This window comes from Cedecea davisae DSM 4568 (assembly GCF_000412335.2).
Classification (GTDB): domain Bacteria; phylum Pseudomonadota; class Gammaproteobacteria; order Enterobacterales; family Enterobacteriaceae; genus Cedecea; species Cedecea davisae.
Window position 1 is genome coordinate 313730 of record NZ_KE161030.1, and the last position, 113252, is coordinate 426981.

The following is a 113252-nucleotide window of genomic DNA, read 5'->3' on the forward strand; positions in this document are numbered from 1 at the left end:
TGACGGGCAGGGTACAGGGGCTTAATAAACTCAGTATGCCGCCAAGAAAGGCAATCAGAACGGTCATAACACACCTCACGGTTAAAGGATGATTGAATGGCTCGGGCCATTAAAACGTCCTGATGTGTTCGCGGTATGTGGGGAAACCGGCCTGATTGTCAGTTTGTTTGTCGCCGTCGTGCAGGCATACAGAGCGATACAATCACGCGATCGGCAGGGTAATGCTGGCCTTCAGCCCGCCCTGCGGCAGGTTAGCGAGGGTTAACGAGCCGCCCAGTTGGCCGACGAGTTGAGCGGCAATAGCCAGCCCCAGCCCGGTGCCGCCGGTATCGCGGTTTCTTGAATTTTCGATGCGGTAAAACGGCTGTAACACCGCGCTAAGCTCTTCATCGGGGATGCCGGGACCGTTATCGGTAATCGTCAGCGTGACCTGATTTTCACCCTGGCGTTCCAGGCTCAGTTCAGCGGCAGTGCCGAATTTCAATGCGTTATCCAGCAGGTTGGTCAGGATACGGCGCAGCGCCTGCGGGCGGGTCGAGAGCGCAAGCGCTGCCTGAGGTGCGGCAAACTGCACCGGCTTACCCACGTCCTGGTAGTCGCAGGCCAGGCTGTCGACAAAGGCTCTCAGTTCGATACGTTGCTGCGGTTCTTCAAGCGTTTCTGAGGATCTCGCATAGGCGATGCCTTCGCGCACCAGATGGGTCATGTTGTCGAGATCCTGCATTAGCTTGTCGCGTAGCTCCGGCTCGTCGCTCATTTCCAGGCGCAGCTTCATGCGGGTGATCGGCGTTTGCAGATCGTGAGAGATCGACGCCAGAATTTGCGTACGTTCTTTCAGGTGCATCTGGATCCGCGCCTGCATGGCATTAAACGCTTTGGCGGCATGTTGTACTTCAACCGGGCCGCTCTCCGGCATGGCGGAAGGGGCCGATGCCGCAGGCTCCAGCGCCTCTACTGCATGGGTAAAGCGGGTAAACGGCAGGACAACCTGGCGCACCGCAAACCACGCACACAGCGCTAATAGCAGGAGCTGAATAACAATTACCACCGGCAGCCAGCTCTCAATCGGCGGCATTCTCGGCGTGATATCAATCGTGAGCGGAGAGCCGTCGGCCAGGGTCAAATGAGCCTGAACGTGCGATGCCGCACCGGGCAGGGCGGTAAAATTCAGCGCGTAGCTGCCGCCGAGCGCTTCTTTTAGCGAGTTAATTGCATCTTTTGAACGCTCGTCGACGGGCGTTTTCCCCGGCGTGCCCGGCCCGAGAATATAGTGATAATTTTCGCGCGCCAGGCGCTCAAGCCATCCCGGGCGTTCGTCTGCCGGAAGCTTGTCGAGAATTGCCACGCTGGTGGCAACGTTGTTTTGCAGATTATCCAGCATGACGTTTCGGGCGCTGCTCATGCGCTCGGCGGTCGTCAGCGAGAGCGTCAGCGCGTTTGCGAGCACCAGTCCCAGCAAAACGATGAGAAACAGGCGGTAGAGCAGGGAGCGTGGCCAGAGCCTCATTCTCGCGCCTCGACAATCACCACCGGGACGGAGAGCACGTAGCCTTCGCTGCGCACGGTTTTGATATAGGCCGGCGTTCGCGCGTCTTCATTCAGGCGCTGACGCACGCGGCTTACCAGCAGATCGATAGAACGCTCGAATAGCTCGGCGTCGCGGCCCTGCGTCAGGTTTAAAAGCTGATCCCGGGACAGCACGCGCTGAGGGTGATCCAGAAATACGCGCAGCAGGCGATATTCCGCGCCGCTAAGCGCGACAATGGTGCCCTGATGGTCAATCAGGTGGCGGGCTGAAGTATCAAGCTGCCATTCGCCGAAAGCGATGATCCGCCCGGCTTCGGTAACCTGCAAATTAGGCGGCAGGGCGCGGAAACGGCGCAGGATCGCCTTGATCCGTGCCAGCAGCTCGCGGGCGACAAAGGGTTTGACCACGTAGTCGTCGGCACCCATTTCCAGGCCGAGGATCCTGTCCGTATCTTCGTTTCTTGCGGTCAGCATCAGGATCGGCAGGTCTTTATGTTTGTCGCTGCGCAGCTGGCGGCACAGCGTCAGCCCGTCGTCGCCCGGCATCATGACGTCCAGCACCACTAAATCGACGTGCTGCTTATCCAGCGTCGCCCGCATCTCTTTACCGTTGGCCGCACCGCTAGCGCGGTAGCCGGACTTCTCCAGATAGCTGACAATGAGTTCGCGAATGTCGCGGTCATCGTCCACAACGAGAATATGATCAATGTGTTCCACCTGGGGCTCCTGGCGCTAAAAAATGGGGGGCTGAAACCAGCATAGCCGCTCGCTGCGGAACGGCCGTGCTTCTTTTTGTACTACAGCTTGCTGGCATCCACCACTGCCTTAACAAAGGCCTCCGGTGCTTCCTGCGGCGGGTTATGACCGATATTGCCGCTGAAGGTGCGGTGCTCGTACTTGCCGGTAAACTTTGCGGCATAGGCTTGCGGTGCAGGATGCGGCGCGCCGTTGTTATCCCCTTCGATGGTGATAGTCGGCACGCTGATGTTCGGCAGCGCCGCCAGCTTTTCCTCGTCTGCCGCGTATTTCTGCTCACCGTTTTCCAGCCCCTGACGCCAGCGATAATTACTTAACGTAATGGCGACGTGGTCCGGGTTATCCAGCGATTTGGCGCTGGTGTTAAACGTCTCGTCGCTGAACTTCCAGCCCGGAGAAGCCTGCTGCCAGATAAGTTTGGCGAAGTCGTGAGTATTCTGCGCATAGCCCGCCGCGCCGCGCGGAGTCGCGAAATAGAACTGATACCACCATTGCAGCTCGGCCTTCGGCGGCAGCGGTTTTTTGCCCGCCTGTTGGCTACTAATCAGATAGCCGCTGACCGAGACCAACGCTTTAACTCGCTCAGGGTGCAGCGCCGCGACGATATCTGCGGTGCGTGCGCCCCAGTCATAACCGGCGAATACCGCCTGCCTGATATGCAGCGCGTCCATTAGCGCCAGGGTGTCGTCTGCAATCGCGACCGGCTCGCCGTTACGTGGCGTGGTGGCCGAAAGGAAGCGAGTGCTGCCGAAGCCGCGCAGGTCAGGGACGATAACCCGGTAGCCCTGCTTCGCCAGCTCCGGCGCTACCGTGGCGAAGCTGTTGATGTCGTAGGGCCAGCCGTGCAGGAGAATAACCGGCTGGCCGTCTTTCGGGCCGAGGTCGACATAGCCGACGCTCAGCACGCCCGCATCGATCTGTTTTATCTGCTTTGAGTCAAAACCAGCAGCTTCCGCCTGGCAGGCGAAAACCACCGAGAGGAAAAGTGGAGCAATCAGTGCAGACAGGGTGAGTTTGTTGAACATGATGTTTTCTCCGAAGCCGTAACAAAGTGTTTGGCTATCACATCATGGGATTGTAGGCGGCGTGTTTTCCAAACCACCCTTTTTGCATGGCGGCGTATCTGGCCGGGTTCTGGATACAGTGTGATACAAAGCGGTTTGTTTTCCCCCTCGCCCCTTTGGGGAGAGGGCCGGGGTGAGGGGAAAGATTACACCGGCGTTCTTGGCGCAAGCCCCGGAGCCTGCCACATCGAGGTCGTTAAGCCGCTGTCCACCAACGTCAACTGGTCGGCATAAACCTTCTGCCATTTGTGTTTCATTTCGTTGTACAGTTCGCGGTGCTCCGGATTTGGCGTGAATTCGCGCTGCCACTGCACCAGGCTTTCTCCCGTAGCGGCCAGCGAGTCAAACAGCCCGGCCCCCACGCCCGCCGCAATGGCGCAGCCTAATGCCGTTGCCTCTTTAACCACCGGAACGCGAACCGGCAGCCCGGTTACGTCGCTAAGGATCTGGCTCCAGAGCGCACCTTTTGAGCCGCCTCCGGCAAACACCAGCGAATCAAATTTTACCCCTGAAAATCCGGATATTTGTTCGAGATTGCAGGCCGAAACAATTGCCGCATTCTCTTCAAGCGCGCGGAACAGCGTCGCCTTGTTGCATTTCTCAGGGTCAATGGAGAGGTTAATAAACGACGGCGCGGCGTGATACCACTGCTTGAAATGCATCGCGTCGGAGAAAATCGGCATCACGCCGTGGGAGCCTGCCGGAACGCGGCTGGCCATCTCTTCCATCAGGGCGTAAGTGTCTACGCCCAGCCGCTCGGCCAGCAGCTTTTCTTCCGCGCAGAAGGCGTCCCGGAACCAGCGCATCGTCAGGCCGGTAAAGAAGCTGATGGACTCCGCCTGCACCATATTTTGGATGACGTGCGGGTTAATGCGGATGTTCATTTCCGGATCGGTTTTGATCGCCGGAAGGTTAACCACCTGCTGCCAAAAAGTCCCGCCCAGCACCGCGGTTTGCCCCGCTCTGACAATGCCCAGCCCGAGGCACCCAAGCTGCACGTCGCCGCCGCCCATCACTACCGGCGTGCCTTTCAGCAGGCCGCTTTCCTCTGCCGCCTGTTGCGTCACGCCGCCAAGCACCGTCCCGGTTTCTTTCACCGGGGAAAGAATATCTGCCCGCAGCCCGGCCATATCCAGCAGCGCGGGGCGCCAGTCTCTGGTCGCCAGATCAAGCATGCCGGTGGTGCCAGCATTAGAAGGATCAACGGCCAGCTCGCCGGAGAGTCTGGCCGCCAGCCAGTCGCTGATCATCGTGACGGTTGCGGCGTTGCGATAAATATCCGGGCGATGATGAGCCAGCCACAGCAGGCGCGGCATGGCGCTCAGGGCAAGCGTCTGGCCGGAAACGTGATACACCTCGGACTCAAACCGGAAGTCGTGGATCTCTTTAAGCTCGCTGACCTCGCGGCTGGCGCGGGCATCAACGTTGGCGCAGGCCCAGATAGGTTCACCGCCGCTGTCGTACAGCACGATCCCTTCGCGCATGGAACAGCAGGAAACCGCGCTAATCGCGGCGGAGGAAAGATTGGCTTTATGCAACGCTTCGCGAATGCAGCGGCAGGTTAGCTGCCAGTTGACGGCAAGATCGAACTCCATAGAGCCCGGCACATTATCCACGCTGAGATGCTTCCACTCTGCCTGGCCGACGGCAATCTGCTGGCCTGCGGTATCGAAGATAACGGCGCGAATGCTGCCCGTCCCGGCGTCCAGTGCAAGTAAATAACTCATTAGCATGCCTCTTGCGTCATCCGTTCAATAGATAAACTCTTAGCCATAGCGAGCGATCTGACCGATCTATTTGAATGTTTTGTGATCGCTGCACGGTTGCAATCGCCGATCCATGACTAAGTTTTTGAACACTATCTGTTATTCAAAGACGAATTCCGGGAGAGGACATCATGGCAGATCTGGATGACATCAAAGACGGAAAAGACTTCGGCATTGGCCGTCCGCAGGAGAACCGGGCCTTTTACCTGAAGGGTAGCGGCGCGCTGGACTGGGGCATGCAGTCGCGGCTGGCGCGCATTTTCAATCCGGACACCGGGCGCACCGTGATGCTGGCTTTTGACCACGGCTATTTTCAGGGGCCGACCACCGGGCTGGAACGTATCGACCTGTCCATCGCCCCGCTGTTTCCTGAAACCGATGTGCTGATGTGTACCCGCGGCATCCTGCGCAGCGTAGTGCCTCCGGCCACCAACAAACCCGTGGTGCTTAGGGCTTCCGGCGGGAACTCAATTCTTAGCGAGCTCTCTCGCGAGAGCGTGGCCGTCACTATGGAAGATGCGCTGCGCCTGAACGCCTGCGCGGTGGCGGCGCAAATTTATATTGGCAGCGAATATGAGCACCAGTCGATCAACAACATCATCAAGCTGGTGGATGAAGGAACCCGCTACGGCATTCCTACGCTGGCGGTTACCGGCGTAGGCAAAGAGATGACGCGTGACGCCCGCTATTTTTCGCTGGCGAGCCGCATTGCGGCTGAGCTTGGCGCGCAGTTCGTGAAAACCTACTTTGTAGAAGAAGGCTTTGAGAAAGTAGCGGCCAGTTGCCCGGTGCCGATAGTCATCGCCGGAGGCAAAAAGCTGCCGGAGCTGGAAGCGCTGGAGATGTGCTTTAAGGCGATAGACCAGGGCGCGTCCGGCGTGGATATGGGGCGCAATATCTTCCAGTCAGAAGCCCCGCTCGCCATGCTACAGGCGGTGAAAAAGGTGGTTCACGAAAACTTTTCCGCCCGGGAGGCTTATCAGCTATGGCTTGAAGCAAAACATCAGGGAGTGAAAGCATGAACGTGACGCTGGTAGAGATAAACATTAAGCCCGAACGCGTGGACGAGTTTCTGGAAGTGTTCCGCGCCAATCACGAAGGGGCGATTAAAGAGCCGGGAAACCTGCGTTTTGACGTGTTGCAGGACCCGGAAGTTGCCACGAGGTTTTTTATTTACGAAGCTTATCAGGATGACGACGCGGTGCTGGCGCATAAGAAAACCCCGCACTATCTGGCCTGCGTTGAGAAGCTGGATGAGATGATGTCGGAGCCGCGTAAGAAGCGGAGTTTTATCGGACTGCTGCCTTAAGGGCTGCCCCTCACCCTGGCCCTCTCCCCGGAGGGGAGAGGGGATAAACAAAGAGGACACTGAATACGCCCTCTCCCCGGAGGGGAGAGGGGATAAAGCAAAGTGGGAGCTGAAAACTCCCTCTCCCTTTCAGGGAGAGGGTTGGGGTGAGGGTCAATCAGCTTTCCTGCGCTTCAGCCGTTTCATCCTGCGTCACGCGCAACGTCACAAGCGCACGCTTAGCGCAGCCCAACACCTGTTCGCACTGCTCAAGCGTCAGGGTCAGAGGCGGCTCCACGCGGATGGTTTTTGAGTTATTCAACGTGCCCGCAACCAGCACCTGCTGGCGGAACATCTGGCTGGCAAAGTTATAGCCGATATCGTTATCGCGGAACTCAATTGCCATCAGCATCCCCTGGCCGCGAGCCTCAACCACCAGATCCGGGAACTCACGGGCCAACGCGCGGAAGCCATCCAGCAAGAATCTCCCTTTCTGGGCGGCCTGAGCGGGCAGATTCTCTTCCAGCAAGTAGTGAATGGTCGCCAGCGCCGCGGCACAGGCCAGCGGGTTGCCGCCAAACGTGGTGGTGTGCAGGAACGGGTTGTCGAACAAAACAGAGAACACCTCTTCTGTCGCAACCGTTGCGCCAATCGGCATCACGCCGCCGCCAAGCGCTTTAGCCAGGCAGAGAATATCCGGCTGCACGTTTTCGTGCTCGCAGGCGAACATTTTGCCGGTGCGCCCCATCCCGGTTTGTACTTCATCCAGAATAAGCAATACGCCAAACTCGTCGCAAAGCTGGCGTACGGCGGGCAGGTAGCCCTGTGGCGGCAGAATAACGCCGCCCTCGCCCTGAATAGGTTCCAGAATAAGCGCGGCTACGTCATCCCCGGTTTTACGGCATTCGCTGAACTGGCTGCGTAACGCGTCGATATTGCCAAAGGGTACGTGGCGGAAGCCAGGCAGCAGAGGCATGAAAGGTTTGCGGAATGTGGATTTTGCGGTGGCGGATAAAGCCCCAAGAGATTTACCGTGGAACGCACCGCTGGTAGCGATGAAGGTAAATTTACCGCGTGGCGACTGATAGGCTTTAGCGAGTTTTATTGCCGCTTCAACCGATTCCGTCCCGCTATTGCTAAAGAAGCTGTATTTAAGTTTACCCGGGGTCAGCGTCGCAAGCGTTTTAGCAAGCATTGCCCTCAGGGGGTCGAGCAGTTCCTGGCTGTGCAGCGGCTGCTTTTCAAGCTGGTGCTGTACGGCGGAAACAACGGCTGGATTACGGTGCCCCACGTTAAAAATGCCGAACCCGCCCAGGCAGTCGATGTACTCTTTGCCCTGGGTGTCGACAAGCGTATTTAAACTGTTCGCCTGCCACTCTACGGCTCCGTAATCCCCACCGGCGGTAACGGACTTGCGATACTCAAGAAAACCCGGATTAACATGCTGCTGGAAGCTGTCGATAACTTCCCGGTTTAGCGCCTTCATCTCCTCATGGCTGAGTGACTTCTTTTCGATAATGCTCAATGCGTGCGCCGTACAGGCAAGGGCCGAGGCGCTGGAAGGTAACCTGTTCAAAATGTGCTCCTGGATGTGGCGTATCACGCGATACACAGGATAAGTATTGCAGGGATTGCGCCAGGTAGCGTTCCGTAAGCTAAATCGGGATAAACCTCCTTAAATATCATGCTGTGCAATAATTAATCACATCGGATTACATTTTGCGTGCTTTCCTGCTGTCGGAATTTGCAGCAGGAAGCGCTGAAGTTCACCTCTATGCACTGTTAAGGTGCAGAGTTTTCCATCCGGTGCTCACCGGCAACCAGCGCAGCGCGGTCGAAGCTGCGCTCAATGACGCCGTTTGCCATAAACGCCGCGCGGTCGGACATGTGGGCAATCACATCCGCATCGTGGCTGACCAGCAAATAGGTCATGCCGTGCTGCTGTTTCAGGCGGTTTAGCAGGTTAAGAATTTCGGCCTGTACCGACATATCCAGCGCCGATGTTGGCTCGTCCAGTAGCAGAATTTTTGGGCGCAACAGCAGCGCTCTGGCAATCGCCACACGCTGGCGCTGGCCGCCGGAAAGCTGATGCGGGTAGCGTTTAGCCGCGTCCGCCGGGAGGCCCACCTGGCTTAATGCTTCTTCCACCCGCGCCTCAATATTGCTCTCCCCGTGGATCTTCAGCGGCTCGGCCAGCGTGCGCCAGAGCGTGTGATTCGGGTGCAGCGAGGCATAAGGGTCCTGAAAAACCATCTGTACATCCCGGCGCAGCGCACCTTGAAAACGTTTGCCGGGAGCGATGTTGTTACCCAGCAGCGCCACGGAACCGTGCCACTCGCGCTGTAGACCGGCAAGCACGCGCAGAATAGTCGATTTTCCGCAGCCGGAAGCGCCTATCAGGCTAAAGGTTTCCCCTTGCTCAACCTCAAAACTGGCACCGGCCACGGCGGTTTTTACGCCGCCTTTTGCCGCAAACTGTACGTTCAGGACGCTGACATTAACGAGTGCCATTCGTTTCTCCTTGCTGGAATTCACCGCGGTTTAGCGTCGGCAGCATATGCCCATAAGTGTCCGCATTCGGGCGGCAGGTCCAGAGCGTTCTGGTGTAAGGATGCTCTGCCTGCGGTAGCTTGCCGGCGGCCATTTCATCCACCTTCTGGCCCTGATACATCACCAGAACGCGCTGGCAATGTTCAGCCACCAGAGGCAGGTCATGGCTGATTAGCAGGAGTGCCATCTGCCGCTGCTCGCACTGTGCTACGAGTAACTCAAGGATCTGGTTACGCAGGCGCGCGTCCAGCGCCGAGGTGGGTTCGTCGGCAATCAGCACTTTAGGGTTGTTAGCAAGCGCGATGGCAATCATCACGCGCTGACCCATGCCGCCGGACAGCTCACCAGGGTAGCGCGCGAGTACCGCATCCGGCAGGCCAACGGAGCGCACCAGCTCGTGGCAACGCTCGCGGCGCTCTGCGGAAGACAATTTCTGATGCAGGCGCAGCGCTTCGTCGATTTGCTGCGCCACGTTTTTCACCGGGTTCAGCGCATAGCGCGGGTCTTGCAGCACCATCGAAATCTCGCTCCCGCGCAGTTGGTTCCAGGCGCGGGCATTCATATCCAGCAGATCATGCCCCAGCAGGTTTAATTGCTCCGCACTCACCTTGCCGGGCTTACGCACCAGGCCCATTAGCGCTCTGGCGGTCATTGATTTGCCGGAGCCAGATTCGCCCACCAGCGCCAGGCGTTCGTTGCCCAGCGTAAAAGAGAGGTTGCTGACCACACGGCTGCCCGGATAGTCGATATTCAGCCCCGAAACGCTAATTCTGTTAGTCATGTTGCGGCTCCAGTACATCACGCAGGCCGTCGCCCAGCAGATTAAAGGCCAGGCTGCTCAGCAGAATGGCGGTGCCCGGGATTGCGGCAATCCACCACTGGTCGAAAATGACCTGCATGCCGTCGGCAATCATCGCGCCCCATTCCGACATCGGCGGGCGAGCGCCCAGGCCGAGGAAGCCAAGCCCGGCGGCTGCCAGAATAATTCCCGCCAGATCCAGCGCCAGGCGCACGATGGCCGACGGCAGGCAAAGCGGCAGAATATGGCCGCCCAGCAGGCGTAATCCTTTAATGCCCATCATCTCGGCGGCGGCGAGATAGTCGCTATGGCGCAGCCGCTGAATTTCGCTTCGGGCCTGACGTGCGTAGGCAGGCAAGGTGGTCAAAGCCAGCGCCAGCGCGCCGTTAACCAGCCCTGGCCCGAGCATCGCCACGAAAGCAAAAGCCAGAATCAGGCGCGGCATCGACATCACCACGTCGGTAAAGCGCATCAGGATCCGCTCAAGCCAGCCGCCGTAATAGCCGGAAAGAATACCGATAAGCAGGCCCACCGGCAGGGTAATGACCGTGACCAGCAGCACCAGGCCAAGCGCCGGACGGGTGCCGTACAGCAGGCGAGAAAGCAGGTCGCGGCCGTAGCTGTCCGTGCCCAGCAAATGATGGGCGTTCGGGGCCTGAAGGCGAGCCGCAGCGTCCTGCCAGTTGGGATCAAACGGGGCCAGCAGCGGGGCAAAAATCGCGATAAGCACCAGCACGGCGATAATCAGCAGCCCGCTGAGGGCGGCCGGGGAGCGCAGCATGCGTCGCAGAAAAAGAGAAGACGGCATTAGCGGATCCTCGGGTCGGTGGCACGCACCAGAATGTCGGTCAGGTTATTGATAATCACAAACGACACGCCAATCACCAGCGTACCGCCCATGATGGCGGTAGTATCACCGGCAAACAGCGCGGTAGTGAGATAGCGGCCAATGCCCGGCCAGGAGAAGACGGTTTCCGTCAGCACCGCGCCTTCGAGCATGCTGGTATAGGCGAGGGCGATAACGGTAAGCAGCGTGCCGCGAATATTCGGCAGCACGTGGCGGAACAGGATGGCCATATCACCGGCGCCCTTGGCGCGTGCCAGGGTGATGTACTCTTTGTTCATTTCGCTCAGGCAGGCGGTGCGCGTCAGGCGCGTAATGCTGGCAAGCGAGTAATAGGCCAGCAGCAGCACCGGCAAAATCATGTGGCTGACGGCGTTGATAAGCGCGCCTTTGTCGCCGGAAAGCCAGGTATCGATCAGCACGAAGCCGGTTTTGGCTTCGACGCTGTACTGGTAAATATCGTCCAGCCTGCCGGGGCCAGAGCTCCATTGCAGGCGGGCATAAAATAACGCCAGCATCAGCAACCCTAACCAGAAAATGGGCACCGAGTTGCCGAGCAGGGTAAAGGTGCGAACCGCCAAATCCCACGGTGAACCGGCAAAGCGCGCGCAGAGCACGCCAAACAGCACGCCGAGTACGCTACCGATAATCAGCGCCAGAGTAGCCAGCTCCAGGGTCGCGGGGAAGGCGGCAAGCAGGTCATGCAGCACCGGCTGGCCGGTGGAGCTTGCCGTGCCTAAATCACCATGGGCGAGGTTCACCAGATAGTGCCAGAACTGGACGGGAAGCGATTGATCCAGCCCGAGCTGGTGGCGAACCTGATCGTAAGTGGACTGGCTGGCGTGATCGCCGACAATTTGCAGCACCCGGTCGACCGGTGAAAGGGCGGACAAAGCGAAGGTGATGAGCAGCAGGCCGAGCAGGGTAAGAGCGAGGGTAAATATTCCCTGCAACAGGGTTAGCAGCGGTCGCCGCAGGCGGTGCGACGAAGGCGAAACTTCGGACATGGGGTACTCTTTTTATGCGCTGAGGGTAATAAAACCCTCACCCCGCCCTCTCCCGGTCAGGAAGAGGGGAACAATCTGGGTAGAGTGAGGGTTGTCTGATTACTTAGTGACGTTGTCGTAATACACCATATCCGCATTCAGACCTTGCTGGTAGCCTTTAATGTTATCGCGGACCACCACCTGGGTTTTACCCTGGTCAACAAACACATACGGGGAGCTACGCTGCAATTCTTCCTGCAGTTTGGTGTAGAGCGTTTTGCGTTTGGCCGGGTCAGCTTCGGCAACTGCCGCCAGCGTTTGCTTGCTCAGCTCTGGTATCTGCCAACCGTTCAGTCCGGCAACGGTGCTGGCCTTGCCGTCGTTATAGGCGAAGGCGCTGGCGTTGGAGTGGGCGTCGAAATAGTCAGGGATCCACAGGCGAATCGCCGCCTGGTGCTGTTTGGCGCGAACGCGGGCGTAAACCTGGCTACCGGCGGCAGGCAGTAAATCAACCTTCACGCCGCCCTGGGCGAAGCTCGCCTGCATGGACTGGGCAATGGTGATAAACGGCGGCTTGTTTTCCACGTCCAGAGAGAAGTGAGCGTCTTTAATTCCCGCTTTGGCGAGGATCTCTTTGGCTTTAGCCGGGTCAAATTTAAACGGTGAGTTCTCCAGCGCGCCCGGGAAACCGACCGGCAGGAAGCTCTGATGCACGAAATACTGGCCTTTCAGCAGATCTTTAGTAATCCCCTGGTAGTCCACGAGGTAGCGAGCCGCTTCCCACAGCGCCGGGTTTTTCAGCAGTGGGTTAGCGTTATTGCCGACGTTAAATACCAGATAGTTTTGCTCGGCGCTCGGAATGCTCAGCACTTTCACGCCCGGTTTACCTTCCAGAGCGCTGGTCTGGTCAGAGCCTAAATCACGGGCGATGTCGGCGTCACCTTGCTGGATAAGCAGGCGGCGAGCGGCCGGATCGGGCACGTTTTTAATGATGATGTTTTTAACTTTTGGCGCGTCGCCAGGCGAGGTTGGGTTGGCGTCCAGCACGATGGCCTGGTGCGGCTGATAGACGCGCATTTTGAACGGGCCGCTACCGGCGGAGTGCATTTTCAGCCACTCGTTACCGAAGTCGCCAGCTTTAACATTAGGCTCTACCGCCTTTTCATCGACGATGGAGGCGATTGGCGTGGAGAGAATATTCAGCGCTACCGCCGGGCTGACGTCCGCCGTCCAGTGTACTTCCAGCGTGTGCTCATCGACCTTTTTCAGCTGGCTTGCGATGTTATCCGGCTGCCAGCCGAGCACGTTGAGAATAAAGGCCGGGGACTTGTTCAGCGTCACCGCGCGGGTGTAAGAGAAAATAACGTCTTCCGGGCGCAGCGGGTTGCCGGAGGCAAATTTGGCATCCGGACGCAGCTTAATAGTCAGCTTTTTATGGGCGGCATCGCCTTCCCAGCTGGCGGCCAGAATTGGCACAACTTTAGCCGGGTCGGTACGGTCGGCCTGCACCAGGCGCTGGTAAAGGCTTGGCACGGTCTGAATGCTGGAAAGCTCGTTGGCTTCGGCCGGGTCGAGACTGACGATATCGTCCAGTCCCTGAGCGACAACCAGGGTATCCGGCGGCGTGGCGGCATGAGAAGCCGCGGACAGCGCGGCAAGCAGCAGTAATGGCAGAACTTTTCTTTGCATGTGTGCACCCTGTAAATTGTGTTTTTTATCGGCTTTTTCTAAGTGTATTTACGTTAGGTGAGTTATCGCAATTCACAAAGTCAAAATTGCGCTTTGCATATAAATATACGATATATCCAATGCCATAAAGTGCTGAGAATCCTCATTCCTTCAGTTTTCCTCGCAGGGAAAAGGCGCAAAAAAAAGCCTCCACGCAAAGGCGGAGGCTTTCTCATTCTTTCCCTGTACCCCTTAGTCAGGAGGGAAAAACTACTCGTTTATGCGCGGGTGCTGCTGCACCAGCAGGGTACGTTTCGCCTGTAAGTCTTCGATTTCCTTATCCAGGTCCTCGATCTTCTGCTCGATATTATCGTGATGCTCCTGAACAATCTCACGAGCTTCGGCAATATCAGAGGCCGCCGGCGTTGCGCCTTTCAGCGGTTTATTCGCCGTCTCTCTCATGGTGATGGCGGTGATAAAGCCGATAATCGCCACGACCATCAGGTAGTAAGCAGGCATCATCAGGTTCTGGGTAGTTTCTACCAGCCAGGCCGCAAGCGTAGGCGTCACGCCCGCAATCAGCACCGAGATGTTAAAGGCGCTGGCAAGGGCGCTATAACGAATATGGGTCGGGAACATCGCCGGCAGAGTGGATGCCATTACGCCGATAAAGAAGTTCAGCACCACCGCCAGTATCAGCAGACCGGCAAAAATCAGCCCAATTTCGTTGCTGTTAATCAGCATAAACGCCGGAATAGACAGCAGGAACAGGCCGAGACTGCCGAGGAAGATAAACGGACGGCGGCCAAAACGGTCGCTCAGCAGGCCAATCATCGGCTGTACGAACAGCATCCCCACCATAATGGCGATGATTATCAGCACCCCATGCTCTTCCGAATAATGCAGGTTATGGGAGAGGTAGCTCGGCATGTAGGTCAGCAGCATGTAGTAGGTTACGTTGGTGGAAATCACCAGACCGACACACACCAGCAGGCTGCGCCAGTGTTTGGTGGCAATCTCTTTAAACGATACCTTCGGCCCTTCAGCCAGGCCTTCGCGGTCGCCCTGTTCCATTTTCTCAACGTGCTGCTGGAACGCCGGAGTCTCTTCCAGCGCGTGGCGCAGGTAGAGGCCGATGATGCCCAGCGGCAGCGCCAGGAAGAACGGAATACGCCAGCCCCATTCGAGGAAGCTTTCCTCGCCGACAATCGCGGTAATCAGCACCACGACGCCCGCGCCGCAGACAAATCCGGCTATTGAACCGAAGTCCAGCCAGCTGCCCATAAAGCCGCGTTTTCGGTCGGGTGAGTATTCGGCCACAAAGATAGACGCCCCGGTATATTCGCCGCCTACCGAGAAGCCCTGGGCCATTTTGGCCAGCAGCAGCAGGATAGGTGCCCAGATGCCGATGGTGGCATAAGACGGGATAAGCCCGATGGCGAAGGTACTGAGCGACATGATGACGATGGTGATAGCCAGAATTTTCTGACGACCGTATTTATCCCCTAGCATCCCAAAGAACAGGCCGCCCAGCGGGCGAATCAGGAAAGGAACAGAGAAGGTCCCCAGCGCGGCAATCATCTGCACGCTTGGGCTGGCATCCGGGAAGAAGACTTTACCCAGGGCGTAAGCAACAAAACCATAAACACCAAAATCAAACCATTCCATCGCGTTACCGAGTGAGGCGGCAGTGATGGCTTTTTTCAGGCGCGCATCGTCAATGATAGTGACATCACTGACCTTAATCGGCCTGACTTTTTCCTTTTTAACATTTTTTATCCTCGAGTTTTCCTTGCGGGGGTAAAAATTCCCTCTGTAAGTGTAGTGTGCCGATGAACAAACGCTGGCGAAAACAGCAGCACTCAGTTCAGGTGCCAGCAAAGAGAGGTGAACAAGTAATAACACATTGAAACTATTTAAAATGCAATGCTTAAGCTAGTCTCATTAATATTGTGGCTAATACTTGGAAGTGTGATCAATATCAAATTTTTTAACTAAAGTAAAATTTCACTGCGCCGACATAACATAGATACCACTAAAGCATTAACATCTGGATAACCTCTCAAAGGGAGTTGCTATGTCCGCCCATGTGCCGGTCACCCAGCGCGAATACACGCTCGATGACGATACGACCCTGATGTCCACCACCGATCTGCAAAGTTACATTACCCACGCTAACGATACCTTCGTGCAGGTCAGCGGTTACCAGCTTCATGAACTGAGCGGCGCTGCACACAACGTCGTGCGGCATCCCGATATGCCGAAAGCGGCATTTGCCGACATGTGGTTTACCCTGCAACAGGGCGAGCCGTGGACCGGCATCGTGAAGAATCGCCGTAAAAATGGCGACCATTATTGGGTGCGGGCCAATGCCGTACCGGTGGTGCGCAACGGCAAAACGACCGGCTATATGTCGATTCGCACCAAGGCCACGCCGGAAGAAATTGCCGCCGCCGAGCCGCTGTATAAGGCCCTGAACGAAGGGCGCAGCAACAAGACCGTTTACAAAGGCCTGGTACTGCGCAAAGGCCTGTTTGGCAAGCTGCCGACGCTTTCCCTGCGCTGGCGTATTCGCGGGCTGATGGGCGGGCTGTTTGTGCTACTGATGGCCGCCGCTTTTGCGTTCGGCGAGAACCCGCTGCAAATGCTGGCCATTACGGCGTTTACCGCACTTGCCTGTATCCTGCTGGAGTGGCAAATCGCACGTCCCCTGGAAAACGTTAAACGCCAGGCGCTGGAAGTAGCGACCGGCAACAGCCACCGCGTTAAGCACCTACAGCGTAGCGACGAAATTGGCACCATTTTGCGCTCTATCGGCCAGCTTGGCCTGATGTGCCGCTGGCTGATTAATGATGTCAGCAGCCAGGTGGCAAACGTGCGTACCGGCAGCGAAGCCATGGCCAAGGGTAATGACGATCTTAACGAGCGTACCCGTCAGACGGTGGTCAACGTGCAGCAAACCGTGGCGACCATGAACCAAATGGCGGCTTCGGTACAAACCAACTCGGAAACCGCGGCGGCGGCAGACAAACTTTCCAGCTCCGCCAGCGATGCAGCCACCCAGGGCGGCCACGCGATGGAAACCGTGGTGACCACCATGGACGATATCGCAGACAGCACGCAGCGCATCGGCTCTATCACTACCCTTATCAACGACATCGCCTTCCAGACCAATATTCTGGCGCTTAACGCGGCGGTAGAAGCGGCCCGCGCCGGTGAGCAGGGTAAAGGCTTTGCGGTGGTTGCCGGTGAGGTTCGCAATTTGGCTCAGCGCAGCGCCAGTGCGGCCAACGATATCCGTAAGCTTATCGACGCCAGCGCCAGCAAGGTACAGTCGGGCACGGTACAGGTTCACGAGGCGGGCCGAACCATGCAGGACATCGTGGCTCAGGTACAAAACGTGACCCAGCTTCTCGGCCAGATTAGCCATGCCACTTCGGAACAGGCCGATGGCCTGGCGGATATCACCCGCGCGGTGGCGGAATTAAATTCCATCACTCAGAAAAACGCCGCGCTGGTGGAAGAAGGTGCGCAGGTTTCAGCGATGGTTAAACACCGCGCTACCCGCCTGCAGGATGCGGTAACCGTGCTGGGATAACGACGTAGAGCGGATAAATTATCCGCTCAGCTGCGCTTATATAAACGGCGGGGGTGACCAATTTTGCCGTACAGCATCTCTACGCTGAGAAAACCTTTTTCGACGCAGTGCTCCAGGTAGCGGCGGGCGGTGGTTTTACTCAGTTTGGTTTCGCTTACCACGTCGTCCACTGAAAAACAGCGCTGCGCTTCGCCCTCGCGAAACAGGCGCTGCACCAGCTCTAAGGTATTTTCCTCAATCCCCTTGCTGCCCGCGTCGAGCGGGGCGTTTCTTGCCTGTAGTTCATAAAGCTTATCGACGTTTTGCTGATCGACCACTTTCCATTCGCGCTGCTGCTGGCTGAACTGTACGAAGCGCTCCAGAGAGTGGCTCAGACGCTTCCACGAAACGGGCTTCAGGATGTAGTCAAACGCGCCGCTGCGGATGGCCTGGCTACAGGTATCCATATCGCTGGCGGCGGTAATGAAAATGACCGAGCACGGATACTGCTTGAGCAGGTCGCTGCCGAACAGCGTGATGCCTTTGCCGTCGGGCAAATAGTTGTCCAGCAGCAGCAACTGAGGCTGCTTTTCGCGCATCAGGCGCTGGGCGGCGGCCAGGCTGCTGGCAATGCCAACCAGATGGAGGTGAGGGTGCTTATCGATAAGCTCCGCATGGAGGGCGGCAAGTTCGCTCTCATCCTCCACGATCAGCACATTAATCATTTCATTCTGCATACTAAAAGCCTTACGTTGGGTTGAGGTTGCTGCCCGGAACGACAACGTCTGGAATAAAGACCGAGAAAACGGTTCCGCTCGGCAGGTTGTCGGAAACCTCCACGCTGCCTTTTGCCAGCGCAACATAACTGGCGATAAGGTGCAGCCCCAGCCCGTGATCGCCGTGGGTTTTGGTGGTGACGCCGGGGGTGAAAATATGCTCACGCAGCTCCGGGGCAATGCCTACGCCGTGATCGGCCACTTCAATCACCAGTTCTCGTTCGTTGAGCACGATATACACTTCAACCGGCTGGTGTTCGCCTTCGGCGCGCTGCGTGGCTTCAATTGCGTTATCCAGCAGGTTGCCAATTATCGAAATCAGCTCTGACTCCGGCACGTTAGCGGGCATGCGGGTCATGCTGCAGGCCGGGTCGAACGCCAGCACCACCCCTTTTTCTCTCGCTCTGGCATATTTCCCGAGCAGCAGCCCGCAAAGCGTGGCGGAGCAGAAACGTGCTGAGACAAAATCCAGCACTTCCTGAGCATGTTCAGACTGGGCTTTGATGTAGCGTTTTGCCTCGTCGTAGCGTGCCATATGCAGCAGCCCGGCAAGCGTTGCCATACGATTTAACTGCTCATGACGCATGATGCGCAGGTTATCGACATAACGCTTTACCTGGCTTAGCTGGAAGCTCAGGCTGTCGATATCCTTGCGGTCGCGGAAGGTGATAACCCATCCCTGCAACTTGCCCTCCAGTTCGATGCGCACCCGGCTTGCCACCACGCTGAGATCGTTGAAGGCGCAAATTTCGTCGTGGGTATCGCGAGCCAGCATCACTTCGGGGTTGAAGAACGCGACCGGGTTAATCACCTCGGCAAGCTGCCTGCCTCTGATCTCGCGCGAAGGCTGGTTCAGTCCGAGCAGTTTTTTCGCCGCCTTATTGATAACCTCAATATGCGACTGGCTATCAATGGCTATCACCCCTTCATAAATCGACTCCATCATCGCCTTCTGCTGGCGCACCAGCAGGCTTATCTGCCTGGGCTCCAGGGAAAACATCTGCTTTTTAATGCTGCGGGTGAAGTACCAGGAAAAAACGAATAAGGCGACCAGCAGAAAAGCGGCGGCCAGCAGAATATTAATCACTTTGCCGGAGGTGACATCGTCGAGATAGCTTTTCAGGTAGCCGACGGAAACGATGCCGATGACTTTGCCGTGTTGGTCAAAAATCGGCGCTTTGCTGCGTAATGAAAGACCAAGGCCGCCCTGGCGCAAAGTGGTAATGCTTTTGCCCTGTAAAACCTCTTCGTTATCGCCGCCGACCAGGGTTTTGCCCACCCGGTCTGCGTAGGCCGAGTGGTAGAGATGGATGCCGTGGTCATCGCCAATAACGATAAAGCTGGCGTCGCTGTGGCTAACCAGTTTTTGCATAAAGCTATGGATTGCCGGAATATCCTTTCTGGCTACAGAATCCTCTAATGTGGGAATTAAGGCAATATCTTCTGCCTGAATTCTGGCGCGGGTGCTCATTTCCTGATAAAGCTGGCGGCCAACGTCGAAATAGTAATAGGTGCCGAGCATGCAAAATAGCACCGAAAAAAAGGCGACGAGGTAGATAAATAAGCGTATTTGAAAAGAGACTTTCATAATCCAGCGTGTATTCAGCAGAGCAAGACGCCAGCTTAACACTGATGAGCCGCAGTCTACGTGGCTTTGAGTGAAAGTTTGAACAACCTCACGCAACGGCGTTTTTCATCCTCTATCTGCTGTTTTTTAGGCCAGCTTAAGGTTTCTCTAAGCCTATTAATAAAAACCATAAAAACCACGCCAACAATTAAAACCATTAACGCCATAGATGCCTTTAAATTAACGGTTTTAATCTGCTTGCCCTCACATTACATGGGTATTTAATCTTTTAGTCTGCTCCGACAAATTAAAATAAGGAGCTTGATTATGAGCACGACCGATGATTCCTACAACATCATTCCAGAACCTATTGATATTAATAAGCCGTCGATGAAGGAGCGCTGGTGGCATATTCTCGACAGCTGGAAAGTGGGCATTATCCCGCTGCCGCTGTTTGTTCTGGCCGGTGCGCTGATAGCCATTGACTGCCTGGGCGGCAAGCTGCCGAGCGACATCGTGGTGATGGTGGCCACTCTGGCTTTCTTCGGCTTCGCCTGCGGCGAGTTTGGTAAGCGCCTGCCGGTTATCGGCAAAATGGGCGCCGCCGCCATCTGCGCCACCTTTATCCCTTCCGCGCTAGTCTATTACGGGCTGCTGCCGGATGTCGTGGTAGAGTCCACCACCAAATTCTACAAATCCACCAACATTCTCTATCTCTACATCTGCTGCATTATCGTCGGCAGCATCATGAGCATGAACCGCACCGCGCTGATTCAGGGCTTCCTGCGCATTTTCTTCCCGATGCTGTGCGGTGAAGTGGTCGGCATGGTTGTTGGCATGGGCGTTGGGCTGGCGTTAGGCCTTGAACCCTTCCAGATCTTCTTCTTCCTGATTTTGCCTATTATGGCCGGCGGCGTGGGCGAAGGGGCTATTCCGCTTTCCATCGGCTATGCCACCCTGCTGCATATGGACCAGGGCGTGGCGCTGGGCCGCATTCTGCCTATCGTGATGCTGGGTAGCCTGACGGCGATTGTTATCTCCGGCTGCCTGAACCAACTGGGTAAGCGCTTCCCGCATCTGACCGGGGAAGGGGAGCTGATGCCGGGCAAAAAAGCCAACGGTGAGAAAGAGCCCTCCACGTCGATGTTCAGCGGTAAAGCGGATGTTACTACTATCGCTTCCGGCGCGCTGCTGGCGGTGCTGCTCTACATGGTCGGCATGCTGCTGCACAAACTGATTGGCCTGCCTGCACCGGTCGGCATGTTGTTTGTTGCCGTTCTTATCAAGCTTTGCCACGGCGTTTCTCCGCGCATGCTTGCCGGTTCGCAGGTGGTTTATAAATTCTTCCAGACCGCCGTCACCTACCCAATCCTCTTCGCCGTGGGCGTGGCGATTACGCCGTGGAACGAGCTGGTTGACGCTTTCACCATCAACAACCTGCTGGTCATCGTCAGCACCGTCAGCGCGCTGGTGGCGACCGGCTTCTTCGTCGGTAAAAAAATCGGTATGCATCCTATCGACGTGGCGATTGTCTCCTGCTGCCAGAGCGGGCAGGGCGGCACCGGCGACGTTGCGATTCTTACCGCAGGCAACCGCATGTCGCTGATGCCGTTCGCACAAATTGCCACCCGCATCGGCGGCGCAATTAACGTTTCGGTGGCGCTGCTGGTGCTTGGCAACTTTCTTGTCTGATTTTTGATTAACCAGGAACTGTTATGAAACTCGCGAGTTATTTACTGCAGGGTCAGCGTAGCTACGGCATCGTTACGCCGGAAGGCATTGTTGATCTTGGCCGTCGCTTAGGCACCCGCTTTGCGGATCTTAAGGCCCTGTTGGCGGCGGATGCCGTACACGAAGCTCTGCCGTTTGCCGGGCAGGCCGCCGACTTCTCTCCCGCCGATGTCAGCTGGCTGCCGGTGATTGAGCGCCCGGAAAAGATCCTCTGCGTTGGCATGAACTACGCCGACAAGCGCAAAGAGTTTGACCAGCACAACCCGGCTCCCACGCTGTTCGTGCGCTTTGCTGATTCCCAGACCGGACATAACGGCCCGGTGGTTAAACCGCACCACTCCAGCGAATTTGATTACGAAGGCGAGCTGGCGGTGATCATCGGCAAAGGCGGAGTGAATATCGCCGCCGCAGATGCTCTGAGCCACGTTGCCGGTTACAGCTGCTACATGGACGGTTCGGCACGGGACTGGCAGCACAGCTGGTTTACCGCCGGAAAAAACTGGCCACAGACCGGTTCCTTTGGGCCGTGGATGACTACCGCCGACGAAATTACCGATCCTCACGATCTGGCGATCCGCACCTGGCTTAACGGCCGCATGGTGCAGGAAGACAACACGAGCAGCATGATCCACAAAGTGGCGGAGCTTATCGAATACATCAGCACCTTCACTTCGCTCGGCGCTGGCGATGTGATCATTACCGGATCTCCGGGCGGGGTAGGTAAAAAACGCACGCCGCCGCTGTTTATGAAACCGGGCGATTGTATTGAAGTTGAAATTGAACGCATCGGCCATCTCAGCAACGTGATCGTTGAAGCGCGTGCGCCGCAGGCCGCCGTGGCGGTGGCTCACTAACGCCATGTACCACTCCACACCCATTGAGTTCAGAACCGTCGATCCTCTAAGACAGCCGCAGGAGCTGGCGGCGATCCGTGAGCTACTGGAATGCAATCAGCTCGGCCTCGACGGCGATATTCAGCTGTTTGTGGTTGCCGCTGCGGGACGCCGGATCGTGGGCTGTGCGGGGCTGGCGTGGCGCACCATCAAATGCGTGGCGGTGGATGAGGCCTGGCGCGGCGATAACCTCAGCGTTCGTTTGCTGGGCGAGATACAGCACATGGCGATGGAGCGCGGCAATGCGCATCTGTTTCTGTTTACTCGCCCGCACAATCTTGAGCGCTTTCGCCAGGGCGGCTTCTGGCCGCTGGTGCAGGTGGAAGAGACGGCGGTGCTGATGGAAAACACGCCCGTCGGCATTAGCCGCTACTGCGCCGGGCTGGAAAAAAAGCGCAAGCCCGGGAGCCGCATCGGCTCGATTGTGATGAACGCCAACCCGTTCACCCTGGGCCACCGCTATTTAGCGGAGCAGGCGGCGGCGCGCTGCGACTGGCTGCATCTGTTCGTGGTACGTGAAGACGCCTCCTTTTTCCCGTTTGAAGAGCGCTGGGAGATGGTTTGCCGGGGCGTGGCGCATTTGCCGAACGTCATCGTGCATCGGGGTTCCGACTACCTGATTTCCCGCGCCACTTTTCCGGGCTATTTCCTGAAGGAGAGCGGCCTTATCGACAAAACCTGGAGCGCGATGGACTTGATGATTTTCCGCGACTACATCGCTCCCGCGCTCGGAATCACCCACCGTTTTGTTGGCAACGAACCGTTTTGCGCCGTCACGCGTGAGTACAACCAGGCCATGCGCTACTGGCTTGAGGTACACCGCAACCATAGCGCGGCCTCGCTTCAGGTGGTGGAGCTGCCGCGTAAATGCCATGCCGCCGGGCGGGCGATATCCGCCTCGGAAGTCCGTGCCTTACTCAAGAGCCAGCAAATGGCCCGCATCCGGGAAATAGTCCCGGAAACAACCTTTAGCCATCTCCAGCGTTATTACGCTCTGGATGTGGCCTGATTTTTTAACCAGGACAAAGCCTTATGAAAATAGTTAAGGAAGCTTTAGCCGGCACGCTCGAGTCCAGCGATCTGCTGGTGCGGGTGGCTCCCGCCGAAGGGGAATTCAGCCTGATTACCCACAGCGAAGTGCAAAAGCAGTTTGGCGAGCAGATTCGCAAAGTAGCGGAGCAGACCCTGCAACAGCTCGGGGTGAAAGAGGGCATTTTTATTCTTGAAGACAAAGGCGCGCTGGACTGCGTGATCCGCGCCCGGCTGCAAAGCGCGGTGCTGCGTGCGGCCAACGTCGAACAAATTGACTGGGAAAAATTACAATGAAAAAACTCCGTCGCAGCATGCTATTTCTCCCCGGCGCCAATGCCGCCATGCTTTCAACCGCTTTTATCTACCGCCCGGACTCGATCATGTTCGATCTGGAAGATGCGGTTGCCCTGCGCGAGAAAGATACCGCCCGCGTGCTGGTATTCCACGCGCTCCAGCATCCGATGTACCGCGATATTGAAACCGTGGTACGCATCAATCCGTTGAATACGCCTTTTGGTCTTGCCGATCTTGAAGCTGTAGTTCGCGCCGGTGTGGACGTAGTGCGCCTGCCGAAAACCGATACGCAGGAAGATATCTTCCTGCTTGAATCGCACCTTGAACGCATTGAAAAAGCGTGCGGGCGCGAGCCGGGTTCCACCAAATTAATGGCGGCGATTGAGTCCGCCGTGGGCGTGATAAACGCCGTGGCTATTGCTCGTTCCTCCCCGCGCCTTATCGGTATTGCGCTGGCGGCGTTTGACTACGTGATGGATATGCAGACCGAACGCGGCGACGGCACGGAGCTTTTCTATGCTCGCTGTGCGGTGCTGCATGCCGCTCGTGCCGCAGGAATTGATGCCTTCGATGTGGTTTGGTCGGACGTGAATAACGAAGCGGGATTCCTGCGCGAAGTCGAGCTGATCCGCAAGATGGGCTTCAACGGGAAATCGCTGATTAACCCACGGCAGATTGAGCTGCTGCATAACGCCTACGCGCCGACTCAGGAAGAGGTTGATTATGCTCGCCGGGTGATTGCCGCGGCGGATGAAGGCGAGCGTAACGGGCTGGGCGTGGTGTCGCTCAACGGCAAGATGATTGATGCGCCAATTATCAATCACGCGCAGGTGGTGCTGGAACGCGCTTCTGCTTCCGGCGTGCGTCGCTAAGGATAAAACAATGAGCAATATGACTGAACTTTTGCACCTCGATTACCCGCATCTTTCGCATCTCACTGATTTTGAAGGTGCGCACCAGATTACCCCGTGGCTTAAGGACGCTGAGGCGAAGAAAAACCGCAAACTCTGCGGCACGCTGGAGCAGGCGATTGCCCAAAGCGGGCTGAAAGACGGCATGACCATTTCCTTCCATCACGCGTTTCGCGAGGGAGACCGCGTGATTAACCACGTAGTCGCCACGCTCGCTCGCCTCGGCTTTAAAAACCTCACTCTGGCCTCCAGTTCGTTGATGACCTGCAATGAAGCGCTTATCGAGCACATCCGCTCCGGCGTTATCACCCGTATTTACACCTCGGGCATGCGCGGCAAGCTGGCGGAGGCTATTTCTCACGGCCTGATGGACGAGCCGGTGCAAATTCACTCCCACGGCGGCCGCGTGAAGCTGTTGCAGGACGGCGAGCTGAACATCGACGTGGCGTTTCTGGGCGTGCCGTGTAGCGATGAGTTCGGCAATGCCAACGGCACTCACGGTAAATCCTGCTGCGGCTCGCTTGGCTATGCCAAAGTGGACGCCCACTTTGCCCGCAAAGTTGTGCTACTGGCCGAAGAACTGGTGCCGTTTCCCAATATGCCCGCCAGCCTGATACAGGACGAAGTGGATTACATCGTCAAGGTCGATACCGTCGGCGATCCGGCCAAAATTAGCGTGGGCGCGGCCCGCGTCACCAGCAACCCGCGCGAGCTGATGATTGCCCGTGCGGCCGCCGAAGTCATCGAGCACTCGGGGTATTTTCGTAACGGTTTCTCAATGCAAACCGGCTCCGGCGCGGCGGCTACCGCCTGCACGCGCTTTATGGAAGAGAAAATGGAACGCAACGGCGTGGTGGCTCGCTTCGCGCTGGGCGGGATCACCGGGAGCCTGGTTGATCTGCATGAGAAAGGCCTGATCGAAAAGCTGCTCGATACTCAATGCTTTGACGGACAGGCAGCGGCCTCGCTGGCGCGTAACCCGAACCACGTTGAGATCTCCACCAACGTCTACGCCAACCCGACGGCAAAAGCCGCCAGCTGCGACCAGCTGGACGTGGTTATTCTCAGCGCCTTAGAGATAGATATCGATTTTAACGTCAATGTAATAACCGGCTCCGACGGCGTCATGCGCGGCGCTTCCGGCGGCCACTGCGACGTAGCCAGCGCCGCAAACCTGACGATTGTGGTCGCGCCGCTGCTGCGCACCCGCATTCCGACCGTAGTCAAACGCGTCACCACGCGGGTAACGCCGGGTGAAAGTATCGACGTCCTGGTTACCGACCACGGCATTGCCGTGAATCCGGCGCGCCCGGAGATCCGCGAACGGCTGCTGGCCGCGGGCGTGAAAGTTGTGGATATCGCAGATCTCTACAAACGCGCCATTTCCCTGACCGGGGAGCCAAGGCCTATCGAGTTCACCCGGCGTATTGTCGGCGTGATCCGCTACCGTGACGGCAGCGTGATCGACGTGGTGCGCCAGGTCAAAGAGGAGTAAACACCATGAGCGAAGCCCTGCTGGAGCATGAAGGCATTACCCTTGAAGCGCTGCTGGAGGCCAAAGAGAAGCGCGCCCGCAGGCAGCATGACTGGCTGGTGCGCCACCGGCAGCCGGTGCTTTCCCTGACGCTGGTGACGCCCGGTCCGGTTAAAGACAGCATTCGCTACCGCAACTGCATGGCGGTGGCTTTGCAGGCGTGCGATCAGCTGCTGTGGCAGCGTCACTGGCCGGTGCTGGAGAGGCAGGTATTTTGGCTGCCAACCGGGGCGGAAGCGATGTGGAGCGTGGCACATGCGGCTAGCGAGCTGAAAGCGGCAACGGTAGAGCTGGAGCAAACTCACCCGCTCGGCAGGCTGTGGGACGCAGATGTTATCTGCCCGGAGAACGGCCCGGTGGGGCGAAGCTCGTTGGATATGGCGGGGCGACGTTGCCTGGTATGTAACGAACCGGCTCATGCCTGCGCCCGTTCCCGCCGCCATCCGCTGGATGAGGTGACTCAACGCGTAGAGAGGCTAATAGATGGCTGGTTTGCCAGAGATTAATCCCGTCGCCGCGTCGCTGCCGGACGTTCCGGGGCTGGTGCGGCAGGCCCTGCTGGATGAAGTCTGGCTGACGCCAAAGCCTGGGCTGGTGGATAGCGCAAATAACGGCTCGCATCGGGATATGGACTTGCCGATGTTTCTTCGCAGTATCGCCGCTATATCGCCGTGGTTCGGCACTTTTCACGCGCTTGGGCTTGAGCACGCCGGGCGCGGGAGCGGTGAAATGCTGCGGCTGATCCGCCCGGCCGGAATAGCCTGCGAGCAGGCGATGTATCAGGCCACCGGCGGGGTGAACACGCATAAAGGCGGCGTGTTCTCTCTCGGGCTGCTGTCTACCGCCGCAGGCCGCCTGCTGGGGCAGGGGGAAAAATTGACCGCCGCGAAGCTGTGCGCCACGGTGGGTGAGATGTGCAGCGGCCTGGTGGAAAGAGAGCTGGTTATGGCGCGTAAGGCGGCAACCGTTGGTGAAAGGCTGTATCAGCAGTTTGGTTTGACCGGGGCGCGTGGCGAAGCCGAAAGCGGATTTTTGACGGTACGCCAACATGTGCTGCCTTACTGGCATCAGGAAGCCGACCCGCAGCGCCGTCTTTTGAATGCGATGCTGCGCCTGATGGCGGTTAATCCTGATACCAATCTGGCGTCGCGAGGCGGGCTGACCGGCCTGCGCTACGTGCAGCGCTATGCCGCTCGCCTGCTGAAACAGGGCTGGACGACAGAAGATTTACAGCAGATGGACTCGGAGCTGATGGCCCGTAATCTCAGCCCCGGCGGCAGCGCCGATCTGCTGGCCGTAAGTATCGTTTTAGCGGAAGTTGCGGCATAAATCCTATGCCGCACGAATTTCATGCTGCCCCAGCCCGATTTTGACTAGTCTGAAGTTTTCACTCTGGAAAACTAAGGAGCTCCTGATGGCCCAGTCTGCTGATAAAAACCGTCGCTTCGTCCTGGCACAGCGCCCGCAGGGCATGCCAACTCGCGAAGATATTCATCTGGAAGAGATCGCCGTGCCCGCGCCCGGTAAAGGCGAGGTGCTGCTGCGCACTCTTTATCTTTCACTCGACCCGTATATGCGTGGGCGCATGAGTGACGCCAAATCTTACTCTGCACCCATTGGTATCGGCGAAGTGATTGTTGGCGGGACCGTTAGCCGCGTGGAAAGCTCTCAGCATCCCGATTATCAGCCCGGCGACCTGGTGCTGTCCTATGCTGGCTGGCAGGACTACGCTATTTCGAACGGCGAAGGGCTCCGCAAGCTGGATAAAAATATGGCGCATCCTTCCTGGGCGCTGGGGCTGCTTGGGATGCCGGGCTTTACCGGCTATATGGGGCTGACCGATATCGGCAATCCGCAGCCGGGTGAAACGGTGGTGGTAGCGGCGGCCAGCGGAGCCGTGGGTTCCGTTGTCGGGCAAACCGCTCGCCTGCGTGGCGCGAAGGTCGTTGGTATTGCAGGCGGGGAAGAGAAATGCCGCTATGTAAAAGAGACGCTGAAGTTTGATGTTTGTCTCGATCACCGCGCCAGCGGCTTTGCCGAACAGCTGGCAAAAGCCTGCCCGAACGGCATCGATGTCTATTTTGAAAACGTCGGTGGCGCGGTGTTTGACGCGGTGCTCCCGCTGCTTAACACCAAAGCGCGCATCCCTGTTTGCGGCATGATAAGCCAGTACAACGGTGAAAATAGCGCCTTTGAACAAGACCGTTTGCCGCTGCTGATGTCGACCATTCTGAAAAAACGCATGCGCGTGGAAGGTTTTATCATCAGCCTGGATTACGGCCATCGTTACGAAGAATTCTTTAAACAGATGAGCGAATGGATTGCTGCCGGTGAGATTGAGTTCCGCGAAGATATTGTGGACGGCCTGGAGAAAAGCGTCGAGGCGTTCCAGGGCCTGCTTTCCGGGAAGAACTTCGGCAAGTTGATTGTTAAGGTGGCTGAGTAATACAACCCCCTCTCCTCCGCGGAAGAGAGGGCCCATTTCCCGGGAAATTAAATGAGAATATTTTTTATTTGAAAGTTGTTCTTGATAAATGAGTAAGGACGTGAGAGATTAGCTCTCGGTTTGGAACACAGACCTTATGAAAGCAGTTTTAGTAAAGCAGTCCTCAGTTCAAGCGCTATCTTAGATATCCCTTCTTCTCGAGTCTCCTCCTAAGTGCCCGAATAAGTCCAACTCTGCTGAACAGACCATGTTCGCCGCGTTTAGTGGCTCAAGATAATGAAAAAGGTAATATCTATGTCTAACAAAATGACTGGTTTAGTAAAATGGTTCAACGCTGAGAAAGGTTTCGGTTTTATCTCTCCTGCTGACGGCAGCAAAGACGTGTTCGTACACTTCTCTGCAATCCAGAGCGATAACTTCAAGACTCTCGACGAAGGCCAGAAAGTTGAGTTCTCTATCGAGAACGGCGCTAAAGGCCCAGCTGCTGCTAACGTTGTTGCGCTGTAATCCAGCCTGACGTTTCAGTAGTTAAAAAACCCGCTTAGGCGGGTTTTTTTGTGCCCGCAGTTTATAGATGTCCTATAGCTTTTCGCGATTTATCCTCAATGTTGTGTGCTAAATTGTGATTTTGGTTAACCAATTATTCTTCTCTGATTGACAGCCTGGCTAAATTAGCCGAATTTGTTCGTCATAGAGTGGATGAATCATGGTGCTCAGTCGCGAGATTGGGTGGTCAACCAATTAAAAGCTATCGAGGATGCTACATGAAACAAACCTGGCGTTGGTATGGTCCGAACGATCCGGTAACGCTGGCCGATGTGCGCCAGGCCGGTGCCACAGGCGTTGTCACCGCACTGCATCACATTCCAAACGGCGAAGTCTGGCCGGTGGACGAGATCCTCAAGCGTAAAGCGATGATTGAGACGGCTGGGCTGGAGTGGTCGGTGGTTGAAAGCGTGCCAATCCACGAAGAGATCAAAACCCACAGCGGGCAGTACGACCTGTGGATTGAAAACTACCGCCAGAGCCTGCGCAACCTGGCGCAGTGCGGCATATATACCGTGTGCTACAACTTTATGCCGGTGCTGGACTGGACGCGAACCGACCTCGAATATCAGCTGCCGGACGGCTCCAAAGCGCTGCGCTTTGACCAAATCGAATTTGCCGCCTTTGAGCTGCACATCCTGCAACGCAAAGGTGCGCAGGCGGACTACAGCGCCGAAGAAATTGAGCAGGCGAACCGGCGTTTTGCCGAAATGAGCGATGAAGAAAAAGCCCGTCTGACGCGCAACATCATTGCTGGCCTGCCCGGAGCGGAAGAAGGCTACACGCTGGATCAGTTCCGCGCCCGGCTTGATACCTACAAAGATATCGACAAAACAAAGCTGCGCGAGAACTTCGCTTACTTCCTGCGCGGTATTATTCCTGTTGCCGAACAAGTGGGGCTTCGCATGGCGGTGCACCCGGACGATCCTCCGCGCCCAATTCTCGGCCTGCCGCGCATTGTTTCTACCGTGGAAGATATGCAGTGGATGGTCGAGGCGGTTAGCAGCGAGGCGAACGGTTTCACTATGTGTACCGGCTCTTACGGCGTGCGCGCCGACAACGATCTGGTCGGGATGATTAAACGCTTCGGCCCGCGCATCTACTTCACCCATTTACGCTCCACGCTGCGGGAAGATAACCCGAAGACCTTCCATGAGGCGGCTCATCTGTATGGCGATGTGGATATGTATGAAGTGGTGAAGGCTATCGCAGAAGAAGAGCAGCGCCGCAAGGCTGCCGGGCGGGAAGACCTGATCCCCATGCGCCCGGATCACGGCCACCAGATGCTCGACGATCTGAAAAAGAAAGTGAATCCGGGTTATTCGGCGATTGGCCGCCTGAAAGGGCTGGCGGAGGTTCGTGGGGTTGAGCTGGCTATCCAGCGGGCCTTCTTCCCGAAATAAAGCCTGCACACGTTCACCGGGGCAAGGGAATGGGTCAACCAATTATGCTATAGTCTGGCGCATTCCCGGCCTGTTGTGAGCAATGATGAAACCTCAAACCCACGAAAAATCCGCCGTCCCGCCGCAGCGCCCTTACCAGGAAGTGGGCGTGATGCTGCGCGAGATGATAGCCGGGCAGCAGTATGCCCTGGGCGACAGGCTGCCGCCGGAGCGGGAGATTGCCTCTTTACTGGCGGTTAGCCGCACCGTAGTGCGTGAAGCGCTGATCATGCTGGAAATCGAGGGGCTAATTGAAGTCCGGCGCGGTGCGGGTATTTTTGTTATTGCTATGCCCCGCCAGGCGATTGCCGGAGAGACGGTTTCCGCCACGCAGTGCAACGATGCCGGGCCGTTTGAGCTATTGCAGGCTCGCCAACTGCTGGAGAGCAATATCGCCGAGTTCGCCGCGCAGCAGGCCACCCGCGAAGACATCATGAAAATGCGCCGTGCTTTGCAGGTTGAAGAGCAGGAGCTGGCGTCGGAAGAGGGGGAAAGCGGCGACAGGCAGTTTCACCTGGCGATTGCCGAGGCGACCCATAACAGCATGCTGGTGGAGCTGTTCAGGCAATCCTGGCAGTGGCGCGAGAACAACCCGATGTGGGTTCAGCTGCACAGCCATCTGGAAAATAATCACTATCGCAGCGAGTGGCTTAGCGACCATAAGCTTATCCTGGCTGCGCTTATCAAAAAAGACGCCAAAGCCGCCAAACATGCCATGTGGCAGCATCTGGAAAATGTAAAAAACCGGCTGCTGGCACTGTCCGACGTCGATGATATTAATTTCGACGGCTATCTGTTCGAGTCCTGGCCGCTAAACGAAACGGAACGTTAAGCGCCCGTGAGGCCAGCCGATGAGCTGGCCTTTTTTAGATCTGCTGTTGCAACAGTTCGCCGCTATTTTGCAAGTCCTGCTGCGGGTTACGGCCAATCAGCACGTATTCAAAACCTTTCTCGCGCCACCAGACCAGGTTCAGGCCTCTGCGTACCTCATGTTTCAGCCCGCCCGATCCGGCGGTTTTAGCCCGCGAAATACAAAGCGCCATCGGCCCATAGCTGGCATGCAGCCAGGCGATTTGCGCGATGGATGTGCTGTCATAACGCAACATGCGCACGCTTTTTAGCTCGGCTTCCGGTAGCTGGATTTCGTCCTGAGCAAGCGTCAGCCCGATGTCCTGCTGCATTCGGTTTAGCCCCTGCTGTAGCGCCTGCGGAGTGACGTTGATATCCGCCAGCGTTTCGGCGCTGTACAGCGACATGTACTGGGCTATCAGGTCACGGATTTCCGGCTCACCGCTAAGCTCTTTCTCCTCAGGATGAATAAAGCGCCCGGCCAGCACGCCTACGGCAAGGAAGCTGAGCGAGGCGGCAATCAGGCTGCGGCGGCTGACCCCTTCAGGCTGCGGTTTTACCTTCACCGGCTGGTGAAGCAATATCTGGAGTTTGGCCTGCATTTTTTCCAGCGGCGCATCCTGTAGCAGCGGGGCAAAAGCCTGCTCCCACGGCTGGTTGCTTTGCATCAGCTGTTCCACGCGAGCGGCAAGCCCGGCGTCTTCGTTCAACTGTTGGTCAAAGGTGCTGCGCTCTGCTTCGTTCATCTCGCCGTCCAGCCAGGCAACGATGGCCTCATCGCTCCACGGAGCGGAGAAGGATTGACGTGTCATTTAAGCTCCTTCTTCATCGTCGGCATCAGCTGTTTTGCCAGCGTCAGGCGCGCGGCGGCCAGGCGGCTCATCACGGTGCCGATGGGAATAGCCAGCGTGTTGGCGGCTTCCTGATAACTAAAACCTTCTACATAAACCAAAAATACCGTGTTGCGCTGCGCTTCGGGAAGCTCGCTGACCTGCTGTAGCAGGGCGTGATACTGGTGGCGATCCTCGGTGCTTTCCACGTCGGCCAGGGCGCTGAGTTCGTCGCCGTCGACAAAGCCCTGGCCCTGGCGAACGCGCAGGGCGCGGATTTCGTTGATCCAGATAGAGTACAAAATCGCAAACAGCCAGCGGTCGATTCGGGTGCCGGACTGAAACTGGTCGCCGCGCTCAAGGGCGCGCACGCAGGTAGACTGAACCAAATCCTCAGCCACATCGCGATTGCGGGACAGCACCATGCCGTAGCGCCAGAGGCGGGCAAGATGCAGTCCCAGCTGTAAACGAACTTCGTTGACGGTGATTTTTATGCCCTCAAGCTTATGACTCCGGGTGCCCGTCAATGGCGGCTTTCAAATCGCGATACTCCTCGCAGCCGGTTCCGCAGAGCGTTTTAATCGTCGCCAGCTGGGCTTTAGCCAGGTCCGGGCGACCTTTGATTACCCACGCCTCGCCGAGGTATTCACGCACTTTGGCGTAATGCGGATCGAGGGCGATGGAACGCTGATAATAGCCGATCCCTTCGTCAGTTCGCCCCAATTTACGCGTGGCATAGCCGCGGTAGTTCCAGGCTTCGCGAGTATTGGGCTGCTGCAAAGTATCCAGCAGGTTTAACGCCTCCTGATAGCGGCCAGATTTTGCCAAATGGTAAGCATATTGAGTTTTGTCCTGGTCATCGATCATGCTGCTCTTCTCGACCAGACAGGTTTTGGTTTTACTGTCGTAAACCTGGCCTTTTGGGCAGTCCGGCGTTTTGGAATCGTCATCGCCCATTGCGCTGGCGGCGGCGGAGTAAAGCAGGCCGCTGGCGACCAGGCACAGCAAAGGCAGCAGGTTAGCGGTTGAATGCGTTTTCATGATGTTGTCCTGTGGGTTAGCGAGAGTGGCCTTTGCAGGCGGGGAGCATGCGGCGTAGCGTGCCGTCACGTAGAACATAGTGGTGAAGCAGCGCGGCGGCGGCGTGTGCGCCGGCCAGAATAACCAGCGCCCACGCCACGTTGTTGTGCAGCATGCCGAAGGTACGGCGCAGCATCGGGTCAATGTTAAACAGGTCGGGAATTTCAATGATGTTGAAGAACCAGAACGGCTCTCCCTGCGCCCAGCGAAACAGAAAGCCGAGCGTGGCCTGAGCTATCAGCAGCAGATACAGCACGCCGTGGGTGACGTGGGCGGCGATGCGAAATGCTTCCGGCATCGGCACTTTCTCCATCTTTCTTGATGGCGAGAACGCGGCGCTAATGCGCCAGCCCAGCCTTGCCAGGATGATGGCGCTCAGCAGAATGCCAAAAGAGATATGCAGGGACTGTAATCCTTTGCGCAGCGGCGTTCCGCGCTCGAGGGCTTCCCAGATATGGGCGCTGGCGAACAGGAAAATAACGCATCCGGCGGTTAACCAGTGCAGGGTGATGCTCAAGGCGTCGTAGCGTTTACGCCCGGCTCGGGCTTCAGGGGGCTGGTGGCTCATGATTATTTGTTCCTCAGGTTCTGGTAAGGAGTAAACAATCGGGCGGGGGAGTTTATTCGGAGGCATTTGAAAAAAATTAAGGAGCCGGGTGGCTCCTTACATAATCGGTATGCAAAGCGTGCTTACAGCGCCTTTTGCCATACGGACTGCGGCAGCAGATAGACGGCTTTTTCTGCCTGCTGGCCGTCGGTCACGATGTGTTTGATGCCGCTCGCCATCACCGCCAGGGTCACGTCAAATGCGTTGAGGCTGTCGCCGAATCCGGCGGTCAGGTTCAGCATCGAGCCGTTCGCCATCAGGTACAGCGTTTTGCCGTTCAGCTGATAGGCGTTGATAAACGGCATCACTTCTTCGTTCGGGAATTGTTGCAGGTAGCCGCAGTCGATCTCTTCGGCAACGTGGCCGACGTTGAGGATGAATACGCCGTCTTTTGCCTTATCCAGCACCGCAGCGCTAACCACTTTCTTCGCGCCTGTAGCGGTTGCCACTACGTCAGTTGTGGAAATAACATCTTGAATATCAACTACGTGCCAGCCATCGTAAGCGGCCTGCAGGCGGCGAGCCGGATCGAGTTCTGCCACCATGACCTGGCCACCGTAGGCTTTGGCAGCCGCGGCAACGCCCTGGCCCACCAGGCCATAACCGATAACCAGAACGCGTTTTTCATGCAGCGTCAGGTGAGTGGTCTGGAAGAAGGTTTGCCATGCGGTGAGGCCAACCATGTGGCGGTTGTGCAGGCCTTCTTTAACCGGGAGATCGTCCCAGTTGAAGATTGGGTAGCCCGGGCGCAGGTCGGCAAGGCGGTTAACCCCGGAGCCGGTGGCTTCCAGGCAGGCCACAACATCGCCAAATTCGCCGCGCTGGTGCAGCAAAGTGGTGATGTCGGCACCCATTTCGCAAAGATGCGTCGGGCGCCAGGCGATGGCTTTTTCCCAGGAATCGCGCCAGTCGGCATCGCTCATATTACGCCACGCGCTGGCTTCGGCTCCGGCGGCGACCAGATAAGCCACCACGTCATCCTGCACGGTGGTTGGGTTGCAGGTGGTGAGGAATATTTTGGCGTTTTTCTTCAGCAGGCCTTCCACCAGAGGGATCATCTTCAGGTCGAGATGCATATTGCAGGCGAGGCGGACGTGGCTTAAGTCAGGCAGCGCTTCAACCTGCTTCAGGGTGCGAACCATATGGCGACGGGACCACTCAATCTCTTTGATAAACATCTCGTTCTGGGCGTTCACGGAGGTTCCTTATTAATTGTTTTTAATGATTTTTATAGAATATATCATCACGATATCGGGCATGAGGATAGCAAAATGCAGGCGGCTTGTTAACCGGATGCGCGGGCGAGAGTGGTGTGACTTCTGGTTACCAAAGTTTTGTTTTATTGGCTGATTTATTCTCTATATTAATGTTTCTTTCCCCCAGTTGAACGTGAGAAAAATGATTAAAAAAGCGCTAGTCGTATTACTTGGTTCCGCGTTACTTGCCCCGATGATAGCCAGTGCGGACAGCACGATTGTGTTCTTACGTCACGGAGAAAAGCCGGACAACAACAGCGGGCAACTGACCTGTAAAGGGCTAAACCGCGCGCTGCAATTGCCTTCGGTATTACTTAGCCAGTACGGTAAACCTGACGCGATTTATGCCTCTGCGCCGAAAGAGAATAAAACCGGTAGCTCCCTGCGCCCGCTGACGACAATTACGCCGACCGCCATTCGACTTTCACAGGCTATCGACCTGCATTACCACGCCGAGCAAACGGATGGCCTGGTTGATGCTCTGCTGAAAAGTCAGGGCAGCAATCACCTGACGTTTGTCTCCTGGGAGCATAAAAATCTGGTCGTGGCGGCGCAGAAGCTGGTGAAAAAAACCGGCGGCGATCCGGCGGTGGTGCCTAAGTGGCCGGGTTCTGATTTTGACTCGCTCTACATCATCAAGCTGGATGATCAACAGCGTTTCAAGTCTTTTACTCGCGGAGCGGAAGGCTTGAATAACGTGCCGGACAGCTGCGCGGCCGCAAGCTGACTGGAAAAGAAAAACCCGTCTGAGCAGACGGGTTTTTTATGTGTTTAACCGAAGATTACCACCACACTTCAGCCTGAACGCCCGCCATAAACTCGTTTTTGCTGTTCTCGTTGAAGCGGAACTGCGACAGCTCGTTATCCAGGATATTCAGATAGGTGCCGTAGAAACGAATTTCAGGACGCGAGCCGAGCAGGCTCGGACCGACTTTTAGAGCATGGTACAGCGTAGTTTTGTAGCCGGACTCTTTCAGGTTCACGCCCTGCTCGGTTTTGTTTTTCTGGGCAAACCAGCTCAGCTCGAGGCCGGTCTGGTTCCAGGTATCCCAGATCCATGCCGGGCGGATAACCGCGCGAATGCTGTTGAAGTCGCTGTGGGCACCGCTTTCATAGCTGTAGACATCTTCCCCGTGGGAGTAAACCAGCGCGTTTGCCATGATGATACGGTCGGCAAGGTAGGTTTCGCCCTGGGAAATCAGTCGCCATGCCACGCCGTCGGTCTGGTCGCCATAGTAGTATCGGCCCGGTGCCATTGAGTTGCTGGCACCCGAGAAGTTGGCGAAGCTGCTGGCGTAGGAGTTATTGGCAACCTGCAACGTAAACTCGTTAAAGGTATCGCGCGGCAGATCCTGGCGTACGATGGCCGTTGCCATCCAGGTGTCCTTCAGCTTGAAGAACGAGCCATTATCTTCATTGGTTTTCTGGTCGTCGGTTTTGTTGGCGAAGGCGTATTTACCCATCAACGACAGCGAACCGTTCTCCCACAGCGGGATGTTGCGGTAGCGCAAATCAACCGAGTTGGTGTTCATTTGCGTAGTATGGCTAAAGTCGCGGGAGTAAACGTCGACGTCGTTACGGCTGACGGAGGCGTCAAGCTGGCCCACGCCAAGGTTCCAGTTCTGGATCCCCACGGCGGCGGCAACCTGCGTGGTCAATGACTTCCAGTCGAGCATCTGGATTTCGTATTCCGGCAACTTGTGTTTACCCACCCAGAAGTCGGCTTCCGGCGCAAACGGCAGGAAACCCCGCGTGGTCAGGAAGATATCGCTGAACTGCATGATATTTTCATTGCCGTTGTTGTCGCCGAACCAGGCATCGTTGTACTGCTCGCCCACGTTACCGTCATAGGTGACGATGGCGTTGGCGGTTTTGCCGTCCTGATTATAGACGCGCTGGTTGAGCGTTAAGTCGAACCAGCCGCTCATTTCGTTACCAAAACGACCCAGAGACCCGGCGGCATAGGTTTGCGCCGAACCACGGTTCCCGGCGGCCCAGCCGGAACGGAAATAGCCTTCGTAGCTGAAGCCGATATCGTCTTTAATAAATTTACTGATGTCTTTCAGCGTCACGCTTTCAACGCTGGTTTTACCGTCTTTTTTATTGGCGACGGCAATTCTCTGGTCGCCTTTAACCGGCGTTGGCGCAGGCTTAGTGCCAAAATGATTATTTTCATTTTCGATGTTATCTGCAACCGGAGAATATACCGTAGGGTTAACATTCGCCGTGCTGGATTGATTATTGCTGCCTGCGGTTTGTAGCTGAACAACCTTGTCTTTATAAACAGCTAACTCTTTCTGTGTTTTATTTAGTTCGGATTTGTTTTCTGATAATTGTCTTTCCAGCAGCTCCAGACGTTGCTCAACCGTTAATTTTGCCGCTACTGCGCTGGTTGAGGATAACGCTAACAGGATAGCTGAAGACAATAGACTGACCTTCAATAAATTTGAATTCATAGAATACCCCAGAAGTATAATTATTATTTGCCTCCGACATTAATTGCCGGAGGCAGGTGAAAATTAAATCGCTATCATCGGTGTACTTTCTATTGCGCCGCCTGAACTGCATTTACCTTATTAGCGGCAATAACGAACGGTAAATAAATTAAAGTGGAGATGGCCAGGCACAGCAGCCCTACAATTAGCGCAAGCCAGTTTCCTCCGGTACCAAAGAAGGCTATCAGCGGCCCCGGTGTGGTCCACGGCACCGCGTAGGCAATTGGCGGAATAATCTCCATGCTGACAAAGAAATAACCTACCAGCGAGTTGACGAATGGCACGGTGATAAAAGGAATAATCAGGATAGGGTTCAGCACCACCGGCAGGCCAAAAATAACCGGCTCGTTGATGTTAAACAGGCCGGGAACAAAGGCCATTTTTGCCATATCGCGATAGTCGGCGCGGCGTGAGGCAATAAATATTGCCAGCAGCAGGCCAAGCGTCATCCCGGAGCCGCCGTAGTTGGCGAAGGCGTCGTTGATGCCGCCCCAGGTTATCGGGTAAGGCGCACCCCAGGTTGTACCGTTGGAGGCCGCAAATGAGAGGTTCTCGAGGTTGGCTTCGGAGAAGATAGTCTCGCGGATAGCGGCCACGGTGTTCGGCCCGTGAATACCCAGAACCCAAAGGAAGTTAGCCACTACGCCCAGTACCAGCACCGCAACAATGTTGGTGCCCATGTTTTTCAGCGGCGCCTGGATAAGGGTATAAATCAGTTCGTTCAGGCCGTTAGGTGAGATTTTAGTCAGGCAGTAATTCAGCACCGAGAAGAAAATCATCACGAAGAAAATAGGGATCAGCACCTTGAAAGAGCGGGCAACCGCAGGTGGAACGGCCGCTGGCATAGTAATGGTGATTTTCGGATTACGCGCCAGGCGGCAGAAAATTTCGCCGGTAATAAGCGCCACGATGATAGCGACGAACAGCCCCTGCGGACCGAGATACTGGGTCGTCAGGTAAGCCGAGCCGTCTATCATCTGGTAAGGCGTGTAGACCACGAAGAACGCGCCGATTGCCGTCAGGCCGCACAGCAGGTCGTCCTGCTGGTAGCTAATGGCGATATTACGCGCCACCAGGAAGGCAATCATTATCGACATGATATTGACCGAACCGTTCATCACCGGCGAGAAGATCTTCTGCGCTTCGGCTAAATTCGGGAATAACGTGCCTAAATGCAAAAGCGAGGCAATAAAGCCATCCGGAGACAAAATAGCAAAGTTGATCAGCACGATCAGAGAACTGGCCATGACAATCGGGAATGACAATATAAAAGCATCGCGGATGGCCGAGATGTGTATCTGAGAGTTTAATTTAATCGCAATAGGAACAAGAAGTTTTTCCATACCGCGTTCAAAGGCATTCATTATACTCATGATGAGCCCTTTATCATAAGAGAGATATTGAACAATTATTTGAATTTATCGACGAAATACGAGATGGAACTCGAGAGAAGTGACGATAAATTCAATGAATTATTTATGTTATACGCGGCGCTAATTAATGACTGGCCAAAAGATTTAATGCGGTATCTAAAACGGATTTTCCATCCATTTGCCCATAGTGTTTCATGTCAATAACTGAAACAGGGATTTTACCCTGAGCAACATCCTCTATTTCACTTTTCTGGAAGCGAACCTGCGGGCCAAGCAAAACAACATCGGCTCCATTTTTCTTGATTATTTCTTTGGCTTCTGAGATTGCCAGTGCGTTGATATTTACCTCAATATTTCCCGCCTCGGCGTGTTCTTTCATTCTTTTAACCAGCATGCTGGTGGACATCCCTGCGGCGCAAACCAATAAAATATTCTTCATTTTTACCCTTAACTCTTTGTTGGTAATCAGACAGCGGCTAACTTAATGAATATCAATTTCTTCATCTGCCATTTCGATCACAGTTAGTAACCACAGAGTGGTGCAATAAATAAGATAAAAATGAACATGTGTTGAATTTCAAATGCGATTAAGATAGTAATTAATTGTTTTTTAATGAAATAGGGAGGTTCAAAAGTGGTTTACAAAGATGTTGTTAACTTACTAAAAAGCAGGATCAGCAGCCCGACCTACAATATCGGCGACAGCCTCCCGCCGGAAAAAGAGCTTGCTGAGTTCTACAATGTCTCGCGCAATACGCTGCGTAAAGCGTTGCGGGTGCTGGAAGATGAGGCCCTGATTGAGCGCAGGCACGGGTCCGGCACCTATGTGCGAAACAAACATTTCCAGGCCTCGGTGACCCACCTGGACAGCTTTACGGAAATCGCTAAAAGCGAAGGGAAAAAACCTTCAAGCCAGGTGCTGAGGTTTGAGCTACAGCAGGCCTCCGAAGAGATAGCCAGCCGCCTGCAGCTGGCGATTGGCGAACCGGTTTACTACGCTAAGCGGCTGCGCCACATCGACAACGTGCCGATGCAGGTGGAGGAGACCTGGCTGTCGGTTAACCGCTTCCCTGACCTGACGGTGAACCATATGAAACGATCGAAATTTTCCTACATTGAAGATGAGTGCGGCGTTAAAATTCACGGCTGCTACGAGTCATTTCAGCCGCTTTTACCGCCGAGCGACATCGCCAAATTGCTGCACATCAGCGTACGTGATCCGATTATTCGCATGGAAACTCAATCAGTTGATGAAAGTCACGGCCCGATTGACTATTCGATTCTCTATACCAACGTGTTTGAGTTTCAGGTGAAATATTTTCTGCCGCGCAAAGTGGGTTAACGTCCGGGGGCCCGTATTCGCAATGGCTGTCACAGTTCTGTTCGAAAAAGAGGTTCATTACTCAGCTAATAAATGAACCTATTCTGTAAGCGCTGTTAAAAGCATGGTTAACTATCTGTAAATAATGCATTTTAACAGGTTCATAAGTTGTTCATTTTGTAATTTCTCCACGCTTGCCGGATAGGCTTTCGATTGATTAAGCTTTTCTCCATTGCAGGCGGGGAATATGCCGCTGCGGGTATATCCGGGAGAAATTAACGTATGAAAATTGCCGCGTTTGATATCGGTGGCACAGCGCTGAAAATGGGCATTATCACCTCGCAGGGTGAGATGCTGGAAAAAGACAAAGAGACAATCAACGACAGCGACGGCGAACAAATCCTGCGGGCCATGCTGAACTGGATTGCCGCACATCCCGAATGTGAAGGGATTGCGATTAGCGCACCGGGCTACGTTAATCCCCACACCGGTTTCATCGAAATGGGCGGTGCGATTCGCCGCTTCGACAACTTCGCCATCAAAGCCTGGCTTGAAGAGCAAACCCAACTTCCTGTTGCCATTGAAAACGACGCCAACTGCGTGCTGCTGGCCGAACGCTGGCAGGGCAAAGCGAGTGAAATGAGCAACTTCCTGGTGCTGACCATAGGCACCGGCATCGGCGGCGCAATCTTCTGTAATAACCAACTGGTTCATGGCGCACGTTTTCGTGCCGGAGAGTTTGGCTACATGCTGACGGAGCGGCCTGGCCCGCGCGATGTTCGCCGCTACACCATGAACGACAACTGCACGCTGCGTACGCTGCGTAAACACTATGCCGACTATGCCGGCCGCCCCCTCGAAGAGGTCAGCGGCGAAGAGATTTTTGACCGTTTTGACGCAGGCGACGTGGTCTGCCAGCGCCTGGTAACGGAATTCTTTAACGATCTGGGAACCGGCCTCTATAACCTGGTCAATCTGTTCGACCCGCAAAAAATTCTGCTGGGCGGCGGCATCGTCGAGCGCCCCGGTTTCCTGGCCCTGCTGCGCGAGCATCTCGCCTGGTTCACTATTGACGAATACATCGACACCGTCAGCCACGGCAATGACGCCGGATTAATCGGCGCGGTCTACCATTTTAATCAGCACTATCGGTCGCATCCTGCGATCTCTAATTGAGGGAGAGAATATGTCCGGATTTAAAGAAGGCTTTCTGTGGGGTGGGGCGGTAGCGGCGCATCAGCTGGAAGGCGGCTGGAAAGAAGGCGGGAAGGGAATTAGCGTGGCCGATGTGATGACGGCGGGTGCCCATGGCGTACCGCGAGAAATTACCGACGGCGTGTTGCAGGGTAAAAACTACCCGAACCACGAGGCAATCGACTTCTATCATCGCTACAAAGAAGACATCCAGCTGTTTGCCGAAATGGGCTTCAAATGCTTCCGTACCTCGATTGCCTGGACGCGTATTTTCCCGTTGGGCGACGAGCAGGAGCCAAACGAAGCTGGCCTGAAATTCTATGATGACCTGTTTGACGAGTGCCTGAAGCACGGCATCGAACCGGTTATTACCCTGTCGCATTTCGAAATGCCTTATCACCTGGTGACCGAGTACGGCGGCTGGCGTAACCGCAAGCTTATCGACTTTTTCGTGCGCTTCTCCAAAGTGGTCTTCACCCGCTATCAGCACAAAGTGAAGTACTGGATGACCTTCAACGAGATCAACAACCAGGCCAACTTCCACGAAGACTTCGCGCCGTTCACCAACTCCGGCCTTAAATATCAGCCGGGCGAAGATCGCGAGCCGGTGATGTATCAGGCCTCCCATTATGAACTGGTTGCCAGCGCGCTGGCCGTACGCGCCGCCCGCGAAATCAACCCTGAGCTGCAGGTCGGCTGCATGATTGCCATGTGCCCAATCTATCCGCTGACCTGCGCACCGGGCGATATGATGATGGCGATGAACGCCATGCACCGCCGCTACTGGTTCACCGACGTGCACGTTCGCGGTAAATATCCGCAGCACCTGCTGAACTACTTCGAGCGCCGTGGCTTTGAGCTGGATATCACCAGCGAAGATCTGGCTGCCCTGGCCGAAGGCTGCGTGGATTACATCGGGTTCAGCTATTACATGTCGTTTGCTACCAAAGCGAGCGCCGATAACCCGCAGTTCGATTACGACGAAAGCAAAAGCCTGGTCTCCAACCCTTACGTGCAGAAATCTGACTGGGGCTGGCAGATTGACCCGGTTGGCCTGCGCTATTCGCTGAACTGGTTCTGGGATCACTACCAGCTGCCGCTGTTTATTGTTGAAAACGGCTTCGGCGCGATTGATGTGGCTCAGGAAGACGGCTACGTGGATGACCAGTACCGCATCGATTACCTGTCTGCCCACGTTGCCGAAATGAAGAAAGCGGTAGTTGAAGATGGCGTTGACCTGATGGGCTACACCCCGTGGGGCTGCATCGATCTGGTTTCCGCCGGGACGGGCGAGATGAAAAAACGCTACGGCTTTATCTATGTTGATAAAGACAACGAAGGCAACGGCAGCCTGAGCCGCAGCCGCAAGAAATCCTTCAAATGGTATCAGGACGTTATCGCGACTAACGGCGAAAAACTCTGATAGCGCTTTGTTAGCCCCCTCCAAACGCTGATTGCCGGTCAATCAGCGTTTTTTATTGCCAGCTGGTTCAGTAAATCAGGCGAAAGCGTGGCGCTTCGATATCCCGGCAGCATCTGGCTCATGCATGCAATCTTCATCTTCTCCTTATTACAGCCGCCACGGCTAGTTATTTAACTTATGATGGAATGAATATCTGTTATTTCCAGTGCGGTGAATTTCTTTATGTATATTTAATTTTTTAATTAAAAAAACATGAATGATGCGATATTGACGAAGCTATGTACCTCTGATGTACTACGACGGTATTTTATTCAGTTCGTTGGTGATTGATTCACCTGAAGACAATAAGCTGAACTTAACTCTGGAAATAAGCATGAAAAAAATAACACGGCTTCTGCTGGCGACCGCCGGTTTGCTTTTTGCTATGGCGGGACAGGCTGAATCAGTAAAAAGTGTAAATGCTGAACACCGTATTCCGGCAGTGAAGTTAATTAATACGGCAGATAATCACTCCGCCTTTGTTAAGGGCTCCATTCCCTCTCTGGCAAAGCTCTCCTCCGAGGATCTCTATTTCAGCAACACCTTTGAAGAGTGGCAAAAAGGCGTTCATCCGGCACCGAAAAAACAGTATGTGGTGACCCTGAAGGGCAAGCTGAAGTTTAAGGTCAGCGATGGCTCCACCTTCATTATCGAGCCTGGAACGGTACTACTTGCGGCGGACACAGCAGGAGAAGGCCACAGCTGGGATATTGTTGACGGTAAGGAGTGGGTGCGTGTCTACATCCCGGTAGGCGAAGACGACCACTTCATTGCCGATAAATAATCATCAATGATTTTTTAATTTAATTAAAACCCCGTTAACCACAAAAAGGTGCGGGGCTGCTATCCCTAAATATAGTAGTTTTATTCCTTTCTGATTATATAAATTACGCCTGCGTTAGCCGTAATGTTTTTGTCATTATTTTGCTGTTGTTAAAAATTCATAAATATCGCTAAAGAATTCATTTTCGTTGCCGATGTTTTTTTTGATAATTTAAAAACTATAGTCGCAACCGTTGATGTGATTTCTACCGATTACCTCCTCTTCTTGCCTGCGATATAACCATAAAAGCTCAGAGGGATTTATGAACAAACTGAAAAATATGCGACTCAGCACCATGCTGGGTGCCGGCTTTGCGCTGGTCATCGCCATTGGATTTTTTGTCGCATTATTTGCCAGAATGCAGTTGGTTTCAGTCGGAAATAATCTTAATTACGCCGCGAATGTTCGCCTGGTGAATTTACTGACTATCGTAAAAATTAAAGACAACATTACCGATAACGCCCACGATATTCGCGATATGGCGCTGTACACCACGCTGCCGCATACCGAAGAAGAGAGCCGGGAATACATCCAAAAAACCAACCTGGTGCTCGAAAAGCGCATCGCCGATAACAACGTCCTGTTACAGCAGCTGGATAAGGCGCTGAAGCTCAAGCGTTCCCGCGAGCTGTTCGACAATCTGAATAACGTTCGCCCCGCCTATTCACAGGCGCTGCGCAAAGTGATGGGAGTGAGCGCTGCCGGGCAGTACGACGCTGCCCGTGCGCTGGTGATTAATGAAGTTATCGGCCCTCAGGCTCGGGTGCTGGATGCGCTTAGCGACATGATTTCCGATCACTCCGGTTCTACGGTTAGTATGTCCCGTCATTATGTTGAAGAAGCTCATTATGCCGGTAACCTTTTGCTTATTATTACTATTATCAGTGCCCTGATTGGCGCGCTGATAGCCTGGGGAATTAGCCGCGCGGTTAAAGGGCAGCTTGGCGGTGAGCCAACTTATGCCGCTTTAGTGGCTAAACAAGTTTCTGAAGGGCAGCTCAATACTGGCGTCGAGCTGAAGGCTGGCGATACCCGCAGCCTGCTTGCCGCGATGGATGCGATGCGCACCCGCCTGCTGGGTGTTGTCCGCGAGGTACGCGACAGCAGCCACTCCATTTCAATCGGTGCCAGTGAGATTGCTGCCGGCAGTACCGACCTGAGTCAGCGCACCGAGGAGCAGGCCGCCAGCCTGCAAGAAACCGCGGCCTCAATGGAGCAAATGAGCCAGACCATTCAGCAGAACGCCGAGACGGTTCGGGCGGCTACTCGCCTGGCAAACTCCGCCAGCGAGACCGCGACCAAAAGCGGCAACGCGGTGAATAACCTTGTGTTGACCATGCAGGAAATTAGCAACAGCTCGCAGAAGATTGGCGACATTATTAGCGTTATCGACGGTATTGCTTTCCAGACCAATATCCTGGCGCTGAATGCCGCGGTTGAAGCGGCCCGTGCCGGCGAGTCCGGGCGTGGCTTTGCGGTCGTAGCCGGAGAGGTTCGTTCCCTGGCACAGCGATCTGCTTCAGCGGCTAACGAAATTAAGGCACTGATTGAGGACAGCATGCGTACGGTGACAAAAGGATCGGATATGGTGAGTTCGGCGGGCGTTACGATCGATGACCTGGTTCAACAGTCTCACCGCGTTGCGGGCCTGATCTCCGAGATAGGCGTGACTACCGAAGAGCAGGGGCAGGGCATTAATCAGATTAACGTGGCGATTACCCAGCTTGATCAGGTGACCCAGCAGAATGCCGCCCTGGTTGAGGAATCTGCCAGCGCCGCAGATAGCCTGAGCGACCAGGCCGCCAAATTAGTGCAGCTAATGAGCATCTTTAATACCGGGCAGTCACTTGCTGCCGCGAACGCTCGCCCGTCTCCTGCTGTACCAAAGGCTATCAAACGCCAGCCCGCAGCGGTGGCAACCGGGTCTGAAAACTGGGAAAAGTTCTAAAGGGTTACCGCTCGCTGATTTAAAAAGGAGGCTCGAGTTTTGCTCGAGTCTTTATTTTTGTGTGAAATTTAATCAGTTTGTCGTTGACGTGAAACGGACGTCTGCTTAACTCAATGTGATATTCGTCACGTTATCGAGGGTTCTGGCATGACTCAAACGCGTAACAAATTGCTCCGTTTTAACCCAGCCTCTCCCGACTTCCACGCTAATCTCTACGCAGTGTACAGCAATATGCGTGGCGAGCAGCCGCTGGTTCGCCTCGGCAGGACGTGGATACTTACGCGTTATCATGACATTGCTAACGTTTTAAAGAATCGATCTTTTATTAGCTCAGGCATTCCGGAACAACTGCATAACGAACTGCGTCGTCTGGGTTTTGAGCTTTCTCCCGCCTTGCGCGCTTTTCTCTTCGGGATTGTACTTTTTGAGGATGGCGAACGACATGCCTCTCACCGTTTGGCGCTGCAGGCATTATTCAAGGGCGAAGCCTGGAATGAAGTGAGTGAGATGATTACCCGGCAGGCTCAAAAGCTGGCAACTCACGCCGCCGCTGGGCGGCATTTTGATGGCATCCGCGATTTTGCTGCACCGCTCTGGAGGCAGGTATTTACCCGTTGGCTTAATCTACCGCCGGAGCTGCAGGAGATTGTTGAGCGGGAAAATACCTCGATTCGTTTATTGCTCGATCCCAGCGCAATTGATGACGCTGGACTGAAACAGCTTATGCAGGCGATGAGCCAACTGGATAAAGGTTTTAATCAGCTGCTGGAGGCCCATTTAGCGGGTTATGACTCGTTGTTTTTCCGCTCGCTGGTGAAAGGCTATGATGGCGACCTGGCAACGTTGCAACAGAGATTCAGTACGGACTGTATCACTATGCTGATAGGTGGCAGTGAAACCAGCGAGGCATTGACGGGAAACCTGCTATTGATGCTGGCGCAGCGCACTGAGCTACAGAAAGGGGTGCAAAGTGGCTCGCTACGAATGCGCGACATTGTGACCGAAACAATGCGCTTTGAATCTCCGCTGCAAATGGTGCGCCGCAAAGTTCAGTCTCCGACAGAGATCCACGGCAGGGAATTGCGACCGGGCGATAATTTACTGTTGTGCCTGGGCTCAGCTAACCGCGATGAGTCCGTTTTTGAAGATGCTGCCAGTTTCAACCCCGGCAGGAAAAACGCTCAGCGTCAGCTTGGATTTGGCATCGGTATGCATCAGTGCATAGGCCAACTCCTGGCGCAGTTTCAGGCTGAGCAAATGGCCACGGCATTGTTTACTCAGGGCAGATTGGCGCAGTCGGGTGAGGCTAACTGGTCGCAGCGAAGTCTTATCCTTCGTTCTCTCGACGAGCTTCCCCTGCATTTTGTTAGCTTCAACGAATAGGTCTGCACACCACCTCAAGGGATTTACACTGCTCTCAAACGTGACTGACCCTGAAAAAATGAATCAGGATTAGTGATATCTTTAATCTTGCGAACTATAGTCTTATTGATTAAGTGGTTAATTTTAAGGATAAAAATATGCCAGAGGTAATTGATAAAGCATTAGACTTCATTGGTGGTATGAATACATCCGCATCTGCACCACATCCGATGGACGAAAGCACAGCGAAGGAAATGCTCAAGTATTTGAAGCAGTTAGGAGTGCCGGCCAGCGCAGCTGAAATTACAGCGCGAGGCACTCAGGAAGGCTGGAACGCCGAGTTCACGAAAAAACTGGCCAGTTGGGCCGATAAAATTGAGGCTGGCGATCGTGTTATCGCCAAACACCCGGAATACTTTTCTTCTTATATGAAAGAAGAACTCCGCGCGCTGGTATGAGTTAAGTATCAGCTCTCCTGAAAAACTAAGGGCCGACGATAGCGTCAGCCCTTTTTGTTTGTTGCTCCTGAAGGCATAATTCCGGGCTCGCCTCAGTCCATCAGCGATGCAGGCGCAGCATACTGGCAAGAGACGATATTGCCGCTATGGCGCAGGCCATCCCAAACACATATACGGCAAATTGAACGCCCGCGTCCCCCGTTAAGCCATTCAACAACGCAATGATCATCGCAACCAGCGCGGCACCAATAGATTGCCCTGCCGTTCTGGCCGTTGACAGTACTCCGGAGGCCGTTACCGTCCGATTTGCTGTGACATTTAAAAACATTTCTTTATTGTTTGGCGGCAGGAAGAGACCATAGCCAATCCCGCAAACCGCCACGCGCCACAGAAAATCATTCACCGTCGCGGCATCCGGCAATAGCGTCAGTGAGCCCAGGCCGAGGCTAAATATCACCACGCCAACGGTGGATATCTGGGTCGGATTGAAACGGTTCGACAACTTCCCTGCAAGCGGCGCGCAGAACGCCACAGCTAGCGGCCATGGGGTAAAGATGAATGCTGATTCCAGCACAGAGTAGTGATAAGTATGCTGTAGCACAAAGGGTAACCCCACCAGCGCCATCCCCTGTGCAACGAACATAGAGACAGAAGAGAGCACCGCGAAGGTATATTGCCTGGAACGAAATATATCCAGCGGCAACAGAGGGTTATTCGAACTCATCTGGGCTTTTATAAAGACGGCGAAGAGCACCACAGACGCAACGCCGCAAAATAGTAGAGTACGACTTTCCCAGCGCCCGATTTGATCGACGGCAATAACCATCAGACCTAATGCAGCAGCGGAACAAATCGCCCCTCCCCAGTCGAATCCCTTCTCTTTTTCGGTATCCATACCCAATGAGATCAGCGAAAAGACAATGGCCAGCCCTCCCAGCGGAATGTTGATATAAAACAGCCAGGGCCAGGACAGGTAAGAAATTATCAGGCCGCCCAGCGCAGGGCCTATGGCCGTGCCTACCGCAAATGCCAGCGCATTCAGTCCAAATATCGTCCCCAGCGCGGCGGGGGGAAAGATAACCCGGTAAAGCCCCAGCCCAACGCTTATCATGACCGCATAGCTCACCCCCTGAAGTACCCTCATGAAAACCAGTACGCCAAAGGTCGGAGAGAGGCTACAGCCCAGAGAAGACAGCGTAAACAGCACCATCCCTATCGTGTAAAAGCGCCGCTCCCCTATCCTGGTGCCGAGCGAAGCACAAATCAGCATTGTTGCTGCGCTCGCCACCTGATAGCCGTTGGTCACCCAGATACTGGAGGCCGAATCTACCTGTAATGCATTAGCAATGGAGGGTAAGGCGATATTGACAATAGAGCTGTCCAGCGCTGCCATCAAAACGCCTATCAAGATGGCCGCCGCTGCCAGATAGCGCCTCGGCGTTTCAAAGCCTTGTTCTAAGGTGTGACTACTGCTTACCAACGACATATCCTCAGGTCCTTTATTGGGATGAAATTATGCGCAAAGACTTTCGCTCTCAACGCCCGCGCCTTCGAGATAAGCCAGCATGCCCAGCATCAGCACCTCTTCAGGCCGTGCTATCACAGGAGAACGCGGTGCTTTCCAGTCCTGTTTGCTCCCGTTGATACGAATACTTCTCAGGAAACAGTAGGTTGTGAGAACATAAAATCGATTACGCATATCTTCGCCCATCAGCGGCAGCAGGCCGGAAATGCCTCCTATTTCCGGGATTTCATTCAGGATATTGCCGTAGTCTTGTTTCGCCAGAACGAACATAAGCGCGTCTGACATCGGTACGATTTTTACCGAGTCTTCAACTTCGGCTGCCAGTTCATGCCAAAACGAAAAGGCAAACCGGGAGAATCCAAAAAGCGGATCGAGGCCTCGTACAGAAAAATCGGGATCAATGAAGCTGGTCTGGGATCGCTCCTCGTTATAGAGCACGTTGCCAAAATGGAAATTGAAGTGAGCTTTTTCCACCGAACGGAATTTCTCGCTACGGGCCATTTCCATTGATTTTTCAAAGACCTCCATGGCCGTGATGCCGAAGCGAGCGCCGTTAAGCAAAACCGGTTTATCAAACAGTTCGTGGGCAAAACGCGTGCCTTCCCATTCCTCCAGTAATCTGGCCGGCATATCGTTCGCCAGCGGACACTGGCTGCTTATCTCCAGGCTGACTGCTTTTTGGATGTTTTCCAGCGCATGCAGGATAATTTCTCTTCTCTCACCCAGAGACCGCCGTTCATCAAACACAATGCTGGAGAGCGGAAGGGCGTTTTTCTTTTCAAGAACGTAGAACTGCCGACCGGCGGCCAGGCCATCGTGCAGAACCGGAACCATCAGCTCCGGGTAGATTTCGTGTAAGGTGCGTATCTGCTCGACCTCAGCCTTCAGCTTTGCATTAAACGCTGCCGAAGTGGCCGTCTTCACGACAAAGCCAGAACTCAAAAAATCAACGGTATGTGAATGGGTCATTTTTCAATCCCCGGGAAAGTGGCAACGGGCTGTCCCAGCGCGATATTGCGCGCTACGGAACGGACAACAGCGGTGTAACCCACCGTATTATTAACAAACGACTGGATGATAACTTCGCTGAGATTCTGGTTTGCCAGATACGCCGGGCGAAGGATCAACAAATGGTTAGTGTCCGAGAGAATGGTTGAGCATCGCTGTTCGTAAGCATAAGCACGCCCGCCTAACGGCGTCCGTGAGGCCTGGACAATATAAGGATGTGCTTTGTTCACCCGCTCAATTGCCGCCTCAATAAGATTGGTGCTTAACGCACCATTATCTTTAACGATAAAGCGATTTATCTGATAACCCGGGGCATGAACCGGTGCACGTAACGATACGGTATTCACCAGTGATGCCCAGGGCATTACTTTTTTCTGGCTCATGGCAATTTGGGAAAAGCTGGGACGGAGATTGTCGCGGGCGTCCTGCATTCGCCCTTCAAACGAGCGTGTGCCCAGCACGCCGTTGGGGGTGTCGGGATGCACAATATCGGTTTCAACCGCCACAATATGTGAAGCGTTACAATTAATAGCGCTCAGCGCGTCGCTTAAGACTCGCAATGAAGCATGCATACCATTCGTCTGGCAGGAGCCCAGGCAGAACATGCCAGAGTTAACGACCTGGCGCTGTATCGTACTGATATCGCCTTCAGTCAGGCTGCCCAGACAGCCGTAAATAGCAGGCAGGCTATCGGCCTCCGCAACGCCCAGGACTACGTCTGCCAGCTCTAACATATTGCGTGCTACAGGGCTGTTGAGATCCATATCCTGCTTGCTGGTCGCTATAAAACCAATATCGAATCGTCCCTCGACTGGTGGGCACTCTTTGGCTAAATCGCCAAAGAAAAAGCCAATTTCACGACCATTAATTTGCAGGGCGTTGCTGCTGATAATGTTGATCCGGGATTGTATGCCGGGCTGAGCCATCGCCAGACGTGCAACAATGCCGTCTATTGGGCGGAGTTCAGGATAGTGTTTATCTACAGCAGGGGGATTCGTCACGACCATCTGGATCGCGAAACCATCCTGCTGCGGATCATTCTGAATCAACAGGTTTGCGCCAATCTCTGCACCACAGCCTACCAGTATTGCCTTTTTCATTTTAATTACCTCTAATGATATGAATTATTTAAATTTTTTATAATTCTTAATCTAAGGAAAGCATTTTCAGGAAGTCAGTAACGGGCATAGCATCCAGCTTCGTGCCTGAAGTCAGGATGTCGGCCAGGCTCTGTGCCCTGTCTCGTAGCGGGCTATCGGAAAGATTCAGATGGAATTTCGTCAGAAGTGCGTCGAAACATTCTTCACGGCGGCTAACATGACCGAGCGGATACTCGATGAGTGCCGAGATCTCCTCCGCCATCCCATGACACTTTATGTAGAGTGCGTTAGGGATCGCGCGCTTTTCCGGGTCGTAGTAGCTTTCGGTAAATGAAGGACGTTCAGTACAGGTAATTTTCTGGCGTAGTGCTTCCAGTTGGGGATCAGAGGCGAGAGGTTCGTGAAAATCTTTAATGGTCAGATTTCCGGTTTGAAGCCCTACTGCAATCATGTATTGAAGGCAGTGATCGCGATCCGCAGAGTTAGTCAGCACGCCAGACTTATCAATGATTTGAATCGCAGGTCGCGTCGTTTCTACGCGCACATATTCAATGCTTTCAGGGGAGAACCCATCAGATAGCATCCGCTCACGAAGGCAAATAGCCGCCTCCACTGCCGTTTGAGCATGATATTCAGCCGGATTGGGGACTTTAAACAGGATGTTCCTGATGACAAAGTCAGACAGGTTACGCGTCAGGTTGAGCGGCTGGCCTCTAAGCACGGCATCATCAAACCCCCAGCGACTGGCCGTGAGCGCCGTTGGGTATCCCATCTCACCGGTTTGTGCAAAAAGAGCCAGCTGCAGGCCGCGTGCCGTTGCGTCACCGGCGGCCCATGATTTACGTGTTCCCGCATTTGGTGCATGTCGGTAGGTTCTGAGAGAATGGCCATCGATAATGGCATTGGACAGCGCGCTGAGCGCCTGGTCTTTTGATAATCCCAGAATTTGGGCGGCAGCGATGGCAGAGGCCACTTTAACCAGCACGACGTGGTCAATGCCCAGAGCATTAAAGCAGTTCGACAGGCACAGCACGCCATGAATTTCATAAGCGCGAATCATCGTGTTCAGTACGGCTGACATACTGACAGCTGACTGAGTGCTATCGGAGAGGCTACGCCATGCCGCAGCCGCCAGAATCGCCCCCAGGTTATCGGATGGATGCCCCCATTCTTGCGCAAGCCATGTATCGTTGAACTCAAGCCAGCGGATCATCGAACCCATCTGAAAAGCTGCTTCAATCGGGCCTAAACGTAGTGGGGTGCCCACTACAGGTACACCCTCGCTGTTTTTACTGAATTGCACACTGCGCATGAGCCTGGAGCAGTCGTCGTCAGTGGAGGCAGCGATCGCACAGCCTATCGAATCCAGCAGGCAAAAACGTGCCAGGTGGAGTGTCTCATTGTCAAAGGTTGCTTGCTGATAAGCATAGTCAACCAGCTCGATCATTATTTTATCAAACTCAGCGTGCGCCATGTTTTATCCCATAAACGAAAAGAAGTTTTCACCAATACAAGTTATGAAGGCCCGGGAAGGTATACATTTGCATATAGTTAAATAACCAATTGATTTTTAAGATAATGAACGAGCCCTGCCGATAAAATCGTAATGGGCATGAGAATGAAAAACCAGCGAATAAAATCGAGGTACTCATCGAAAAGATTGATACCTGTGCCATATCAGGCGAGCACGACGGGTTAGAATGAAGCATAAAGGAGGGCGGGTTGTTACTGAGGAGGGTCTGGAGGATGCCTTGCAGCCATTAGCCTGGCTTATGTTAATGGTCATAAACAGAGTGACAAATGGTTTTTAACAAATTATAAATATTGTTGAAACATTGAACTAACTTTTAGCATGAGGTCTCAAATGAAGCTAAGTGAACTTCTTGCGTTCGTGACAGTCGTGGAGACAGGGAACATAACCCAAGCCGCAGAGCGCCTGAATCGAGTGCAATCCAGTATTTCCCATCGAATACGAAGCCTGGAAGATAACCTTGATGTAATCTTGTTTGATAGAAAAAATGATGGATGCTCACCCACAGCGCAAGGCCAGATACTTTATGATTACGCACTTAAAATTCTGAATCTTGCGGATGATTGCAAAAACAATATTTCCTACTCTAAAACTAATCAGATAACCATCAGGGTGGGAATAATTGAATGCTTACCCCCTTATATTATTAGTTCGTTGATTGATTTAGGGCAGGATCTGGGCTGGAATATCGATATATCCATCGGGAATACAATCAGCTTGCTGAGCGCCTTTGATAAAAATGAGTTTGATGCGGTCATCATTGGCGCTGGATTTTCCAACGCACAACATACACGTTCCATATTACTTTCCAGCGAGCTGGTGATTATTACTGAGAAAAATCGCCCCTCTATTACCGATATATCCAGCCTGGATGGTGAGGTTTTTTTGCTCAGCAGTAAAAAATGTGCAACCTCAACCCGCAATTTCAATGTGCTCTTCAGCGAAGGCAATATCACACCCAAACGTGTAGTGGAGTGTGGTTCCTACCCTGTGCTGTTTTCAAGTATTGCCGCCGGTAAAGGCGTCTCGCTGGTGTTACGTTGTTCGATCAGTAGCGAAGTAAAGAGCAAGATAGAAATCCATCCGCTATCCGGTCAGTTCAATGATTTCAACATAGAACTGGTATATCGCCCGGATTGCCCCTATCTGGATTGTGCAAAGTTTGCCGGTATGATGACTTCCGTCTTCCAGGATCCGCGCCTGCGCGACATCGGCTATTAACAGACTTTCCTTACTGCACACGTAATGCCTTTATCAGGATAAAAAAGACATAAACCATTCAAGCACGATCGGTAAAGTGGCTAACAGGAATATATTTCCGTTCACGGAAGAGACTGGCAAAAGGCTTAGGGTTTCTTGCTGATTAAGACATAAAGAGAGTGGGAGAGTAACCCCTTAGCGTCTGCTCTCCTGGCTTATGAGTGGGAACCATCCCGAAACTTAACGAGATGATTCCCCTATAAGGCTACGATTTATTGTTACGAAGACTCACGCAGAGCGACCAGCGTTTTTGCTCTGAACTTCGCCATAATTATTTTCATCATTGGGACTTCAAAATACTTGTATAAAAAAGAAGCACAAGAGATTGTCAGAATGAGCGCTACGACGATAAGCCCGACTCCCTCCATTAAGTCGAACTTCTTTCCTGCGGTTAAATTCAAAAAATAAAAAAGCACTAAAAAATGTATCATATAGAATGCATAGGATATCTCGCCTAACCAAACCGATGTTTTATGGTTTAAAACGGTTTTTTTGTTACCTAAGTCGTCACCGGCAAAGGCGGTAATTAATAAACAAACGGGAATGATAAATACGACACTCATACTGAATTGGTATGGAACATACATGGCTCCAACATACGTTGCGGCAAGTAAGGTAAACGCCGCTGGTTTCGTGAGCATGATTGCTCGCCCATTTATCAGCAAGCGTGCAGCAAACATACCTGCGAGGAATTCAAATATGCGCGCTGGCGGGAAAATATACGAAATCCAAAAGTGATGCTGAGAGATAGGAAATGCTCCCATCATTTTGTTTGGCTCAACCCACAGATAAATAAACATTTGAACCAGAAAGGATGCTACGGTGACGGTAAATAATCCCGCTAAGTCGTATTTTTCAGGTATGGATTTCATCACTTTAAAAAGAAGCGGGAAAGAGAGATAAAACATCGCTTCTATACACAGAGACCAGCTGGGTCTGTTCGCTACGAAAAAGTAGCGAACATCATCAAACCAGGTATTCACCAGCAGAAGGTTTGACGACCACAGCTTGTACTGATAAATACTCACTGCGCCAACAACGAATGCTATCGCCCAGGTCAGAAAATGAGTGGGGTATATCTTAGCAAAGCGCCGCAGGTAAAAATCACCCACGCTATCGCTATCCTTTGCAGACCACACCATTATAAAACCACTTAAGATAAAGAAGTATGAAACCCCTAACCATCCAGCCTTACCCACAATAACCGTATAAACATGCTGGATTGTAGGGTCTGAAAATGGAGCAAGATCGCTGGGCAGCGAAGCATGAAATAAAAAAACTAAAAAGGCGGCCCAGAATCTACTTCCGGTAATCGAAGGTAGTTTGGGCCGTACCGTTAATTTCCCTTCCGCCATTGGTTGTCTCACTAATGTTTCATTAACTTCGCCATAAATAGCATCAGCATTTACTTTGTTGGTCATTGAAGAATTCATCACACACCCCATATATGGTATTTTTATATCAATAATTTATTCTGAAATAGAATCATAGTTACAGACAGAAAAATTAATAATGGCAAAGCAATGTAATCCAGGATTCACATGGATCCTGTTTATTAAAATAATAATGACGGCCAGGGAAATTACTTTGTGGAATGGCACATTTACCTTATCGTTTTTGATTAGTCAGCATCGACGATTTCATATCCTGATTTCTGTTTTTCTATATAGCCAAATCCTTGTGATCCAAAATGCATCCCGCCGACAAGAATCCGGTCAGAACTGACCATCGCAAGGATGCGTGTTCGTGTCTCCGCCGCTGCCTGCGGGTCATGATCGAAGGCTATCGATACTTCTGGTTTTAACAATTGGATATGTGGAAAATGAACAATATCTCCCCAAATCAACAAACTTCCTTTGCTGCCTTCAACTCTATATCCCATATGGCCCGGGGTATGGCCTTTTAATGGGATAGCAAATATGCCGGGGAAAATCTCACCTTCATCAATTAACCGGAGATTGCCCTGATACTCTTTAAAGGCACTCCGCGCTAAAAGAAAGTTACCTTTTACGCGGTCGGTGACGGCAGCAAAATTTTTATCGTCTTGTATATAATTAAACTCATCAGCGCTTATGACTAACTCCGCGTGAGGAAATGCAGCTTTTCCCTGTGAATTTATTAGCCCACCAATATGGTCAGGGTGAGTGTGTGTAAGAAGAACTGCATTAATATCTCCTGGTTTTAGCCCAAGTTTTGCAAGATTATCAACCAGAGCGCCACCCCAACCTTTAATACCGCCTGCGCCACTATCGATTAGAATGTTTTTTCCCTTCTTCTGTACCAGGAAGGTATTAATATGAACGGCGTTATGTTCACTTATGCAGGCATTCTCCTGGATTTTTTTGCACTCGGCTTCATCAACATTAGCAAGCAGCCCGAAATCAACCTGGAGGTAGCCATCGCTTAATGCGGTAACAGAGATATCACCAAGATCTTTCAATGGAAGTTGTTCACTCATAATCTATCCTTCAATTTATTGCGTAAATATCATTGGCTTCATAAAGAAAACAGCGAACTCTCGCTACAACGCCGATCTTCTCTTTAATTAACAAATCAACCTGATGCAAAAACTCATTCATCACCGGCCCGGTACGGAAAATCTCTTGCCTGAGTTTTGCCTCTAAATAAACGGGTGTTCCAAAACTTATGTCGCATGTCACATAGCTGATATGAATATTATTTTCTTTTGCTTTTAGTATACCCATGGCCAGGTTTGCTAAAGAGTCAGAGAATTCAGACAAAGAAACCGCATCCATACGATGTTTTGCGGAGGTATATACGGTAATGCTTGGCATTTGATATTAGCTCCTGCGAGTGGTTATTTTAAATATAGTGATTACACAACCCCGGCTGTGACTAATCGCATTCTTTTTATGACGTCTGGATTCACGACAGTCCCCATCTCAGCATCACCCCGACTGAGCTGCTCAATGAGCTCCATACCTGCTGTTACTTTGCCGAACGCGGTATAATTCTGATCTAAAAAGTGTGTTCTGGCGGAAGTGATAAAAAATTGGTGACAGGCGCTATGCGGATTTCTCGATCTCGCCATCCCGATGGTGCCTCGTTCAAACGGCATGTGATTAAATTCCGCGGCCAGTTTAGGCAATGTTAAGCTATCCAATCTCGTATTTTTTACCGGATCCCCGGTTTGTGCCATAAAACCATCAATAACGCGGGAGAAAGGTACGCCATCATAAAACTTCGACTGCACCAGCATTTTTATACGCGCAACATGATTGGGGGCCAGGTCTGAAAATAACTGGATAGTGGCAGTCCCACTCCCCAGCTCCATTTCAATAATATCTCCCTGAACGTTTAACCATCTTAACGCGGCGGGAACCGCGACAGCACTTGCACATAAGCCCAGGCACCCGCCTATAAATAACCGACGATTCATATCATGACTCCATTCCCACAATTAGGTTCACCACCTATTTGCTCATTAATAACGCCCATGCGTACCCTGTTGGTATCGGCGGGCATTAATGTGTATTGGCCTTATCGATAAACGATATGATTTCATCTGTGAGCGCATCTGGTCGCTCAAAATTCGGCAAATGAGAAGCACCGGGTATGATATGCAGTTCTGCATTGCGTTTTTTCGCCAGGCGTTGGGCGTAGTCTTGCGGCGTCAGCTTGTCTTCCGCTCCCCGGACGACAACCGCTTTGACGCCGGGGATCTGCATATCTGTCAAATCCGTATCGGCAATCGCTAAAGAGCAGCCCGCGAAAGCTTCGACCGTGGTACGGCGCAGCATCTGCCTGAGACCATCCGCCTCGGGCGAGTCGATAAATGCCGGCGTAACCCAGTTGCTGATAATCCCCCTCTCAAGGTGCTCAAGACCATGCTGGAAGACATCTTCCGCCCTGGCCCGCCACAGGGAAGGAGGGGCGGCATTCACCAGTGAGGTATCGATGATAACCATGCCCTGGACTCGTTCAGGTAACTTGAATCCAATCCATTGCGCTATCGTGCCGCCTATCGAAACGCCGGCAACATAAAATTTATCGATTTTCAGGTGATCCACTACGGCGATAACATCATCGGCCAGGTCAGACATTGAAAACGGCTGCGCATCAACCGCGCTTAGCCCATGCCCTCGAATATCCAGCCTGACCACACGATAGCGCTCGGTTAATCGTGGAATTTGCAAATCCCACAAATGCAAATCTGTTCCCAAAGAATGAAGAAGTATCAATGTCGTAGCCTCTTCAGGCCCCTCTACATCGACATGCTGAGTTAACTTAAGCGGTCGGATAAACATTTCATACTCCGTATTTTTATTCTTAGTGTTACCCCGGGTTCCACAGAACGTAATGCAGGCTCATTCACCCTGACTTGTTGGTGAAAAAGTGAAACATCTCCATGCCCCAGCCAGTATTATTAGAGTAATTACCGCGCTGGCTCTAATGGATAATTTCGATATCTCTATCGAAATTGTTGATGCATGAAGGAGATAATGGACAGAAACATCCTCTATTGACCGCTTACAATTCAACGGTGTACCTGAATGGGTTTGAGGAAGTTAACTGTCAGAATGTGCTGTGGCAGGAAAACCAAAATGGGGAAATGTTATCGTCAAGCCTTAGACCAGGCAGATAAACAAGTGGGCAAACGAACCAGGATGAGGTCAGTGAGCTCATTTTTGGAGATTTCCTTAAAGCCGGATGTGCTGCCAAAAATATTTATGGAGTACGGATCATATCCGTAATGAATGATTTAGCGCCTGAAGGACACGACAGACAATCTATTTGAGCTGCCGGGTTTGGGGATGCGCACCTTACCTCAATTATAGAAATATAACAGTGAATGGCCTCATAAATACTGGGTAACCTGACTCTGAATAAATACCGGCATAGTAGTAAATCAGCTGAATTGTGTTGTCGCGTTAAATAAATCGCCTATCATTTTATGCCATAAATAAATATGGATATGGTGGTTTATGGCTTTACAAGGAAAGTTCATCCTGAATGGTGCCGATTACGCCCCATTTAGTCTATGTGGCGTAGGTACTTTTTTAGCTTTTTCTGGTAATGGAGCCTACCGCAATAAGGGAGCATGCGGCGGTATAAAAGGTGATGGCCCGCTTCCCCCTGGTAAATATTGGATTGTTGAACGAGGTAATGGCGGTTTCTTCTCTGGCGTTAAAGCTGGAGTACAGGATTCATGGAACAAGCTCCGATGGGGCGCTACCTTTGGACGGGACGAATGGTTCGCTCTGTACAGGGATGACTGGGGGATTGATGATGGTACTTGGATCAACAATGTGCACAGGGGGTTATTCAGGCTTCACCCAGGACACATTTCGGAAGGTTGCATAACGATTCCGCATAACTCTGATTACGCTCTTATCCACAATGCGTTGATGAATTCACCCCGAATGCAGGTTCCTTGCATGAAATCTCTTATGGCCCGTGGTTGGGTGGAGGTGGTCGCTAATGGCATTACCAACACTTGCCCGTAAGGTGGCCAAAGTTATTTTTTTCGCTCTTATTTTGCTTTCCGTTATTTACTCCCTGGGAAACCCAGAATTTTACGTTAATCACGCTCTTGCCAGTCGGGTTGCTCAATGGGTTGATGGTGATGTAAATGCGGAATCAATATATGACGCTTACTTTTATATCGATATTATATCGGTAATGACGTTATCAGTGATTATCTATTTAATAACTATGAAGTTAATTAAAAAAATAAGGAGTTAAAGTTATGCCTATTCCAGCTTATATGTGGCTTAAAGACGATGGCGGCGCGGATATTAAAGGTTCTGTAGATGTTCAGGATCGGGAAGGCAGTATTGAAGTTGTTGGATTTAGTCACGGGTTGAATACCCCTGTTGATAGCTCTGGCGGCAAAATAACCGGCAAACGCTCGCACTCCCCGATGATGCTCGAAAAGGAGTTTGATAGTTCCAGCCCTTATCTCTACAAAGCCGTAGCGACAGGTCAGACACTGAAAAGCGCCGAAATCCGTTGGTATCGCATTAATTATGCAGGGCAGGAGGAATGTTATTTTGTAATGACTATTGAAGGAGTGAAGATAACGGGGGTTAACCCGGGTATGCCAAACGCTAAGATGTCAGGCAATGCGCAGATCAACCATATGGAGTCTGTATCTTTGATGTACGACAAAATTACATGGCGATACGTTGATGGCAATGTGCAGTATACGGACGACTGGAATGTCAGAACTTAAGTTCACAAGGGAGATTTTGCCCTGTACTTATAGGGGGATTTCGGTTGGAAGTACCTCTATCAAAACAAAAAGGAGTCAGACGATTTCTCATCTAACTCCTTGTTTTATTTGGTGGCCCCTGCTGGACTTGAACCAGCGACCAAGCGATTATGAGTCGCCTGCTCTAACCACTGAGCTAAGGGGCCGTGGCGCTGAATTATAATGTAACTGTAAGCTGCAATCCAGCGCTTATATGGCGTCTGCTGTTTTTATAAACAATTGTGAATCAAACCCTTATACTTATCGCTCATTCATAACTTCAGGTACCAGGCATGATCCACGATATTCTGGCTCCGGGGCTGCGTGTGGTGTTCTGCGGCATTAATCCCGGCAAGTCCTCGGCACATACCGGTTTTCATTTTGCTCATCCGGGGAATCGCTTCTGGAAGGTGATTCATCAGGCCGGGTTTACCGAGAAGCTGCTCAAGCCCGAAGAAGAACAGCAGCTGCTGGATACCCGCTGCGGCATTACCATGCTGGTAGAAAGGCCCACGGTGCAGGCCAGCGAGGTGAAGCTCCAGGAGCTGCGTGACGGCGGCAGAGCGCTGGTACATAAGATGCTGGACTACCAGCCGGGCGTGCTGGCTATTCTCGGGAAGCAGGCGTTTGAGCAGGCCTTTAACCAGCGTGGCGCAAAGTGGGGCAGGCAGGATATTACGATTGGTGAGACCGAGGTGTGGATTTTGCCGAATCCCAGCGGGTTGAATCGGGCGACGCTGGAGAAGCTGGTCGAGTCTTATAAGGAGCTTGATGAGTCGCTGGCGGCGCGCGGCCGGTAGTTAAATTTAAGGCAAAAAAAAGCTCCCGGACGGGAGCTTTTTGTTTTTGGAACAGATTAATTTTCGGAACCGATTAATCGTCCAGGAAGCTACGCAGCACTTCAGAGCGGCTCGGGTGGCGCAGTTTGCGCAGCGCCTTCGCTTCGATCTGACGGATACGTTCGCGGGTAACGTCGAACTGTTTACCCACTTCTTCCAGCGTGTGGTCGGTATTCATATCGATACCGAAGCGCATACGCAGAACTTTCGCTTCACGCGCGGTCAGGCCAGCCAGCACGTCGTGAGTTGCGGAACGCAGGCTTTCGGAGGTGGCAGAATCCAGCGGCAGCTCGAGGGTGGTATCCTCGATGAAGTCACCCAGATGCGAATCTTCATCGTCGCCGATTGGCGTTTCCATGGAGATAGGCTCTTTAGCAATCTTCAGCACTTTACGGATTTTGTCTTCCGGCATCAGCATACGTTCAGCCAGCTCTTCCGGCGTCGGCTCGCGGCCCATCTCCTGCAACATCTGGCGCGAAATACGGTTGAGCTTGTTGATGGTCTCAATCATATGCACCGGAATACGGATGGTACGCGCCTGGTCGGCGATGGAGCGAGTGATAGCCTGACGGATCCACCAGGTGGCGTAAGTTGAGAACTTATAACCACGACGGTATTCAAACTTATCAACCGCTTTCATCAGGCCGATGTTGCCTTCCTGAATCAGGTCGAGGAACTGCAGGCCACGGTTGGTATATTTCTTGGCGATAGAAATAACCAGACGCAAGTTGGCTTCAACCATCTCTTTCTTCGCGCGGCGGGCTTTCGCTTCACCGATGGACATGCGACGGTTGATGTCTTTTACCTGCTCGATGGTCAGGCCGGTCTCTTCTTCAATCTGCTGCAATTTCTGCAGGCTGCGGTGAACGTCATCCGAAACATCGTGCAGCTTTTCAGACCACGGCTTGTTCATTGCGATTGCAGCGTTGAACCAGGTTTCGCTGGTTTCGTTGCCGGTGAACAGGGTGATGAAGTTTTTCTTCGGCATTTTGCACTGCTCAACGCAGAGTTTCATGATGATACGTTCTTGAGTACGAACGCGATCCATCATGACGCGCATGCTGTTGACCAGGTAGTCGAACTGCTTCGGCACCAGGCGGAACTGCTTGAAGACTTCAGACAGCTGCTGGATCTCGGCGGCGGCGTCAGCATGGCTGCGGCCTTTCGCTTTGATGGTGTCACGAGCCAGCTCGTACTGCTTACGCAGTTCGCCAAATTTCTCGCGAGCCAGTTCCGGGTCGATGCTGTTGTCGTCGTCGGAGCTGTCGTCGTCGGACTCTTCGTCTTCGTCCTCATCGTCGTCCAACTCTTCCTGAGAGAGTTCAGAACCAACGTGAGTGGCGGTCGGCGCGAGGTCTTCTTCGGCATTCGGATCGACAAAGCCGGTAATCAGGTCAGACAGGCGAGCTTCTTCGGCCTCAACGCGATCGTACTGCTCCAGCAGATAGGTGATCGCTTCCGGGTACTCGGCAACCGAGCACTGTACCTGGTTGATACCGTCTTCGATACGCTTAGCGATATCGATCTCACCCTCGCGGGTTAACAGCTCAACGGTACCCATTTCGCGCATGTACATGCGCACCGGGTCGGTGGTACGTCCGATTTCGGACTCCACGCTGGACAGCACCTGAGCGGCAGCTTCTTCCGCATCTTCGTCGGTGCTGTTAGAGTTTTCAGCAAGCAAAAGATCATCGGCATCAGGGGCTTCTTCCATCACCTGAATGCCCATGTCGTTGATCATTTGGATGATGTCTTCGATCTGATCGGAGTCGACGATATCTTCCGGCAGATGGTCATTGACCTCGGCATAGGTCAGATAGCCTTGCTCCTTACCACGTTGGACAAGAAGCTTGAGCTGTGACTGCGGGTTTTGCTCCATAAGACGGTATCCACACTTCAGTATTAGGGTTGTGTCGGTAGGCGTTGCCGCCAACAATAACGTTACGAGGGCCAATTTATTTTTATGCCGCAGCCCGTCCGTGCGGCGTTCGGGGGTGACCCGATCAATGTTCGGCAGTTAAGCCGCGAATCTACTTTTTGGCGCGTGACTCAGTTATCACACGAACTTCTTCACGCTCCGCCGGGGTTAGCCCCTCGGTCCTGGAACGTGCCATTAATTCTTCAAACCTCAGCTCGAGCGCGGAATCGAACAGATGATCCAGCGAGTCGGTGAACGTTTTTTCAGCAATCTCTCTATCTGCTATATCGTCCCACGCAGAGAGTTTTTCAAGGGTGGCGGCTTCATTTGTTCCGCGATATTGTTCCAAAAGCTGCCCGGTTGTTAACCCAGGTTGGGCCAGGCAGGCATTTACCAGGTCGCTAAACAGCGTTAACCCCGGCAGTTTTGCCGCGTCCAGCCCGCTAAGTGGGGGGACCAGAGGAGCCAGTTCCGGGTTTTGTACCAATAACCCTATTAGTATACGCATGGTTGTGCGTTTTAGCTGAGGCGCGGGGCGAGGCGTTACGCCATCGACCTGTTTGGGCATCAGCTTTTCAAGCTGGCTGTCGTCCAGAATGCCGAGCTTGTTGCCCAGCTGCTGGCGCAGATAGATGCGCAGCGTTTCGCCGGGGACCTGGCTAATCAGCGGCAGCGCGAGGGTACTTAAACGCGCCCGGCCGTCCGGAGTGCTCAGATCAACCTGCGGCATCAGGCTGTTAAACAGGAAAGTGGAGAGCGGCTGAGCCTGCTCCATCCGCGTTTCAAACGCTTCTTTCCCTTCTTTACGAACCAGCGTATCCGGGTCTTCACCGTCGGGCAGGAACATGAAACGCAGCTGACGACCGTCCGTCATATAAGGTAGCGCAGTTTCCAGCGCTCGCCATGCCGCATCCCGCCCGGCGCGATCGCCGTCATAGCAACAAACCACGTTATCCGTTACCCGGAACAGGAGCTGGATGTGGTCTGCGGTTGTGGAGGTGCCAAGGGAGGCGACGGCGTAAGAAATGCCGTACTGTGCCAGGGCCACCACATCCATATACCCTTCGACTACCAGCAGGCGCGCAGGTTCCGGCTGGCTTTGCTGGGCTTCATACAGGCCATACAGCTGGCGGCCCTTATGGAAAATATCGGTTTCCGGGGAGTTCAGGTACTTCGGCATGCCGTCGCCCAGCACGCGCCCACCAAATCCGATTACCCGGCCACGTTTATCACGAATCGGGAACATCACCCGCTCGCGGAAGCGGTCGTAGCTGCGGCCTTTATCGTTAGTGACCAGCATGCCTGCGTCCGTCAGCGCCTGACGGTTTTCGCTGTTGCCGCCGAAGCGTTTTAGCGCGTTGTCCCAGCCCGGGGGCGCGTAACCAATAGCAAAGTGGGCAATAACCTCGTCGCTCAGGCCGCGTTTTCCCAGGTACTGGCGAGCCGGTTCGGCAGCGGGCAGCTTCAGGGATTGCTGATAAAAGGCGTTAAGGCCGTCCATCAGTTGATACAGGCTCTGGCGCTGGTGGCGTTCTATCTGGCTTGGGCCGTTGCCAGCTTCGTACGGCACTTCAAGGTTGTGCATGGTCGCCAGCTCTTCAACGCTTTCTACAAACTCGAGCTTGTCGTAGTTCATCAGGAAGTCGAGGGCGTTACCGTGTGCGCCACAGCCGAAGCAGTGGTAAAACTGTTTATCACCGTTCACGGTGAAAGAGGGGGTTTTCTCGTTATGGAATGGACAACACGCGTGGTAGTTTTTGCCCTGTTTTTTCAGCTTCACGCGAGCATCGATCAGGTCGACGATGTCGGTGCGAGCGATCAGGTCATTGATAAAGACACGCGGGATTCGTCCAGCCATAGGCCCCATGCTATATCCGTCATCTCTCAGGCGGTGGCCTAAAAGCTCAGGGATATGTCAGTTTATAAACGAGAATAAGCCGCGCATTCCTTTCGGAAGCACGGCCTTATAACTACTACTCGGTCTGATTTGAGGAGTGAATCCTCAGAAGATTAGTACAGACGAGTGCGGCGTGCGTTTTCGCGAGCCAGTTTCTTCGCGTGGCGTTTCACAGCAGAAGCTTTAGCGCGTTTACGTTCGGTAGTCGGTTTTTCATAGAACTCACGACGACGAACTTCCGCCAGAACGCCTGCTTTTTCACAGGAACGTTTGAAGCGACGCAGTGCTACGTCGAACGGCTCGTTTTCACGTACTTTAATTACCGGCATGTAACTCTCACCTTTAATAATTCGGTTTGCCGCTGGCCTATGTGCCAGCTTAATTCAAAATGGTGCGGAATTTTACTGCAACTCTTGCTGCTTTGTAAAGCACCGAACGACCAGAAACCTGGCTTTTAGGGCCGGTATCTTCCAGGACCGAGGATTATACACGATTAGCAGCGGCCTGGGGCAGCAAAGTTTTACAAAGGAGGGCGGCGGGATTAAACTTCGCGCCGGGTCAAAGAGGTAAAACTAGCCATGCGTGTACTGGGAATCGAGACATCCTGTGATGAAACCGGCATCGCCATTTATGACGATGAGAAAGGGTTATTAGCCAACCAATTGTATAGTCAGGTGAAACTTCACGCTGACTACGGCGGCGTGGTGCCGGAGCTTGCCTCCCGCGATCACGTACGCAAAACCGTGCCGCTGATTCAGGCTGCGTTAAAAGAGGCGGGCTTAACCGCAAAAGATATTGACGGCGTGGCCTATACCGCCGGGCCGGGCCTGGTTGGCGCTCTGCTGGTTGGTGCAACCGTCGGCCGCGCGCTGGCGTTTGCCTGGGATGTTCCTGCCGTACCGGTACACCATATGGAAGGGCACCTTCTTGCGCCGATGCTGGAAGATAATCCTCCTGAGTTCCCGTTTGTGGCGCTGCTGGTTTCCGGCGGCCACACGCAGCTGATTAGCGTGACCGGCATCGGTAAATATGAGCTGCTGGGCGAGTCTGTTGACGATGCGGCTGGTGAAGCCTTCGATAAAACCGCCAAGCTGTTGGGGCTGGACTATCCAGGCGGACCGCTGCTGTCGAAAATGGCCGCGCAGGGCACCGAAGGGCGCTTTACCTTCCCGCGCCCGATGACCGACCGCCCGGGGCTGGACTTCAGCTTCTCCGGCCTGAAGACCTTCGCCGCGAATACCATCCGTGGGAACGAAGACGACGACCAGACTCGAGCCGACATCGCCCGCGCTTTTGAAGATGCAGTGGTTGATACGCTGGCGATTAAATGCAAACGAGCCCTCGACCAAACCGGCTTTAAGCGCCTGGTGATGGCCGGAGGCGTGAGCGCCAACCGCACGCTGCGGGCAAAGCTGGCAGAGATGATGGCAAAACGCCGCGGCGAAGTGTTCTACGCCCGCCCTGAGTTTTGCACCGATAACGGCGCGATGATTGCCTATGCCGGCATGATCCGCCTTAAGGCCGGAACATCGGGTGAGCTGAGCGTCAGCGTCAGGCCGCGCTGGCCGCTGGCAGAATTACCCGCCGCCTGATAAGCGTTGAAAAGAGGAGTGAGAAATCACTCCTTTTTTGTTGCTTCTTTTTTTATTTCTTCCGGCGCTGCTGCTTTTTTCTTGCGGCGCAGCTTCGACCAAATTTTTGATTCCTGCCCGCGCCACAGGCGCTGGATATTATCGTGATGACGCATCAGGATAAGGCAAGAGAGCATCGCTACCGGGAAGGTAAACTGCGGTTTGAACCACCACACGTAGAACGGGGCGATCAGCGCGCTGATAATTGCGCCGAGAGAAGAATAGCCGCTCAACAGCACGCTTAGCAGCCAGGTTCCGGCCATCACGCCGGTTAAGTCCCAGCCGATGGGCGCGATGGCGCCAAATGCCGTCGCCACGCCTTTACCGCCGCGGAATTTAAAGAAGACTGGCCAGATATGGCCCAGGCAGGCGGCAATGGCTATCAGCCCGAGCCAGAAGGGCGTGACGCCTAATGCATAGGCGGCCCATACCGGCAACATGCCTTTCAGCACATCAAAAATTAGTACCGCTGCGGCTGCGCCTTTACCACCAATACGTAATACATTGGTTGCTCCTGGGTTACCGGAGCCGCTCTCGCGTGGATCGGGGAGACCGGCAATGCGGCAAACCAGAATGGCGCTAGAAATGGAGCCGCAAAGATACGCGAGGAGGATCATACCAGGCGCGATTGCACTCATAACGCTGTTCCATGTTGAAAGTGTCGAAGTCTTCTTTGCATCTGTGGATAATACGCATATTTCGCCGGAAGTGGTATCCGGCATGACTAAAAACCGGGCAGGGCGTGATGGACATTGTATTTATAGAGCAACTTACCGTAATCACTACCATTGGTGTTTACGACTGGGAACAGACCATTGAGCAGAAGCTGGTGTTCGATATCGAAATGGCCTGGGATAATCGTAAGGCGGCAGGGAGCGATGACGTGAGCGACTGTCTCAGCTATGCGGATGTCAGCGAGGCGGTCATTAAGCACGTCAGCGGCGGCCGTTTTGCGCTGGTTGAACGCGTAGCTGAAGAAGTTGCTCAACTGCTACTTGCCCGCTTTAATTCGCCCTGGGTGCGTCTCAAAGTCAGTAAACCCGGCGCGGTTGCTCAGGCGGCTAACGTTGGGGTGGTGATTGAACGTGGCAATAATCTGAAACAAAGCAAATAATTACTGCGGCCATAAAACCAAACCACGGTAGCCTGGTCTTATCAACGTATCTTTTGCGGCAGACGCACAGCGTAGGCCGTTTTTTTGTGTCTATTTTGGGGATGAGGGTTAAGTAATGAGCGATCTACCAACTCTGGCGATTGCCGCCATTCTTGGCGTAGTTGAGGGGTTAACCGAGTTTTTGCCGGTATCATCTACCGGGCACATGATTATCGTTGGTCACCTTCTGGGCTTTGAAGGCAAGACCGCCGAAACCTTCGAAGTGGTCATTCAGCTTGGTTCTATTCTCGCGGTTGTGGTGATGTTCTGGCGTCGTCTGTTTGGTTTGATTGGCATTCATTTTGGCCGTCCGCCTCAGCATGAAGGCACCGGAACCGGGCGTCTTTCGTTGATTCATATCCTGTTGGGTATGGTGCCGGCGGTGGTGCTTGGGCTTATTTTCCACGACATGATTAAGTCGTTGTTTAACCCGATTAACGTGATGTATGCCCTGGTCGTTGGCGGCGTGCTGCTGATTGCGGCGGAATGCCTGAAGCCGAAAAAGCCGCGTGCGGAAGGGGTGGACGATATTACTTATCGTCAGGCCTTTATGATTGGCTGCTTCCAGTGTCTGGCGCTGTGGCCCGGTTTCTCCCGCTCGGGCGCAACCATCTCCGGTGGGATGCTGATGGGCGTTAGCCGCTATGCGGCTTCCGAGTTTTCCTTCCTGCTGGCGGTGCCGATGATGATGGGCGCAACGGTGCTTGATCTCTACAAGAGCATCGGTTTCCTGACGATGGGCGACCTGCCTATGTTTGCCGTCGGTTTTGTCACCGCCTTTATCGTTGCGCTTATCGCCATCAAAACCTTCCTGCAGCTGATTAAACGTATTTCGTTTATCCCGTTTGCGATTTATCGCTTCGTGGTGGCCGCAGTGGTGTTCTTCATCTTTACCTAGTGTTTATGTTGCCCTTAGCCTTGAGGCTGAGGGCAATGCTGTTCCTTCCAGGCCGCAACCGCTTTTATTCTTCGCTTAGTCAGCTCTTCACGAATAGCCGGGCCGCTGAATCCTGCCTCGATAACCTCTTTATTACTCACGCTCTGAGCGGCAGCCCAGGCGGCTCGCAGCATTCTTCCCTGCGGGTAATCGCTGGCTTCAAAGCCTGTTCTTCCGCGCGCGTCGGCTTCGCTGGTTAAGGCGATTTGCTCTACCCGCTGCGGTTTACGCCATGCGTCAATGGCGTCAAACAGCTTGACCACCGTCTTTGGCTGTAAAATGGGGAAGGTATGGATCAGATCGTGGAATTCGGCCACCAGCTTCGCCAGGTCGCGGATTTCATTCGGCACGCGCAGGCGAGCGCAGAGCTGTTCCACCAGCTTGACGCCAGCCGGGCCGTGGCCGTGGTGACTTGGCCATTTTTCCTTCGGCGTCAGCCCTTTGCCCAGGTCGTGGCAGAGAGTGGCAAAGCGAACATCAATTTCCGGACTGAGCTGGGCCGCCATCGACAGGGTCATCAGCGTGTGGATCCCCGTGTCGATTTCCGGGTGCCATTTGGCCGGAGCCGGTACGCCATAAAGAGCGTCGATTTCCGGGAACAGAACTTTCAGCGCGCCACACTCGCGCAGCACCGAGAAATAAACCTGTGGGTTACGGCTGCTAAGGGCATTTTCCGTCTCTTTCCAGACCCGCTCGGCGGTGAGATGGGCCAGCTCGCCGTTATCGGCCATTTCGCGCATCAGGGCCAGCGTTTCGGGAGCGATAAGGAAATTCAGATGGGCGTAACGTGCGGCAAAACGCGCCACGCGCAGAACGCGGAGCGGATCTTCATTAAAGGCCGGGGAAACGTGGCGTAATAAACGACGCTCAATATCCGAACGCCCGTTATAAGGGTCGATTAGCTCGCCGGTTTCATCCTGGGCAATGGCGTTGATGGTGAGGTCACGGCGCAGTAAATCCTGCTCCAGCGTGACGTCCGGTGCGGCATAACAGGTAAAACCGGTATAACCCTGGCCCGACTTCCGCTCGGTACGCGCCAGGGCGTACTCTTCGCGGGACTGCGGATGCAGAAACACCGGAAAATCTTTGCCAACCTGCTGGTAGCCAGCGTCCAGCATTTGCTGCGGCGTCGCGCCGACCACAACCCAGTCTTTATCCTTAACCGGCAGTTTTAATAACCCGTCACGTACTGCACCACCGACCAGATAAATCTTCACCCTTTGCACCCCAAGCGCCATTTTTGAACCACGAATGGTAAGTGTAGATGCGAGGGGGAAGCAACGGCTAATGTATCGCCTTTAGTTCATCCAGCGGTCTTTCTTTTTACGGCTTGGGATCATATGCGGGAGCAGCAGGCCAATCAGCAGGCCAAAGCCAGCCACGCCGCCGCCGTACATAAACCACTGCATAATGATGGCGCGCTGCTTATCATCCAGCTGCACGTTGGCGGCATTTACCTTTTTCTGGGCGACGATAAGCTGGTTCTTAAGCTGCTGATTTTCTTCTTTCAGGCCGTTAATTACCGTGTCGCTCTGGGCAACTTTCTGCTGCATTTCTGCGGTGCGCTGGTTCCAGGTGGTGTCGATGTTATTCAGCTTGTCGGTCAGGGTTTTAACCTGATTTTCCAGATCCGGCACGCGGGTACGCAGGCTTGGATTGGTGCTGAGCTGCGCCAGCGGTATCCAGGATGTTTTGCCGCTGCTGTCGCGCACCTGGCCGTATTTGGTTTCTTCATTGCTTTGCAGCAGCGTGACTTGTTCCCCTGCGTTGACTGTGCCAACCAGGCGGTAGTTATCGCCCGGGCCGCTACGGACCCAGGTGTTTAATTCATCAGAGACATAACGTTTTTCTTCGGCATGGGCCACTACGGAAACGCTAAGAGAGAGCAAAGTAAGGCAAATCAGGCGTAATTTGTGCATTAGTTCGTCGTTATTTTCATTAAGTGTGGAACGATAGTAGTGGCAACAGTCTGAAGGCGCAATCCGGAAACCTGAATGAGAATCATCCTGATGTCATTTTAACCACTGGCGCTGCTGCACTACCGCAAATTCGCTACCCGAGAGGGTATTTTGTCGTACTATCTACAGACCTAATCGACGCTATTTAGTTCGCCGGGAAATTGCCCGGCGTGACGTAAACGAAAGTAAATAAGACATGGCTCAGGAAATCGAACTTAAATTTATCGTTAACCCTGCGGCGCTTGATGCGCTGCGTGACAAGCTGAATGCCCTGCCGGGCGAACACAGCGACCCTCGTCAGCTTCTGAATATCTATTACGAAACCGCAGATAAACTGCTGCGTCGTCACGATATGGGGCTGCGCATTCGAGGTGATGCCGGGCGCTACGAAATGACGATGAAAATCGCCGGGCGCGTCACTGGCGGCCTGCATCAGCGCCCTGAATACAATGTAGAGCTGAGCAAGCCCGAGCTGGATCTCGCTCTGCTGCCCGCTGAAGTGTGGCCTGAAGGGCTGGACGTTGCCGCTTTGCAGACGGAAGTTCAGCCGCTATTCAGCACCGATTTTGAGCGTGAAAAGTGGGTAGTTACTCAGGGTACAAGCCGCATCGAACTTGCTCTGGACCGCGGTGAAGTCAAAGCCGGGGAGCACCGGGAGCCTATTTGCGAGCTGGAGCTTGAGCTGCTGTCGGGTGAAACCGCGGATTTACTGGCGCTGGCGGAAAGCCTGGTGACCGAGCCGGGGCTGCGTCAGGGGAGCCTGAGCAAGGCGGCACGCGGGTATCATCTCGCTCAGGGTAATGCGGCAAGAGAGATTAAACCGCTTAGTGTGCTGCATCCGGCGGCTAAGGCCACGGTTGAGCAGGGCCTGGAAGGTTCTCTGGAGCTTGCCCTGGGCCACTGGCTTTATCATGAGGAGCTGTGGCTCTCCGGCAGCAAAGCGGCTAAGCAGCAGGTGATTGATGCCGTAGGCCTGGTGCGCCATGCCCTGGCGCTGTTTGGCGGCATTATCCCTCGTAAAGCGAGCACTCACTTACGTGACCAGCTGATCGCTTTTGAAACCCGCCTTGCCGGGAGTGAGAAAGCCGAGGCCGTGGTTTACAGCGCCCAGGCAAGCGCGACCAAACTGGCGCTGACCCGCTGGCTGGTGGAGCGCCAGTGGCAGCCGTATATCGATGAGAAAAGCCGCAACAAGCTGGACGGTTCGTTCAAACGCTTTGCCGACGTAAACCTCTCCCGTCATGCAGCGGAGCTGAAAGGTGCCTTCCAGCGCCCGCTCGGCGACAGCTACGGTGACCAGCTGCCGCGCCTGACGCGTGAAACTGACGCCATTCGATTGCTTGCCGGCGTTTACCCCGATGAGCAATCTCAGCCCTGGCTGGAAAACTGGCAGGGCCTGCGCCACGCCATTATGACGCGCCAGCACATCGAAATTGAGCATTACAGAAACGAAGCGATCTCGCAGGCACCTTTCTGGCTGCATAGCGGGAAATAACTGACTGGCAACGGATACCCACCATGATGCCGCTTACTCCTTTATTACAGCAGCACCTGCAGGCGTTTTTACCGCGCCTGCCGCAAGAGATTGACTCCCGGACACTCAGCGACGAAGCTCGCGCGGTGCTGGCTATTAGTGATTTTGTTGGTGATAGCGTGGTGGCGCATCCGGCCTGGCTGCAGGAATTGCAGCAGGCCGCGCCGCAGGCGGACGAATGGCAGCACTACGCCGCCTGGTTGCAGCATGATTTACGGGAAGTGTATGACGAAGCGGCGCTGATGAAGGCGCTGCGGCTTTTTCGTCGTCGAATTATGGTGCGTATCGCCTGGTCGCAGGCGCTGGAGCAGGTGGCGACCGAAAGCACCCTGCAACAGCTGAGTGTGCTGGCGGAGACGCTGATTGTTGCCGCTCGCGACTGGCTTTATGACGCCTGCTGCCGCGAATGGGGCACTCCGGGCAATGCGGAGGGAGAGGCGCAGCCGCTGCTGATCCTCGGTATGGGCAAACTGGGCGGCGGGGAGCTGAATTTCTCCTCGGATATCGACCTGATTTTTGCCTGGCCGGAAAACGGCTCCACCCGCGGCGGGCGGCGCGAGCTGGATAATGCCCAGTTTTTTACCCGCATGGGGCAGCGCCTGATTAAGGTGCTCGACCAGCCGACTCAGGACGGCTTTGTTTACCGCGTGGATATGCGCCTGCGTCCGTTTGGCGAGAGCGGCCCGCTGGTGCTGAGTTTTGCCGCGCTGGAGGATTATTACCAGGAGCAGGGGCGCGACTGGGAACGCTACGCGATGGTGAAAGCGCGGATAATGGGCGATAACGGCGATGTCTGGAGCCAGGAGCTGCGCAACATGCTGCGGCCGTTTGTGTTCCGCCGCTACATCGACTTCAGCGTCATTCAGTCCCTGCGAAACATGAAAGGCATGATTGCGCGTGAAGTGCGACGTCGGGGGCTAACGGACAATATTAAACTTGGCGCGGGCGGTATCCGCGAAACCGAGTTTATCGTTCAGGTCTTCCAGCTGATTCGCGGCGGGCGTGAGCCTTCGTTGCAATCCCGTTCGTTGCTGCCCACGCTGGAAGCTATCCAGCAGCTTCATCTGCTGCCCGAAGAGGACGCGCAAAAGCTGCGTGCGGCCTATCTCTACCTGCGGCGGTTGGAAAACCTGCTGCAAAGCATCAACGACGAGCAGACGCAAACTCTGCCCGGCGACGAGTTAAATCGCGCCCGGCTGGCGTGGGGCATGCAGGCCGCCGGCTGGGATGCACTCCAGGGCACGCTGCAACAACACATGAGCGACGTGCGCCAGGTCTTTAACGACCTGATTGGCGACGACGAGCCGGAAGCCGGTGAGGACAAAGTTTCCGAAGCGTGGCGTGAGCTGTGGATTGACGCCCTGGACGCCGATGAAAACACACCTGTGCTCGCTCATCTGACGGCGCAGGAGCGGGATGAAGTCCTGAAGCAGCTCGGCGATTTCCGCCGGGATATTGATAAGCGAACCCTTGGCCCGCGTGGCCGCCAGGTGCTGGATCATCTGATGCCGCGCCTGCTGAGCGAAGCTTGCTCCCGGGGTGACGCACCGCTGGCGTTTTCCCGCCTTATCCCGCTGCTGCTCGGTATTCTTACTCGTACCACTTATCTGGAACTGCTGAGCGAATTCCCCGGTGCGCTGAAGCATTTAATTTCCCTTTGCGCCGCATCGCCAATGATTGCCGCGCAGCTGGCCAGCTATCCGCTGCTGCTCGACGAGCTGCTCGACCCGAGTACGCTCTACCAGCCAACGGCGATGGATGCCTACCGCGACGAGCTGCGCCAGTACCTGCTGCGGGTGCCGGACGAAGACGAAGAGCAACAGCTCGAGGCGTTACGCCAGTTTAAGCAGGCGCAGATGCTGCGCGTGGCGGCGGCGGATATCGCCGGAACGCTGCCGGTGATGAAGGTCAGCGACCACCTTACCTGGCTGGCGGAGGCGATTCTCGACTCGGTCGTGCAGCGAGCCTGGACGCAAATAGTGGCGCGCTATGGCCAGCCGAAGCATTTGCAGGACAGAGAAGGCCGCGGTTTTGCCGTGCTGGGCTACGGCAAGCTCGGCGGCTGGGAGCTGGGCTACAGCTCTGATTTGGATCTGGTGTTCCTGCACGACTGCCCGATGGAAGTGATGACCGACGGCGAGCGTGAAATCGACGGCCGTCAGTTCTACCTGCGCCTGGCGCAGCGAATCATGCATCTGTTCAGCACGCGCACCTCGACGGGGATTTTGTATGAAGTCGATGCTCGCCTCAGGCCGTCGGGCGCGGCGGGCATGTTGGTCACCACCGCTGAAGCTTTCGCCGATTACCAGAAAAACGAGGCCTGGACGTGGGAACATCAGGCCCTGGTGCGCGCCCGCGTTGTCTACGGCGACCCGGCGCTTAACCGCCAGTTTGAGGCGATCCGCCGCGATATTCTCTGTACCGCGCGTGAAGGTGAAAAGTTGCAGGTTGAAGTGCGCGAAATGCGTGAAAAAATGCGCGCCCACCTCGGCAATAAACACCGCGATCGCTTTGATATTAAAGCCGATGAAGGCGGGATAACCGACATCGAGTTTATCACTCAGTATCTGGTGCTGCGTTACGCCAGCGAAGCGCCGAAGTTAACCCGCTGGTCGGATAACGTGCGTATTCTGGAACTGATGGCGCAAAACGACATTATGAGCGAGGAAGAGGCCAAAGCCCTGACCCACGCTTACGTCACGCTGCGCGATGAGCTTCACCATCTGGCGCTACAGGAGCTTCCGGGTAACGTTGCCCTGGACTTGTTTGTTGAAGAGCGCGAACAGGTGCGGCACAGCTGGAATACGTGGCTTGGCGAGCCGCAAACGCGCGTGGAGGTGTAAATATGTTATTATCCCGCGCAAAAATAATCCCCTCTCTGGAGAGTCAGGAATGAAAGTAACGCTGCCCGAATACAGCCGTGCAGGCGTCATGGTAGTTGGTGATGTGATGCTGGATCGCTACTGGTACGGTCCAACCAGCCGTATTTCCCCGGAAGCCCCGGTGCCGGTGGTAAAAGTGGACACCATCGAAGAGCGCCCCGGCGGCGCGGCTAACGTGGCGATGAACATCGCTTCGCTGGGTGCGGCTTCTCGCCTGGCTGGCCTGACCGGTATCGACGACGCGGCTCGTGCGCTAAGCCAGAGCCTGGCCGGCGTAAACGTGAAGTGTGACTTCGTTTCCGTTCCGACCCATCCGACCATTACCAAACTGCGCGTGCTTTCGCGCAACCAGCAGCTGATCCGCCTCGACTTCGAAGAAGGTTTTGAGGGTGTAGATCCTGAGCCGCTGCACGAACGTATTAGCCAGGCGCTGCCGCATATTGGTGCCCTGGTGCTCTCTGACTACGCTAAAGGCGCGCTGGCTAGCGTGCAGCAGATGATTCGCCTGGCGCGTGAAGCTAAAGTGCCGGTGCTAATCGACCCGAAAGGCAGCGATTTTGAGCGCTACCGCGGCGCGACGCTGCTGACGCCGAACTTGTCCGAGTTTGAGGCGGTTGTCGGCAAGTGCAAAACCGAGGCCGAGCTGGTGGATCGCGGCATGAAGCTGATTGCCGACTTCGAGCTTTCTGCGCTGCTGGTGACCCGCTCCGAGCAGGGCATGACGCTGCTTCAACCCGGTATTGAGCCGTTCCACCTGCCGACCCAGGCGCAGGAGGTTTACGACGTGACCGGTGCCGGTGACACGGTGATTGGCGTGCTGGCGGCCACGCTTGCGGCGGGCAATTCTCTGGAAGAAGCCTGTTACTTTGCCAATGCGGCGGCGGGCGTTGTAGTCGGCAAGCTCGGGACTTCTACCGTTTCTCCGGTTGAGCTGGAGAATGCGGTGCGCGGTCGTTCAGAAACCGGCTTTGGCGTGATGACCGAGGCCGAATTGAAAGTGGCTGTTGCGGCAGCACGCAAGCGCGGCGAGCGCGTGGTGATGACCAACGGCGTGTTCGACATTCTGCACGCGGGCCACGTTTCCTACCTCGCCAATGCCCGCAAGCTGGGCGATCGCCTGATTGTGGCGGTGAACAGCGATGCTTCTACTAAACGCCTGAAAGGTGAAACCCGCCCGGTTAACCCGCAGGATCAGCGTATGATCGTGCTGGCGGCGCTGGAAGCGGTGGACTGGGTGGTGCTGTTCGAAGAAGACACTCCGCAGCGCCTGATTGGCGAGATCCTGCCGGATCGCCTGGTAAAGGGCGGTGACTACAAGCCTGAGCAGATTGCCGGGAGCAAAGAGGTCTGGGCCAACGGCGGTGAAGTGATGGTGCTGAACTTCGAAGACGGTTGCTCCACCACCAATATCATCAAGAAGATCCAGAACAACGGCTGATCCAGCCGGTAGAAAAAAGCCCTCGAAAGAGGGCTTTGTTGTTTCTAGTGCTTCACCAGCGTCGCGAAGTAATAAACCAGAGGAATAGCCAGCAGATACAGCCCCACCGGAATTTCACGCCATTTACCCGCAATCACTTTGATTACCACATAGAACAACAGGCCGCCTGCGATACCGGTCCCGAAGCTGTTGGCGATGAGCGTTATCATTACCATCATCAGCACCGGCAGGCCGTCGGTAAAATTCCCCAGATCCACTTTACGCAGCCCGCTGAACATATTCAGGCCGATAAGGATCAGCGCAGGCGCGGTGGCTTCTTTTGGGATCATCAGCGCAACCGGCGTGAACAGCAGCATCAGCAGAAACATAACCGCAGCGGCCAGTGCCGTAAGGCCCGTTTTGCCGCCCGCTTCGGCAGCGGCTGAAGACTCGATCAGCGCCGTTGCCGCAGGAATGCCGACCCACGGGCCAAGCGCGGCGGCGATGGAGTCCACCATAAACGGCCGGTTGATGTGCTGCATATTGCCGTGCTCGTCCAGCAGACCTGCTTCGCCGCCTACCGCCAGCGTAGTGCCCATGGTGGAGAAAAACTCCGAGGCAAAGAACACAAACAGGAACGGCAGGAAGGCGATGTTCAGCGCGCCCAGCATATCGACATGGCCCAGCACCGGAGCCAGAGAATGCGGCATGGCGATAAAGCTTTGCGGCAGGTGGGTGACGCCAAATGGAATGCCGACCAGCGTAGCAAACAGAATGGCCCACAGAATGGCGCCCGGTACGCGGCGAGCCTGAAGCGCAATCGCCAGGAACAGCCCGCACAGAGCAACCAGCGCGCCGGGTGCGGTAAAGTCACCCATTGCCAGAGCATTGGTTTTGGCGTTAGCCAGCACCAGCCCGGCATTGCGGAAGCCAAGGATAGCGACGAACAGGCCAATGGACGCCGTGAGGCCGAGCTTTATCGACTGCGGCACCGAGCGGGTGACGACTTCACGCAGGCCCAGGCGAGTCAGAGCGAAGAACAAAATACCCGACCAGCAGGCGATACCTAGCCCAATCTGCCAGCCAATATGTTCGCTGCCCGCAAGCGTTACGCCCACCAGCACCGAACCGCCGATCCCCGGCCCGACGATAAACGGCAGGTTGCCATAAAATGCCATTAGCAGCGTGCCGAGCACGAACACGATAATCGTGCCGGTGGTGGCCGCGCCTTTGTCCATCCCGCCAACGGCCAGCAGGCCAGGAATGACTACCAGCAGGTAGGCGGCAGCGAGAAAACCGGTGACGCCTGCGAGGCATTCGGTTTTAACTTTAGTCTGGCGACCGCGGAGCTGGAACCGCCGCTCCAGCCAGCTTTCGCCGGCTGCCTGTGACACTGAATTTTCGGCCATTATTTGGCTCTCCTGGACTAGTGTGTTGTGTGTGTGTCTGCCGGGTATTCATGGCATTCAATAAGCGGGTCGACGATTTGACGCGTACTGCCGTCGGTCAGCCCGAGATCTGTCAGGTGCGGCCCGGCGTTGCAGGCGAGGCAGGTGCCTTCAATTGCCTTGAAAACGCGGTACGGCGGTTCCCAGTCGGCAACTTTATTGCTCAGCTCGCGTAGCTGTGCAAACTGCTGCGCCAGCTCGCTGGCCGGGAGATCGGAAAGCATCCCGGCGATGGGCATTTCAACTTTCGCCAGCATTTTGCCATTCTGGCTTAGCGCCATGCCGCCGCCGCAGGCGATAAGCTGATTGGCCGCCAGCGCCATATCCTGCGGGTTGCGGCCCAGCACGACGAGGTTGTGGGAGTCATGCGAGTAGGTGGTGGCAATCGCGCCTCTGAGTTCTCCCCAACCTTCGAGTAGCGCCAGCTGTGGCTTCGCTTCGTGACGGCCATGGCGGTGCTGAACCCAAATCAGGCTAAAGCCTTCCGGGAGCTGAACTTCGCCGCCGCGGACCTCAACCTCGACTTCGCTCCACTGGGTAAAACGCGCCCCTTTTATGTGACGCAGGCGAGCGCGACCATTGTTTACCGGCACTTTCAGCACAAAATCATTTGGGCTAAGCGGCTGTAAACGCACGGTATCACGAGGTGGAACAATGGACGGTGCGGTAACGGGTTCGAGCATTTTGCCCCGTTCGGCCATTAGCTTACCGGCAACGAAGACCGTGCGGGCGCTGAGTTTCTCCAGCGAATCAAACACCACCAGGTCGGCGGTGCGGCCTGCGGCAATCAGCCCGAGATCGGGGCGCTGTAAACGCAGAGAGGCGTTCAGCGTGGCGAGGCGCAGGGCGTCCGTCGCCTTCATGCCGTGCTCAATCAGCAGGTTCAGCAGGGCGACAATACCGCCTCTTTCCAGCAGCATGTCCGGCGGCACGTCGTCGGTGCAGACCGTAACCTGGGATGACAGGTGCGGTAACCCGTTGAGCGCTTCAACAATTTCCGGCAGCAGGTAAGGATGAGAGCCGCGAATTTCCAGCGTCAGGCCGGCACGCAGTTTTTCCAGCGCGTCCGCGGCGGAAGTAAGTTCGTGGTCGGAAGTGACGCCTGCGGCAAGATAAGCCTGCAAACCGGCACCGCTAAGACCGCGAGCGTGCCCTTCGATAAGCTTGCCGCTGTTTAGCCCGGCGTTGAGGATCTCCAGCATTCTTTCGCTGCCGTTGAGTACGCCGTGCATGTCCATGACTTCGGCCACGCCCGCCACTTCAGGCCAGGAGAGCAGGGTTTCCATCTCTTTTCCGGCGAAATCCGCACCGGACATCTCAAGCCCCGGCGTGGAAGGCACGCTGGAAGGCGCGGCGCAAATCACGCGCAGCGGCAGGTTACGGCTGGCGTCAACGGCGTAGCGCACGCCTTCAATGCCTAGCACATTTGCCAGCTCGTGCGGGTCCCAGAAAATGGTGGTCGTCCCCTGCGCGACGACGATTTCGGCGTAACGTGCAGGCGGCAGGTGCGAGCTTTCGACGTGGACGTGAGTGTCCATCAGGCCCGGGCTAAGATAGCTTCCGGCAAGATCGTGAATTTTGACGGCATCTTCGCGGCTTCCGCGCGGATGCACGCTGGCGATAAGCGTGCCGACAATGCCGACATCGGCCTGGCGGATTTCGCCGGTTGCCATATCGATAAGCTGGCCGTTGGTCAGCAGCAGGTCGAAGGGAACTTCACCGAGGGCGGCTTTTACCGCGCGGCGGCGTAAATCAGCAGGTGTCATGGCTGGGGTCCAAAAAATGTGCTCTGGCGGCTACTCTAGGCAGGTGCGTGAACTTTGCCCAGATGATTTAATTTATCAGCCGATAAGAAACGTTTATCCTGTAGCAAACGTTTACCTGGTAACCCTGATACTCCAATGGCTGAACCCTGGCAGCGCCTTCCCGCTCTCTCGTTAAAACAGATCCAGTATTTTGTGACGCTGGCGAAACTTCGTCATTTTACCGATACCGCCAGCAGGCTGGCTATCAGTCAGCCCGCGCTAAGCAGCGCATTACGACAAATTGAGTCGGTGCTGGGAGGCAAGCTGGTTAACCGCACCGCTTCTGCCGTAACGTTGACGGAGCTGGGGGCTGCGCTGCTGCCCCACGCCGAGCGCATGCTCAACGTTGCCCAGCGAGCCTTTGACGATATGCAGCGCATTGTGCAGGACGGCGGGGACGGCACGTTGCGTATCGGTCTGGTGCCGTCCGTTGGCAGCCTGCTGTTTCCTCATATCCCGCAACTGCTGGCCGACGCTTTTCCTCGCCTGCGGGTGGAGTTTCACGATCGCACTAATGATGCGCTGATAGCCCAGTTGGAAAACGGCCAGCTCGATTTCGGGTTTGGCGGACTGGACAGTTCGGTGCCCGCCACGCTTGAGATCAATCCGTTACAAGAAGATCCCTTCGTGGCGGTAGTCAATCGTCACGATCCTCTGGCAGAATCCAGCCATGCTCCGTGGCGTAGCCTGGTCAAACGGGATATTGCGGTGTTTTCAAAAGGAAATATCAGCCGGCTGGTGGCGGCGATGGCGGAAAGCCAGCGCCTGAAGCTTAACACCCGCTATCAGGTTGATTTTATTGAAACACTTTACGGACTGGTGCGCTCGCAGCTGGCGGTAGCAATCCTGCCGCAGCTTTACACGACCTATTTGCAGGACCCGGAGCTGAAGGTTATCCACCTGCAGCAACCTTCCCTGAGCCGCACCGTGGCGCTGATGCGCAGTACCGAGCCGTTTGCGCCGCAGATTGAAGCCTGCTTCCAACTGATTGTCCGAGTATTACAACAACGAAAAATGCCCTGATTTAACAAGGAAAACCCGAGATGAAGAAGATCCTGCGTGTGGTGGTTGTGCTGCTGATTTTACTGGTAGCCGCCGTCGCCATTCGCCTGTGGCTTTTGCACCGCCATAGCGATGCGCTGTGGAACATCATTAGCCAGCAGTGCATACCGAACCAGCAGCAGCACAATTCGCCGGAGCCGTGCCTGAAGGTTGATTTACAGCAGCGCTACCTGGTGTTCAAAGATGCGAAAGGCCCGCTCCATACTTTGCTGATGCCAACAGATAAAATTACCGGCATTGAAAGCCCGAAGATTCTGGAAAACGGGGCGCCGAACTACTTCCAGGATGCGTGGGATAACCGCCATTATCTGCTGGATGAAACCACTAAGCCGGTGAAGGATGACGATTTAGTGCTGGCGATTAACTCTCGCTACGGGCGTTCTCAGAACCAGCTTCATATTCATCTTTCATGCCTGCGACCCGAGGTTTATCAGTCGATTAACCAGCTTGCGGATAAAGTTACCGACCAATGGCAGCCGTTTGGCGAGGAGATCCTTGGCCATAAATATCTGGCGATAAAAGTTTCTGCTCAGGCAAACCCGTTTAGCGTCCTGGCGGCTTATGTGAAGGCTCAGGGCGATGAAATGGAAAACTTTGGTCTGGCGCGGGTAGTGACCGCGAAAGGCGATGTGATGTTGTTAGCCAACCCTCGCCAGCTGCTGGGCGGTAACCAGGGGTCCGCTGAGGAGATGCTGGACTACAGCTGTTCTTTGGCTCAGTAATTACCGTAGCCCGCATTATGCGGGCTTATCTTCGGCAATCAGGCTACGGCTTTTACGATGCTGGAAAGAGGATATCCGGTTGCAGATGCGAGAATTCTGATACTTTTGAAAGAGGGATTACCCGTTGGAGAAAGTGTTTTATACAGCGACTCTCTCGAAACTCCGGCCCGTTTTGCCACCGCGGACATACCGCCACTGGCTTCAATAACGTGGCGCAGTGCCATCATAAAAGCTTCGTAGCCGCCTTCCTCATCAATTTCTATCAGCGCCTGGTGCAAATAGACTTGAGCAAAGGCCGGATCGTCCTTGATTAGCTGCACCATCGCATCATCATGTAATACCGACTTAGCCATATTATTTCCTCTCTTTGTAATCTTTCAGATAGCGTATTGATTTCTCAATATCCTGATTTTGCTTCTTTTTGGTACCGCCGAGCAGCAGCAAAACAATATCGCCGGTAAAGGAGCCAGGAACCGGCGAGTAATAAACACGGTAGCCCGGACCCCGATCAATTCTTAATTCCGATACGCCTTCCCTGCATGGCTTGCAGTCTCCATAGTTCCCTCACCCATCCTGGCGACACGAACAGCAATCATTGCTTTTGCTATCGGGTCTTTGACGTCCATTAAAAAAGCATTGAAAGGATCCCGGCCATCCTGCGTCAGGTAGTGACGAAGTATTGGCATGGGTAATTGTAGCCTGTAGTTATCAATGATACATCAAGACTGTATCCTGTGGGGTACGATCTGACAAAGGCAAAACGGGGATTCTGAGAGGTAGGCGGTAAGTTAAATTCCCGAAGGTGTAGTGCCTTCGGGCAAGATACGATCAGGACAGGTAATTCATACCCTGTTTCAGCACCAGGTCGCAGGCTTTGGTTTTCACCTTTTCAGCCAGAGGTGAGTTGCCGATAGTGTTCAGGTCAAGCTTCTGGCCGTTAGCGGTATTCAGCAGCCCCATCAGGCCCTGGTTGTAATCCTGCTTATCCGCGGGCTTGGTGCTGTTCTCCAGGCCAAGTTTGGTCATCAGCTGATTTTTGATATTTTCCGTATTGGTGACGGAAGCAAGCTTGTTCTTCGCACAATATTCCATCACGCCTGCGGCGTTGGTCATGGTGCTGGAGGTGAGCGATTTACCGTTGCCGTTAAGCAGGCTGGTCAGGGAAGAGAGAGAAAGGCCGCCGTTCTGAGCGCCTGCGCCGGTGGTGGTTGAGCCGCTTTTGCTCAGCTCGTTTGCCGCGCTTGAAAGCTGATCCTGCCAGCTTGCCGCACTTGCCTGGCCCGCAAAAAAGGCCGTTGCCAGCGCCATTGCGCAGAGAGTTTTAATGCTTACTTTCATCTGTTGATACTCGCTTTGTTTACCTGCCGGGCAGGAGAATTCAGCGCTGAGTATAACGCTTTGCCGGGAAAGAGGGGGATTGAGAGTTTTCCTAAACGGCGGGCATGAGAGTAAAAAGCCGGGTTTCCCCGGCTTGCGACATCAGTTGATGATATTCAGCGTGACGTCGATGTTGCCGCGAGTGGCGTTGGAATACGGGCAAACGATGTGCGCCGCATCGACCAGTTTTTTCGCTTCAGCAGCGTCCATACCCGGCAGGTGGATGTTCAGTTTAGCTTCGATGCCGAAGCCGGTAGGCAGCGGCCCAATACCCACTTCACCTTCGATAAAGGCTTCAGCAGGCATGGAGATTTTGTCGCGGCCGGAAACAAACTTCATCGCGCCCAGGAAGCAGGCCGAGTAGCCAGCGGCGAACAGCTGTTCCGGGTTAGTCACTTCACCACCGGCACCGCCCATCTCTTTTGGCAGGCCCAGTTTGACGTCCAGAACGCCGTCAGAAGAGGTTGCACGACCTTCACGGCCGCCGGTTGCTTTTGCTTTTGCGGTATAAACGACTTTTTCTAAAGACATGGCAGGTTCCTCATCTTACTTTGTGTTTGCGCTATAAAATAGCACGCGATTTATATGGTTTTTTAAAAATCGCCGGCAGTGCCGACGGGTGTTAATTAGGTATTCAGGTTGCCGCGCAGCGTTTCCAGCTGATCCTTAAGCGCCAGCATGCTGTCTACGCTACAGGCCGAAGCACAGAGTACCGACTCAGGAATGCTGTGAGCTTTTTCCTGCAGCGCTTTGCCTTCACCGGTCAGGGTAACGACGACCTGACGTTCGTCTTCACGGGAGCGCTGACGCAGCAGCAGACCCGCGCTTTCAAGACGCTTTAACAGCGGCGTTAAGGTGGCGGAGTCTAAAAACAGACGCTCGCCGATTTGCGACACCGTGACATCGTCCCGCTCCCACAGCACCAGCATCACCAGATATTGCGGATAGGTGAGCTGCAGCGGCGCAAGCAGCTGGCGGTAGAGTTTATTGACCGCCAGATTGGCGGAATAGAGCGCGAAGCAAAGCTGGTTGTCCAGCAGCAGCGCGTTCGTTTCGGTCGATGTCTTGTTCATGGATTTGAATATAGATAGCGCGCGATTAAATAGCAAATAATTTTACGTGAATTTTGTCTGACGCAGCGTTTGGGCTAGACCCTGGGTTTTTTACGGTACAGCCACAGCCCCGGTAGAGAAAGGCCAATCGACAACGCGCCCACGATAAATGAGGCCTTCAGGAAGTTTGTCACCAGCTGGATCATCATCGGTTCGGTGTAGCCGAAGTGGGTCAACTTTACCGCAGAGATCATCGCCGTATAGGCATAGATCCCCGGAAACATTGGGATCACTGCCGCAACGGTAAACACTTTGGGATGAGCCAGATACCAGCGCGACCACTGGATTCCGATAATACCGACCAGGATTGAGGCCAAAAAAGTGCTCCATTCAATATTCAGGCCTGCGGTCATCATCGCCATTCGCGAGCCGTGACCGACGGCACCGAGCAGGGCGCAGTAGGGCAGCGCTCGCTGTGGAACGTTAAAGACCAGCGCAAAACCTACCGCCGGAATCGCCGAAAGCGCCATATCCTGCATCAGTGCCAGAACAAACTCGATTATGCCCATCCCCGAAGCCCCCATACCGACATCGCCATCACCACGCCAATACAGGTGGCGAGGGTTAGCAGGCTGGCCATGGCCCAGCGTGCCAGGCCGGTGTTGACGTGGCCTTTGAACATATCGGCAACGGCATTAATCAGCGGGAACCCCGGCACCAGCAGCAGCACGCTCGCCGCCATGGCGATATTTGAGGTGCTGGCAAACGGGCCTTTGGCGATTAATAGCCCGGAGACGCTGGTGGCAACGAAGGCGGTGAGGCAAAAATTAATTTGAGGATGCATCTGCCGATGGGTGAGAAGCTGGCGCACGTACATCGCCAGAGAGCTGGCAATAAAGGCCACCAATGACCCATCCCAGCCGCCGTTGTTGAGTTTACAGAAGCAGCCGCAGGAGAGGCCGACCATCAGCACGACCAGCCAGCGTGGGTAACGAAGCGGCTTGATATGTTCGAAACGTTTGAGCACGTCTCTGGCATCGATAAGCCGGTGTTCAGCGAGGATAACGATGTGCTGAATTTCGGTAACCATATGCATATTGATCCCGCGGTCGACATTTTTGCGGGTGGTGGTCAGGCACTGATTATCTTTAATGGTGCTCAGCACAATGGCGTTGGCGGAGATTGAGCTTTCTACGCTGTCCATACCGAGCGCTTTTCCAAGCCGGGTGGAAAGCTCCTCAACCAGCGCGCTCTCAGCCCCGTGTTGCAGCAAAAAAAGCGCACATTGAATGCATAAACGGGTGACACCACGCTGTGAGGCAACATCGGTCTGCATGCTTATCCCGAAAAAAGAGAGTGAACAAAGGGTAACGTTCACTTATTAAACATGAGCGCTTCACTCTCTTAAGCGTGCCAGATCAACCTTTGAGCAACTAGTCCGGTCGCGTGACCTTTGGATGGCGTCCTTTAGCCACGCTTCAAATAACCCTCACTGGCAGACATCGACCCACTTGGCCTGAGTTAAGTCGGCCATTCTCTCGGGTGAGATTCGCACCGCGCTGTGGATAGCGCCTGCGGCCGGGAGAACTTCCTGGTACTGGCGGAGCGAAATATCGCAGTAGACCGCCAGCGGATTTTCCAGCCCAAAAGGGCAAACGCCGCCGACCGGATGCCCGGTCCAGTTCACCACCTCATCGCTGCTCAACATACGCGCTTTAGCGCCGAATGTTTCCTTAAGCTTTTTATTATCCAGGCGGGCATCGCCCTTCGCGACAATCAGTATGATGTCGTTTTTAACCTTGAGCGACAGGGTCTTGGCGATTTGCCCGGCTTCAACATTATGGGCAGCGGCGGCAAGTGCGACGGTAGCGGTGCTTTGATTTAGTTCGATAATATTAATATCGGGGGCATGGTCGGCGAAGAATTGCCGCACGGACTGCAAACTCATGATTTTCTCCTGATCCAGGTGGCAAATAATTTCGCATAAGCTTGTACTTTCTGTAAACCGCTTATACTTATCTCACACCCTCCTTGTCAGAAATTTCTGGATCTCCTTCACAATCACTGAAACCGGTTGCAGTAACCGGTTGCAGTAATGATTGGCGCGAGGAATACTGATTTCGTAACCCCCCTGTACCTAATAATTAGAGTCGTCTATGAAACGTATCCTCTTATGCTGTGCCGCTGGTATGTCTACCAGTATGGTCGTGAACAGGATGAAACAAGCCGCCATGGAGCAACGGATTGACGTTGAGATAAAAGCGGTGGGTATCGAAGAGTTCACGGATGTTATGCCTGAATTTGATTGCTGTTTACTCGGTCCGCAGATCAAATATCGTCTGGAAGATTTTAAGGCTCAGGCCGCTCCCAAACGTATCCCGGTCACGGTCATTAACTCTATGGATTACGGAATGATGCGCGGCGACAGAATTCTCGCCGATGCACTCGCGTTGATAGCCTGACAGGAGAGCCACCATGTCTTCCAACCATGCTGCATTTAATTTAATTTTTCGTTTTGTTGAAAACTACGTTAGCCCGGTCGCTGGCCGCATTTCTTCCCAGCGCCACGTGATGGCTATCCGCGACGGTTTCATTTCGGCGATGCCGTTTATGATTGTCGGCTCGTTCCTGCTGGTGTTCGCTTACCCGCCGTTCTCTCCAACCACTACGTGGGGATTTGCCCGTGCATGGCTGGATCTGGCGAAGCAGTTTGAAGGCCAGATCCTGACGCCGTTTGATATGACGATGGGCATCATGTCTATCTATATTTGCGCGGCCATTGCCTACAACCTCGGCAAGCATTATGTGAAGTCTCACGGTCTCGATCCGTTTATGTGCGCCATGCTGTCCCTGATGGCTTTCCTGGTGGTGGCTGCGCCGAAAACTAAAGGCACGCTGCCGGTGGATAGCCTGGGCGGGACCGGGATTTTCACCGCCATTCTGGTGGCAATTTACTGCGTAGAGATGATGCGCTTCCTGAAGGCACACAACATCGGTATTAAACTGCCGGACCAGGTGCCGCCGATGATCAAAAACTCCTTTGACCTGCTGATCCCGGTGCTGGTTGTCGTGCTCACGCTGTATCCGCTGAGCCTGTTTATTCAGTCTCAGTTCGATATGCTGATCCCTCAGGCTATTATGGCGCTGTTCAAACCTCTGGTTTCCGCCGCGGACTCGCTGCCTGCGATTTTACTGGCGGTGTTGATTGCTCACCTGCTTTGGTTCGCTGGCATCCACGGAGCGGCTATCGTTTCCGGCATGCTGCAAATGTTCTGGCTGACCAACCTCGGCCTGAACCAGGGCGCGCTGGCCGCCGGTGCGCCGCTGCCGCACATTTTCATGGAGGCCTTCTGGACCTTCTTTATCGTGGTTGGCGGTTCCGGCGCGACGATGGGGCTGGTTATTTGCTACCTGCGCAGCAAATCTGCCCACCTGCGTTCTATCGGCCGTCTGAGCATTGTTCCGACCTGCTTTAACATTAACGAACCGGTTATCTTCGGGACGCCTATCGTGATGAACCCGGTGTTCTTCATTCCGTTCCTGCTGGCGCCGATGGTTAACGCCGTGCTGGCGTGGGGAGCGATGAAGCTTGACCTGATTGGCCGCGTGATTTCCGTCGTGCCGTGGACTGCACCGGCTCCAATTGGCGCAGCCTGGGCGCTGGGCTGGGACTTCCGTGCTGCGATTCTGGTTATTCTGCTGGCCTGCGTGTCGTCCATCATCTACTTCCCGTTCTTCAAAGTGTACGAGAAGCAGCTGCTGGAGCAGGAAAAAGAAGAAGCACAAAGAGCGAGCGAGGAAGGAAACCAACAGCTGGCTTAATCGATAAAACAGAGTCAAAACGGCGGGGAAACCCGCCGTTTTCTATTTTAAGGTACAGTCGCCGCAGCTTTGTACATCGGGCAGCTTGTAGCGCTGGCAGCAGGTGCGGCGAACCAGAACCCCTTCGCGCGGGATTACCGTGCGGTATAACGGGTTATTCTGGCCGCAGGAGAGCTGTTTTTCAAAAAAGCAGGCGTTAACCAGCAGGGCGTGAGTTTCATCCTTGAGGAGCGGCTTGAGTTCTCCTAAGAACCAGTTCACCAGATAGCCTGTATTACTCCAGATAAGCTTACCGTTGATATCTCCGCTGGCTTCCAGCGCATCCACAACCGGGATTAAAACATCGGCGATTAGTTTTTCCACGCGCTGGCGCGGAGCAAGGGAGCTTAGCTGCACATCTTCTTCAGCGTTTATCCAGAAACTTGCGGCGCGGCCCGTTTCATGGAAATCGACGTATATCCGTTCCGGGGCCAGGCTGAGCGCTTTGCGCTGGGCCAGGAGCGCCATCATTAGCGGCGGCACCAGCAGGCCAATATACCACTGCGCCCAGAGCGATTTCAGCGGCTTATGTTCACGCGATTGATGCGGCTGATTGCGGTAGATATGGTCGCCATAGGCTGCTATCAGAGAAGCCAGTATTGCCGGTTGACGCCATCGGCTCAGCGGCATGGCACTGGCCGGAGCAGGTTCATTTAGCTTAATGATGTCGTTGAAGTAAGAACGATGGGTGGCGAAATAGTCGCGCAAAGCTTCCGCCAGCGGTGGGGGCGCCGGAGGCCACGGGAGAATAAAACACCCGCCGTCATCGCTAAGCTGAAGGGATTGAAGCGCCATGTTCTCGTCAGAAGCCAATCTAAATGATAATGATTAGCAATCCTAACCATGGGGCAAATCATTGGCAAGATGATTTCGCTGCTGTTGCTTCAATCGCCGGGTTCAGGCTCAGATTATTTCGCGGCGAACTTGTATGCCGTTTTGCCGTCAGGGAAGAAAGAGTAGGTGACATACATCGGAATAGCGCGGCCGCAGGCATCAAAATTCCACGCTTCCCTGGCTGAGCCCGAGATAAGCGCCGTTCCGGCAGCGTTGGTACGAATATCATCAGATTTACTGACCAGCGCTACGCTAACGGATTTGGGCTTTTCCCGGCAGCCGCTGGTGATGGGCAGCATGGGTATAAGATGTTGTAACACGTAAGCCGGATCGCTGGTGAGCGGCTGGCCTTTTACCTGGAGTTTGCCGGGGCTGCTGGTGGAGCAGGCGGTGAGCAGAAGAGCGGGAAGAACGATAGCCGCAGGAAAAATTTTATTCATTATTATTCCTCAGAGATACGGTGTATTGCCGCTGGCGGCATATTGTTATTGTTTGAAATATGAACAATAAGCCGCCGGGATGCAACCCCGCAATTTCTGAGGAAAGCGGTTAACTCACGCTTGCCATTTGGCTGGTGAGAATACTGTTGCGGCCCTGGTTTTTGGCCTGATAGAGCGCTTTGTCCGCCAGGCTCAGGGCGTTTTCGATATCCTCGTCCGGCAGTGGCGCAAGGCCAATGCTCACGGTCACGTTGGTGGCGACTTCGTTATTGAACATGTGGGGAATATCGAGATCGTTAACGCGCTGGCGGATCCTCTCCGCGGCCTGGAGCGCCCGCTCGCCGTCAATATGGGCCAACATCACCATAAATTCTTCGCCGCCGTAGCGGGTAACGATGTCCCTCGAACGTACCGCATCGCGAATAGCGGCCGAAACGCGGATCAAAGCCTGATCGCCCATCGCGTGGCCGTAATGATCGTTGTAGGACTTGAAGTAGTCGATATCCAGCAGCAACACATAATGGTTGCCGGGGCCGGAAGCCCGAAGGTGTTCCAGCCGGTTCTGGAAACCACGGCGGTTGTACAGGCCGGTTAACGGGTCGAGCATACTGAGGCCGTTGAGCGTCTCTTTTTCTTCCACCAGCTTATTCATCAGACGCTGCGTGAAGCGGTCGTTACGCTTTTGAATAATATGCTGAATGGTAATGCCGATAGCCGGTAGGGCGATGGAGTAAAGCACCCGCAGCCAGTGATCGACGCTGTCCAGCCACAGCACCGTCAGCGCGACCGGCAGGCTATGCAGCAGAAAGGCGACGATGTTGTTGATAAAGGAAATAGCGCCGATAAACAGCACCGACATCAGGCTTATCACCAGGAATGAGGCATCAACATCGCCGAGAGCGTTGTTTTTAACGAATATATGCAACGCCCAGAGCAGGCCAATTAGCAACGAGACCATATTCAGGTTAATCAGCAGCTTTTTATTCAGCAACTGCCAGCCGAGCAGCGTCACGCTAAGCAGCAGGATAATCACCACCGGCGGCGTTACGCGCATTACCGGGTTCACCGGAAATAACATCGAGAAGGCTGCTGATATGGCATTGAGTAGCAAAAATAAACGTAATGAAAGCAGATGCTTTGCTTTGAGTAGTGCTCGCCAGGTCTGGGCTGTCATAGGGATGGTTATGTCTTGGGTAAGAACGTCTGGTGTTGTGTGTGTTGTCTAAAAAAAAGCGGGTAGTTTGCTTTTTTGGTAACTATTGGAATTTTTATGTGGCGTATTAACGCCGGCGCTCAATCTATCACCTTACTGAAAATCTGTCATTAAATGCCGGGTAAACTCCGGCTATTTCAGCGATAGCCCTGATACGTTTTCTCGCTGACAGTTGAGAATTTTTATCATATGATATTGGTTATCATTATCATGATTGGGATGCTGAAATGCTGCAACGACGACTCGAAGGTGGCTGGAGCGTAATGGTGGCGGGTATGGCGGTGGCGCTGCTCGCCTGGCTGGATCTTTCTTTCAGCGAGTGGCGGGTGCTGGTTGTCGCGGGGCTGCTGGCGACGGCACTGATGCTGTATCACAAGAAATTGCGGCATTTTGTTTTGCTGCCGTCGTGCGTGGCATTTGCCAGCGGGCTACTGCTTATCGTGATGAATCTGGGGAAATCGGGATGAAAAATGGGGTCTTACCGGGGGAACTTCATTTAAGAAGTGGTGCGAAGAGAGGGACTTGAACCCTCACGTCCGTAAGGACACTAACACCTGAAGCTAGCGCGTCTACCAATTCCGCCACCTTCGCACAGGTTTCAGGCTTGCGCCTGAGAGTTTTGATATCGTCTTCGCATTGGTGCGAAGAGAGGGACTTGAACCCTCACGTCCGTAAGAACACTAACACCTGAAGCTAGCGCGTCTACCAATTCCGCCACCTTCGCGCAGTGCGAACGATATCTTGCGTGGTTGTTGGTGCGAAGAGAGGGACTTGAACCCTCACGTCCGTAAGAACACTAACACCTGAAGCTAGCGCGTCTACCAATTCCGCCACCTTCGCATACCTGTAATACCGAAGTATCACAACCACGGAGGCGCATTCTAGATGTTTTCTGAACTTCGTCAACAGTTAATTTGGTGCCGCTTCCCTGACTGCTGGAAAAAGCGGCACCAAAGGCGGGTTAGCGCTTTTTAGCCGCTCGCGACAGAACCGCACGGTAGACTTTAAAACGCCCGGTTTGGGCGATAACTTCATGACTCCCAAACACTTCATCCAGCACGTTAGGGTACGCGAGGAAGGCGTTAGCAACGATGCGCAGCTCGCCGCCCATGTTCAGATGGCGGGCAGCACCGCGAATCAGCTGGTGAGCCGCGTCAAGGCTGGTTTGCATCCCGTCGTGGAACGGCGGGTTAGAGATAATCATGTCGAAACGGCCGTTTATCCCGGAGTAGACGTTGCTGGCAATGACCTCGCCTTCGATGCCGTTAGCGGCAAGCGTGGCGCGGCTGGCTTCTACAGCCGGTGCGCTGACGTCACACAGGATCAGGCGGACTTTCGGTGAGTGGCTGGCAAGAGTAATTGCCAGTACGCCCGCACCGCAGCCCACGTCCAGCACTTTGCCCTTGGTGTGCGGGGTGAGGGTTGAAAGCAGCAGTTTGCTGCCGGTGTCCAGACCGTCACGGCTGAACACGCCCGGTAAGGTTTTGACCGTCATCTCGCCGTGCGGGTACTCGCCCCACCAGCTGTTTTCATCGAACTCAGGCTGTTTCTCGAGGCGGCCATGGTAGAGGCCACAGCGGCGGGCGCTGTCGATTTTGCTCAGCGGGCAGATATCGGCCAGTATCTGTTCGGCGCTGCGAACGCCGCTGCGGTTTTCACCGACCACGAAGACGTCAGTGCCAACCGGCATCAGCGACAGGATGTTCATCAGCTGGAATTGGGCTTCCGGCTTGTTCTTCGGCCAGTAATAAATCAGCGTATTGCTGTCTGCAACGACGTCGGCACCGGCCACCAGGCCATACTGTGCGTTTTCGCCCATCTGCGCGCTTAGTACCTGCCAGTGGTGAAATTGCTGGGTGTGGGCGCGGCTGGCGGCGGTGTCAAAACGCGCCGGCAGATCGTCTTGCATGTCACCGGCAAACAACACGCGGCTCTCGGTAAAATCATCGCTGTGGCGCAGCAGTACTTCACTCGCCGGGGTTAACGCACTCATCAAATTGCTCCTGGAAAATCAGAGCGTGGATTATAGAGCTTTAATGGCGTGGATTCGATGAATTTGCTATATTTGCGCCCCTTATTACGCTCCAGACAGGTTTCGCTATGACTTCCCCTTCCCGACGTGACTGGCAGTTACAGCAACTGGGTATTACTCAGTGGGTGCTGCGCCGTCCGACGGCTTTACAGGGAGAGATAGCGGTATCGCTACCGGCAGGCGTGCGTCTGGTGATGGTGGCTGAAGAGCTGCCCGCCTTAAGCGACCCGCTGGTGCTGGATGTTTTACGCAGTCTTGAGCTGAGTGCCGGGCAGGTTATGCAACTGACGCCGGACCGTGTGGCAATGATGCCGCAGGACAGCCGCTGCAATAGCTGGCGGCTCGGCGTTGAGCAGCCTTTGAGCCTTGACGGCGCCCAGCTTGCTTCTCCGGCGCTTGACGAGCTTTATCACAATGGCAATGCGCGACAGGCGCTGTGGCAACAAATTTGCGAACATGAACAAGATTTCTTCCCTGACGCCGAATGATTTAGCGGCGGCGTACGCCATCGAGCAACGCAGCCACGCTTTCCCCTGGAGTGAAAAGACTTTCGCCAGTAACCAGGGCGAACGCTATTTCAATTTACGGCTGGACGTAGACGGTAAAATGGCGGCCTTCGCGGTGACCCAGGTGGTGCTCGACGAAGCCACGCTTTTTAACATCGCGGTTGATCCGGCTTATCAGCGCCAGGGGCTGGGCAGAGCGCTGCTCGAGCACTTAATTCAGGAGCTTGAGAAGCGCGATGTCTTCACGCTGTGGCTTGAAGTGCGTGCCTCCAACCTCGCCGCCAGAGCGTTATACGAAAGCCTCGGCTTTAACGAAGCGACCGTACGTCGCAACTATTACCCGGCAAAAGAGGGCCGGGAAGACGCGATTATTATGGCGTTACCCCTCGGTTAATATTTAAAAGGTGTGTGGATGAACTGGGACTGGATTTTATTTGATGCGGACGAAACGCTGTTTACCTTTGACGCATTCGGCGGGCTACAGCGGATGTTTCTCGACTACAGCGTGACCTTTACCGCAGATGACTTCCAGGACTACCAGGCGGTGAACAAGCCGCTGTGGGTGGACTACCAGAACGGCGCCATCACCGCATTGCAATTACAGCTCCGGCGTTTTGAAGGCTGGGCGGAGCGTCTAAGCGTGCCGTCTGCCGAACTGAATAATGCTTTCTTGTCGGCGATGGCCGAGATTTGCGCCCCGCTGCCGGGCGCGGTTTCGCTGCTCAACGCCCTGAAGGGGAAAACGAAACTCGGCATCATCACCAACGGGTTTACCGCGCTACAGCAGATTCGCCTCGAGCGCACCGGCCTGCGGGACTATTTCGATCTGCTGGTTATCTCCGAGCAGGTCGGCATTGCAAAGCCCGATCGCCGCATTTTCGACTATACCTTTGAGCAAATGGGCCAGCCGCCGCGCGACCGCGTTTTGATGGTTGGCGACACGGCGGAGTCCGATATTCTGGGCGGCATCAACGCCGGGATAGCAACCTGCTGGCTAAACGCCCACGGCCGCACCGCGCCGGAAGGGATTGAGCCAACCTGGCAGGTCACTTCGTTAAGTGAACTGGAGCAACTGCTGTGTAAGCCATGATTGTTGATTGTTAAACCCACAATGGCGGGTAAAATAGCCGCCAAATAACGTTCACTCAACGCGTGGCTCAAAGCCGTGCGCATTTACAGAAGATGTAATTATGACTTTGTCTCCTTATTTGCAAGAGGTGGCGAAACGCCGCACTTTTGCCATCATTTCTCACCCGGATGCCGGTAAAACGACCATCACTGAAAAGGTGCTGCTGTTCGGACAGGCTATCCAGACCGCCGGTACGGTAAAAGGGCGTGGCTCAAGCCAGCACGCTAAATCCGACTGGATGGAAATGGAAAAACAGCGTGGGATCTCAATCACCACTTCGGTGATGCAATTCCCGTATCGCGATAGCCTGGTTAACCTGCTGGACACCCCGGGGCACGAAGACTTCTCCGAAGATACCTATCGTACTCTGACGGCGGTGGACTGTTGCCTGATGGTTATCGACGCCGCAAAAGGGGTTGAAGATCGTACCCGCAAGCTGATGGAAGTTACCCGCCTGCGCGACACGCCGATCATCACTTTTATGAACAAGCTGGACCGCGATATCCGCGATCCGATGGAAGTGCTGGATGAAGTTGAACGCGAGCTGAAGATTGGCTGCGCGCCAATCACCTGGCCTATCGGTTGCGGCAAGTTGTTCAAAGGTGTTTACCACCTTTATAAAGATGAAACCTACCTTTACCAGACCGGTAAAGGCCACACCATCCAGGAAGTCCGCATCGTTAAAGGGTTGAACAACCCGGATCTCGATGCCGCAGTGGGCGACGATCTGGCCCAGCAGCTGCGCGACGAGCTGGAACTGGTGCAGGGAGCTTCTAACGAGTTCGATCACGAACTGTTCCTGGCGGGTGAAATCACGCCGGTGTTCTTCGGTACTGCGTTGGGTAACTTCGGCGTTGACCACATGCTGGATGGCCTGGTGGAATGGGCGCCTGCGCCGATGCCGCGTAAAACCGACACCCGTGTTGTGGAAGCGGCGGACGAGAAGTTCACCGGCTTTGTGTTTAAGATCCAGGCGAATATGGATCCAAAACACCGCGACCGTGTAGCCTTTATGCGCGTGGTTTCCGGTAAGTATGAGAAGGGTATGAAGCTGCGCCAGGTGCGTATTGGTAAAGACGTCGTTATCTCTGACGCTCTGACCTTTATGGCCGGTGACCGCTCTCACGTTGAGGAAGCCTACCCTGGCGACATCATCGGGCTGCATAACCACGGCACTATTCAGATAGGCGACACCTTTACCCAGGGTGAAATGATGAAGTTCACCGGTATTCCGAACTTCGCGCCGGAACTGTTCCGCCGTATCCGCCTGCGTGACCCGCTTAAGCAGAAACAGCTGCTGAAAGGCCTGGTTCAGCTTTCAGAAGAGGGTGCGGTGCAGGTGTTCCGTCCTATTGCGAATAACGATCTTATCGTTGGCGCGGTTGGGGTGCTGCAGTTTGATGTGGTTGTTGCCCGCCTGAAAAGTGAGTACAACGTGGAAGCGATTTACGAGTCGGTTAACGTTGCTACCGCGCGCTGGGTTGAAGGGACAGACGTTAAGAAGTTTGAGGAATTCAAACGTAAAAACGAAATCCAGCTGGCGCTGGATGGCGGGGATAACCTGACCTACATTGCGCCAACGATGGTTAACCTGAACATTACCCAGGAACGCTACCCGGACGTCACTTTCCGCAAAACTCGCGAGCACTAATCGCCTTCAGGAACGCGGCGCCCGTCGCGTTCCTGCCACTTTCCTTGTCTTTTGAATCCCTTGCGGAATCTTCTTAATTTCCTGCCGATTCGGCGTTATTGCTGCTTTTTCCACCACTCCGCCATGCACTTTTATGATTGTGATCTATATTTAACAAAGCGATGACCACTTTATTGGATGAAAGCACCGGGAAATTATTGTTTCCTGGCTTGTTATTAACGTTTCTCCGGTTGTTGCGATATTAATTGCTGATCCTTTTCGGCGCGGTGGGAAACGAAAAAGCTCAAATGATGAGCAAACCTACAGGAATTAATCGATGACTACGACTAAGATTTCAAAAACTCTGCTGGCTGTTGTTCTGGGTTCTGTTCTGGCAAGCGGTAGCGCTTTCGCCGAAGAGACGCTGGCCAACAAAACGGAAGCTACGGCTGATTCCGCAGGGAAAAAAATCGATAGCTCTATGAGTAAAGTCGGCGACTTCATGGATGACAGCGGTATCACAGCGAAAGTTAAGGCCGCTCTGGTGGATGACAAAAACATCAAGAGCACCGATATCTCGGTAAAAACCGAGAAAAAAGTGGTTACCCTGAGCGGCTTCGTAGAGAGCCAGGCCCAGGCGGAACACGCCGTTGCCACGGCTAAAAAAGTGGAAGGCGTTAGCTCCGTGAGCGACAAGCTCCACGTCCGTGACGCTAAATCCCAGTCGGTGAAGGGCTACGCGGGTGATGCGGCAACCACCAGTGAAATTAAAGGCAAATTACTGGCAGATGACAGCGTACCTTCCCGTCATGTGAAAGTAGAAACCACCGATGGCGTAGTTCAGCTTTCCGGTGAGGTGAAAACCAGCGCACAGTCCGAGCGCGCTGAAAGCATCGCCAAGGCAGTTGAAGGCGTGAAAAGCGTTAAAAACGATCTGAAAGTGAAGTAACGGCAGCACCCGAAACTTTCTTCCGGGCCCGGCCCGGAAGGCGGTAAGCACCACCATTATTAATTATCGCCAGTGGGTTAGCCATCCGGTGCCCATTAAGAAGCGATAAGGTTCACTATGGTTAAGGAGAGTCTATGTTTCGTTGGGGCATTATTTTTCTTGTTATCGCGTTGATAGCTGCGGCTCTGGGCTTTGGTGGCCTGGCAGGTACTGCCGCAGGTGCTGCAAAAATTGTCTTTGTAGTAGGTATCATCCTGTTCCTGGTCAGTCTGTTTATGGGACGCAGGCGCCCTTAGCCACGCTAAGCCAGTAACATACCGATACAAAAGCCAGTCCTTGTGACTGGCTTTCTCGGTTTTACATAGCAGCCTAAGGGTATAGGGTAGAAATACACAACAACAGATTTCAGGGAAGCAGGGTGGGACATCGTATACCCGTTACGCTCGGCAATATTGCGCCGCTAGCGCTCAAGCCTTTTCGTCCTGGAAAGCTCGCTCTTATTTGTGAAGGAGGGGGCCAGCGGGGAATTTTTACGGCCGGGGTGCTGGACGAATTTATGCGCGCCGAATTTAATCCCTTCGATCTGTTTCTTGGCACTTCCGCCGGGGCGCAAAACCTCTCTGCCTACGTTTGCAACCAGCCGGGTTACGCCCGCCGCGTGATCACTCGTTTCACCACTACCAGCGAATTCTTTAACCCGCTGCGCTTTGTGCGTGGTGGAAACCTGATAGACCTTGACTGGCTGATTGAGTCGACGGCTGCCAGGCTGCCGCTTTCTATGTCCAGCGCCGATGGCCTGTTCGAGAAGGGAAAAGAGTTCTACATGTGCGCCTGCCGCAGCGACGATTATGCGGCAAACTATTTCTCACCGACCCAGGACACATGGCTGAATTTATTGAAGGCCTCGAGCGCCATTCCGGGATTTTACCGCACCGGGGTAGACATTGACGGAATAAGCTATCAGGACGGCGGCATCAGCGACGCGGTGCCGGTGCGTGAAGCCGCAAGCCGGGGTGCCGATACGCTGGTGGTGATTCGCACCGTGCCTTCACAGATGTATTACACCCCCCAGTGGTTCAAACGCATGGAGCGCTGGCTGGGTGACAGCAGCCTCCAGCCGCTGCTGAACCTGGTGCAGCATCACGAAGAGAGCTACCGCGAGATCCAAAGTTTTATTGAGAAACCGCCCGGCAAGCTGAGGATCTTTGAAATTTATCCGCCGAAACCGCTGCTGAGCAATGCGCTCGGCAGCCGCCTGCCGTCGCTCACGGCCGACTACCAGACCGGCCGCCTGTGCGGGCGTTATTTCCTGGCGGCCGTGGGCAAGCTGCTGGTGCCCAAGCCCCCGTTGATGCGCCATACTCCACGTATTAAGATGCCTGGCCCGCTGGTCATTCCGCCGGCTGCGGCGGCAAATCAAGCTCTGGTTAAGCCGATAACTCCGGCTCCGCAGGCTAATGATTCGGCTTTTGATAACGAGGATCTTGCGTGAGCTTTACGTTCTACGACACCCATTGCCACTTTGATTTTCCGCCGTTTGCCGGAGATGAAGCTAACAGCATCAGGCTGGCCGTGCAGGCCGGCGTGACTAAAATCATCGTGCCCGCGGTAGAGGCGGGGCGTTTTGAACGCGTGCTGGCGCTGGCGGAGAACTTCCCTGAACTGTATGCCGCAATCGGTCTGCATCCCATTGTTATAGAAAAACATGATGAAGCCGGGCTTGCTCTGCTTGAAACGCTGCTGCGAAAAAAACCGCGCAAACTTGTCGCTCTCGGAGAGATCGGACTGGATCTTTATAGGGAGGATCCGCAGTTTGATCGTCAGGAGTTTATGCTGGGTGAACAGCTAAAGCTGGCTAAGCGTTACGATTTGCCGGTGCTGCTGCATTCCAGGCGGACGCACGACAAGCTGGCGCTGCATTTGAAGCGCCATAATTTACCGCGCACCGGCGTTATACACGGTTTTGCAGGCAGCCAGCAGCAGGCGGAACGCTTTATTGCGCTGGGCTACCGAATAGGCGTCGGCGGCACGATTACTTACCCCAGGGCCAGCAAAACTCGCCATGTTATGGCCCGGCTACCGCTCTCCTCGCTGCTGCTGGAAACCGATGCTCCCGATATGCCTCTTAACGGCTGGCAGGGCGAGCCTAACCGCCCGGAACGTGCGGCGCTGGTCTTTGACACGCTATGCGAATTACGCCCTGAATCTCCCGAAACCATCGCTAACGCTTTGAAAAACAACGCAGACGAATTATTTGCTTTCTAATCACTCCGCACCTTGATGTGACGGATGTCACTCTTTTGCGTAAATGTTTCTATATATTTCCGTGAATACGTGATTGCTCCGGCACTTTTCACCCCCCTGTGGTTATAATCCGCGCGCTTAAAAGCGGGCTGGCAAGGCCCGAATCTTCCAATTAATACACAGGGAATCTGTATGCAAATCCTCATGGGGCTGGTCGGCATGGTCGTTTTATTGCTGATCGCCGTTTTACTCTCCAGCAACCGCAAAGCGATAAACCTGCGTACCGTTATCGGCGCGTGGCTTATCCAGATAGGCATCGGCGCGCTGATCCTTTATGTGCCAGTTGGCCGTAAAGTGCTGCTCGCTATGTCAGAAGGGGTGGCTAACGTTATCGCCTACGGCAACTCAGGGATCTCTTTCCTGTTTGGCGGCCTGGTTTCCGATAAAATGTTCGAACTCTTCGGCGGCGGCGGTTTTATTTTTGCGCTGCGCGTTCTGCCGGTTATCGTCTTCTTCTCCTCGCTGATTGCCGTGCTTTACTACCTGGGCATTATGCAGCTGGTTATCCGCCTGCTCGGCGGCGGCCTGCGTAAGCTGCTGAAAACCTCCCGCACCGAATCTCTTTCGGCAACGGCGAATATTTTCGTTGGGCAGACCGAAGCGCCGCTGGTGGTACGCCCTTACATTGCCACCATGACCCGCTCGGAGCTGTTCGCGGTAATGTGCGGCGGGCTGGCGTCCGTGGCAGGCTCCGTACTGGCCGGTTATGCCCAGATGGGCGTGCCGCTGGAATACCTGATTGCGGCTTCCTTTATGGCGGCACCGGGCGGCCTGCTGTTTGCTAAACTGATGCTGCCGGAGACGGAAACGCCTAACGATGCGCCGCATCTTGAATCAATGGAAAACGATCCCGACCGTCCGGCCAACGTGCTGGATGCAGCCGCTTCCGGTGCCGCTTCCGGGATGCAGCTGGCGTTGAACGTGGGCGCAATGTTGCTGGCTTTTGTTGCGCTGATTGCCCTGCTGAACGGCATGCTTTCCGGGATTGGCGGCTGGTTTAATTTCCCGCAGCTGTCGCTGGAGCTGATGCTCGGCTGGGTGTTTGCCCCGGTAGCCTGGCTGATTGGCGTGCCGTGGAGTGAAGCGAACGTGGCGGGATCGTTTATCGGCCAGAAGCTGATTATCAACGAATTCGTCGCCTACCTGAACTTTGGCGCTTACCTGAAAGACGATGCGGAAGTTGCCGCCGCCGGGTTACAGGTGCTTTCCGGGCATACTAAAGCGATTATCTCCTTCGCGCTGTGTGGGTTTGCTAACCTTTCATCTATTGCGATCCTGATTGGTGGCCTGGGCAGTATGGCACCGACGCGTCGGCATGAAGTTGCGCAGCTTGGCCTGAAGGCCGTGGCAGCGGGGACGCTCTCTAACCTGATGAGCGCGACCATTGCCGGGATATTCCTGGCGCTGTAGTTCTCACCAGAAATGTTATAATTATAACATTGTGATAAGGCCGATGGCTGGCGCATTGCCGGCCATTTTCTTGCGGTCTGATGCAATTTAGCGCGTTATTTTGTTTCTTTAATCACATATAATGGATGAAAGCTTGCAATTCACTCTTTGGCTTTTGTGAGACGAGACACAAAATTGATTCGGCGGTGAGTGTTAGAATTCTAACATTGCTACCGGCAATGTGCGGTGAGAAGGATCTCAACGTGATGGTGACTCCGGTGACCACTCATCTTCAAGGAACCAAGTCCGCTCCAACGTGTTGAGTTTCCCGTTTCAGGCCGGAGACTTTTATATCTTTTGTTGGAGAGCGTTATGACCGATTTAACCAAAAGCAGCCTGCGTGCGCTGAAACTGATGGATTTGACCACCCTGAACGACGATGACACCAATGAGAAAGTCATCGCCCTCTGCCATCAGGCGAAAACCCCGGTGGGCAACACCGCCGCAATCTGTATCTACCCACGCTTTATCCCAATTGCCCGTAAAACCCTGAAAGAGCAGGGCACGCCGGATATCCGTATTGCCACCGTGACCAACTTCCCGCACGGCAACGATGATATTGATATCGCACTGGCTGAAACTCGTGCGGCCATCGCTTATGGCGCGGATGAAGTTGACGTTGTATTCCCATACCGCGCGCTGATCGCCGGTAACGAGCAGATTGGTTTCGATCTGGTGAAAGCTTGTAAAGAGGCTTGTGCCAGCGCGAACGTGCTGCTGAAAGTGATAATCGAAACCGGCGAGCTGAAAACCGAAGAGCTGATCCGTAAGGCTTCTGCCATCGCTATTAAAGCTGGCGCAGACTTTATCAAAACTTCTACCGGTAAAGTGCCGGTTAACGCCACGCCGGAAAGCGCCCGCATCATGATGGAAGTTATCCGCGATATGGGCGTGGAGAAATCCGTAGGCTTCAAACCGGCCGGCGGCGTTCGCTCTGCTGAAGATGCCGCGCAGTTCCTTGCTATTGCCGACGATTTGTTTGGTGCTGACTGGGCCGACTCTCGCCACTACCGCTTCGGTGCTTCCAGCCTGCTAGCCAGCCTGTTGAAAGCGCTGGGCCACGGCGACGGTAAAAGCGCCAGTAGCTACTAATTACTCGTCATACTTCAAGCCGCAGGTGCGTAAGCTGCACTCCCTCACCCCAATCACTTACTTCAGTAAGCTCCTGGGGATGAGCTCTTTTGCCTTCTGCCTGCGACTCGAATTATCTAGAGTAATCTTTAATTGCGGCGGGTTTTCCGCCGCTTTTTACCCGCATTCCCAGGGGGTTGCCGTGTTTCTCGCACAAGAAATTATTCGTAAAAAACGTGATGGCCTGGTACTGAGTGACGAAGAGATTCGTTTCTTTATCAACGGTATTCGCGACAACACCGTCTCTGAAGGGCAGATTGCTGCTCTGGCGATGACCATCTTCTTCCACGACATGACGATGCCGGAAAGGGTGTCGCTGACTATGGCGATGCGGGATTCCGGAACCGTGCTGGACTGGAAAAGCCTCAATCTCAACGGCCCGATTGTTGATAAACACTCCACCGGCGGCGTGGGCGATGTGACTTCGCTGATGCTTGGCCCAATGGTGGCGGCGTGCGGCGGCTATGTGCCAATGATCTCCGGCCGTGGCCTCGGTCATACCGGCGGCACGCTCGATAAACTGGAAGCCATTCCTGGCTTCGATATTTTCCCGGATGATAACCGCTTCCGCGACATTATTAAGGACGTCGGCGTGGCCATTATCGGCCAGACCAGCTCTCTGGCACCGGCGGACAAACGTTTTTATGCCACCCGCGATATTACCGCGACGGTGGACTCTATCCCGCTTATTACCGCTTCTATTCTGGCGAAGAAACTGGCCGAAGGGCTGGATGCGCTGGTCATGGATGTGAAAGTTGGCAGCGGCGCATTTATGCCGACTTATCAGCTCTCTGAACAGCTGGCCGAAGCAATTGTTGGCGTGGCTAACGGCGCGGGCGTGAAGACGACCGCCCTGCTGACCGATATGAATCAGGTTCTGGCTTCCAGCGCCGGTAACGCAGTGGAAGTTCGCGAGGCGGTGCAGTTCCTTACGGGCGAATACCGTAACCCGCGTCTGTTTGAGGTAACGATGGCGCTGTGCGTGGAAATGCTGATTTCCGGCAGGCTCGCCAAAGACGAAACAGAAGCGCGCGCGAAGCTTCAGGCGGTGCTGGATAACGGCAAAGCGGCCGAAGTGTTTGGCCGCATGGTGGCCGCGCAGAAAGGCCCAAGCGACTTTGTTGAAAACTATGCGAAATACCTGCCTACAGCGATGCTGAGCAAAGCCGTTTACGCCGACGCCTCCGGCTTTGTTTCCGCGATGGATACCCGTGCGCTGGGCATGGCCGTGGTTTCTATGGGCGGCGGTCGCCGTCAGGCTTCCGATACTATCGACTACAGCGTTGGCTTTACCGATATGGCTCGTCTGGGCGAGGCTATCGACGCCGAACGTCCGCTGGCGGTTATTCACGCTAAAGATGAAGCCAGCTGGCAGGATGCGGCGAAGGCGGTGAAAGCGGCAATCATAATTGACGAAAAAGCGCCGCAGGAAACACCAACGGTCTATCGTCGAATCACCGAATAACGGTATACTGATCTGATCCCTATTTTATAGAGCACAAGGTACGGAGAATAATATGAAACGTGCGTTTATTATGGTGCTGGACTCGTTCGGCATCGGTGCTACCGAAGACGCTGAGCGCTTCGGAGATGTCGGCTCTGATACTTTCGGTCACATCGCGGAAGCTTGCGCCAAAGGCGAAGCTGACAAAGGCCGTAAAGGGCCTCTGAACCTGCCTAACCTCACTCGTCTTGGCCTGGTTAAAGCCCACGAAGGCTCTACCGGGAAAGTTGCCGCGGGCATGGACCCTAACGCAGAAGTTATCGGGGCGTACGCCTGGGCACACGAACTTTCCTCCGGCAAAGACACTCCGTCTGGCCACTGGGAAATCGCCGGCGTGCCGGTTCTGTTCGACTGGGGCTACTTCAGCGATCACGAAAACAGCTTCCCGCAGGAGCTGCTGGAAAAACTGGTTAAGCGTGCCAATCTGCCGGGCTACCTCGGTAACTGCCACTCTTCCGGTACCGTCATTCTCGACCAGCTTGGCGAAGAGCACATGAAAACCGGCAAGCCGATTTTCTATACCTCCGCTGACTCCGTGTTCCAGATTGCCTGCCATGAAGAAACCTACGGCCTGGATAAACTTTACGAGCTGTGCGAAATCGCCCGTGAAGAACTGACCGAAGGCGGCTACAACATTGGCCGCGTTATTGCCCGTCCGTTCATCGGCGATAAAGCGGGTAACTTCCAGCGTACCGGTAACCGTCACGATCTGGCGGTTGAGCCACCTGCGGCAACCGTGCTGCAAAAACTGGTGGATGAGAAAAACGGCCAGGTAGTTTCAGTGGGTAAAATTGCTGATATCTACGCCAACTGCGGCATCACCAAAAAAGTGAAAGCGACAGGTCTGGATGCGCTGTTTGATGCCACCATCAAAGAGATGAAAGAAGCAGGCGACGAGACTATCGTCTTCACCAACTTCGTTGACTTCGACTCCTCCTGGGGCCACCGCCGCGATGTGGCCGGTTATGCCGCTGGTCTTGAGCTGTTCGACCGCCGTCTGCCTGAGCTGATGGAACTGCTGAAAGAGGACGATATTCTGATCCTCACCGCGGACCACGGCTGCGACCCAACCTGGCAGGGCACCGACCATACCCGCGAACACATTCCGGTGCTTATCTATGGCCCGAAAGTTAAAGCCGGTTCGCTTGGCCACCGTGAAACCTTCGCGGACATCGGCCAGACCGTGGCGAAATACTTTGGTGTTTCCGACATGGACTACGGCAAAAACATGCTGTGATCCCTTTGGGCAGGCGTTGCCTGCCCGATTGTTAACTTTTTAAATCAAGGAATAAACAATGGCTACGCCACACATTAACGCAGAAATGGGTGATTTCGCTGACGTAGTGCTGATGCCGGGCGACCCGCTGCGCGCTAAGCACATCGCGGAAACCTTCCTGGAAGATGTGCGTGAAGTGAACAACGTGCGCGGCATGCTGGGCTTCACCGGGACTTACAAAGGCCGTAAGATTTCCGTTATGGGCCACGGCATGGGCATCCCATCCTGCTCTATCTATGCTAAAGAGCTGATCACCGATTTTGGCGTGAAAAAAATCATTCGTGTTGGCTCCTGCGGCGCAGTTCGCCAGGATGTGAAACTGCGCGATGTGGTTATCGGTATGGGCGCCTGCACCGACTCTAAAGTGAACCGTCTGCGCTTTAAAGATCACGACTTCGCGGCTATCGCGGACTTCGACATGGTTCGCAACGCGGTGGATGCGGCTAAAGCGCTGGGCGTTGACGCTCGCGTAGGTAACATCTTCTCTGCCGACCTGTTCTACACGCCGGACCCGTCCATGTTCGACGTGATGGAAAAATACGGCATCCTCGGCGTGGAAATGGAAGCGGCCGGTATCTACGGCGTAGCGGCAGAGTTTGGTGCCAAAGCGCTGACCATCTGCACCGTGTCTGACCATATTCGCACCCACGAGCAGACCAGTGCCGCTGAGCGCCAGACCACGTTCAACGACATGATCAAAATTGCTCTGGAATCCGTCCTGCTGGGCGATAAAGAGTAAATTTTTAGCTTGTTAAAAAGACGCCCACGGGCGTCTTTTTTATTGAAAGTATCTATTCATTCCTCTCTTCATAAAATCCCCTGATTCCTTTACTCACAAAAGTTTTTTGGCTATATATCTATTCAATTATCTATTCAAGAATCTATTCATATGAGCGAGATAACGGACCTACTTTTGCAGGGGCCACGCCCGGCAAGGGAGCTGATCCAGCGCCTGGGAATAAGCCAGGCGACCTTCTCGCGCCGCGTACTCACCGAGAAAGACATCATCAAATTTGGTCAGGCCAGGGCAACGCAGTATGGCCTGAAACACCCCGTACGCCAGAAGGATGCGTTTCAGCTTTGGCAGATTGATGACCAGGGAAAAGCCTGGTCGTTTGGCGTGCTCTACCCGATGTGGCCCAGGGGAAGCTGCCTGGTTATCCACGATAACGGTGAAAGCAGCTGGTTTGATGGGTTGCCGTGGTATCTAAGGGATCTCAGGCCTCAGGGATTCCTCGGCCGCGCATGGGGCCGTGAGCTGGCCCGAAAAAGTGATTTACCCGAAGACATTCGCCTGTGGCAGGAAGAGGACGTGCTGTTTGCGCTTTCCGTGCAGGAGCCGGAACATCTGGGCGGATGGCTGGTGGGGGAGGAGAGTTACCGCCGATGGGCGACGGCACAAGCGGCGCTGCCTGTCCCCTGTGGTGAGCGGTTACGCACATATTCAGAGCTTGCGCATCGCGCGATGGACGGCGAAATTGTCGGATCGTCTGCGGGAGGAGAGCAGCCGAAATTCTCCAGCTACAGCGAGACAAGTCGCGGAGCCCGGCAGGTTATCGTTAAATTTACTCCCGCTGTTCACAACGCCAACCAGCGGCGCTGGGCTGATTTATTGACGGCGGAGGCTGCCGCCCTGGCATTGCTGAACGACAGCGGTATTTCTGCCGCTCAATGCGAACTGCTGCGGGCGGAAACGGGGCAGGTATTTCTTGAGGTTGAGCGTTTTGATTGCGTTGGCGCTCACGGGCGGCTTGGAATAGTTTCCCTCGAGAGCGTGCAGAGCGAGTTTGCGTCAGGCGTACTTAACTGGCCAAAAGCCGTCGCACGTTTAAAAGAGGCGGGCATTGTTGATGCCGCAACTTTGCGGCAGGTTCAGAAGGTTTGGGCCTTCGGCAGGCTGATTGCCAACAGCGATATGCATGCCGGTAATCTCTCCTTTTTCCTTTCCGACCGCCCGCTCGCGCTGGCTCCGGTATACGACATGCTGCCGATGGCCTACGCGCCCGGCAGCACGGGCAGCATGCTGAGTCAGGTTTATGATATCAGCCTTGATGCGGCGATTCCGGGCGCTGTATGGCTGGAGATGCAATCTCTGGCACGGCGTTTCTGGCTGGCGCTCAGCCAGAATGAGCAGGTGAGCGAGCCATTCCGGCTTATCGCAGCTGAAATGGCCGAGCGGGTTGAGAGCCTTCGCGAGTCGCTCCGGCGGCTGGCTTAGCGTACCGCCTGGGCAATCCACGCGGAGAGTTCCCGCAGTTCCTTTTCCTGCTCCGGGAAAGTATAAATCAGCGTTTCACACTCCTGCTGTAGCAGGATGCTGCGATACAGACAGCCCTTCAGCCGGTCGGCCAGCGCTTCAAGCGGCGCCGGGTTCAGGCTGTCGGTGAACATCTGCGTGCGCGTAATATGGCCTTTCTCGACGTCAAAATGCAGTTCGACGCCGCCCCAGCTGAAGCGGTTGTCCAGCAGGTGGCTGAAAGCCGGAGCCTGACCAAAATTCCACTCCCAGCTGCTCTGGCGGGCAAAGGTTTCGGCAAAGCCCGGTAAGTCCGGCAGCGCTTCGGGTGAGATGTGCTCGGCTTCTACCCGCTCGCCGAAATGGTCGAAAAAGGCTTCACGAATGGCGTCGCTGATTTGCTCGTGAGTGACTCCCGGTTTCAAATCACAAAGGTTGGCCACCCGGCCTCGCACAGAGGTGATGCCTTTCGCCTGTAGTTTTTTCGGGTCCGGGTTCAGGTAGTTTGCCAGTCGGCTGAGGTCGGCATTTAATAACAGCGTGCCGTGGTGGAAGCCGCGATCCAGGGTTTCGCGGTAGGCCGATCCGGAGATTTTCCTCGTCCCTTCGGCCGTTTCTACTTCCAGATCGTTACGCCCGGAAGCGCTTGCCTGGAAGCCCAGGTTGCTCAGCGCCTTGAGCACAATGGCGGTGGAGATGCTTTTGTCGTACTCAGGCTTGCCGGCCATAAAGGTAAAGCAGGTGTTGCCGAGGTCGTGGAATACCGCGCCGCCGCCGCTGCTACGGCGTGCCAGCCGCACATTATCCTGCTCCATTCGCCCGGTATTGCACTCTTTCCACGGGTTCTGCGCCCGGCCAATAACGACCGTATCCGCATTGCGCCACAGAAACAGCACGCGTTGGGTGGCGGGCATCTGACGAAAGATTGTCTCTTCAACAGCCAGGTTAAACCACGGGTCGTAAGAGTCAGAAATAAGTAAACGCAACGTCGGCATAGCAGAGATCCTTTTCCCAGAAGAATAGCGCCATCTTAGCATGCAGGCGCTGCGGTAGAGTTAGCGCCCGGAGCCCTGGTTCGTTTCGTCATCCTCTTCCTTAACCTTGCTGTTAGCGGTGAGCAGGAAGGGGGATTGCTGCCAGCGCGTGCGCTTGCCGTGCAGCAGCGTGCGCGTCAGGACGATGCCGATAGCGACGGCCAGCAGCAGCATTAGCCGCAAAATATTGGTGGTGTTGTCCACCTGCTTTGCCTCGGTGGCGAGGGTATGGGTATCAAGCGTGATGCGCAGGTAGCCAATAGGGCCGTTTTTATCCTCGATGGGCTGAACGATTTGGCGGTTAAAATAGCTGCCGGCTTTTTGCCCATCCAGCGCCAGGCGGTCGCGGACTTCAATGTTTTCCCCCGCCCTGGCAATCTGATCGCCTTCGCTGTCGTAGACGGCAGCATCAAGAATGCGGCTATCTTTCGTCAGGAGATTAAGTGAGGCAGAGATACGCTTCTCGTCGGGATTTTCGGTTTTCATCACCGGTACAAGATTAAAAGCAACCTGACGCGCCAGCGTGCGGGCCAACTCTTCAAGCTGGACGTTACGCGCCTGCTGGCTGCCCCGGCTGAACCAGGATGCGCCCTGCATTAAAGCGACCAAAAGCGCCAGGCAGAACAGCACAATCACCGCGCGATGGAGCCGAAATTTAAATTTTACCCGAACCATGATGCACCTTTGGAAAATTGCTTACATTAATGTTGCCAGAAGCAAGGCGGACAAGGTAGCCTCATGCGTTGTTTTATCCTGGATACCCTTCATCCTTCGAATCGCAGGTGTGGGCTGCACTCGCTTACCGCCTTCCCGCAATTCGAATGCTAAAGAGTATCTTAAATTGAACCTGGAGCCGTAATGCCAAACAGTTTGACCTGGTGCGACTTGCCTAATGATGTTTCACTTTGGCCTGGATTGCCGCTTTCTTTGAGCGGTGATGAAGTGATGCCGCTGGATTACCGCGCCGGGCGCAGCGGTTGGCTCCTGTATGGGCGTAATCTCGATAAACAGTGCCTGACCAAATACCAGCGCAAGCTCGGGGCGGCGATGGTTATCGTGACCGCCTGGTGCGTGGAAGATTATCAGGTCATCCGCCTTGCCGGGTCGTTGACCCCGCGCGCGACCCGTCTTGCTCATGAAGCCGGGCTGGACGTTGCGCCGCTGGGCAAAATTCCGCACTTAAAAACGCCGGGTCTGCTGGTCATGGACATGGACTCAACCGCTATTCAGGTTGAGTGCATCGACGAAATCGCCAGGCTGGCGGGAACCGGTGAAATGGTGTCCGAAGTGACCGAGCGTGCAATGCGTGGTGAGCTGGACTTTACCGCCAGCCTGCGCCAGCGCGTGGCTACTCTTAAAGGTGCCGATGCCAATATTCTGCGCCAGGTGCGCGATGAGCTGCCGCTGATGCCGGGGCTGACTTCGCTGGTTCAGAACCTTGAAACGCTGGGCTGGAAAGTCGCTATTGCCTCCGGGGGCTTTACCTTCTTCGCCGAGTACCTGCGCGACAAGCTGAACCTGACGACCGTTGTGGCAAATGAACTCGAAATTTGTGACGGCAAACTTACCGGCGAAGTGCTCGGGCAAATTGTGGATGCCAAATTCAAGGCTGAAACCCTGACGCGCCTGGCCGAAAAATATGAAATTCCCGCCGCCCAGACCGTAGCGATTGGCGACGGGGCGAATGATTTACCGATGATCCATACCGCTGGTCTGGGCATCGCCTATCACGCTAAGCCGAAGGTGAATGAGAAGAGCGAAGTCAGCATCCGCCATGCGGATCTGATGGGCGTATTCTGCATTCTTTCCGGCAGCCTGATTCAGGAAGAACGTTAAGAGGAAATAAGGTGGCGAAAGCTCCAAAACGCGCATTTGTTTGTAACGAGTGTGGTGCGGATTACCCGCGCTGGCAGGGGCAGTGCAGCGCCTGTCACGCGTGGAATACCATTACCGAAGTGCGCATCGCCGCTTCTCCTCAGGTTGCCCGCAACGAGCGTCTGTCCGGCTATGCCGGCAGCGCTGGCGTCAGCCGGGTGCAAAAGCTCTCCGATATCAGTCTTGAAGAGCTGCCGCGTTTCTCAACCGGCTTTAAAGAATTTGACCGCGTGCTCGGCGGCGGCGTAGTACCCGGAAGCGCGATTTTAATTGGCGGTAACCCAGGTGCGGGTAAATCAACGCTGCTGCTGCAAACGCTTTGCAAGCTGAGCGAGCAGATGAAAACCCTGTATGTCACCGGGGAAGAGTCGCTTCAGCAGGTGGCGATGCGCGCCCATCGTCTTGGTCTGCCGACCCAGAACCTCAATATGTTGTCCGAAACTAGCATCGAGCAAATCTGCATGATTGCCGATGAAGAGCAGCCGAAGCTGATGGTTATCGACTCCATTCAGGTTATGCATATGGCCGATGTGCAGTCCTCTCCGGGCAGCGTGGCTCAGGTTCGCGAGACGGCGGCTTATCTCACCCGTTTTGCCAAGACGAAAGGCGTGGCTATCGTGATGGTCGGCCATGTGACTAAAGACGGCTCGCTGGCCGGGCCAAAAGTGCTCGAGCACTGTATCGACTGCTCCGTGATGCTGGACGGCGATGCTGATTCCCGCTTCCGCACTCTGCGCAGCCATAAAAACCGTTTTGGTGCGGTAAACGAGCTGGGCGTATTTGCGATGACGGAACAGGGGCTGCGCGAAGTGAGCAACCCGTCAGCCATATTCCTGAGCCGCGGCGATGAAGTCACGCCGGGCAGCTCGGTGATGGTGGTCTGGGAAGGTACGCGCCCGCTGTTAGTTGAAATCCAGGCCCTGGTAGATCAGTCGATGATGTCCAACCCAAGGCGCGTGGCCGTGGGGCTGGAGCAAAACCGCCTCGCTATCTTACTGGCCGTACTGCATCGCCATGGTGGCCTGCAAATGGCGGATCAGGATGTATTCGTTAACGTTGTCGGGGGCGTAAAAGTCACCGAAACCAGCGCCGATTTAGCGCTTCTGCTGGCCATGGTTTCCAGCCTGCGTAACAGAGCGCTGCCGCAGGATTTGGTGGTGTTTGGGGAAGTCGGCCTGGCCGGTGAGATTCGCCCGGTGCCGAGCGGCCAGGAGCGGATCGCGGAAGCGGCCAAGCACGGCTTTAAACGCGCGATTGTGCCGCAGGCCAACGTGCCGAAAAAAATCCCCGAAGGCATGCAGGTCTTTGGCGTCAAGAAACTTGCTGATGCGCTTTCCGTCTTTGACGACTTATAATTGAGTAACTTGCGGGAATCGTTCCCGCTTTGTGCAGGAGGCAGCGCGTGTCGTCATTCGACTATATCAAAACGGCTATTCGCCAGCAGGGCTGTACTTTACAGCAGGTGGCGGACGCCAGCGGCATGACTAAAGGCTACCTGAGCCAGTTACTGAACGCGAAAATTAAAAGCCCCAGCGCTCAGAAACTGGAGGCGCTGCATCGTTTCCTTGGGCTGGAATTCCCGCGGCGCGAAAAGAAAGTCGGCGTGGTGTTCGGCAAATTCTACCCGCTGCATACCGGCCATATTTATCTGATCCAGCGCGCCTGTAGCCAGGTGGACGAGCTGCACATCATCATGGGCTATGACGAACCGCGCGACCGTGCGCTGTTCGATGACAGCGCGATGTCCCAGCAGCCTACCACCGGCGACCGCCTGCGCTGGCTGCTACAAACCTTCAAATATCAGAAAAATATCCGCATTCACTCTTTTAACGAAGAGGGGATGGAGCCTTATCCGCACGGCTGGGACGTCTGGAGCCGCGGTATTAAGGCGTTTATGGACAGCAAAGGCATTTCTCCCGACAGGATCTACACCTCGGAAGAAGGCGATGCCGCTAAATTTACCGAGCATCTGGGAATTGAAACGGTTGTTGTTGACCCTAAACGCACCTTTATGAACATCAGCGGCACGCAAATCCGTGAAAACCCGTTCCGCTATTGGGAATACATTCCTACCGAAGTGAAGCCATTCTTTGTGCGTACCGTGGCTATCCTCGGCGGCGAGTCGAGCGGCAAATCGTGGATGGTGAACAAGCTCGCCAACATTTTTAACACCACCAGCGCATGGGAATACGGGCGAGATTATGTTTTCTCTCATCTCGGCGGTGACGAAATGGCGCTGCAATACTCTGACTACGATAAAATAGCCATCGGCCACGCGCAGTACGTTGATTTTGCGGTTAAGTACGCCAATAAAGTGGCGTTTATCGACACCGATTTCGTGACGACTCAAGCGTTCTGTAAAAAGTATGAAGGCCGGGAGCACCCGTTTGTTCAGGCGCTGATCGACGAATACCGCTTCGACCTGGTTATCCTACTGGAGAACAATACGCCGTGGGTTGCCGACGGGCTGCGCAGTCTGGGCAGCGATGCGGACAGAAAATCCTTCCAGAATCTGCTGGTGGATATGTTGAAAGAGAATGGTATCAGTTTCGTACACGTTGAAGAGTCTGACTATGACTCGCGCTTCCTGCGCTGCGTGGATCTGGTTAAAGAGATGATGGGCGAGCAGCGATAAATAATGGGCTGTGGGACTTGATGCCCGACCCTTCCCGCAGGGCGAGAGCAAACATAAAAAAGGCACCGTGAAGGTGCCTTTTGCTTTTACTTGGTTACGCGTTTGTACTTGATGCGTTTTGGTTCCAGGGCATCTGCGCCGAGGGTACGCTTCTTGTACTCTTCGTATTCGGTAAAGTTACCTTCGAAGAACTCCACCTTGCCTTCATCCTGGTAGTCCAGAATGTGGGTGGCGATACGGTCGAGGAACCAACGGTCGTGGGAGATAACCATCGCGCAGCCCGGGAATTCCAGCAGGGCGTTTTCCAGCGCGCGCAGGGTTTCGATATCCAGGTCGTTGGTCGGTTCATCGAGCAGCAGCACGTTACCGCCAACCTGCAGCAGCTTCGCCAGATGCAGACGACCGCGCTCACCGCCGGACAGCTCGCCCACGCGTTTGCCCTGGTCGACGCCCTTGAAGTTAAAGCGGCCAACGTAGGCACGGCTTGGCATCTCGGTGTTACCGATACGCATAATATCCTGGCCGCCGGAGACTTCTTCCCACACGGTTTTGCTGTTGTCCATGGCGTCACGGAACTGGTCAACGGAGGCCAGCTTCACGGTCTCACCCAGGGTGATAGAGCCGCTGTCAGGCTGTTCCTGACCGGACATCATGCGGAACAGGGTGGATTTACCCGCGCCGTTCGGACCGATGATGCCCACGATGGCGCCCTTCGGTACGGAGAAGCTCAGGTCGTCAATCAGCAGGCGGTCGCCGTAGGATTTACGCAGATTGTTAACTTCCACCACTTTATCCCCCAGGCGTGCACCAGGCGGGATAAACAGTTCGTTGGTTTCGTTACGTTTTTGGTATTCGGTGCTGTTCAGCTCTTCAAAGCGTGCCAGACGAGCCTTGCCTTTAGACTGGCGGCCTTTAGCGCCCTGACGAACCCACTCCAGCTCTTTCTCAATGGATTTACGGCGAGCGGCTTCCGTGGAGGCTTCCTGCGCCAGGCGCTGATCTTTCTGCTCCAGCCAGGAGGAGTAGTTACCTTCCCATGGAATACCTTCCCCACGGTCAAGCTCCAGGATCCAGCCGGCGACGTTGTCGAGGAAGTAACGGTCGTGGGTAATCGCCACAACGGTGCCTTCGAAGTCGTGCAGGAAGCGTTCCAGCCATGCCACGGATTCTGCATCCAGGTGGTTGGTTGGTTCGTCGAGCAGCAGCATGTCTGGTTTTTCCAGCAGCAGGCGGCACAGCGCTACGCGGCGGCGTTCACCCCCGGACAGCTTCTCAATTTTTGCATCCCAGTCCGGCAGGCGCAGCGCATCAGCGGCGCGCTCCAGCTGCACGTTCAGGTTATGACCGTCATGCGCCTGGATAATTTCTTCATACTTGCCTTGCTGCGCGGCCAGCTTATCGAAGTCCGCGTCCGGCTCGGCGTATTTGGCGTAGACTTCGTCCAGGCCTTTCAGGGCGTTAACCACTTCGGAAACGGCTTCTTCTACGGACTCACGGACGGTGTGCTCCGGGTTCAGCTTAGGTTCCTGCGGCAGGTAACCTATCTTAAGGCCAGGCTGAGGGCGGGCTTCACCTTCGATATCGGTATCGATGCCGGCCATGATGCGCAGCAGGGTGGATTTACCGGCACCGTTCAGACCCAGCACGCCGATTTTGGCGCCAGGGAAGAAGCTGAGCGAAATATTTTTCAGAATATGTCGTTTCGGCGGGACAACTTTGCCGACACGATGCATGGTATAAACGAATTGAGCCACAGTGCGACTTTGCCTCTTTTATCGTGATGTAAGATGGTCCATAACAAAGGCGAAGTGTAGCCGTTTTCCCGGTCTAATCCCAGCGGGGTATCGTGGTTCTGACGCTGGTTTCCCCTTTATACGTTTAATGACCAA

109 protein-coding genes, 4 tRNA genes and 1 pseudogene (1 of these 114 cut by a window edge) are annotated in these 113252 nt (G+C 54.6%); 56 read left to right on the plus strand and 58 right to left on the minus strand.

Annotation, left to right across the window (positions count from 1 at the left end):
- The 5 genes from HMPREF0201_RS01545 to lsrK all read right to left on the minus strand — a co-directional run.
- Positions 1 to 67, minus strand: partial view of a cytochrome c biogenesis protein/redoxin gene (locus HMPREF0201_RS01545; protein ID WP_016534684.1) — the start only. Its footprint begins 1124 nt before the window's first position; 67 of the gene's 1191 nt are visible here — the first part of the coding sequence; its start codon is at positions 65 to 67; the stop codon falls past the left edge of the window.
- Between the two features lie 135 nt (positions 68 to 202).
- Entirely contained in the window at positions 203 to 1507 is a 1305-nt protein-coding gene (locus HMPREF0201_RS01550; RefSeq protein ID WP_016534685.1) for an ATP-binding protein, read from the minus strand.
- Complete coding sequence (locus HMPREF0201_RS01555; protein WP_016534686.1) at positions 1504 to 2244, minus strand: response regulator; 741 nt, start codon at positions 2242 to 2244, stop codon at positions 1504 to 1506. The genes HMPREF0201_RS01550 and HMPREF0201_RS01555 overlap by 4 nt, the downstream gene beginning before the upstream one ends.
- Before the next feature lie 80 nt (positions 2245 to 2324).
- Entirely contained in the window at positions 2325 to 3308 is a 984-nt protein-coding gene (locus HMPREF0201_RS01560) for an alpha/beta fold hydrolase (protein WP_016534687.1), read from the minus strand.
- Positions 3309 to 3493: 185 nt separating this feature from the next.
- On the minus strand, positions 3494 to 5074 hold the full coding sequence (gene lsrK / locus HMPREF0201_RS01565) for an autoinducer-2 kinase (protein ID WP_039897862.1): 1581 nt from the start codon (positions 5072 to 5074) through the stop codon (positions 3494 to 3496).
- Between the two features lie 170 nt (positions 5075 to 5244).
- Between lsrK and lsrF the strand changes: the two genes are divergently transcribed.
- Positions 5245 to 6135: a 3-hydroxy-5-phosphonooxypentane-2,4-dione thiolase gene (gene lsrF / locus HMPREF0201_RS01570; protein ID WP_016534689.1), complete on the plus strand. Its 891-nt coding sequence runs from the start codon at positions 5245 to 5247 to the stop codon at positions 6133 to 6135.
- Positions 6132 to 6422: a (4S)-4-hydroxy-5-phosphonooxypentane-2,3-dione isomerase gene (gene lsrG / locus HMPREF0201_RS01575; RefSeq protein ID WP_016534690.1), complete on the plus strand. Its 291-nt coding sequence runs from the start codon at positions 6132 to 6134 to the stop codon at positions 6420 to 6422. Before lsrF ends, lsrG begins: the two co-directional genes overlap by 4 nt.
- A 157-nt stretch (positions 6423 to 6579) precedes the next feature.
- On the opposite strand, the gene ygjG is transcribed toward lsrG, so the two are convergent.
- From ygjG to proP, 7 genes are all read right to left on the minus strand, one after another.
- Entirely contained in the window at positions 6580 to 7977 is a 1398-nt protein-coding gene (gene ygjG / locus HMPREF0201_RS01580; RefSeq protein WP_209420409.1) for a putrescine aminotransferase, read from the minus strand.
- A 206-nt stretch (positions 7978 to 8183) separates the two neighbouring features.
- Positions 8184 to 8912 (minus strand): ABC transporter ATP-binding protein, encoded by a 729-nt coding sequence (locus HMPREF0201_RS01585; protein WP_016534692.1) that lies wholly within the window; start codon positions 8910 to 8912, stop codon positions 8184 to 8186.
- Positions 8899 to 9732 carry an ABC transporter ATP-binding protein gene (locus HMPREF0201_RS01590; protein WP_016534693.1) on the minus strand — a complete coding sequence of 278 codons (834 nt, stop codon included), beginning with the start codon at positions 9730 to 9732 and terminating at the stop codon, positions 8899 to 8901. Before HMPREF0201_RS01590 ends, HMPREF0201_RS01585 begins: the two co-directional genes overlap by 14 nt.
- Complete coding sequence (locus HMPREF0201_RS01595; RefSeq protein WP_039897864.1) at positions 9725 to 10558, minus strand: ABC transporter permease; 834 nt, start codon at positions 10556 to 10558, stop codon at positions 9725 to 9727. Before HMPREF0201_RS01595 ends, HMPREF0201_RS01590 begins: the two co-directional genes overlap by 8 nt.
- Complete coding sequence (locus HMPREF0201_RS01600; protein WP_016534695.1) at positions 10558 to 11601, minus strand: ABC transporter permease; 1044 nt, start codon at positions 11599 to 11601, stop codon at positions 10558 to 10560. Before HMPREF0201_RS01600 ends, HMPREF0201_RS01595 begins: the two co-directional genes overlap by 1 nt.
- Before the next feature lie 99 nt (positions 11602 to 11700).
- Positions 11701 to 13269 carry an ABC transporter substrate-binding protein gene (locus tag HMPREF0201_RS01605; RefSeq protein ID WP_016534696.1) on the minus strand — a complete coding sequence of 523 codons (1569 nt, stop codon included), beginning with the start codon at positions 13267 to 13269 and terminating at the stop codon, positions 11701 to 11703.
- Between the two features lie 249 nt (positions 13270 to 13518).
- Complete coding sequence (proP, locus tag HMPREF0201_RS01610) at positions 13519 to 15027, minus strand: glycine betaine/L-proline transporter ProP (protein ID WP_039899085.1); 1509 nt, start codon at positions 15025 to 15027, stop codon at positions 13519 to 13521.
- Between the two features lie 298 nt (positions 15028 to 15325).
- On the opposite strand from proP, the gene HMPREF0201_RS01615 reads away from it, so the two are divergent.
- Positions 15326 to 16846, plus strand: coding sequence for a methyl-accepting chemotaxis protein (locus tag HMPREF0201_RS01615; protein WP_016534698.1), 1521 nt, complete (start codon positions 15326 to 15328; stop codon positions 16844 to 16846).
- Positions 16847 to 16872: 26 nt separating this feature from the next.
- On the opposite strand, the gene HMPREF0201_RS01620 is transcribed toward HMPREF0201_RS01615, so the two are convergent.
- Entirely contained in the window at positions 16873 to 17562 is a 690-nt protein-coding gene (locus HMPREF0201_RS01620) for a response regulator (protein ID WP_016534699.1), read from the minus strand.
- A gap of 10 nt (positions 17563 to 17572) precedes the next feature.
- Positions 17573 to 19189: an ATP-binding protein gene (locus HMPREF0201_RS01625; protein WP_016534700.1), complete on the minus strand. Its 1617-nt coding sequence runs from the start codon at positions 19187 to 19189 to the stop codon at positions 17573 to 17575.
- A 306-nt stretch (positions 19190 to 19495) separates the two neighbouring features.
- On the opposite strand from HMPREF0201_RS01625, the gene HMPREF0201_RS01630 reads away from it, so the two are divergent.
- The 12 genes from HMPREF0201_RS01630 (at position 19496) to uxuR (ending at position 30829) form a co-directional block, all read left to right on the plus strand.
- Positions 19496 to 20860 carry a 2-hydroxycarboxylate transporter family protein gene (locus HMPREF0201_RS01630; protein ID WP_016534702.1) on the plus strand — a complete coding sequence of 455 codons (1365 nt, stop codon included), beginning with the start codon at positions 19496 to 19498 and terminating at the stop codon, positions 20858 to 20860.
- A gap of 23 nt (positions 20861 to 20883) precedes the next feature.
- Entirely contained in the window at positions 20884 to 21753 is an 870-nt protein-coding gene (locus HMPREF0201_RS01635; protein ID WP_016534703.1) for a fumarylacetoacetate hydrolase family protein, read from the plus strand.
- Positions 21754 to 21757: 4 nt separating this feature from the next.
- Positions 21758 to 22801 carry a [citrate (pro-3S)-lyase] ligase gene (gene citC / locus HMPREF0201_RS01640; RefSeq protein ID WP_016534704.1) on the plus strand — a complete coding sequence of 348 codons (1044 nt, stop codon included), beginning with the start codon at positions 21758 to 21760 and terminating at the stop codon, positions 22799 to 22801.
- Between the two features lie 23 nt (positions 22802 to 22824).
- Complete coding sequence (citD, locus tag HMPREF0201_RS01645) at positions 22825 to 23118, plus strand: citrate lyase acyl carrier protein (RefSeq protein ID WP_016534705.1); 294 nt, start codon at positions 22825 to 22827, stop codon at positions 23116 to 23118.
- Positions 23115 to 23990 carry a citrate (pro-3S)-lyase subunit beta gene (citE, locus tag HMPREF0201_RS01650; protein WP_016534706.1) on the plus strand — a complete coding sequence of 292 codons (876 nt, stop codon included), beginning with the start codon at positions 23115 to 23117 and terminating at the stop codon, positions 23988 to 23990. Before citD ends, citE begins: the two co-directional genes overlap by 4 nt.
- Before the next feature lie 10 nt (positions 23991 to 24000).
- Positions 24001 to 25524 (plus strand): citrate lyase subunit alpha, encoded by a 1524-nt coding sequence (gene citF / locus HMPREF0201_RS01655; protein ID WP_016534707.1) that lies wholly within the window; start codon positions 24001 to 24003, stop codon positions 25522 to 25524.
- A 5-nt stretch (positions 25525 to 25529) separates the two neighbouring features.
- Complete coding sequence (citX, locus tag HMPREF0201_RS01660; protein ID WP_016534708.1) at positions 25530 to 26069, plus strand: citrate lyase holo-[acyl-carrier protein] synthase; 540 nt, start codon at positions 25530 to 25532, stop codon at positions 26067 to 26069.
- On the plus strand, positions 26047 to 26892 hold the full coding sequence (citG, locus tag HMPREF0201_RS01665) for a triphosphoribosyl-dephospho-CoA synthase CitG (protein ID WP_016534709.1): 846 nt from the start codon (positions 26047 to 26049) through the stop codon (positions 26890 to 26892). The genes citX and citG overlap by 23 nt, the downstream gene beginning before the upstream one ends.
- Positions 26893 to 26977: 85 nt before the next feature.
- Positions 26978 to 28009: an NADP-dependent oxidoreductase gene (locus HMPREF0201_RS01670; RefSeq protein WP_039897867.1), complete on the plus strand. Its 1032-nt coding sequence runs from the start codon at positions 26978 to 26980 to the stop codon at positions 28007 to 28009.
- Between the two features lie 294 nt (positions 28010 to 28303).
- Entirely contained in the window at positions 28304 to 28516 is a 213-nt protein-coding gene (cspE, locus tag HMPREF0201_RS01675) for a transcription antiterminator/RNA stability regulator CspE (protein ID WP_039897868.1), read from the plus strand.
- Positions 28517 to 28773: 257 nt separating this feature from the next.
- Entirely contained in the window at positions 28774 to 29958 is a 1185-nt protein-coding gene (uxuA, locus tag HMPREF0201_RS01680; RefSeq protein ID WP_016534712.1) for a mannonate dehydratase, read from the plus strand.
- Between the two features lie 82 nt (positions 29959 to 30040).
- A complete protein-coding gene (uxuR, locus tag HMPREF0201_RS01685; protein WP_016534713.1) occupies positions 30041 to 30829 on the plus strand; it encodes a Uxu operon transcriptional regulator in 789 nt (262 codons plus the stop codon).
- Between the two features lie 34 nt (positions 30830 to 30863).
- Here uxuR and HMPREF0201_RS01690 read toward each other — a convergent pair whose 3' ends face one another.
- The 5 genes from HMPREF0201_RS01690 to HMPREF0201_RS01710 all read right to left on the minus strand — a co-directional run bounded on the left by HMPREF0201_RS01690 (position 30864) and on the right by HMPREF0201_RS01710 (position 34541).
- Entirely contained in the window at positions 30864 to 31658 is a 795-nt protein-coding gene (locus HMPREF0201_RS01690; protein ID WP_016534714.1) for an anti-sigma factor family protein, read from the minus strand.
- Complete coding sequence (locus HMPREF0201_RS01695) at positions 31655 to 32203, minus strand: RNA polymerase sigma factor (protein ID WP_016534715.1); 549 nt, start codon at positions 32201 to 32203, stop codon at positions 31655 to 31657. The genes HMPREF0201_RS01690 and HMPREF0201_RS01695 overlap by 4 nt, the downstream gene beginning before the upstream one ends.
- Positions 32181 to 32717, minus strand: a complete 537-nt coding sequence (locus HMPREF0201_RS01700) for a tetratricopeptide repeat protein (RefSeq protein WP_016534716.1) — start codon at positions 32715 to 32717, stop codon at positions 32181 to 32183. Before HMPREF0201_RS01700 ends, HMPREF0201_RS01695 begins: the two co-directional genes overlap by 23 nt.
- Before the next feature lie 16 nt (positions 32718 to 32733).
- The gene (locus HMPREF0201_RS01705) at positions 32734 to 33324 is read right to left on the minus strand and encodes a cytochrome b (protein WP_039897869.1); all 591 of its coding nucleotides are present in this window, start codon (positions 33322 to 33324) and stop codon (positions 32734 to 32736) included.
- A gap of 122 nt (positions 33325 to 33446) precedes the next feature.
- Positions 33447 to 34541, minus strand: a complete 1095-nt coding sequence (locus HMPREF0201_RS01710; RefSeq protein ID WP_055696382.1) for an adenosylhomocysteinase — start codon at positions 34539 to 34541, stop codon at positions 33447 to 33449.
- 220 nt (positions 34542 to 34761) lie between these two features.
- On the opposite strand from HMPREF0201_RS01710, the gene HMPREF0201_RS01715 reads away from it, so the two are divergent.
- Positions 34762 to 35346 (plus strand): histidine phosphatase family protein, encoded by a 585-nt coding sequence (locus tag HMPREF0201_RS01715; RefSeq protein ID WP_016534719.1) that lies wholly within the window; start codon positions 34762 to 34764, stop codon positions 35344 to 35346.
- 55 nt (positions 35347 to 35401) lie between these two features.
- Here the strand turns inward: HMPREF0201_RS01715 and HMPREF0201_RS01720 are convergent, their stop codons facing one another.
- The 3 genes from HMPREF0201_RS01720 to HMPREF0201_RS01730 all read right to left on the minus strand — a co-directional run bounded on the left by HMPREF0201_RS01720 (position 35402) and on the right by HMPREF0201_RS01730 (position 38926).
- Complete coding sequence (locus tag HMPREF0201_RS01720) at positions 35402 to 37075, minus strand: carbohydrate porin (RefSeq protein ID WP_016534720.1); 1674 nt, start codon at positions 37073 to 37075, stop codon at positions 35402 to 35404.
- A gap of 89 nt (positions 37076 to 37164) precedes the next feature.
- Positions 37165 to 38487 (minus strand): PTS sugar transporter subunit IIC, encoded by a 1323-nt coding sequence (locus HMPREF0201_RS01725; RefSeq protein ID WP_016534721.1) that lies wholly within the window; start codon positions 38485 to 38487, stop codon positions 37165 to 37167.
- Positions 38488 to 38611: 124 nt separating this feature from the next.
- On the minus strand, positions 38612 to 38926 hold the full coding sequence (locus HMPREF0201_RS01730) for a PTS sugar transporter subunit IIB (RefSeq protein ID WP_016534722.1): 315 nt from the start codon (positions 38924 to 38926) through the stop codon (positions 38612 to 38614).
- Between the two features lie 195 nt (positions 38927 to 39121).
- Here HMPREF0201_RS01730 and HMPREF0201_RS01735 point away from each other — a divergent pair, with 195 nt between their 5' ends.
- From HMPREF0201_RS01735 to HMPREF0201_RS01765, 7 genes are all read left to right on the plus strand, one after another.
- A complete protein-coding gene (locus tag HMPREF0201_RS01735) occupies positions 39122 to 39829 on the plus strand; it encodes a GntR family transcriptional regulator (protein WP_016534723.1) in 708 nt (235 codons plus the stop codon).
- A 261-nt stretch (positions 39830 to 40090) separates the two neighbouring features.
- Positions 40091 to 40984: a beta-glucoside kinase BglK gene (bglK, locus tag HMPREF0201_RS01740; protein WP_016534724.1), complete on the plus strand. Its 894-nt coding sequence runs from the start codon at positions 40091 to 40093 to the stop codon at positions 40982 to 40984.
- Between the two features lie 10 nt (positions 40985 to 40994).
- Complete coding sequence (locus tag HMPREF0201_RS01745) at positions 40995 to 42425, plus strand: 6-phospho-beta-glucosidase (RefSeq protein ID WP_016534725.1); 1431 nt, start codon at positions 40995 to 40997, stop codon at positions 42423 to 42425.
- 373 nt (positions 42426 to 42798) lie between these two features.
- On the plus strand, positions 42799 to 43248 hold the full coding sequence (locus HMPREF0201_RS01750) for a cupin domain-containing protein (RefSeq protein ID WP_039899088.1): 450 nt from the start codon (positions 42799 to 42801) through the stop codon (positions 43246 to 43248).
- Between the two features lie 301 nt (positions 43249 to 43549).
- Positions 43550 to 45235 carry a methyl-accepting chemotaxis protein gene (locus tag HMPREF0201_RS01755; RefSeq protein WP_016534728.1) on the plus strand — a complete coding sequence of 562 codons (1686 nt, stop codon included), beginning with the start codon at positions 43550 to 43552 and terminating at the stop codon, positions 45233 to 45235.
- Positions 45236 to 45382: 147 nt separating this feature from the next.
- Positions 45383 to 46618, plus strand: coding sequence for a cytochrome P450 (locus tag HMPREF0201_RS01760; RefSeq protein ID WP_016534729.1), 1236 nt, complete (start codon positions 45383 to 45385; stop codon positions 46616 to 46618).
- A 137-nt stretch (positions 46619 to 46755) separates the two neighbouring features.
- Positions 46756 to 47055: a DUF1889 family protein gene (locus tag HMPREF0201_RS01765; protein ID WP_039897871.1), complete on the plus strand. Its 300-nt coding sequence runs from the start codon at positions 46756 to 46758 to the stop codon at positions 47053 to 47055.
- Positions 47056 to 47155: 100 nt separating this feature from the next.
- On the opposite strand, the gene HMPREF0201_RS01770 is transcribed toward HMPREF0201_RS01765, so the two are convergent.
- From HMPREF0201_RS01770 to HMPREF0201_RS01785, 4 genes are read right to left on the minus strand one after another with little or no spacing between them, the layout of a single operon-like run.
- Complete coding sequence (locus tag HMPREF0201_RS01770; RefSeq protein ID WP_016534731.1) at positions 47156 to 48541, minus strand: DHA2 family efflux MFS transporter permease subunit; 1386 nt, start codon at positions 48539 to 48541, stop codon at positions 47156 to 47158.
- Between the two features lie 27 nt (positions 48542 to 48568).
- A complete protein-coding gene (locus HMPREF0201_RS01775) occupies positions 48569 to 49549 on the minus strand; it encodes a hypothetical protein (protein WP_016534732.1) in 981 nt (326 codons plus the stop codon).
- The gene (locus tag HMPREF0201_RS01780) at positions 49546 to 50688 is read right to left on the minus strand and encodes a hypothetical protein (protein ID WP_016534733.1); all 1143 of its coding nucleotides are present in this window, start codon (positions 50686 to 50688) and stop codon (positions 49546 to 49548) included. Before HMPREF0201_RS01780 ends, HMPREF0201_RS01775 begins: the two co-directional genes overlap by 4 nt.
- Positions 50689 to 50734: 46 nt before the next feature.
- The gene (locus HMPREF0201_RS01785) at positions 50735 to 52162 is read right to left on the minus strand and encodes a bifunctional 2-methylcitrate dehydratase/aconitate hydratase (RefSeq protein WP_016534734.1); all 1428 of its coding nucleotides are present in this window, start codon (positions 52160 to 52162) and stop codon (positions 50735 to 50737) included.
- Positions 52163 to 52552: 390 nt separating this feature from the next.
- Here HMPREF0201_RS01785 and HMPREF0201_RS01790 point away from each other — a divergent pair, with 390 nt between their 5' ends.
- The gene (locus tag HMPREF0201_RS01790; RefSeq protein ID WP_016534736.1) at positions 52553 to 53440 is read left to right on the plus strand and encodes a LysR family transcriptional regulator; all 888 of its coding nucleotides are present in this window, start codon (positions 52553 to 52555) and stop codon (positions 53438 to 53440) included.
- Positions 53441 to 53697: 257 nt separating this feature from the next.
- Here HMPREF0201_RS01790 and HMPREF0201_RS01795 read toward each other — a convergent pair whose 3' ends face one another.
- From HMPREF0201_RS01795 to HMPREF0201_RS01815, 5 genes are all read right to left on the minus strand, one after another.
- Positions 53698 to 54900 carry an acyltransferase family protein gene (locus HMPREF0201_RS01795; RefSeq protein WP_016534737.1) on the minus strand — a complete coding sequence of 401 codons (1203 nt, stop codon included), beginning with the start codon at positions 54898 to 54900 and terminating at the stop codon, positions 53698 to 53700.
- Between the two features lie 200 nt (positions 54901 to 55100).
- Positions 55101 to 55937 (minus strand): MBL fold metallo-hydrolase, encoded by an 837-nt coding sequence (locus tag HMPREF0201_RS01800; RefSeq protein ID WP_016534739.1) that lies wholly within the window; start codon positions 55935 to 55937, stop codon positions 55101 to 55103.
- 10 nt (positions 55938 to 55947) lie between these two features.
- Positions 55948 to 56274, minus strand: coding sequence for a hypothetical protein (locus HMPREF0201_RS01805; RefSeq protein ID WP_039897875.1), 327 nt, complete (start codon positions 56272 to 56274; stop codon positions 55948 to 55950).
- Positions 56275 to 56315: 41 nt separating this feature from the next.
- Positions 56316 to 56879 carry a peptidylprolyl isomerase gene (locus HMPREF0201_RS01810; RefSeq protein ID WP_016534741.1) on the minus strand — a complete coding sequence of 188 codons (564 nt, stop codon included), beginning with the start codon at positions 56877 to 56879 and terminating at the stop codon, positions 56316 to 56318.
- Positions 56880 to 56964: 85 nt separating this feature from the next.
- Positions 56965 to 57747 (minus strand): alpha/beta fold hydrolase, encoded by a 783-nt coding sequence (locus HMPREF0201_RS01815; RefSeq protein WP_016534742.1) that lies wholly within the window; start codon positions 57745 to 57747, stop codon positions 56965 to 56967.
- Between the two features lie 678 nt (positions 57748 to 58425).
- On the opposite strand from HMPREF0201_RS01815, the gene HMPREF0201_RS01820 reads away from it, so the two are divergent.
- From HMPREF0201_RS01820 to HMPREF0201_RS01830, 3 genes are read left to right on the plus strand one after another with little or no spacing between them, the layout of a single operon-like run.
- Positions 58426 to 58947 carry a DUF2778 domain-containing protein gene (locus HMPREF0201_RS01820; protein ID WP_016534743.1) on the plus strand — a complete coding sequence of 174 codons (522 nt, stop codon included), beginning with the start codon at positions 58426 to 58428 and terminating at the stop codon, positions 58945 to 58947.
- On the plus strand, positions 58922 to 59185 hold the full coding sequence (locus tag HMPREF0201_RS01825) for a hypothetical protein (RefSeq protein ID WP_016534744.1): 264 nt from the start codon (positions 58922 to 58924) through the stop codon (positions 59183 to 59185). The genes HMPREF0201_RS01820 and HMPREF0201_RS01825 overlap by 26 nt, the downstream gene beginning before the upstream one ends.
- A 4-nt stretch (positions 59186 to 59189) precedes the next feature.
- Positions 59190 to 59675, plus strand: a complete 486-nt coding sequence (locus tag HMPREF0201_RS01830; RefSeq protein WP_016534745.1) for an Hcp family type VI secretion system effector — start codon at positions 59190 to 59192, stop codon at positions 59673 to 59675.
- A 109-nt stretch (positions 59676 to 59784) separates the two neighbouring features.
- On the opposite strand, the gene HMPREF0201_RS01835 is transcribed toward HMPREF0201_RS01830, so the two are convergent.
- Positions 59785 to 59860: transfer RNA gene (locus tag HMPREF0201_RS01835), tRNA-Ile, on the minus strand.
- A 126-nt stretch (positions 59861 to 59986) separates the two neighbouring features.
- Here HMPREF0201_RS01835 and mug point away from each other — a divergent pair.
- Positions 59987 to 60493: a G/U mismatch-specific DNA glycosylase gene (mug, locus tag HMPREF0201_RS01840; protein ID WP_016534746.1), complete on the plus strand. Its 507-nt coding sequence runs from the start codon at positions 59987 to 59989 to the stop codon at positions 60491 to 60493.
- A 73-nt stretch (positions 60494 to 60566) separates the two neighbouring features.
- Here mug and rpoD read toward each other — a convergent pair whose 3' ends face one another.
- The 3 genes from rpoD to rpsU all read right to left on the minus strand — a co-directional run bounded on the left by rpoD (position 60567) and on the right by rpsU (position 64676).
- Positions 60567 to 62411, minus strand: coding sequence for an RNA polymerase sigma factor RpoD (rpoD, locus tag HMPREF0201_RS01845; protein WP_016534747.1), 1845 nt, complete (start codon positions 62409 to 62411; stop codon positions 60567 to 60569).
- A gap of 151 nt (positions 62412 to 62562) precedes the next feature.
- On the minus strand, positions 62563 to 64308 hold the full coding sequence (gene dnaG / locus HMPREF0201_RS01850) for a DNA primase (protein WP_039899090.1): 1746 nt from the start codon (positions 64306 to 64308) through the stop codon (positions 62563 to 62565).
- A 152-nt stretch (positions 64309 to 64460) separates the two neighbouring features.
- Complete coding sequence (gene rpsU, locus HMPREF0201_RS01855; RefSeq protein WP_001144069.1) at positions 64461 to 64676, minus strand: 30S ribosomal protein S21; 216 nt, start codon at positions 64674 to 64676, stop codon at positions 64461 to 64463.
- Positions 64677 to 64925: 249 nt separating this feature from the next.
- Between rpsU and tsaD the strand changes: the two genes are divergently transcribed.
- Positions 64926 to 65939 (plus strand): tRNA (adenosine(37)-N6)-threonylcarbamoyltransferase complex transferase subunit TsaD, encoded by a 1014-nt coding sequence (gene tsaD / locus HMPREF0201_RS01860; protein ID WP_016534749.1) that lies wholly within the window; start codon positions 64926 to 64928, stop codon positions 65937 to 65939.
- Between the two features lie 26 nt (positions 65940 to 65965).
- On the opposite strand, the gene plsY is transcribed toward tsaD, so the two are convergent.
- Positions 65966 to 66616: a glycerol-3-phosphate 1-O-acyltransferase PlsY gene (plsY, locus tag HMPREF0201_RS01865; RefSeq protein WP_016534750.1), complete on the minus strand. Its 651-nt coding sequence runs from the start codon at positions 66614 to 66616 to the stop codon at positions 65966 to 65968.
- 107 nt (positions 66617 to 66723) lie between these two features.
- On the opposite strand from plsY, the gene folB reads away from it, so the two are divergent.
- Together folB and bacA are read left to right on the plus strand one after the other, a co-directional pair.
- A complete protein-coding gene (gene folB, locus HMPREF0201_RS01870) occupies positions 66724 to 67092 on the plus strand; it encodes a bifunctional dihydroneopterin aldolase/7,8-dihydroneopterin epimerase (RefSeq protein ID WP_016534751.1) in 369 nt (122 codons plus the stop codon).
- A 115-nt stretch (positions 67093 to 67207) separates the two neighbouring features.
- The gene (bacA, locus tag HMPREF0201_RS01875; protein ID WP_016534752.1) at positions 67208 to 68029 is read left to right on the plus strand and encodes an undecaprenyl-diphosphate phosphatase; all 822 of its coding nucleotides are present in this window, start codon (positions 67208 to 67210) and stop codon (positions 68027 to 68029) included.
- A 14-nt stretch (positions 68030 to 68043) separates the two neighbouring features.
- Here the strand turns inward: bacA and HMPREF0201_RS01880 are convergent, their stop codons facing one another.
- Positions 68044 to 69285 carry a multifunctional CCA addition/repair protein gene (locus tag HMPREF0201_RS01880; protein ID WP_039899092.1) on the minus strand — a complete coding sequence of 414 codons (1242 nt, stop codon included), beginning with the start codon at positions 69283 to 69285 and terminating at the stop codon, positions 68044 to 68046.
- 81 nt (positions 69286 to 69366) lie between these two features.
- Positions 69367 to 69987 (minus strand): TIGR04211 family SH3 domain-containing protein, encoded by a 621-nt coding sequence (locus tag HMPREF0201_RS01885; RefSeq protein WP_016534754.1) that lies wholly within the window; start codon positions 69985 to 69987, stop codon positions 69367 to 69369.
- Between the two features lie 235 nt (positions 69988 to 70222).
- Here HMPREF0201_RS01885 and HMPREF0201_RS01890 point away from each other — a divergent pair, with 235 nt between their 5' ends.
- The 3 genes from HMPREF0201_RS01890 to hldE are packed head-to-tail and all read left to right on the plus strand — an operon-like array spanning position 70223 to position 75880.
- The gene (locus tag HMPREF0201_RS01890) at positions 70223 to 71521 is read left to right on the plus strand and encodes a CYTH domain-containing protein (RefSeq protein ID WP_016534755.1); all 1299 of its coding nucleotides are present in this window, start codon (positions 70223 to 70225) and stop codon (positions 71519 to 71521) included.
- Positions 71522 to 71544: 23 nt separating this feature from the next.
- On the plus strand, positions 71545 to 74403 hold the full coding sequence (glnE, locus tag HMPREF0201_RS01895) for a bifunctional [glutamate--ammonia ligase]-adenylyl-L-tyrosine phosphorylase/[glutamate--ammonia-ligase] adenylyltransferase (RefSeq protein WP_016534756.1): 2859 nt from the start codon (positions 71545 to 71547) through the stop codon (positions 74401 to 74403).
- Positions 74404 to 74452: 49 nt separating this feature from the next.
- Positions 74453 to 75880 (plus strand): bifunctional D-glycero-beta-D-manno-heptose-7-phosphate kinase/D-glycero-beta-D-manno-heptose 1-phosphate adenylyltransferase HldE, encoded by a 1428-nt coding sequence (hldE, locus tag HMPREF0201_RS01900; RefSeq protein ID WP_016534757.1) that lies wholly within the window; start codon positions 74453 to 74455, stop codon positions 75878 to 75880.
- 44 nt (positions 75881 to 75924) lie between these two features.
- Here hldE and HMPREF0201_RS01905 read toward each other — a convergent pair whose 3' ends face one another.
- The gene (locus HMPREF0201_RS01905) at positions 75925 to 77268 is read right to left on the minus strand and encodes an NCS2 family permease (RefSeq protein ID WP_016534758.1); all 1344 of its coding nucleotides are present in this window, start codon (positions 77266 to 77268) and stop codon (positions 75925 to 75927) included.
- 17 nt (positions 77269 to 77285) lie between these two features.
- Complete coding sequence (locus tag HMPREF0201_RS01910) at positions 77286 to 79073, minus strand: adenine deaminase (protein WP_016534759.1); 1788 nt, start codon at positions 79071 to 79073, stop codon at positions 77286 to 77288.
- Positions 79074 to 79208: 135 nt separating this feature from the next.
- On the opposite strand from HMPREF0201_RS01910, the gene HMPREF0201_RS01915 reads away from it, so the two are divergent.
- Positions 79209 to 80135: a LysR family transcriptional regulator gene (locus HMPREF0201_RS01915; protein WP_016534760.1), complete on the plus strand. Its 927-nt coding sequence runs from the start codon at positions 79209 to 79211 to the stop codon at positions 80133 to 80135.
- A gap of 20 nt (positions 80136 to 80155) precedes the next feature.
- Positions 80156 to 80896 (plus strand): CDP-diacylglycerol diphosphatase, encoded by a 741-nt coding sequence (locus tag HMPREF0201_RS01920; protein ID WP_016534761.1) that lies wholly within the window; start codon positions 80156 to 80158, stop codon positions 80894 to 80896.
- Between the two features lie 38 nt (positions 80897 to 80934).
- Here the strand turns inward: HMPREF0201_RS01920 and HMPREF0201_RS01925 are convergent, their stop codons facing one another.
- The 8 genes and pseudogenes from HMPREF0201_RS01925 to HMPREF0201_RS01960 form a co-directional block, all read right to left on the minus strand.
- Entirely contained in the window at positions 80935 to 81249 is a 315-nt protein-coding gene (locus HMPREF0201_RS01925; protein WP_016534762.1) for a helix-turn-helix domain-containing transcriptional regulator, read from the minus strand.
- Position 81250: 1 nt separating this feature from the next.
- Positions 81251 to 81582, minus strand: a pseudogene (locus tag HMPREF0201_RS01930) (type II toxin-antitoxin system RelE/ParE family toxin).
- A 142-nt stretch (positions 81583 to 81724) separates the two neighbouring features.
- Positions 81725 to 82234, minus strand: coding sequence for a YjjA family protein (locus tag HMPREF0201_RS01935; protein ID WP_016534764.1), 510 nt, complete (start codon positions 82232 to 82234; stop codon positions 81725 to 81727).
- 141 nt (positions 82235 to 82375) lie between these two features.
- On the minus strand, positions 82376 to 82804 hold the full coding sequence (locus HMPREF0201_RS01940; RefSeq protein ID WP_016534765.1) for an organic hydroperoxide resistance protein: 429 nt from the start codon (positions 82802 to 82804) through the stop codon (positions 82376 to 82378).
- Between the two features lie 95 nt (positions 82805 to 82899).
- Positions 82900 to 83346 (minus strand): MarR family winged helix-turn-helix transcriptional regulator, encoded by a 447-nt coding sequence (locus HMPREF0201_RS01945; protein ID WP_016534766.1) that lies wholly within the window; start codon positions 83344 to 83346, stop codon positions 82900 to 82902.
- Positions 83347 to 83420: 74 nt separating this feature from the next.
- Positions 83421 to 83894 carry a threonine/serine exporter gene (locus tag HMPREF0201_RS01950; protein ID WP_016534767.1) on the minus strand — a complete coding sequence of 158 codons (474 nt, stop codon included), beginning with the start codon at positions 83892 to 83894 and terminating at the stop codon, positions 83421 to 83423.
- Positions 83885 to 84661, minus strand: coding sequence for a threonine/serine exporter family protein (locus HMPREF0201_RS01955; protein ID WP_016534768.1), 777 nt, complete (start codon positions 84659 to 84661; stop codon positions 83885 to 83887). Before HMPREF0201_RS01955 ends, HMPREF0201_RS01950 begins: the two co-directional genes overlap by 10 nt.
- Positions 84662 to 84814: 153 nt before the next feature.
- Positions 84815 to 85273 (minus strand): YbaK/EbsC family protein, encoded by a 459-nt coding sequence (locus tag HMPREF0201_RS01960; RefSeq protein ID WP_016534769.1) that lies wholly within the window; start codon positions 85271 to 85273, stop codon positions 84815 to 84817.
- 208 nt (positions 85274 to 85481) lie between these two features.
- On the opposite strand from HMPREF0201_RS01960, the gene HMPREF0201_RS01965 reads away from it, so the two are divergent.
- Together HMPREF0201_RS01965 and HMPREF0201_RS01970 are read left to right on the plus strand one after the other, a co-directional pair.
- Positions 85482 to 85787 carry a PTS sugar transporter subunit IIB gene (locus HMPREF0201_RS01965; protein ID WP_039897876.1) on the plus strand — a complete coding sequence of 102 codons (306 nt, stop codon included), beginning with the start codon at positions 85482 to 85484 and terminating at the stop codon, positions 85785 to 85787.
- Between the two features lie 13 nt (positions 85788 to 85800).
- Entirely contained in the window at positions 85801 to 87147 is a 1347-nt protein-coding gene (locus HMPREF0201_RS01970; protein WP_039897877.1) for a PTS sugar transporter subunit IIC, read from the plus strand.
- Between the two features lie 42 nt (positions 87148 to 87189).
- On the opposite strand, the gene fhuF is transcribed toward HMPREF0201_RS01970, so the two are convergent.
- The 3 genes from fhuF to HMPREF0201_RS01985 form a co-directional block, all read right to left on the minus strand.
- Positions 87190 to 87981: a siderophore-iron reductase FhuF gene (gene fhuF / locus HMPREF0201_RS01975; protein ID WP_016534772.1), complete on the minus strand. Its 792-nt coding sequence runs from the start codon at positions 87979 to 87981 to the stop codon at positions 87190 to 87192.
- Between the two features lie 113 nt (positions 87982 to 88094).
- Positions 88095 to 88460 (minus strand): hypothetical protein, encoded by a 366-nt coding sequence (locus HMPREF0201_RS01980; RefSeq protein ID WP_016534773.1) that lies wholly within the window; start codon positions 88458 to 88460, stop codon positions 88095 to 88097.
- A gap of 109 nt (positions 88461 to 88569) precedes the next feature.
- Positions 88570 to 89634: a GGDEF domain-containing protein gene (locus HMPREF0201_RS01985; protein WP_016534774.1), complete on the minus strand. Its 1065-nt coding sequence runs from the start codon at positions 89632 to 89634 to the stop codon at positions 88570 to 88572.
- Between the two features lie 266 nt (positions 89635 to 89900).
- Here HMPREF0201_RS01985 and HMPREF0201_RS01990 point away from each other — a divergent pair, with 266 nt between their 5' ends.
- Entirely contained in the window at positions 89901 to 90140 is a 240-nt protein-coding gene (locus HMPREF0201_RS01990; protein WP_016534775.1) for a DUF1435 domain-containing protein, read from the plus strand.
- Positions 90141 to 90177: 37 nt separating this feature from the next.
- Here HMPREF0201_RS01990 and HMPREF0201_RS01995 read toward each other — a convergent pair.
- The 4 genes from HMPREF0201_RS01995 to rsmC all read right to left on the minus strand — a co-directional run bounded on the left by HMPREF0201_RS01995 (position 90178) and on the right by rsmC (position 91666).
- Positions 90178 to 90264: transfer RNA gene (locus HMPREF0201_RS01995), tRNA-Leu, on the minus strand.
- A gap of 46 nt (positions 90265 to 90310) precedes the next feature.
- Positions 90311 to 90397: transfer RNA gene (locus HMPREF0201_RS02000), tRNA-Leu, on the minus strand.
- Between the two features lie 29 nt (positions 90398 to 90426).
- Positions 90427 to 90513: transfer RNA gene (locus HMPREF0201_RS02005), tRNA-Leu, on the minus strand.
- A 121-nt stretch (positions 90514 to 90634) separates the two neighbouring features.
- On the minus strand, positions 90635 to 91666 hold the full coding sequence (gene rsmC, locus HMPREF0201_RS02010) for a 16S rRNA (guanine(1207)-N(2))-methyltransferase RsmC (protein WP_016534776.1): 1032 nt from the start codon (positions 91664 to 91666) through the stop codon (positions 90635 to 90637).
- Between the two features lie 107 nt (positions 91667 to 91773).
- On the opposite strand from rsmC, the gene HMPREF0201_RS02015 reads away from it, so the two are divergent.
- The 14 genes from HMPREF0201_RS02015 (at position 91774) to yjjJ (ending at position 105801) form a co-directional block, all read left to right on the plus strand.
- Positions 91774 to 92193 (plus strand): DNA polymerase III subunit psi, encoded by a 420-nt coding sequence (locus HMPREF0201_RS02015; protein WP_016534777.1) that lies wholly within the window; start codon positions 91774 to 91776, stop codon positions 92191 to 92193.
- Positions 92162 to 92605 (plus strand): ribosomal protein S18-alanine N-acetyltransferase, encoded by a 444-nt coding sequence (rimI, locus tag HMPREF0201_RS02020; RefSeq protein WP_016534778.1) that lies wholly within the window; start codon positions 92162 to 92164, stop codon positions 92603 to 92605. The genes HMPREF0201_RS02015 and rimI overlap by 32 nt, the downstream gene beginning before the upstream one ends.
- Before the next feature lie 18 nt (positions 92606 to 92623).
- Entirely contained in the window at positions 92624 to 93301 is a 678-nt protein-coding gene (gene yjjG / locus HMPREF0201_RS02025) for a pyrimidine 5'-nucleotidase (RefSeq protein ID WP_016534779.1), read from the plus strand.
- Between the two features lie 100 nt (positions 93302 to 93401).
- Positions 93402 to 94991 (plus strand): peptide chain release factor 3, encoded by a 1590-nt coding sequence (gene prfC, locus HMPREF0201_RS02030; RefSeq protein ID WP_016534780.1) that lies wholly within the window; start codon positions 93402 to 93404, stop codon positions 94989 to 94991.
- A 316-nt stretch (positions 94992 to 95307) separates the two neighbouring features.
- Positions 95308 to 95919 carry a molecular chaperone OsmY gene (gene osmY / locus HMPREF0201_RS02035; RefSeq protein WP_016534781.1) on the plus strand — a complete coding sequence of 204 codons (612 nt, stop codon included), beginning with the start codon at positions 95308 to 95310 and terminating at the stop codon, positions 95917 to 95919.
- Positions 95920 to 96053: 134 nt separating this feature from the next.
- The gene (locus tag HMPREF0201_RS22320; RefSeq protein WP_002437547.1) at positions 96054 to 96215 is read left to right on the plus strand and encodes a DUF1328 domain-containing protein; all 162 of its coding nucleotides are present in this window, start codon (positions 96054 to 96056) and stop codon (positions 96213 to 96215) included.
- Positions 96216 to 96337: 122 nt separating this feature from the next.
- A complete protein-coding gene (locus HMPREF0201_RS02040; protein WP_016534782.1) occupies positions 96338 to 97411 on the plus strand; it encodes a patatin-like phospholipase family protein in 1074 nt (357 codons plus the stop codon).
- Entirely contained in the window at positions 97408 to 98184 is a 777-nt protein-coding gene (locus HMPREF0201_RS02045; protein WP_016534783.1) for a metal-dependent hydrolase, read from the plus strand. The genes HMPREF0201_RS02040 and HMPREF0201_RS02045 overlap by 4 nt, the downstream gene beginning before the upstream one ends.
- Before the next feature lie 171 nt (positions 98185 to 98355).
- On the plus strand, positions 98356 to 99633 hold the full coding sequence (locus HMPREF0201_RS02050) for a NupC/NupG family nucleoside CNT transporter (protein WP_016534784.1): 1278 nt from the start codon (positions 98356 to 98358) through the stop codon (positions 99631 to 99633).
- A gap of 351 nt (positions 99634 to 99984) precedes the next feature.
- Positions 99985 to 100764, plus strand: coding sequence for a deoxyribose-phosphate aldolase (gene deoC / locus HMPREF0201_RS02055; RefSeq protein ID WP_016534785.1), 780 nt, complete (start codon positions 99985 to 99987; stop codon positions 100762 to 100764).
- Between the two features lie 181 nt (positions 100765 to 100945).
- Positions 100946 to 102268 (plus strand): thymidine phosphorylase, encoded by a 1323-nt coding sequence (deoA, locus tag HMPREF0201_RS02060; protein ID WP_039897880.1) that lies wholly within the window; start codon positions 100946 to 100948, stop codon positions 102266 to 102268.
- A gap of 52 nt (positions 102269 to 102320) precedes the next feature.
- Positions 102321 to 103544: a phosphopentomutase gene (gene deoB / locus HMPREF0201_RS02065; protein WP_016534787.1), complete on the plus strand. Its 1224-nt coding sequence runs from the start codon at positions 102321 to 102323 to the stop codon at positions 103542 to 103544.
- Positions 103545 to 103602: 58 nt separating this feature from the next.
- Positions 103603 to 104322 carry a purine-nucleoside phosphorylase gene (gene deoD / locus HMPREF0201_RS02070; protein ID WP_016534788.1) on the plus strand — a complete coding sequence of 240 codons (720 nt, stop codon included), beginning with the start codon at positions 103603 to 103605 and terminating at the stop codon, positions 104320 to 104322.
- A gap of 150 nt (positions 104323 to 104472) precedes the next feature.
- The gene (gene yjjJ / locus HMPREF0201_RS02075; RefSeq protein ID WP_016534789.1) at positions 104473 to 105801 is read left to right on the plus strand and encodes a type II toxin-antitoxin system HipA family toxin YjjJ; all 1329 of its coding nucleotides are present in this window, start codon (positions 104473 to 104475) and stop codon (positions 105799 to 105801) included.
- Here the strand turns inward: yjjJ and lplA are convergent.
- Both lplA and HMPREF0201_RS02085 read right to left on the minus strand, forming a co-directional pair.
- A complete protein-coding gene (lplA, locus tag HMPREF0201_RS02080) occupies positions 105798 to 106814 on the minus strand; it encodes a lipoate--protein ligase (RefSeq protein WP_016534790.1) in 1017 nt (338 codons plus the stop codon). The two genes, yjjJ and lplA, sit on opposite strands and share 4 nt — an antisense overlap.
- A 60-nt stretch (positions 106815 to 106874) precedes the next feature.
- On the minus strand, positions 106875 to 107528 hold the full coding sequence (locus HMPREF0201_RS02085) for a YtjB family periplasmic protein (RefSeq protein WP_016534791.1): 654 nt from the start codon (positions 107526 to 107528) through the stop codon (positions 106875 to 106877).
- 183 nt (positions 107529 to 107711) lie between these two features.
- Here HMPREF0201_RS02085 and serB point away from each other — a divergent pair, with 183 nt between their 5' ends.
- Genes serB through nadR form a run of 3 tightly spaced genes read left to right on the plus strand, consistent with a single transcriptional unit; the run spans position 107712 to position 111363 of the window.
- The gene (serB, locus tag HMPREF0201_RS02095; protein WP_039897882.1) at positions 107712 to 108689 is read left to right on the plus strand and encodes a phosphoserine phosphatase; all 978 of its coding nucleotides are present in this window, start codon (positions 107712 to 107714) and stop codon (positions 108687 to 108689) included.
- Between the two features lie 11 nt (positions 108690 to 108700).
- Positions 108701 to 110083 (plus strand): DNA repair protein RadA, encoded by a 1383-nt coding sequence (radA, locus tag HMPREF0201_RS02100; protein WP_039897883.1) that lies wholly within the window; start codon positions 108701 to 108703, stop codon positions 110081 to 110083.
- Positions 110084 to 110130: 47 nt separating this feature from the next.
- Complete coding sequence (nadR, locus tag HMPREF0201_RS02105) at positions 110131 to 111363, plus strand: multifunctional transcriptional regulator/nicotinamide-nucleotide adenylyltransferase/ribosylnicotinamide kinase NadR (RefSeq protein ID WP_016534794.1); 1233 nt, start codon at positions 110131 to 110133, stop codon at positions 111361 to 111363.
- An 86-nt stretch (positions 111364 to 111449) separates the two neighbouring features.
- Here the strand turns inward: nadR and ettA are convergent, their stop codons facing one another.
- The gene (gene ettA, locus HMPREF0201_RS02110) at positions 111450 to 113117 is read right to left on the minus strand and encodes an energy-dependent translational throttle protein EttA (RefSeq protein ID WP_039897884.1); all 1668 of its coding nucleotides are present in this window, start codon (positions 113115 to 113117) and stop codon (positions 111450 to 111452) included.
- Between the last annotated feature and the right edge of the window lie 135 nt (positions 113118 to 113252).

Coding starts and splice junctions, on each gene's coding strand:
- HMPREF0201_RS01550 (WP_016534685.1), bottom strand. CDS start 1,507: ATGAGGCTCTGGCCACGCTCCCTGCTCTACCGCCTGTTTCTCATCGTT.
- HMPREF0201_RS01560 (WP_016534687.1), bottom strand. CDS start 3,308: ATGTTCAACAAACTCACCCTGTCTGCACTGATTGCTCCACTTTTCCTC.
- lsrK (WP_039897862.1), bottom strand. CDS start 5,074: ATGAGTTATTTACTTGCACTGGACGCCGGGACGGGCAGCATTCGCGCC.
- lsrF (WP_016534689.1), top strand. CDS start 5,245: ATGGCAGATCTGGATGACATCAAAGACGGAAAAGACTTCGGCATTGGC.
- lsrG (WP_016534690.1), top strand. CDS start 6,132: ATGAACGTGACGCTGGTAGAGATAAACATTAAGCCCGAACGCGTGGAC.
- HMPREF0201_RS01585 (WP_016534692.1), bottom strand. CDS start 8,912: ATGGCACTCGTTAATGTCAGCGTCCTGAACGTACAGTTTGCGGCAAAA.
- HMPREF0201_RS01590 (WP_016534693.1), bottom strand. CDS start 9,732: ATGACTAACAGAATTAGCGTTTCGGGGCTGAATATCGACTATCCGGGC.
- HMPREF0201_RS01595 (WP_039897864.1), bottom strand. CDS start 10,558: ATGCCGTCTTCTCTTTTTCTGCGACGCATGCTGCGCTCCCCGGCCGCC.
- HMPREF0201_RS01600 (WP_016534695.1), bottom strand. CDS start 11,601: ATGTCCGAAGTTTCGCCTTCGTCGCACCGCCTGCGGCGACCGCTGCTA.
- HMPREF0201_RS01605 (WP_016534696.1), bottom strand. CDS start 13,269: ATGCAAAGAAAAGTTCTGCCATTACTGCTGCTTGCCGCGCTGTCCGCG.
- HMPREF0201_RS01615 (WP_016534698.1), top strand. CDS start 15,326: ATGTCCGCCCATGTGCCGGTCACCCAGCGCGAATACACGCTCGATGAC.
- HMPREF0201_RS01620 (WP_016534699.1), bottom strand. CDS start 17,562: ATGCAGAATGAAATGATTAATGTGCTGATCGTGGAGGATGAGAGCGAA.
- HMPREF0201_RS01625 (WP_016534700.1), bottom strand. CDS start 19,189: ATGAAAGTCTCTTTTCAAATACGCTTATTTATCTACCTCGTCGCCTTT.
- HMPREF0201_RS01630 (WP_016534702.1), top strand. CDS start 19,496: ATGAGCACGACCGATGATTCCTACAACATCATTCCAGAACCTATTGAT.
- HMPREF0201_RS01635 (WP_016534703.1), top strand. CDS start 20,884: ATGAAACTCGCGAGTTATTTACTGCAGGGTCAGCGTAGCTACGGCATC.
- citC (WP_016534704.1), top strand. CDS start 21,758: ATGTACCACTCCACACCCATTGAGTTCAGAACCGTCGATCCTCTAAGA.
- citD (WP_016534705.1), top strand. CDS start 22,825: ATGAAAATAGTTAAGGAAGCTTTAGCCGGCACGCTCGAGTCCAGCGAT.
- citE (WP_016534706.1), top strand. CDS start 23,115: ATGAAAAAACTCCGTCGCAGCATGCTATTTCTCCCCGGCGCCAATGCC.
- citF (WP_016534707.1), top strand. CDS start 24,001: ATGAGCAATATGACTGAACTTTTGCACCTCGATTACCCGCATCTTTCG.
- citX (WP_016534708.1), top strand. CDS start 25,530: ATGAGCGAAGCCCTGCTGGAGCATGAAGGCATTACCCTTGAAGCGCTG.
- citG (WP_016534709.1), top strand. CDS start 26,047: ATGGCTGGTTTGCCAGAGATTAATCCCGTCGCCGCGTCGCTGCCGGAC.
- HMPREF0201_RS01670 (WP_039897867.1), top strand. CDS start 26,978: ATGGCCCAGTCTGCTGATAAAAACCGTCGCTTCGTCCTGGCACAGCGC.
- cspE (WP_039897868.1), top strand. CDS start 28,304: ATGTCTAACAAAATGACTGGTTTAGTAAAATGGTTCAACGCTGAGAAA.
- uxuA (WP_016534712.1), top strand. CDS start 28,774: ATGAAACAAACCTGGCGTTGGTATGGTCCGAACGATCCGGTAACGCTG.
- uxuR (WP_016534713.1), top strand. CDS start 30,041: ATGATGAAACCTCAAACCCACGAAAAATCCGCCGTCCCGCCGCAGCGC.
- HMPREF0201_RS01690 (WP_016534714.1), bottom strand. CDS start 31,658: ATGACACGTCAATCCTTCTCCGCTCCGTGGAGCGATGAGGCCATCGTT.
- HMPREF0201_RS01700 (WP_016534716.1), bottom strand. CDS start 32,717: ATGAAAACGCATTCAACCGCTAACCTGCTGCCTTTGCTGTGCCTGGTC.
- HMPREF0201_RS01705 (WP_039897869.1), bottom strand. CDS start 33,324: ATGAGCCACCAGCCCCCTGAAGCCCGAGCCGGGCGTAAACGCTACGAC.
- HMPREF0201_RS01710 (WP_055696382.1), bottom strand. CDS start 34,541: ATGTTTATCAAAGAGATTGAGTGGTCCCGTCGCCATATGGTTCGCACC.
- HMPREF0201_RS01715 (WP_016534719.1), top strand. CDS start 34,762: ATGATTAAAAAAGCGCTAGTCGTATTACTTGGTTCCGCGTTACTTGCC.
- HMPREF0201_RS01720 (WP_016534720.1), bottom strand. CDS start 37,075: ATGAATTCAAATTTATTGAAGGTCAGTCTATTGTCTTCAGCTATCCTG.
- HMPREF0201_RS01725 (WP_016534721.1), bottom strand. CDS start 38,487: ATGAGTATAATGAATGCCTTTGAACGCGGTATGGAAAAACTTCTTGTT.
- HMPREF0201_RS01730 (WP_016534722.1), bottom strand. CDS start 38,926: ATGAAGAATATTTTATTGGTTTGCGCCGCAGGGATGTCCACCAGCATG.
- bglK (WP_016534724.1), top strand. CDS start 40,091: ATGAAAATTGCCGCGTTTGATATCGGTGGCACAGCGCTGAAAATGGGC.
- HMPREF0201_RS01745 (WP_016534725.1), top strand. CDS start 40,995: ATGTCCGGATTTAAAGAAGGCTTTCTGTGGGGTGGGGCGGTAGCGGCG.
- HMPREF0201_RS01750 (WP_039899088.1), top strand. CDS start 42,799: ATGAAAAAAATAACACGGCTTCTGCTGGCGACCGCCGGTTTGCTTTTT.
- HMPREF0201_RS01755 (WP_016534728.1), top strand. CDS start 43,550: ATGAACAAACTGAAAAATATGCGACTCAGCACCATGCTGGGTGCCGGC.
- HMPREF0201_RS01760 (WP_016534729.1), top strand. CDS start 45,383: ATGACTCAAACGCGTAACAAATTGCTCCGTTTTAACCCAGCCTCTCCC.
- HMPREF0201_RS01765 (WP_039897871.1), top strand. CDS start 46,756: ATGCCAGAGGTAATTGATAAAGCATTAGACTTCATTGGTGGTATGAAT.
- HMPREF0201_RS01770 (WP_016534731.1), bottom strand. CDS start 48,541: ATGTCGTTGGTAAGCAGTAGTCACACCTTAGAACAAGGCTTTGAAACG.
- HMPREF0201_RS01775 (WP_016534732.1), bottom strand. CDS start 49,549: ATGACCCATTCACATACCGTTGATTTTTTGAGTTCTGGCTTTGTCGTG.
- HMPREF0201_RS01780 (WP_016534733.1), bottom strand. CDS start 50,688: ATGAAAAAGGCAATACTGGTAGGCTGTGGTGCAGAGATTGGCGCAAAC.
- HMPREF0201_RS01785 (WP_016534734.1), bottom strand. CDS start 52,162: ATGGCGCACGCTGAGTTTGATAAAATAATGATCGAGCTGGTTGACTAT.
- HMPREF0201_RS01790 (WP_016534736.1), top strand. CDS start 52,553: ATGAAGCTAAGTGAACTTCTTGCGTTCGTGACAGTCGTGGAGACAGGG.
- HMPREF0201_RS01795 (WP_016534737.1), bottom strand. CDS start 54,900: ATGACCAACAAAGTAAATGCTGATGCTATTTATGGCGAAGTTAATGAA.
- HMPREF0201_RS01800 (WP_016534739.1), bottom strand. CDS start 55,937: ATGAGTGAACAACTTCCATTGAAAGATCTTGGTGATATCTCTGTTACC.
- HMPREF0201_RS01805 (WP_039897875.1), bottom strand. CDS start 56,274: ATGCCAAGCATTACCGTATATACCTCCGCAAAACATCGTATGGATGCG.
- HMPREF0201_RS01810 (WP_016534741.1), bottom strand. CDS start 56,879: ATGAATCGTCGGTTATTTATAGGCGGGTGCCTGGGCTTATGTGCAAGT.
- HMPREF0201_RS01815 (WP_016534742.1), bottom strand. CDS start 57,747: ATGTTTATCCGACCGCTTAAGTTAACTCAGCATGTCGATGTAGAGGGG.
- HMPREF0201_RS01820 (WP_016534743.1), top strand. CDS start 58,426: ATGGCTTTACAAGGAAAGTTCATCCTGAATGGTGCCGATTACGCCCCA.
- HMPREF0201_RS01825 (WP_016534744.1), top strand. CDS start 58,922: ATGGCATTACCAACACTTGCCCGTAAGGTGGCCAAAGTTATTTTTTTC.
- HMPREF0201_RS01830 (WP_016534745.1), top strand. CDS start 59,190: ATGCCTATTCCAGCTTATATGTGGCTTAAAGACGATGGCGGCGCGGAT.
- mug (WP_016534746.1), top strand. CDS start 59,987: ATGATCCACGATATTCTGGCTCCGGGGCTGCGTGTGGTGTTCTGCGGC.
- rpoD (WP_016534747.1), bottom strand. CDS start 62,411: ATGGAGCAAAACCCGCAGTCACAGCTCAAGCTTCTTGTCCAACGTGGT.
- dnaG (WP_039899090.1), bottom strand. CDS start 64,308: ATGGCTGGACGAATCCCGCGTGTCTTTATCAATGACCTGATCGCTCGC.
- rpsU (WP_001144069.1), bottom strand. CDS start 64,676: ATGCCGGTAATTAAAGTACGTGAAAACGAGCCGTTCGACGTAGCACTG.
- tsaD (WP_016534749.1), top strand. CDS start 64,926: ATGCGTGTACTGGGAATCGAGACATCCTGTGATGAAACCGGCATCGCC.
- plsY (WP_016534750.1), bottom strand. CDS start 66,616: ATGAGTGCAATCGCGCCTGGTATGATCCTCCTCGCGTATCTTTGCGGC.
- folB (WP_016534751.1), top strand. CDS start 66,724: ATGGACATTGTATTTATAGAGCAACTTACCGTAATCACTACCATTGGT.
- bacA (WP_016534752.1), top strand. CDS start 67,208: ATGAGCGATCTACCAACTCTGGCGATTGCCGCCATTCTTGGCGTAGTT.
- HMPREF0201_RS01885 (WP_016534754.1), bottom strand. CDS start 69,987: ATGCACAAATTACGCCTGATTTGCCTTACTTTGCTCTCTCTTAGCGTT.
- HMPREF0201_RS01890 (WP_016534755.1), top strand. CDS start 70,223: ATGGCTCAGGAAATCGAACTTAAATTTATCGTTAACCCTGCGGCGCTT.
- glnE (WP_016534756.1), top strand. CDS start 71,545: ATGATGCCGCTTACTCCTTTATTACAGCAGCACCTGCAGGCGTTTTTA.
- hldE (WP_016534757.1), top strand. CDS start 74,453: ATGAAAGTAACGCTGCCCGAATACAGCCGTGCAGGCGTCATGGTAGTT.
- HMPREF0201_RS01905 (WP_016534758.1), bottom strand. CDS start 77,268: ATGGCCGAAAATTCAGTGTCACAGGCAGCCGGCGAAAGCTGGCTGGAG.
- HMPREF0201_RS01910 (WP_016534759.1), bottom strand. CDS start 79,073: ATGACACCTGCTGATTTACGCCGCCGCGCGGTAAAAGCCGCCCTCGGT.
- HMPREF0201_RS01915 (WP_016534760.1), top strand. CDS start 79,209: ATGGCTGAACCCTGGCAGCGCCTTCCCGCTCTCTCGTTAAAACAGATC.
- HMPREF0201_RS01920 (WP_016534761.1), top strand. CDS start 80,156: ATGAAGAAGATCCTGCGTGTGGTGGTTGTGCTGCTGATTTTACTGGTA.
- HMPREF0201_RS01925 (WP_016534762.1), bottom strand. CDS start 81,249: ATGGCTAAGTCGGTATTACATGATGATGCGATGGTGCAGCTAATCAAG.
- HMPREF0201_RS01935 (WP_016534764.1), bottom strand. CDS start 82,234: ATGAAAGTAAGCATTAAAACTCTCTGCGCAATGGCGCTGGCAACGGCC.
- HMPREF0201_RS01940 (WP_016534765.1), bottom strand. CDS start 82,804: ATGTCTTTAGAAAAAGTCGTTTATACCGCAAAAGCAAAAGCAACCGGC.
- HMPREF0201_RS01945 (WP_016534766.1), bottom strand. CDS start 83,346: ATGAACAAGACATCGACCGAAACGAACGCGCTGCTGCTGGACAACCAG.
- HMPREF0201_RS01950 (WP_016534767.1), bottom strand. CDS start 83,894: ATGGGCATAATCGAGTTTGTTCTGGCACTGATGCAGGATATGGCGCTT.
- HMPREF0201_RS01955 (WP_016534768.1), bottom strand. CDS start 84,661: ATGCAGACCGATGTTGCCTCACAGCGTGGTGTCACCCGTTTATGCATT.
- HMPREF0201_RS01960 (WP_016534769.1), bottom strand. CDS start 85,273: ATGAGTTTGCAGTCCGTGCGGCAATTCTTCGCCGACCATGCCCCCGAT.
- HMPREF0201_RS01965 (WP_039897876.1), top strand. CDS start 85,482: ATGAAACGTATCCTCTTATGCTGTGCCGCTGGTATGTCTACCAGTATG.
- HMPREF0201_RS01970 (WP_039897877.1), top strand. CDS start 85,801: ATGTCTTCCAACCATGCTGCATTTAATTTAATTTTTCGTTTTGTTGAA.
- fhuF (WP_016534772.1), bottom strand. CDS start 87,981: ATGGCGCTTCAATCCCTTCAGCTTAGCGATGACGGCGGGTGTTTTATT.
- HMPREF0201_RS01980 (WP_016534773.1), bottom strand. CDS start 88,460: ATGAATAAAATTTTTCCTGCGGCTATCGTTCTTCCCGCTCTTCTGCTC.
- HMPREF0201_RS01985 (WP_016534774.1), bottom strand. CDS start 89,634: ATGACAGCCCAGACCTGGCGAGCACTACTCAAAGCAAAGCATCTGCTT.
- HMPREF0201_RS01990 (WP_016534775.1), top strand. CDS start 89,901: ATGCTGCAACGACGACTCGAAGGTGGCTGGAGCGTAATGGTGGCGGGT.
- rsmC (WP_016534776.1), bottom strand. CDS start 91,666: ATGAGTGCGTTAACCCCGGCGAGTGAAGTACTGCTGCGCCACAGCGAT.
- HMPREF0201_RS02015 (WP_016534777.1), top strand. CDS start 91,774: ATGACTTCCCCTTCCCGACGTGACTGGCAGTTACAGCAACTGGGTATT.
- rimI (WP_016534778.1), top strand. CDS start 92,162: ATGAACAAGATTTCTTCCCTGACGCCGAATGATTTAGCGGCGGCGTAC.
- yjjG (WP_016534779.1), top strand. CDS start 92,624: ATGAACTGGGACTGGATTTTATTTGATGCGGACGAAACGCTGTTTACC.
- prfC (WP_016534780.1), top strand. CDS start 93,402: ATGACTTTGTCTCCTTATTTGCAAGAGGTGGCGAAACGCCGCACTTTT.
- osmY (WP_016534781.1), top strand. CDS start 95,308: ATGACTACGACTAAGATTTCAAAAACTCTGCTGGCTGTTGTTCTGGGT.
- HMPREF0201_RS22320 (WP_002437547.1), top strand. CDS start 96,054: ATGTTTCGTTGGGGCATTATTTTTCTTGTTATCGCGTTGATAGCTGCG.
- HMPREF0201_RS02050 (WP_016534784.1), top strand. CDS start 98,356: ATGCAAATCCTCATGGGGCTGGTCGGCATGGTCGTTTTATTGCTGATC.
- deoC (WP_016534785.1), top strand. CDS start 99,985: ATGACCGATTTAACCAAAAGCAGCCTGCGTGCGCTGAAACTGATGGAT.
- deoB (WP_016534787.1), top strand. CDS start 102,321: ATGAAACGTGCGTTTATTATGGTGCTGGACTCGTTCGGCATCGGTGCT.
- deoD (WP_016534788.1), top strand. CDS start 103,603: ATGGCTACGCCACACATTAACGCAGAAATGGGTGATTTCGCTGACGTA.
- yjjJ (WP_016534789.1), top strand. CDS start 104,473: ATGAGCGAGATAACGGACCTACTTTTGCAGGGGCCACGCCCGGCAAGG.
- lplA (WP_016534790.1), bottom strand. CDS start 106,814: ATGCCGACGTTGCGTTTACTTATTTCTGACTCTTACGACCCGTGGTTT.
- HMPREF0201_RS02085 (WP_016534791.1), bottom strand. CDS start 107,528: ATGGTTCGGGTAAAATTTAAATTTCGGCTCCATCGCGCGGTGATTGTG.
- serB (WP_039897882.1), top strand. CDS start 107,712: ATGCCAAACAGTTTGACCTGGTGCGACTTGCCTAATGATGTTTCACTT.